The organism is Streptomyces sp. NBC_01390 (genome assembly GCF_045040105.1).
Taxonomy (GTDB): domain Bacteria; phylum Actinomycetota; class Actinomycetes; order Streptomycetales; family Streptomycetaceae; genus Streptomyces.
Genome location: NZ_CP109551.1, coordinates 2296319 through 2411661, shown reverse-complemented (window position 1 = coordinate 2411661; position 115343 = coordinate 2296319). Strand labels below are relative to the sequence as shown.

At 70.7% G+C, this 115343-nt stretch carries 105 protein-coding genes and 1 riboswitch (2 of these 106 running past the window's edge); of the genes, 80 read left to right on the top strand and 25 right to left on the bottom strand.

What is annotated here, in order from left to right:
• The 4 genes from secD to OG241_RS10805 all read left to right on the top strand — a co-directional run.
• Positions 1-845 carry the 3' end of a protein translocase subunit SecD gene (secD, locus tag OG241_RS10820; RefSeq protein WP_405815010.1) on the top strand. Its footprint begins 922 nt before the window's first position, so only the last 845 of its 1767 coding nucleotides appear in the window; its start codon lies beyond the left edge, outside the window; the stop codon is at positions 843-845.
• A 1-nt stretch (position 846) separates the two neighbouring features.
• Positions 847-1959, top strand: a complete 1113-nt coding sequence (secF, locus tag OG241_RS10815) for a protein translocase subunit SecF (RefSeq protein ID WP_405815009.1) — start codon at positions 847-849, stop codon at positions 1957-1959.
• Positions 1956-2495, top strand: a complete 540-nt coding sequence (locus OG241_RS10810) for an adenine phosphoribosyltransferase (RefSeq protein ID WP_405815007.1) — start codon at positions 1956-1958, stop codon at positions 2493-2495. The genes secF and OG241_RS10810 overlap by 4 nt, the downstream gene beginning before the upstream one ends.
• A 193-nt stretch (positions 2496-2688) precedes the next feature.
• Positions 2689-5211, top strand: a complete 2523-nt coding sequence (locus OG241_RS10805; protein WP_405815006.1) for a RelA/SpoT family protein — start codon at positions 2689-2691, stop codon at positions 5209-5211.
• Positions 5212-5316: 105 nt separating this feature from the next.
• Here OG241_RS10805 and OG241_RS10800 read toward each other — a convergent pair whose 3' ends face one another.
• Positions 5317-6546 (bottom strand): DUF349 domain-containing protein, encoded by a 1230-nt coding sequence (locus OG241_RS10800; protein ID WP_405815005.1) that lies wholly within the window; start codon positions 6544-6546, stop codon positions 5317-5319.
• A 134-nt stretch (positions 6547-6680) separates the two neighbouring features.
• Complete coding sequence (locus OG241_RS10795; RefSeq protein ID WP_405815004.1) at positions 6681-7502, bottom strand: peptidylprolyl isomerase; 822 nt, start codon at positions 7500-7502, stop codon at positions 6681-6683.
• A 178-nt stretch (positions 7503-7680) separates the two neighbouring features.
• Here OG241_RS10795 and OG241_RS10790 point away from each other — a divergent pair, with 178 nt between their 5' ends.
• From OG241_RS10790 to nusB, 18 genes are all read left to right on the top strand, one after another.
• Positions 7681-8403 (top strand): MBL fold metallo-hydrolase, encoded by a 723-nt coding sequence (locus OG241_RS10790; protein ID WP_405815003.1) that lies wholly within the window; start codon positions 7681-7683, stop codon positions 8401-8403.
• A gap of 10 nt (positions 8404-8413) precedes the next feature.
• Complete coding sequence (hisS, locus tag OG241_RS10785) at positions 8414-9676, top strand: histidine--tRNA ligase (protein WP_405815002.1); 1263 nt, start codon at positions 8414-8416, stop codon at positions 9674-9676.
• Between the two features lie 283 nt (positions 9677-9959).
• Positions 9960-10619: a vitamin K epoxide reductase family protein gene (locus tag OG241_RS10780; protein WP_405815001.1), complete on the top strand. Its 660-nt coding sequence runs from the start codon at positions 9960-9962 to the stop codon at positions 10617-10619.
• A gap of 44 nt (positions 10620-10663) precedes the next feature.
• Positions 10664-12019: a replication-associated recombination protein A gene (locus OG241_RS10775; protein ID WP_405815000.1), complete on the top strand. Its 1356-nt coding sequence runs from the start codon at positions 10664-10666 to the stop codon at positions 12017-12019.
• Between the two features lie 299 nt (positions 12020-12318).
• Positions 12319-12933, top strand: a complete 615-nt coding sequence (rpsD, locus tag OG241_RS10770; RefSeq protein WP_006381762.1) for a 30S ribosomal protein S4 — start codon at positions 12319-12321, stop codon at positions 12931-12933.
• 252 nt (positions 12934-13185) lie between these two features.
• Positions 13186-13641, top strand: coding sequence for a DUF948 domain-containing protein (locus OG241_RS10765; RefSeq protein WP_405826143.1), 456 nt, complete (start codon positions 13186-13188; stop codon positions 13639-13641).
• Positions 13642-13649: 8 nt separating this feature from the next.
• Positions 13650-14009, top strand: coding sequence for a DUF6167 family protein (locus tag OG241_RS10760; RefSeq protein WP_405814999.1), 360 nt, complete (start codon positions 13650-13652; stop codon positions 14007-14009).
• A complete protein-coding gene (gene alaS / locus OG241_RS10755; protein ID WP_405814997.1) occupies positions 14009-16681 on the top strand; it encodes an alanine--tRNA ligase in 2673 nt (890 codons plus the stop codon). Before OG241_RS10760 ends, alaS begins: the two co-directional genes overlap by 1 nt.
• The gene (gene ruvX, locus OG241_RS10750) at positions 16678-17163 is read left to right on the top strand and encodes a Holliday junction resolvase RuvX (RefSeq protein ID WP_405814996.1); all 486 of its coding nucleotides are present in this window, start codon (positions 16678-16680) and stop codon (positions 17161-17163) included. The genes alaS and ruvX overlap by 4 nt, the downstream gene beginning before the upstream one ends.
• A gap of 125 nt (positions 17164-17288) precedes the next feature.
• Positions 17289-19109: an endolytic transglycosylase MltG gene (mltG, locus tag OG241_RS10745; protein WP_405826141.1), complete on the top strand. Its 1821-nt coding sequence runs from the start codon at positions 17289-17291 to the stop codon at positions 19107-19109.
• Positions 19084-19938 (top strand): shikimate dehydrogenase, encoded by an 855-nt coding sequence (locus OG241_RS10740; RefSeq protein WP_405814995.1) that lies wholly within the window; start codon positions 19084-19086, stop codon positions 19936-19938. The genes mltG and OG241_RS10740 overlap by 26 nt, the downstream gene beginning before the upstream one ends.
• A 168-nt stretch (positions 19939-20106) precedes the next feature.
• The gene (gene aroC / locus OG241_RS10735) at positions 20107-21291 is read left to right on the top strand and encodes a chorismate synthase (RefSeq protein ID WP_405814994.1); all 1185 of its coding nucleotides are present in this window, start codon (positions 20107-20109) and stop codon (positions 21289-21291) included.
• A 29-nt stretch (positions 21292-21320) separates the two neighbouring features.
• Entirely contained in the window at positions 21321-21803 is a 483-nt protein-coding gene (locus OG241_RS10730) for a shikimate kinase (RefSeq protein ID WP_405826139.1), read from the top strand.
• Positions 21800-22894: a 3-dehydroquinate synthase gene (gene aroB / locus OG241_RS10725; protein ID WP_405814993.1), complete on the top strand. Its 1095-nt coding sequence runs from the start codon at positions 21800-21802 to the stop codon at positions 22892-22894. Before OG241_RS10730 ends, aroB begins: the two co-directional genes overlap by 4 nt.
• Positions 22895-23059: 165 nt before the next feature.
• The gene (locus OG241_RS10720; protein ID WP_405814992.1) at positions 23060-23962 is read left to right on the top strand and encodes a Pro-rich N-terminal domain-containing protein; all 903 of its coding nucleotides are present in this window, start codon (positions 23060-23062) and stop codon (positions 23960-23962) included.
• Between the two features lie 390 nt (positions 23963-24352).
• The gene (locus tag OG241_RS10715; protein ID WP_405814990.1) at positions 24353-25462 is read left to right on the top strand and encodes a M24 family metallopeptidase; all 1110 of its coding nucleotides are present in this window, start codon (positions 24353-24355) and stop codon (positions 25460-25462) included.
• Between the two features lie 59 nt (positions 25463-25521).
• Positions 25522-26088, top strand: a complete 567-nt coding sequence (gene efp / locus OG241_RS10710) for an elongation factor P (RefSeq protein ID WP_053744664.1) — start codon at positions 25522-25524, stop codon at positions 26086-26088.
• Between the two features lie 2 nt (positions 26089-26090).
• Entirely contained in the window at positions 26091-26525 is a 435-nt protein-coding gene (gene nusB, locus OG241_RS10705) for a transcription antitermination factor NusB (RefSeq protein ID WP_059073286.1), read from the top strand.
• Between the two features lie 201 nt (positions 26526-26726).
• Here the strand turns inward: nusB and bldD are convergent, their stop codons facing one another.
• Positions 26727-27227 (bottom strand): transcriptional regulator BldD, encoded by a 501-nt coding sequence (gene bldD / locus OG241_RS10700; RefSeq protein WP_006379429.1) that lies wholly within the window; start codon positions 27225-27227, stop codon positions 26727-26729.
• Between the two features lie 265 nt (positions 27228-27492).
• Between bldD and pyrR the strand changes: the two genes are divergently transcribed.
• The 14 genes from pyrR (at position 27493) to OG241_RS10630 (ending at position 44269) form a co-directional block, all read left to right on the top strand.
• A complete protein-coding gene (pyrR, locus tag OG241_RS10695; RefSeq protein WP_405814988.1) occupies positions 27493-28083 on the top strand; it encodes a bifunctional pyr operon transcriptional regulator/uracil phosphoribosyltransferase PyrR in 591 nt (196 codons plus the stop codon).
• Between the two features lie 87 nt (positions 28084-28170).
• Entirely contained in the window at positions 28171-29148 is a 978-nt protein-coding gene (locus OG241_RS10690; RefSeq protein ID WP_405814987.1) for an aspartate carbamoyltransferase catalytic subunit, read from the top strand.
• Between the two features lie 5 nt (positions 29149-29153).
• The gene (locus OG241_RS10685; protein ID WP_405814986.1) at positions 29154-30440 is read left to right on the top strand and encodes a dihydroorotase; all 1287 of its coding nucleotides are present in this window, start codon (positions 29154-29156) and stop codon (positions 30438-30440) included.
• Positions 30437-31021, top strand: a complete 585-nt coding sequence (locus tag OG241_RS10680) for a hypothetical protein (RefSeq protein ID WP_405814985.1) — start codon at positions 30437-30439, stop codon at positions 31019-31021. Before OG241_RS10685 ends, OG241_RS10680 begins: the two co-directional genes overlap by 4 nt.
• Positions 31018-32175, top strand: a complete 1158-nt coding sequence (gene carA / locus OG241_RS10675; RefSeq protein WP_405814984.1) for a glutamine-hydrolyzing carbamoyl-phosphate synthase small subunit — start codon at positions 31018-31020, stop codon at positions 32173-32175. The genes OG241_RS10680 and carA overlap by 4 nt, the downstream gene beginning before the upstream one ends.
• Positions 32168-35476 (top strand): carbamoyl-phosphate synthase large subunit, encoded by a 3309-nt coding sequence (carB, locus tag OG241_RS10670; RefSeq protein ID WP_405814983.1) that lies wholly within the window; start codon positions 32168-32170, stop codon positions 35474-35476. The genes carA and carB overlap by 8 nt, the downstream gene beginning before the upstream one ends.
• Before the next feature lie 80 nt (positions 35477-35556).
• Positions 35557-36663, top strand: coding sequence for a quinone-dependent dihydroorotate dehydrogenase (locus OG241_RS10665; protein WP_405814981.1), 1107 nt, complete (start codon positions 35557-35559; stop codon positions 36661-36663).
• Positions 36660-37505 (top strand): orotidine-5'-phosphate decarboxylase, encoded by an 846-nt coding sequence (gene pyrF, locus OG241_RS10660; RefSeq protein WP_405814980.1) that lies wholly within the window; start codon positions 36660-36662, stop codon positions 37503-37505. The genes OG241_RS10665 and pyrF overlap by 4 nt, the downstream gene beginning before the upstream one ends.
• Positions 37506-37781: 276 nt before the next feature.
• The gene (locus tag OG241_RS10655) at positions 37782-38105 is read left to right on the top strand and encodes an integration host factor (RefSeq protein ID WP_006382163.1); all 324 of its coding nucleotides are present in this window, start codon (positions 37782-37784) and stop codon (positions 38103-38105) included.
• A 36-nt stretch (positions 38106-38141) separates the two neighbouring features.
• On the top strand, positions 38142-38735 hold the full coding sequence (gmk, locus tag OG241_RS10650; RefSeq protein ID WP_319093967.1) for a guanylate kinase: 594 nt from the start codon (positions 38142-38144) through the stop codon (positions 38733-38735).
• A gap of 38 nt (positions 38736-38773) precedes the next feature.
• Positions 38774-39046, top strand: a complete 273-nt coding sequence (gene rpoZ / locus OG241_RS10645) for a DNA-directed RNA polymerase subunit omega (RefSeq protein WP_006382157.1) — start codon at positions 38774-38776, stop codon at positions 39044-39046.
• Between the two features lie 120 nt (positions 39047-39166).
• Complete coding sequence (gene coaBC, locus OG241_RS10640; RefSeq protein ID WP_405814979.1) at positions 39167-40369, top strand: bifunctional phosphopantothenoylcysteine decarboxylase/phosphopantothenate--cysteine ligase CoaBC; 1203 nt, start codon at positions 39167-39169, stop codon at positions 40367-40369.
• 250 nt (positions 40370-40619) lie between these two features.
• Positions 40620-41828 (top strand): methionine adenosyltransferase, encoded by a 1209-nt coding sequence (gene metK, locus OG241_RS10635; RefSeq protein WP_319093965.1) that lies wholly within the window; start codon positions 40620-40622, stop codon positions 41826-41828.
• Between the two features lie 257 nt (positions 41829-42085).
• Positions 42086-44269 (top strand): primosomal protein N', encoded by a 2184-nt coding sequence (locus OG241_RS10630; protein WP_405814978.1) that lies wholly within the window; start codon positions 42086-42088, stop codon positions 44267-44269.
• Between the two features lie 143 nt (positions 44270-44412).
• Here the strand turns inward: OG241_RS10630 and OG241_RS10625 are convergent, their stop codons facing one another.
• The gene (locus OG241_RS10625) at positions 44413-44973 is read right to left on the bottom strand and encodes a hypothetical protein (RefSeq protein WP_405814977.1); all 561 of its coding nucleotides are present in this window, start codon (positions 44971-44973) and stop codon (positions 44413-44415) included.
• A gap of 219 nt (positions 44974-45192) precedes the next feature.
• Here OG241_RS10625 and fmt point away from each other — a divergent pair, with 219 nt between their 5' ends.
• Positions 45193-46125, top strand: a complete 933-nt coding sequence (fmt, locus tag OG241_RS10620; protein ID WP_405814976.1) for a methionyl-tRNA formyltransferase — start codon at positions 45193-45195, stop codon at positions 46123-46125.
• 107 nt (positions 46126-46232) lie between these two features.
• Entirely contained in the window at positions 46233-47651 is a 1419-nt protein-coding gene (locus tag OG241_RS10615) for an RsmB/NOP family class I SAM-dependent RNA methyltransferase (RefSeq protein ID WP_405814975.1), read from the top strand.
• Here the strand turns inward: OG241_RS10615 and OG241_RS10610 are convergent.
• Positions 47632-49782 (bottom strand): MMPL family transporter, encoded by a 2151-nt coding sequence (locus OG241_RS10610; protein ID WP_405814974.1) that lies wholly within the window; start codon positions 49780-49782, stop codon positions 47632-47634. The genes OG241_RS10615 and OG241_RS10610 overlap by 20 nt on opposite strands.
• A 158-nt stretch (positions 49783-49940) precedes the next feature.
• Between OG241_RS10610 and rpe the strand changes: the two genes are divergently transcribed.
• Positions 49941-50627, top strand: coding sequence for a ribulose-phosphate 3-epimerase (rpe, locus tag OG241_RS10605; RefSeq protein WP_405814973.1), 687 nt, complete (start codon positions 49941-49943; stop codon positions 50625-50627).
• Between the two features lie 93 nt (positions 50628-50720).
• The gene (locus tag OG241_RS10600; protein WP_405814972.1) at positions 50721-51764 is read left to right on the top strand and encodes a sugar-binding transcriptional regulator; all 1044 of its coding nucleotides are present in this window, start codon (positions 50721-50723) and stop codon (positions 51762-51764) included.
• A gap of 114 nt (positions 51765-51878) precedes the next feature.
• On the opposite strand, the gene OG241_RS10595 is transcribed toward OG241_RS10600, so the two are convergent.
• Positions 51879-54122, bottom strand: a complete 2244-nt coding sequence (locus tag OG241_RS10595) for an MMPL family transporter (RefSeq protein WP_405814971.1) — start codon at positions 54120-54122, stop codon at positions 51879-51881.
• 168 nt (positions 54123-54290) lie between these two features.
• Between OG241_RS10595 and OG241_RS10590 the strand changes: the two genes are divergently transcribed.
• The 3 genes from OG241_RS10590 to OG241_RS10580 all read left to right on the top strand — a co-directional run bounded on the left by OG241_RS10590 (position 54291) and on the right by OG241_RS10580 (position 56791).
• A complete protein-coding gene (locus OG241_RS10590) occupies positions 54291-54707 on the top strand; it encodes a barstar family protein (RefSeq protein ID WP_405814970.1) in 417 nt (138 codons plus the stop codon).
• Positions 54708-54888: 181 nt separating this feature from the next.
• Entirely contained in the window at positions 54889-56331 is a 1443-nt protein-coding gene (locus OG241_RS10585) for a GuaB1 family IMP dehydrogenase-related protein (protein WP_405814968.1), read from the top strand.
• Positions 56332-56338: 7 nt separating this feature from the next.
• Positions 56339-56791: an Lrp/AsnC family transcriptional regulator gene (locus OG241_RS10580; RefSeq protein WP_405814967.1), complete on the top strand. Its 453-nt coding sequence runs from the start codon at positions 56339-56341 to the stop codon at positions 56789-56791.
• A 103-nt stretch (positions 56792-56894) separates the two neighbouring features.
• On the opposite strand, the gene OG241_RS10575 is transcribed toward OG241_RS10580, so the two are convergent.
• Entirely contained in the window at positions 56895-57635 is a 741-nt protein-coding gene (locus tag OG241_RS10575) for a GntR family transcriptional regulator (protein ID WP_405814966.1), read from the bottom strand.
• Positions 57636-57847: 212 nt separating this feature from the next.
• On the opposite strand from OG241_RS10575, the gene OG241_RS10570 reads away from it, so the two are divergent.
• The 7 genes from OG241_RS10570 to OG241_RS10540 all read left to right on the top strand — a co-directional run bounded on the left by OG241_RS10570 (position 57848) and on the right by OG241_RS10540 (position 66190).
• Positions 57848-59005, top strand: coding sequence for an ABC transporter substrate-binding protein (locus OG241_RS10570; protein ID WP_405814965.1), 1158 nt, complete (start codon positions 57848-57850; stop codon positions 59003-59005).
• Entirely contained in the window at positions 59002-59898 is an 897-nt protein-coding gene (locus OG241_RS10565; RefSeq protein WP_405814964.1) for an ABC transporter permease, read from the top strand. Before OG241_RS10570 ends, OG241_RS10565 begins: the two co-directional genes overlap by 4 nt.
• Positions 59886-60701 carry an ABC transporter permease gene (locus OG241_RS10560; protein ID WP_405814963.1) on the top strand — a complete coding sequence of 272 codons (816 nt, stop codon included), beginning with the start codon at positions 59886-59888 and terminating at the stop codon, positions 60699-60701. The genes OG241_RS10565 and OG241_RS10560 overlap by 13 nt, the downstream gene beginning before the upstream one ends.
• 5 nt (positions 60702-60706) lie before the next feature.
• Positions 60707-61765 carry an ABC transporter ATP-binding protein gene (locus OG241_RS10555; RefSeq protein ID WP_405814962.1) on the top strand — a complete coding sequence of 353 codons (1059 nt, stop codon included), beginning with the start codon at positions 60707-60709 and terminating at the stop codon, positions 61763-61765.
• 67 nt (positions 61766-61832) lie between these two features.
• Entirely contained in the window at positions 61833-63290 is a 1458-nt protein-coding gene (locus OG241_RS10550) for an HAD-IA family hydrolase (protein ID WP_405826137.1), read from the top strand.
• A gap of 335 nt (positions 63291-63625) precedes the next feature.
• Positions 63626-64414 carry a carbon-nitrogen hydrolase family protein gene (locus tag OG241_RS10545; RefSeq protein WP_405814961.1) on the top strand — a complete coding sequence of 263 codons (789 nt, stop codon included), beginning with the start codon at positions 63626-63628 and terminating at the stop codon, positions 64412-64414.
• Between the two features lie 63 nt (positions 64415-64477).
• On the top strand, positions 64478-66190 hold the full coding sequence (locus OG241_RS10540; RefSeq protein ID WP_405814960.1) for a flavin monoamine oxidase family protein: 1713 nt from the start codon (positions 64478-64480) through the stop codon (positions 66188-66190).
• A 27-nt stretch (positions 66191-66217) separates the two neighbouring features.
• Here OG241_RS10540 and OG241_RS10535 read toward each other — a convergent pair whose 3' ends face one another.
• Together OG241_RS10535 and OG241_RS10530 are read right to left on the bottom strand one after the other, a co-directional pair.
• Positions 66218-67147, bottom strand: coding sequence for an LLM class F420-dependent oxidoreductase (locus tag OG241_RS10535; RefSeq protein WP_405814959.1), 930 nt, complete (start codon positions 67145-67147; stop codon positions 66218-66220).
• 98 nt (positions 67148-67245) lie between these two features.
• On the bottom strand, positions 67246-67929 hold the full coding sequence (locus OG241_RS10530) for a DUF5995 family protein (RefSeq protein WP_405814958.1): 684 nt from the start codon (positions 67927-67929) through the stop codon (positions 67246-67248).
• 175 nt (positions 67930-68104) lie between these two features.
• Between OG241_RS10530 and OG241_RS10525 the strand changes: the two genes are divergently transcribed.
• The gene (locus tag OG241_RS10525; RefSeq protein WP_405826135.1) at positions 68105-69259 is read left to right on the top strand and encodes a glycoside hydrolase family 6 protein; all 1155 of its coding nucleotides are present in this window, start codon (positions 68105-68107) and stop codon (positions 69257-69259) included.
• Positions 69260-69330: 71 nt separating this feature from the next.
• The gene (locus OG241_RS10520; RefSeq protein ID WP_405814957.1) at positions 69331-69810 is read left to right on the top strand and encodes an acyl-CoA thioesterase; all 480 of its coding nucleotides are present in this window, start codon (positions 69331-69333) and stop codon (positions 69808-69810) included.
• Here OG241_RS10520 and OG241_RS10515 read toward each other — a convergent pair.
• On the bottom strand, positions 69770-70981 hold the full coding sequence (locus OG241_RS10515) for an MFS transporter (RefSeq protein ID WP_405814956.1): 1212 nt from the start codon (positions 70979-70981) through the stop codon (positions 69770-69772). The genes OG241_RS10520 and OG241_RS10515 overlap by 41 nt on opposite strands.
• Positions 70982-71140: 159 nt before the next feature.
• Here OG241_RS10515 and OG241_RS10510 point away from each other — a divergent pair, with 159 nt between their 5' ends.
• From OG241_RS10510 to OG241_RS10465, 10 genes are all read left to right on the top strand, one after another.
• Entirely contained in the window at positions 71141-72370 is a 1230-nt protein-coding gene (locus OG241_RS10510; RefSeq protein WP_405814955.1) for an ROK family transcriptional regulator, read from the top strand.
• Between the two features lie 212 nt (positions 72371-72582).
• A riboswitch (FMN riboswitch) is annotated at positions 72583-72718 on the top strand.
• 147 nt (positions 72719-72865) lie between these two features.
• The gene (locus OG241_RS10505) at positions 72866-73468 is read left to right on the top strand and encodes a riboflavin synthase (protein WP_405814954.1); all 603 of its coding nucleotides are present in this window, start codon (positions 72866-72868) and stop codon (positions 73466-73468) included.
• On the top strand, positions 73465-74106 hold the full coding sequence (locus OG241_RS10500; RefSeq protein ID WP_405814953.1) for a nicotinamide riboside transporter PnuC: 642 nt from the start codon (positions 73465-73467) through the stop codon (positions 74104-74106). The genes OG241_RS10505 and OG241_RS10500 overlap by 4 nt, the downstream gene beginning before the upstream one ends.
• Positions 74103-75398 (top strand): bifunctional 3,4-dihydroxy-2-butanone-4-phosphate synthase/GTP cyclohydrolase II, encoded by a 1296-nt coding sequence (locus tag OG241_RS10495; protein WP_405814952.1) that lies wholly within the window; start codon positions 74103-74105, stop codon positions 75396-75398. Before OG241_RS10500 ends, OG241_RS10495 begins: the two co-directional genes overlap by 4 nt.
• Positions 75399-75422: 24 nt before the next feature.
• The gene (gene ribH / locus OG241_RS10490; protein WP_405814951.1) at positions 75423-75908 is read left to right on the top strand and encodes a 6,7-dimethyl-8-ribityllumazine synthase; all 486 of its coding nucleotides are present in this window, start codon (positions 75423-75425) and stop codon (positions 75906-75908) included.
• A gap of 34 nt (positions 75909-75942) precedes the next feature.
• Positions 75943-76215, top strand: coding sequence for a phosphoribosyl-ATP diphosphatase (locus OG241_RS10485; protein ID WP_006378313.1), 273 nt, complete (start codon positions 75943-75945; stop codon positions 76213-76215).
• Positions 76216-76288: 73 nt separating this feature from the next.
• Positions 76289-77146: an ATP phosphoribosyltransferase gene (gene hisG, locus OG241_RS10480; protein ID WP_405814950.1), complete on the top strand. Its 858-nt coding sequence runs from the start codon at positions 76289-76291 to the stop codon at positions 77144-77146.
• A gap of 46 nt (positions 77147-77192) precedes the next feature.
• A complete protein-coding gene (locus tag OG241_RS10475; protein ID WP_405826133.1) occupies positions 77193-77675 on the top strand; it encodes a PH domain-containing protein in 483 nt (160 codons plus the stop codon).
• A gap of 201 nt (positions 77676-77876) precedes the next feature.
• Positions 77877-79247, top strand: coding sequence for a hemolysin family protein (locus tag OG241_RS10470; protein ID WP_405814949.1), 1371 nt, complete (start codon positions 77877-77879; stop codon positions 79245-79247).
• On the top strand, positions 79244-80329 hold the full coding sequence (locus OG241_RS10465; protein ID WP_405814947.1) for a hemolysin family protein: 1086 nt from the start codon (positions 79244-79246) through the stop codon (positions 80327-80329). Before OG241_RS10470 ends, OG241_RS10465 begins: the two co-directional genes overlap by 4 nt.
• A 54-nt stretch (positions 80330-80383) precedes the next feature.
• Here the strand turns inward: OG241_RS10465 and OG241_RS10460 are convergent, their stop codons facing one another.
• Together OG241_RS10460 and OG241_RS10455 are read right to left on the bottom strand one after the other, a co-directional pair.
• Positions 80384-82249, bottom strand: a complete 1866-nt coding sequence (locus OG241_RS10460; RefSeq protein WP_405826131.1) for an AAA family ATPase — start codon at positions 82247-82249, stop codon at positions 80384-80386.
• Between the two features lie 430 nt (positions 82250-82679).
• Positions 82680-83300, bottom strand: a complete 621-nt coding sequence (locus tag OG241_RS10455; RefSeq protein WP_405826129.1) for a uridine kinase — start codon at positions 83298-83300, stop codon at positions 82680-82682.
• Positions 83301-83526: 226 nt separating this feature from the next.
• Between OG241_RS10455 and OG241_RS10450 the strand changes: the two genes are divergently transcribed.
• The 3 genes from OG241_RS10450 to OG241_RS10440 all read left to right on the top strand — a co-directional run bounded on the left by OG241_RS10450 (position 83527) and on the right by OG241_RS10440 (position 85981).
• Positions 83527-84894, top strand: a complete 1368-nt coding sequence (locus OG241_RS10450; RefSeq protein ID WP_405814946.1) for a peptidase C39 family protein — start codon at positions 83527-83529, stop codon at positions 84892-84894.
• Positions 84895-85059: 165 nt separating this feature from the next.
• A complete protein-coding gene (locus OG241_RS10445; protein WP_405814945.1) occupies positions 85060-85203 on the top strand; it encodes an SCO1431 family membrane protein in 144 nt (47 codons plus the stop codon).
• Positions 85204-85321: 118 nt separating this feature from the next.
• The gene (locus OG241_RS10440) at positions 85322-85981 is read left to right on the top strand and encodes a TetR/AcrR family transcriptional regulator (RefSeq protein WP_405814944.1); all 660 of its coding nucleotides are present in this window, start codon (positions 85322-85324) and stop codon (positions 85979-85981) included.
• A gap of 54 nt (positions 85982-86035) precedes the next feature.
• Here OG241_RS10440 and OG241_RS10435 read toward each other — a convergent pair whose 3' ends face one another.
• Positions 86036-87292, bottom strand: a complete 1257-nt coding sequence (locus tag OG241_RS10435) for a glycoside hydrolase family 18 protein (protein ID WP_405814943.1) — start codon at positions 87290-87292, stop codon at positions 86036-86038.
• A 321-nt stretch (positions 87293-87613) separates the two neighbouring features.
• Here OG241_RS10435 and OG241_RS10430 point away from each other — a divergent pair, with 321 nt between their 5' ends.
• Positions 87614-88786 (top strand): acyl-CoA dehydrogenase family protein, encoded by a 1173-nt coding sequence (locus OG241_RS10430; RefSeq protein WP_405826127.1) that lies wholly within the window; start codon positions 87614-87616, stop codon positions 88784-88786.
• A gap of 439 nt (positions 88787-89225) precedes the next feature.
• Here OG241_RS10430 and OG241_RS10425 read toward each other — a convergent pair whose 3' ends face one another.
• Entirely contained in the window at positions 89226-89672 is a 447-nt protein-coding gene (locus OG241_RS10425; protein WP_405814942.1) for a hypothetical protein, read from the bottom strand.
• Positions 89673-89940: 268 nt separating this feature from the next.
• Here OG241_RS10425 and OG241_RS10420 point away from each other — a divergent pair, with 268 nt between their 5' ends.
• The 4 genes from OG241_RS10420 to fxsA all read left to right on the top strand — a co-directional run bounded on the left by OG241_RS10420 (position 89941) and on the right by fxsA (position 94086).
• Entirely contained in the window at positions 89941-90381 is a 441-nt protein-coding gene (locus tag OG241_RS10420; RefSeq protein WP_053740313.1) for an Lrp/AsnC family transcriptional regulator, read from the top strand.
• Positions 90382-90446: 65 nt separating this feature from the next.
• The gene (locus OG241_RS10415; protein ID WP_405814941.1) at positions 90447-92063 is read left to right on the top strand and encodes an amidohydrolase; all 1617 of its coding nucleotides are present in this window, start codon (positions 90447-90449) and stop codon (positions 92061-92063) included.
• Between the two features lie 537 nt (positions 92064-92600).
• Positions 92601-93395: a polyprenol monophosphomannose synthase gene (locus tag OG241_RS10410; protein ID WP_405814940.1), complete on the top strand. Its 795-nt coding sequence runs from the start codon at positions 92601-92603 to the stop codon at positions 93393-93395.
• Between the two features lie 91 nt (positions 93396-93486).
• Positions 93487-94086 (top strand): FxsA family membrane protein, encoded by a 600-nt coding sequence (gene fxsA, locus OG241_RS10405; protein ID WP_405814939.1) that lies wholly within the window; start codon positions 93487-93489, stop codon positions 94084-94086.
• 195 nt (positions 94087-94281) lie between these two features.
• Here the strand turns inward: fxsA and OG241_RS10400 are convergent, their stop codons facing one another.
• The 4 genes from OG241_RS10400 to OG241_RS10385 all read right to left on the bottom strand — a co-directional run bounded on the left by OG241_RS10400 (position 94282) and on the right by OG241_RS10385 (position 97743).
• A complete protein-coding gene (locus OG241_RS10400; protein ID WP_003977404.1) occupies positions 94282-94656 on the bottom strand; it encodes an RNA polymerase-binding protein RbpA in 375 nt (124 codons plus the stop codon).
• Positions 94657-94923: 267 nt separating this feature from the next.
• Positions 94924-96282 carry an MFS transporter gene (locus tag OG241_RS10395; RefSeq protein ID WP_405814938.1) on the bottom strand — a complete coding sequence of 453 codons (1359 nt, stop codon included), beginning with the start codon at positions 96280-96282 and terminating at the stop codon, positions 94924-94926.
• Positions 96283-96325: 43 nt separating this feature from the next.
• Positions 96326-97093, bottom strand: coding sequence for a glycerophosphodiester phosphodiesterase (locus OG241_RS10390; RefSeq protein ID WP_405814937.1), 768 nt, complete (start codon positions 97091-97093; stop codon positions 96326-96328).
• On the bottom strand, positions 97090-97743 hold the full coding sequence (locus OG241_RS10385) for a YitT family protein (RefSeq protein ID WP_405826125.1): 654 nt from the start codon (positions 97741-97743) through the stop codon (positions 97090-97092). The genes OG241_RS10390 and OG241_RS10385 overlap by 4 nt, the downstream gene beginning before the upstream one ends.
• 108 nt (positions 97744-97851) lie before the next feature.
• On the opposite strand from OG241_RS10385, the gene OG241_RS10380 reads away from it, so the two are divergent.
• On the top strand, positions 97852-99351 hold the full coding sequence (locus OG241_RS10380; RefSeq protein ID WP_405814936.1) for a PLP-dependent aminotransferase family protein: 1500 nt from the start codon (positions 97852-97854) through the stop codon (positions 99349-99351).
• 6 nt (positions 99352-99357) lie between these two features.
• On the opposite strand, the gene OG241_RS10375 is transcribed toward OG241_RS10380, so the two are convergent.
• Together OG241_RS10375 and OG241_RS10370 are read right to left on the bottom strand one after the other, a co-directional pair.
• Positions 99358-100938, bottom strand: a complete 1581-nt coding sequence (locus OG241_RS10375) for an ATP-binding protein (RefSeq protein WP_405814935.1) — start codon at positions 100936-100938, stop codon at positions 99358-99360.
• Between the two features lie 37 nt (positions 100939-100975).
• Positions 100976-101170: a hypothetical protein gene (locus OG241_RS10370; RefSeq protein ID WP_006377407.1), complete on the bottom strand. Its 195-nt coding sequence runs from the start codon at positions 101168-101170 to the stop codon at positions 100976-100978.
• 236 nt (positions 101171-101406) lie between these two features.
• On the opposite strand from OG241_RS10370, the gene OG241_RS10365 reads away from it, so the two are divergent.
• The 5 genes from OG241_RS10365 to OG241_RS10345 all read left to right on the top strand — a co-directional run bounded on the left by OG241_RS10365 (position 101407) and on the right by OG241_RS10345 (position 106841).
• Positions 101407-101799, top strand: coding sequence for an ankyrin repeat domain-containing protein (locus tag OG241_RS10365; protein WP_405814933.1), 393 nt, complete (start codon positions 101407-101409; stop codon positions 101797-101799).
• Between the two features lie 302 nt (positions 101800-102101).
• Positions 102102-103532, top strand: coding sequence for a HEAT repeat domain-containing protein (locus tag OG241_RS10360; protein WP_405814931.1), 1431 nt, complete (start codon positions 102102-102104; stop codon positions 103530-103532).
• A gap of 128 nt (positions 103533-103660) precedes the next feature.
• A complete protein-coding gene (locus tag OG241_RS10355; RefSeq protein ID WP_405814930.1) occupies positions 103661-104785 on the top strand; it encodes a glycosyltransferase family 4 protein in 1125 nt (374 codons plus the stop codon).
• Positions 104782-105987 (top strand): glycosyltransferase, encoded by a 1206-nt coding sequence (locus OG241_RS10350; protein WP_405814929.1) that lies wholly within the window; start codon positions 104782-104784, stop codon positions 105985-105987. Before OG241_RS10355 ends, OG241_RS10350 begins: the two co-directional genes overlap by 4 nt.
• Positions 105984-106841, top strand: a complete 858-nt coding sequence (locus OG241_RS10345) for an SGNH/GDSL hydrolase family protein (protein WP_405814927.1) — start codon at positions 105984-105986, stop codon at positions 106839-106841. The genes OG241_RS10350 and OG241_RS10345 overlap by 4 nt, the downstream gene beginning before the upstream one ends.
• 70 nt (positions 106842-106911) lie before the next feature.
• Here OG241_RS10345 and OG241_RS10340 read toward each other — a convergent pair whose 3' ends face one another.
• From OG241_RS10340 to OG241_RS10320, 5 genes are read right to left on the bottom strand one after another with little or no spacing between them, the layout of a single operon-like run.
• Positions 106912-107781 carry a biotin-dependent carboxyltransferase family protein gene (locus tag OG241_RS10340; RefSeq protein ID WP_405814925.1) on the bottom strand — a complete coding sequence of 290 codons (870 nt, stop codon included), beginning with the start codon at positions 107779-107781 and terminating at the stop codon, positions 106912-106914.
• A complete protein-coding gene (locus OG241_RS10335; RefSeq protein WP_405826124.1) occupies positions 107778-108395 on the bottom strand; it encodes an allophanate hydrolase subunit 1 in 618 nt (205 codons plus the stop codon). The genes OG241_RS10340 and OG241_RS10335 overlap by 4 nt, the downstream gene beginning before the upstream one ends.
• A 5-nt stretch (positions 108396-108400) precedes the next feature.
• Complete coding sequence (locus OG241_RS10330; protein WP_405814924.1) at positions 108401-109153, bottom strand: LamB/YcsF family protein; 753 nt, start codon at positions 109151-109153, stop codon at positions 108401-108403.
• Between the two features lie 25 nt (positions 109154-109178).
• A complete protein-coding gene (locus OG241_RS10325) occupies positions 109179-110000 on the bottom strand; it encodes a putative hydro-lyase (RefSeq protein WP_405814922.1) in 822 nt (273 codons plus the stop codon).
• Positions 109997-111316, bottom strand: a complete 1320-nt coding sequence (locus OG241_RS10320) for an MFS transporter (RefSeq protein WP_405814920.1) — start codon at positions 111314-111316, stop codon at positions 109997-109999. The genes OG241_RS10325 and OG241_RS10320 overlap by 4 nt, the downstream gene beginning before the upstream one ends.
• Before the next feature lie 194 nt (positions 111317-111510).
• Here OG241_RS10320 and OG241_RS10315 point away from each other — a divergent pair, with 194 nt between their 5' ends.
• The 4 genes from OG241_RS10315 to OG241_RS10300 form a co-directional block, all read left to right on the top strand.
• Complete coding sequence (locus tag OG241_RS10315; RefSeq protein ID WP_405814919.1) at positions 111511-112206, top strand: GntR family transcriptional regulator; 696 nt, start codon at positions 111511-111513, stop codon at positions 112204-112206.
• 358 nt (positions 112207-112564) lie between these two features.
• Positions 112565-114091: a hypothetical protein gene (locus tag OG241_RS10310; RefSeq protein WP_405814917.1), complete on the top strand. Its 1527-nt coding sequence runs from the start codon at positions 112565-112567 to the stop codon at positions 114089-114091.
• A gap of 118 nt (positions 114092-114209) precedes the next feature.
• Positions 114210-115094, top strand: coding sequence for a hypothetical protein (locus OG241_RS10305; RefSeq protein ID WP_405814916.1), 885 nt, complete (start codon positions 114210-114212; stop codon positions 115092-115094).
• A gap of 62 nt (positions 115095-115156) precedes the next feature.
• Positions 115157-115343, top strand: partial view of a hypothetical protein gene (locus OG241_RS10300; protein WP_405814914.1) — the 5' portion only. Its footprint extends 4541 nt past the window's final position; the window shows 187 of its 4728 coding nt (coding positions 1-187); its start codon is at positions 115157-115159; the stop codon falls past the right edge of the window.

Below are 115343 nucleotides of genomic sequence, written 5' to 3'. Positions count from 1 at the left end.
AGGTCACCACCCGCCTCGCCCAGAGCCAGCCCCCGCAGAACCAGTTCGGCATCGTCCTGGACGGTGAGGTCGTCTCCAACCCGGCCGTGAACACGGCGATCACCGGTGGCTCCGCGCAGATCACCGGCAGCTTCGACCAGACCGAGGCGCAGGACCTGGCCAACATGCTGTCGTACGGCGCGCTCCCGCTCACCTTCCACGAGTCGAGCGTCACGACGGTCACCGCCGCGCTCGGCGGCGAGCAGCTGCACGCCGGTCTGATCGCCGGCGGCATCGGTCTCGCCCTGGTCGTCATCTACCTGGTGGCCTACTACCGGGGTCTGTCGGTCATCGCCATCGCCTCGCTCCTGGTCTCCGCTGCTCTCACCTACGTGATCATGGCGCTGCTCGGTCCGGCGATCGGCTTCGCGCTGAACCTGCCGGCCGTCTGCGGCGCGATCGTCGCGATCGGTATCACCGCGGACTCGTTCATCGTGTTCTTCGAACGCATCCGGGACGAGATCCGCGAGGGCCGTTCGCTGCGGCCCGCCGTCGAGCGGGCGTGGCCGCGCGCCCGGCGCACCATCCTGGTCTCCGACTTCGTGTCGTTCCTCGCCGCGGCGGTGCTCTTCATCGTCACCGTCGGCAAGGTCCAGGGCTTCGCGTTCACCCTCGGTCTGACCACCGTGCTCGACGTGGTCGTCGTCTTCTTCTTCACGAAGCCGCTGATGACGATCCTCGCCCGCAAGAAGTTCTTCGCGGAGGGCCACCGCTGGTCCGGCCTCGACCCGCAGCGCCTGGGCGCCCAACCGCCCATCCGTCGCACCCGTCGCGCGTCCGCGCCCGTCGACATGAAGGAGGCGTGAGATGTCGAAACTCGGCACCCTCGGCGCCCGGCTCCACCGCGGCGAGATCGGCTACGACTTCGTCGGCAAGCGTTTCATCTGGTACGGCATCTCGATCCTGATCACCATCACGGCCATCCTCGGCCTGTCGGTGCGCGGCCTGAACATGGGCATCGAGTTCAAGGGCGGTGCCGTCTTCACCACCGAGAAGACCAGCACGTCGGTGAGCCAGGCGGAGAAGTACGCGGAAGAGGCCTCCGGCCACGACGCGATCGTGCAGAAGCTCGGCAACGGCGGTCTGCGCATCCAGATCTCCGGCATCGACACCAACAAATCGGACACGATCAAGAAGGACCTCGCCCAGAACCTGAAGGTCGACCCCGAGAAGATCAACGCCGATCTGGTCGGCCCCAGCTGGGGTGATCAGGTCGCCAACAAGGCCTGGCAGGGCCTGGTGATCTTCATGGTCCTGGTCGTGATCTATCTGGCGATCGCCTTCGAATGGCGCATGGCCATCGCCGCGCTCGTGGCACTCATCCACGACATCACCATCACGGTCGGCATCTACGCCCTCGTCGGCTTCGAGGTGACGCCGGGCACGGTGATCGGTTTGCTGACGATCCTCGGTTACTCGCTCTACGACACGGTCGTCGTCTTCGACAGCCTCAAGGAGCAGACCAAGGACATCACCAAGCAGACCCGCTGGACCTACAGCGAGATCGCCGACCGGTCGATCAACGGCACCCTGGTCCGCTCCATCAACACCACGGTCGTGGCGCTCCTACCGGTCGCCGGTCTGCTGTTCATCGGCGGCGGTGTGCTCGGCGCGGGCATGCTCAACGACATCTCGCTGTCGCTGTTCGTCGGCCTCGCGGCCGGTGCGTACTCCTCGATCTTCATCGCCACGCCCCTCGTCGCCGATCTCAAGGAGCGCGAGCCGCAGATGAAGGCCCTGAGGAAGCGTGTCCTCGCCAAGCGGGCGCAGGCCGCGCAGGGCGGGGCCCCGGCGCCCCAGGTCAGCGACGAGCAGCCGTACGACGAGGACGACGACGCCGCCCCCGCGGTCGTCGGCCCGCGCAACCAGCCCGCGTCCCGTAACCGGGGTCGCGGCCGGCCCTCGGGCAAGCGCCGATGACGGCCGTCCAGGAGCTGCTGCTCAGCCGTATCCGCGATGTGGCGGACTACCCGGAGCCGGGTGTGATGTTCAAGGACATCACCCCGCTCCTGGCGGACCCCGAGGCGTTCACCGCGCTCACCGACGCCCTGGCGGACATCGCGGTCCGCAGCGGTGCCACGAAGATCGTCGGCCTGGAGGCCCGCGGCTTCATCCTGGGCGCCCCGGTCGCGGTCCGGGCGGGCCTCGGCTTCATCCCCGTACGCAAGGCGGGCAAGCTCCCCGGAGCCACGCTCAGCCAGGCGTACGACCTGGAGTACGGCTCCGCCGAGATCGAGGTGCACGCCGAGGACCTGAACGCGGGAGACCGCGTCCTGGTGGTCGACGACGTCCTGGCCACCGGCGGCACGGCCGAGGCCTCGGTCCAGCTGATCCGGCGGGCCGGCGCGGAGGTCGCGGGTCTGGCGATCCTCATGGAGCTCGGTTTCCTCGGCGGCCGGCAGCGGCTCGAATCCGCGCTGTCGGGAGCGGTGCTGGAGGCACTGATCACCATCTGAGGCGTTCCGCGGGGCGGCCCGCGGGCACCTGGAGCGACGGAGGCGGGCACCGGAGGAATCCGGTGCCCGCCTCTTGCGTTTCTCCCGTAGAAGGCCGTCTCAGCGGCCTGAAGGCGATGCCGGAGCCCGGGATCGCTACCATGGGCACTCCGGAGCCTGACCGGGGGACCCGGATCGCGCACGAGGAGTCCTCTTGGCAGACGAGGCCCAGCCCCTGACCGCCGCCAAGCCCGAGCCAGCCTCGGAGCCCGCGGCGACGCCCGCGCGGACCGCGAACAACGACGCGCACGGGCCGGTCGAGCACGCCCAGTCCGCACCCGTCGACCGTGCGGCCGAGCCCTCGCGCCCCAAGCCGGCCACGCCGGAGCCCACCCCGGCCCCCGCGCCCGCGGTCCGCCCGGCGTCCGGCCAGCCGCCCGCCCGCTCCGCCTCCCCCAACCGGGTACGCGCCAGGCTGGCCCGGCTCGGCGTGCAGCGCTCCAACCCGTACAACCCGGTTCTGGAGCCGTTGCTGCGGACAGTGCGCGGCCACGACCCGAAGATCGAGACGGCGACGCTCCGCCAGATCGAGAACGCCTACCAGGTCGCCGAGCGCTGGCACCGCGGCCAGAAGCGCAAGAGCGGCGACCCGTACATCACCCACCCGCTGGCCGTCACCACGATCCTCGCCGAACTGGGCATGGACCCGGCGACGCTCATGGCGGGCCTGCTGCACGACACGGTCGAGGACACCGAGTACGGCCTGGACCAGCTCCGCCGCGACTTCGGCGACTCCGTCGCGCTCCTCGTCGACGGCGTCACCAAGCTGGACAAGGTCAAGTTCGGCGAGGCCGCGCAGGCCGAGACCGTACGCAAGATGGTCGTCGCCATGGCCAAGGACCCTCGTGTCCTGGTCATCAAGCTCGCCGACCGGCTGCACAACATGCGCACCATGCGCTACCTCAAGCGCGAGAAGCAGGAGAAGAAGGCGCGCGAGACGCTGGAGATCTACGCGCCGCTCGCCCACCGCCTGGGCATGAACACCATCAAGTGGGAACTGGAGGACCTCGCCTTCGCGATCCTCTACCCCAAGATGTACGACGAGATCGTCCGGCTGGTGGCCGAGCGGGCACCGAAGCGTGACGAGTACCTGGCCATAGTGACCGACGAGGTCCAGTCCGACCTGCGCGCCGCCCGCATCAAGGCGACGGTCACCGGCCGCCCGAAGCACTACTACAGCGTCTACCAGAAGATGATCGTCCGAGGCCGTGACTTCGCGGAGATCTACGACCTCGTGGGTATTCGTGTACTTGTCGACACGGTCCGCGACTGCTACGCCGCTCTCGGCACCGTGCACGCGCGCTGGAACCCGGTCCCCGGCCGGTTCAAGGACTACATCGCGATGCCCAAGTTCAACATGTACCAGTCGCTGCACACGACGGTCATCGGGCCCAACGGCAAGCCCGTCGAACTCCAGATCCGTACGTTCGACATGCACCGCCGCGCCGAGTACGGCATCGCCGCGCACTGGAAGTACAAGCAGGAGGCCGTCGCCGGCGCCTCCAAGGTGCGGTCGGACCAGCCGAGGACCACCGGCAAGGACGACCACCTCAACGACATGGCCTGGCTGCGACAGCTCCTCGACTGGCAGAAGGAGACCGAGGACCCCGGCGAGTTCCTGGAGTCCCTGCGCTTCGACCTGTCCCGCAACGAGGTCTTCGTCTTCACGCCCAAGGGTGACGTGATAGCGCTTCCGGCGGGAGCGACCCCGGTCGACTTCTCGTACGCGGTGCACACCGAGGTCGGCCACCGGACCATAGGGGCACGGGTCAACGGCCGTCTCGTACCGCTGGAGTCCACCCTGGACAACGGCGACCTGGTGGAGGTCTTCACCTCCAAGGCGGCCGGCGCGGGGCCCTCCCGCGACTGGCTCGGCTTCGTCAAGTCGCCGCGCGCCCGCAACAAGATCCGCGCCTGGTTCTCCAAGGAGCGGCGCGACGAGGCGATCGAGCAGGGCAAGGACGCCATCGCGCGCGCGATGCGCAAGCAGAACCTGCCGATCCAGCGCATCCTCACCGGCGACTCCCTCGTCACCCTCGCCCACGAGATGCGCTACCCGGACATCTCGTCCCTGTACGCGGCGATCGGCGAGGGCCATGTGGCCGCGCAGAACGTCGTACAGAAGCTCGTGCAGGCGCTCGGCGGCGAGGAGGCGGCCACCGAGGAGATCGACGAGTCCGTGCCGCCCGCCCGGGGCCGCAAGCGGCGCAGCAACAACGACCCGGGTGTGGTGGTCAAGGGCGTCGACGACGTCTGGGTGAAGCTCGCCCGCTGCTGTACGCCCGTACCCGGCGACCCCATCATCGGTTTCGTCACGCGCGGTAGTGGCGTATCGGTTCACCGCAACGACTGTGTGAACGTCGAGTCACTGTCCCGGGAGCCTGAGCGCATGCTCGACGTCGAGTGGGCGCCCACCCAGTCCTCGGTCTTCCTGGTGGCCATCCAGGTCGAAGCGCTGGACCGCTCCCGCCTCCTCTCGGACGTCACCCGCATCCTGTCCGACCAGCACGTCAACATCCTTTCGGCGGCCGTCCAGACGTCGAGGGACCGGGTGGCCACCTCCCGCTTCACCTTCGAGATGGGCGACCCCAAGCACCTGGGACACGTCCTGAAGGCCGTCAGGGGCGTCGAGGGCGTCTACGACGTGTACCGCGTGACCTCGGCCCGCAGGCCGTAACCACAGGCGGTAGGACGCGGAAGGGGCTCCCGTACGAGATGTACGGGAGCCCCTCCTGCGTCGCGGTGTGCGAGGAAACCGGGAAACCGGCGAGATCCGACCGATCTAACCGCCGAACTCCTGCAGACCCTTGAGCGCCTGGTCCAGCAGTGCCTGACGGCCGTCCAGCTCCTTCTGGAGCTTGTCGGCCCTGGCGTTGTTGCCCTGCGCCCGGGCGGTCTCGATCTGGCCGCCGAGCTTGTCCACGGCCGCCTGAAGCTGGCCGGTCAGACCCTCGGCACGCGCGCGTGCCTCCGGGTTCGTCCGGCGCCACTCGGTCTCCTCGGACTCCTGAAGGGCCCGCTCGACCGTGTGCATCCGGCCCTCGACCTTCGGCCGCGAGTCCCGCGGCACGTGGCCGATGGCCTCCCAGCGCTCGTTGATCGAACGGAAGGCGGCCCGCGCCGCCTTCAGGTCCGTGATCGGCAGGAGCTTCTCGGCCTCCTCGGCCAGCTCCTCCTTGAGCTTGAGGTTCTCGGTCTGCTCCGCATCCCGCTCGGCGAAGACCGAACTGCGCGCCGCGAAGAACACGTCCTGGGCGCCGCGGAAGCGGTTCCACAGGTCGTCCTCGTGCTCGCGCTGGGCGCGGCCGGCGGCCTTCCAGTCCGTCATCAGCTCGCGGTAGCGCGCCGCCGTCGGACCCCAGTCGGTCGACGCCGAGAGACCCTCGGCCTCGGCGACCAGCTTCTCCTTGACCTTGCGGGCGTCCTCGCGCTGCGCGTCCAGGGACGCGAAGTGTGCCTTGCGCCGCTTGGAGAACGCCGAGCGGGCGTGCGAGAAGCGGTGCCACAGCTCGTCGTCCGACTTCCGGTCGAGCCGCGGCAGCCCCTTCCAGGTGTCCACCAGCGCGCGCAGCCGCTCACCGGCGGACCGCCACTGGTCGGACTCCGCCAGCTCCTCCGCCTCGACGACCAGCGCCTCCTTGGCGTGCCGTGCCTCGTCGGACTGCTTGGCCCGCTGCTGCTTGCGCTCCTCGCGGCGGGTCTCGACGGTCTCCACGAGCTTGTCCAGCCGGACCTTCAGCGAGGCCAGATCGCCCACCGCGTGGTGGGCGTCCACCTGCTCGCGGATGTGGTCGATGGCCACCTGCGCGTCCTTCGCGGACAGGTCGGTGGTCTTGACTCGCTTCTCGAGGAGGCCGATCTCGACAACCAGGCCCTCGTACTTGCGCTCGAAGTAGGCCAACGCCTCCTCGGGGGAGCCGGCCTGCCAGGAACCGACGACCTGCTCACCGTCGGCAGTACGCACGTACACGGTCCCCGTCTCGTCGACGCGGCCCCACGGGTCGCTGCTCACAGCGCCTCCTCCACATGATGCCTGCGGAGGGCTCTGCACCCCCGGGCATCGTCCACAGTTTCGTCACGGCCAACATAGGCGACCGGCAGGGATGCTGTCCGCATCCCGCGCGACCGAAGTTTCGCTGTTGGCGGTCAGGATTTCGTTACTGTCGCCTTGTTGATCACAACGGTCGCATTCGGTGCGCCGTCGCCCTGTCCCGTGGCCTCACCGGCCGCGGCGATTTTCTTCAGCACCTTCATCCCCGACGCGGAAATCGTGCCGAACGGTGTGTAACTGGGCGGAAGCTGACTGTCCTGGTAGACCAGGAAGAACTGGCTGCCACCGGTGTGCGCCTGGCCCGTGTTGGCCATCGCGATCGTGCCCGCCGGGTAGATGTTGTTCTTGAGGGTTTTGTCCTTCAGGTTCTCGTCCGGAAGGGTGTAGCCCGGGCCGCCCATGCCGGTGCCCTTCGGGTCACCGCACTGCAGCACGTAGATGCCGTTCGTCGTGAGCCGGTGGCACTTGGTGTGGTCGAGGTAGCCCTTGCTCGCCAGGAAGTTGAACGAGTTCACCGTGTGCGGGGCCGCGGCCGTCTTCAGGGCGACGTCGATGTCGCCACAGGTCGTCGCGAGCTTCAACTCGTACTTCGCCGACGTGTCGATGGTCATCGCCGGCTCCTTCTTCCAGCTCAGCGACTTCACCGCCCCTTCGGCCGGCTTCTGGCAGGGGTCCGGAGCCTTGCTCGGCGGCGAGGCGCTCGGAGTGACCTCCGCGCTCGCGTTCGACTTGCTGTCGTCGTTCTTGAAGACCCCGGTCGCGTACGACAGCACGCTGCCCACGACGATCACGCCGAGGACCGACGCGATCACCGAGTTGCGCACATTCGCCTTGCGCCGCGCGGCCGTACGCCGCTGCTGCTGCCGCAAGAACTTCTCCCGGGCGAGCTGACGCCGCCGCTGCTCCTGGGTGACCACCGGGTTCTCTCCTCATGCGTCTCGTACGTCAACTGGGACGCGTGCGTCTTGTGTGACGATCGCCTGCGTGTGCCCCGTACCGTATATGGGTTCGCTGAGGAAACGGCAGCGCCGGTAGGCTCTGCGGCACTGTCATCCACCCCGTACGACCACGTACGCCACAAATCGAAGGACGATCGTGCTCATTGCCGGGTTCCCGGCCGGCGCCTGGGGGACGAACTGTTATCTCGTCGCCCCCGCCGCCGGTGAGGAGTGCGTGATCATCGACCCGGGCCACCAGGCCGCCGAGGGAGTCGAGGAGACGCTGAAGAAGCATCGGCTCAAGCCCGTCGCGGTCGTCCTCACCCATGGCCACCTCGACCATGTCGCCTCGGTCGTCCCGGTCTGCGGCGCGCACGGTGTCCCGGCGTGGATCCACCCCGACGACCGCTACATGATGAGCGACCCGGAGAAGGCGCTCGGCCGGTCCATCGGCATGCAGTTGATGGGCGAGCTGACCATCGGTGAACCGGACGACGTCAAGGAACTCACGGACGGCGCGCGGCTGGAACTGGCGGGACTCGAACTGAGCGTGGCGCACGCGCCGGGCCATACCAAGGGGTCGGTGACGTTCAGGATGCCCGAGACCACGGACATCCCGTCCGTGTTCTTCTCGGGCGACCTGCTCTTCGCCGGCTCCATCGGACGCACCGACCTGCCCGGCGGTGACATGGCCGAGATGCTCGAATCGCTGGCACGCGTGTGCCTGCCGCTCGACGACTCGACCGTGGTGCTGTCCGGTCACGGCGCCCAGACGACCATCGGCCAGGAGCGCGCCACCAATCCGTATCTGCGGCAGGTGGCGGCCGGCCTTCAGGATCGCGGCGAGGGTTCGAACCCCCCTCCCCGACGAGGAATGTGACGAGACACCCGTGAGCACCTTCAAGGCCCCCAAGGGCACGTACGACCTGATCCCGCCGGACAGCGCGAAGTTCCTGGCGGTACGGGAAGCCATCGCGGCCCCGCTGCGCAACTCCGGCTACGGCTACATCGAGACGCCGGGCTTCGAGAACGTCGAACTGTTCGCCCGGGGCGTCGGTGAATCGACGGACATCGTGACGAAGGAGATGTACGCCTTCGAGACCAAGGGCGGCGACAGGCTGGCCCTGCGCCCCGAAGGCACCGCGTCGGTGCTGCGCGCGGCGCTGGAGGCCAACCTCCACAAGCTGGGCAACCTGCCGGTCAAGCTCTGGTACTCGGGCTCGTACTACCGCTACGAGCGCCCCCAGAAGGGCCGCTACCGCCACTTCTCGCAGGTCGGTGCCGAGGCGATCGGCGCGGAGGACCCGGCGCTGGACGCCGAGCTGATCATCCTGGCGGACCAGGCGTACCGCACGCTGGGCCTCAGGAACTTCCGCATCCTGCTGAACTCGCTGGGCGACAAGGAGTGCCGTCCGATCTACCGGGCGGCGCTGCAGGACTTCCTCCGAGGCCTCGACCTTGACGAGGAGACGCTGCGGCGGGCCGACATCAACCCGCTGCGGGTGCTGGACGACAAGCGGGACGACGTCCAGAAGCAGCTCGTGGGGGCGCCGCTGCTGCGGGACTACCTGTGCGACGCGTGCAAGGCGTACCACGAGGAGGTCCGCGAGCTGATCACCGCGGCGGGCGTCGCCTTCGAGGACGACCCGAAGCTGGTCCGCGGCCTCGACTACTACACGCGTACGACCTTCGAGTTCGTCCACGACGGACTGGGGTCGCAGTCCGCGGTGGGCGGCGGCGGGCGCTACGACGGCCTCTCCGAGATGCTCGGCGGCCCCGCGCTGCCTTCGGTGGGCTGGGCGCTGGGCGTCGACCGTACGGTGCTGGCGCTCGAGGCGGAGGGTGTCGAACTCGAACTCCCGTCCGCGACAAGCGTGTTCGCGGTGCCGCTGGGCGAAGAGGCTCGCCGGGTGCTGTTCGCGAAGGTCACGGAGCTGCGCAAGGCGGGCATCGCGGCGGACTTCTCGTACGGGGCCAAGGGGCTCAAGGGGGCGATGAAGAACGCGAACCGGAGCGGGGCGCGCTACACGGTAGTCGCCGGTGAGCGGGACCTCGCCGAGGGCGTCGTCCAGCTCAAGGACATGGAGTCCGGGGAGCAGTCGGCGATCGGCGTCAACGAGATCGTCGCCGAACTGGAGTCGAGGCTGGGCTGAGGCGGCGGGGGCACGGGGTGCTTTCGGCCTCCGCCGCCGCTGCCCCGCCCGTCCCCGGGGGCTGAGTCCCCGGACCCACGTATGCGGTGGTCGTCAACCTGGCGGCCACCGTTTCGTCCTCCCAGGCGATTTCGGGACTGAGGGCCACGCGTGCCTGACCACGCCGTTGCTTCCAGGCGGGCGCACCCGCTCCTTATGTCCACCGAACGGTGGACACGCGCCCGCGTGCGGCACAATGACCGTGCCCGCCAGCCCCCCTCTCTCGAAGCAATGGAACGGCGTGATGACCAAGACGACAGTGCTGAAGGACGGCGCCTCCACCGACCAGCCCGAGCCCCCTGCCGAGGCCTCGCACTCCGTGGGCGGCAGCCGGGCGTTCGCCGTGATGCTGCTGCTCACCGGCGCGGCCGGACTGCTCGCGGCATGGGTCATCACGATCGACAAGTTCAAGCTGCTGGAAGCCAAGGTCGCGGGCACGACGTTCACGCCCGGCTGCAGCCTGAACCCCGTGGTGTCCTGCGGCAGCGTGATGGAGAGCAAGCAGGCCGCCGCCTTCGGGTTCCCGAACCCGATGCTCGGCCTCGTCGCCTACGGCATCGTCATCTGCGTCGGCATGAGCCTCCTCGGCCGGGCCCGCTTCCCGCGCTGGTACTGGCTCACCTTCAACGCGGGAACCCTCTTCGGGGTCGGATTCTGCACCTGGCTGCAGTTCCAGTCCCTGTACCGGATCAACGCGCTGTGCCTGTGGTGCTCCCTCGCCTGGGTCGCGACGATCATCATGTTCTGGTACGTGACCTCGTTCAACGTGCGCAACGGCTTCATCCCCGCCCCGAAGTGGCTCAGGAGCTTCTTCGGCGAGTTCACCTGGGTCGTACCGGTCCTGCACATCGGCATCATCGGGATGCTGATCCTGACCCGTTGGTGGGACTTCTGGACCAGCTGACAGCGCCGGAGGCACTGTCAGTGCGGTGACATAGGGTTTCCAGCGTGGAGCCCGACCTGTTCACCGCAGCCGCAGAAGCACGCCAGGAGAAGGACCCGTCCGCGAGCCCCCTGGCCGTGCGGATGCGCCCGCGCGTCCTCGACGAGGTCGTGGGCCAGCAGCATCTGCTGAAGTCGGGATCGCCGCTGCGCAGGCTGGTCGGGGAGAGCGCGGGTGGGCCGGCCGGACCGTCGTCCGTGATCCTCTGGGGCCCGCCCGGCACCGGCAAGACCACCCTGGCGTATGTCGTCTCGAAGGCCACCCAGAAGCGTTTCGTCGAACTGTCGGCGATCACCGCGGGAGTCAAGGAGGTCCGCGCGGTCATCGACGGGGCCCGCCGTGCCACCGGCGGCTTCGGCAAGGAGACCGTCCTCTTCCTCGACGAGATCCACCGCTTCAGCAAGGCCCAGCAGGACTCTCTTCTCCCCGCGGTCGAGAACCGCTGGGTGACGCTGATCGCGGCGACCACCGAGAACCCGTACTTCTCGGTGATCTCGCCCCTTCTCTCCCGCTCCCTCCTGCTCACCCTCGAACCCCTCACCGACGAGGACCTGCGCGGCCTGCTGCGCCGCGCGCTCACCGACGAGCGCGGCCTCAAGAACGCCGTCACCCTTCCCGAGGACACCGAGGAACACCTGCTGCGCATCGCCGGCGGAGATGCCCGCCGGGCCCTGACCGCGCTGGAGGCCGCCGCGGGAGCCGCGCTCGACAAGGGCGACGCGGAGATCACCCTCCAGACCCTGGAGGAGACCGTCGACCGGGCGGCCGTGAAGTACGACCGTGACGGCGACCAGCACTACGACGTCGCCAGTGCCCTCATCAAGTCCATCCGGGGCTCCGACGTCGACGCGGCCCTGCACTACCTCGCCCGGATGATCGAGGCCGGCGAGGACCCCCGCTTCATCGCCCGCCGTCTGATGATCTCCGCCAGCGAGGACATCGGCCTCGCCGACCCGAACGCCCTCCCCATAGCCGTCGCCGCCGCGCAGGCCGTCGCCATGATCGGCTTCCCGGAGGCCGCCCTCACCCTCAGCCACGCCACCATCGCCCTCGCCCTGGCCCCCAAGTCCAACGCCGCGACCGTGGCGATCGGCGCCGCCATGGAGGACGTACGCAAGGGCCACGCGGGACCCGTGCCGATGCATCTGCGCGACGGGCACTACAAGGGCGCCGCCAAACTTGGTCACGCGCAGGGGTACGTGTACCCGCACGACCTGCCCGAGGGGATCGCCGAGCAGCAGTACGCGCCGGAGGAGCTCAAGGACCGTACGTACTACGAACCGACCCGGCACGGAGCCGAGTCCCGCTACGCGGACGCGGTCGAGTGGACCAGGAAACACCTCGGTCGAAAGCGGTCCTGAGCACGCTGTAGAATCCTGCCCAGTGCTGCGTCCCGTGTCCGGCTTCGGTCGGCGCCTCAGGCGGGACAATCAGCCGGATCTGTTGATCCAGGAGCGTCGCGCACCTTCGTAGGTGTCGCGGGCAGCCCACCACCATCCGGGATTCCGGGACGGTCGGTGGGCCGTTCGTGTGCTGCACGTATGTGCCCAGCACAGGGGAACGGCTGCCTGGCAAGTCCCTCGTGGACCTGTCGGGAATCCCCGGCTGCGGATGCGACCTCCCGTAACCCTGAGGCAGCCGAAAAGGAAAAGGAAAAGAAGTGGCGAACCAGTCCCGCCCCAAGGTCAAGAAGTCGCGTGCCCTCGGCATCGCGCTGACCCCGAAGGCCGTCAAGTACTTCGAGGCCCGTCCCTACCCGCCGGGTGAGCACGGTCGTGGCCGCAAGCAGAACTCGGACTACAAGGTCCGTCTGCTGGAGAAGCAGCGTCTGCGCGCGCAGTACGACGTGTCCGAGCGCCAGCTCGTCCGCGCCTACGAGCGTGCCGCCAAGACGCAGGGCAAGACCGGTGAGGCCCTGGTCATCGAGCTGGAGCGTCGTCTCGACGCCCTGGTTCTGCGTTCGGGCATCGCCCGCACGATCTACCAGGCCCGCCAGATGGTCGTTCACGGCCACATCGAGGTCAACGGTGGCAAGGTCGACAAGCCGTCGTTCCGTGTCCGTCCCGACGACGTCGTGATGGTCCGCGAGCGCAGCCGCAGCAAGACGCTGTTCGAGGTCGCGCGCGCCGGTGGCTTCGCCCCCGACGGTGAGACCCCGCGCTACCTGCAGGTGAACCTCGGCGCCCTGGCCTTCCGCCTGGACCGCGAGCCGAACCGCAAGGAGATCCCGGTGATCTGCGACGAGCAGCTCGTCGTCGAGTACTACGCCCGCTGATCCAGCGGTCGCAGTACTTGGTACCACCGGCTTCGCGCCTCGGCCCGTCGTTTCCCCGCCTTCACCGGCGGGGGAGCGGCGGGCTTTCGCGTACGGCTCCGCCCGCGCGCGACCGCCGTCCCGGCGGGTCCCGTCCGGGTACGGAGAGCCACCTTCGGCGCGATAGGGTCGGGGGCGACTTTCGAAGTACTCGGAACACACGTGCAGTACCCCAGAGTTCAGTCGATCTACGAGCGCAGAGAGCGGTGCGGTGTGACCGGTGGAGAGGTTGCCGGGATCCTGGTGGCCGTCTTCTGGGCGATTCTGGTCTCCTTCCTCGCCGTGGCTCTGGTGAGGCTGGCCCAGACGCTCAGGGCGACCACGAAACTGGTCGCGGAGGTGACGGACCAGGCCGTGCCGCTGCTGGCCGACGCCTCCCAGGCCGTGCGCTCCGCACAGACACAGATCGACCGGGTCGACGCCATCGCCACCGACGTCCAGGAGGTCACCTCCAACGCGTCGGCGCTGTCCACCACCGTCGCCTCGACCTTCGGCGGCCCGCTCGTCAAGGTCGCCGCGTTCGGCTACGGCGTACGCCGGGCGATGAGCCGCACCAGGGAGGACGAGACGCCCGCACCCGCGCGGGTCCGGCGCACGGTCATCGTCGGCCGCACCGTATCGGCCCCGAAGGCCGCCAAGGCCTCGAAGCGCCGCAGGCAGAAGGGCTGAACCCCGCCATGTTCCGCCGTACGTTCTGGTTCACCGCGGGCGCCGCGGCCGGTGTGTGGGCCACCACCAAGGTCAACCGCAAGATCCGGCAGCTGACCCCCGAGCACCTCGCCGCGCAGGCCGCCAACAAGGCGATCGAGGCCGGCCACCGGGTCAAGGACTTCGCCCTCGACGTACGGGCCGGGATGGCCCAGCGCGAGGCCGAGCTGGGCGAGGCCCTCGGGATCGCCGAACCCCCGGGCCGCGCCCTGCCCCCGCAGCGGCGGCCCGCCGCCCTCGACCGCGGGTCGGAAAACCTGAAGCACGATGAGAAGCACTACGGGATGCTGGACAACACGCACCCGTACAACCGGAATGAGGACCACTGATGGAGTCGGCTGAAATTCGTCGCCGCTGGCTGAGCTTCTTCGAGGAGCGCGGCCACACCGTCGTCCCTTCGGCGTCGCTCATCGCGGACGACCCGACTCTGCTGCTGGTCAACGCCGGCATGGTGCCCTTCAAGCCGTACTTCCTCGGTGAGACGAAGCCGCCCGCCCCGCGCGCCACCAGCGTGCAGAAGTGCGTGCGTACGCCGGACATCGAAGAGGTCGGCAAGACCACGCGGCACGGCACGTTCTTCCAGATGTGCGGCAACTTCTCCTTCGGGGACTACTTCAAGGAAGGAGCCATCAAGTACGCCTGGGAGTTGCTCACCAACTCCGTCGCCGACGGTGGCTACGGCCTTGAGCCCGAGAAGCTCTGGATCACCGTCTACCTCGACGACGACGAGGCCGAGCGGATCTGGCGCGAGCAGATCGGTGTCCCGGCCGAGCGCATCCAGCGACTGGGCAAGAAGGACAACTTCTGGTCCATGGGCGTCCCCGGACCCTGCGGACCCTGCTCCGAGATCAACTACGACCGCGGCCCCGAGTTCGGCGTCGAGGGCGGCCCGGCCGTCAACGACGAGCGGTACGTGGAGATCTGGAACCTGGTCTTCATGCAGTACGAGCGCGGCGCCGGCGACGGCAAGGAGGACTTCCCGATCCTCGGGGACCTGCCGTCGCAGAACATCGACACCGGTCTCGGCCTCGAACGACTTGCCATGATCCTGCAGGGCGTACAGAACATGTACGAGACCGACACCCTGCGCGTCGTCATGGACAAGGCCACCGAGCTGACCGGTGTGCGCTACGGCGAGAAGCACGACTCCGACGTCTCCATGCGCGTGGTCGCCGACCACATCCGTACGTCCGTGATGCTCATCGGCGACGGCGTCACCCCCGGCAACGAGGGCCGTGGCTATGTCCTGCGCCGCATCATGCGCCGTGCCATCCGCAACATGCGCCTGATGGGTGCCTCCGGGCCGGTCGTCGCCGACCTCGTCGACGTCGTCATCAAGACGATGGGCCAGCAGTACCCGGAGCTCGTCACCGACCGCAAGCGCATCGAGACCGTGGCCCTCGCCGAGGAGGCCGCCTTCCTGAAGGCCCTCAAGGGCGGCACCAACATCCTCGACACCGCCGTCACCGAGACCAAGCAGGCCGGCGGCAAGGTCCTCTCCGGTGACAAGGCGTTCCTGCTGCACGACACCTGGGGCTTCCCGATCGACCTCACCCTCGAGATGGCCGCCGAACAGGGCCTTTCCGTGGACGAGGACGGCTTCCGGCGCCTGATGAAGGAGCAGCGGGACCGCGCCAAGGCCGACGCCAAGGCCAAGAAGACCGGCCACGCCGACATGGGCGCCTACCGCGAGATCGCCGACGCCGCCGGTGAGACCGAGTTCTTCGGGTACGACCGTACCGAGGGCGAGTCGACGGTTGTCGGCATCCTCGTCGACGGTGTCTCCTCCCCGGCCGCCACCGAGGGCGACGAGGTCGAGATCGTCCTCGACCGCACCCCGTTCTACGCCGAGGGCGGCGGCCAGATCGGTGACACCGGCCGGATCAGGATCGACACCGGTGCCGTCATCGAGATCCGCGACTGCCAGAAGCCGGTCCCCGGGGTGTACGTCCACAAGGGCGTCGTCCAGGTCGGCGAGGTGACCGTGGGCGCCAAGGCCCAGGCCGCCATCGACGTGCGCCGCCGCACTGCCATCGCCCGCGCCCACTCGGCCACCCACCTCACCCACCAGGCCCTGCGCGACGCCCTCGGCCCGACGGCCGCCCAGGCCGGTTCCGAGAACCAGCCCGGCCGGTTCCGCTTCGACTTCGGTTCCCCGTCCGCCGTACCGACGGCCGTGATGACCGACGTCGAGCAGCAGATCAACGAGGTCCTCGCCCGCGACCTGGACGTGAGCGCCGAGATCCTCAGCCTCGAGGAGGCCAAGAAGCAGGGCGCCATCGCCGAGTTCGGCGAGAAGTACGGCGAGCGTGTGCGCGTCGTGACGATCGGCGACTTCTCCAAGGAGCTGTGCGGCGGCACCCACGTCCACAACACCTCCCAGCTCGGCCTGGTCAAGCTGCTCGGCGAGTCGTCCATCGGTTCGGGTGTCCGGCGTATCGAGGCCCTGGTCGGCGTGGACGCCTACAACTTCCTGGCCCGGGAGCACACGGTCGTCGCCCAGCTCCAGGAGCTGGTCAAGGGCCGCCCGGAGGAGCTGCCGGAGAAGATCTCCGCCATGCTCGGCAAGCTGAAGGACGCCGAGAAGGAGATCGAGAAGTTCCGCGCCGAGAAGGTCCTCCAGGCCGCCGCCGGTCTGGCCCAGGGCGCCAAGGACGTACGCGGTGTGGCTCTTGTCACCGGCCAGGTCCCGGACGGCACCACCGCCGACGACCTGCGCAAGCTGGTCCTCGACGTGCGGGGCCGCATCTCCGGTGACCGCGCCGCCGTGGTCGCTCTGTTCACCGTTGCCAATGGCAAGCCGCTGACCGTCATCGCCACCAACGAGGCCGCCCGCGGGCGCGGTCTCAAGGCGGGCGACCTGGTTCGTACGGCCGCCAAGACCCTCGGTGGCGGCGGTGGCGGCAAGCCGGACGTCGCCCAGGGCGGTGGCCAGAACCCGGCCGCCGTCGGCGAGGCCGTCGACGCCGTCGAGCGCCTTGTGGCGGAAACGGCCAAGTGAGCGGCGACGGAAACACCCTGCGCCGCGGCCGTCGACTCGCGATCGACGTCGGGGACGCCCGGATCGGGGTCGCCTCGTGCGACCCCGACGGGATCCTCGCCACCCCGGTGGAGACAGTCCCGGGCCGGGATGTTCCCGCAGCTCAGCGCAGGTTGAAGCAACTCGTCGACGAGTACGAACCCATCGAGGTCGTCGTCGGTCTCCCTCGCTCCCTCAAGGGGAGCGAGGGCCCCGCCGCCGTCAAGGTCCGGGGCTTCGCCGAGCAGCTGGCCCGCCTGATCACACCCGTCCCGGTGCGTTTGGTGGACGAGCGCATGACGACGGTGACGGCCAGTCAGGGACTGCGCGCTTCGGGCGTGAAATCGAAAAAGGGCAGATCGGTCATTGACCAGGTCGCAGCCGTGATCATCCTCCAACAGGCCCTGGAATCCGAACGGGTGTCAGGTAAAGCACCAGGCGAGGGCGTCGAAGTGGTCATCTGATCGCGATACGGTAACGTTCCGCGCGATTGTGGCTCTGTTCGAACAGTAGCCGCACAGTAAGAGGCGGAACGGTAGCGGCGATGTGGGGGCCGCGTGATCGGCCGCCTCGCGGCTCTAGGGGATTGATGACTGAGTATGGCCGGGGCCCAGGCTCCGAACCGTGGCATCCGGAGGACCCGTTGTACGGGGACAGCGGATGGGAAGGGCAGCAGGCCCAGGCCGACCAGTCCTCCAACGGCGGCCAGCCGCAGCACTACCCGCAGCAGCCGCAGCAGTCCCAGTACGGCGACTGGGGCGCCGACGCGCAGCAGGCCGCCTATGGTCAGGCTCAGCAGCAGTACCCGCACCAGCAGTACCCACAGCAGTATCAGCAGCAGCCCCAGCAACAGCAGTACCCGCAGCAGTACGTCGACCCGAACCACCAGCAGCAGTACGTCGACCCGAACCACCAGCAGCAGTACGTCGACCAGGGGCAGCAGCAGTACGCGGGCGGCGGCTGGAACGCCGGTCAGCAGACGCAGGTCCCGTACATCACCGACCCCACGGATCCGTACGCCCAGCAGGTCGCTGCGTACGGCGGTGAGCAGTCCGACTACTACGGCACGCCTGACGCCTACCCGCCGCCGCAGCCGCCGGCCAGGCGCCGTGCCGAGCCAGAGGCGGAACCGGAACCGGGGCCCGAGCCGGAGTCGGAGTCGGAACCGCAGAGCGGCTGGGACCCGGGTCCCGACCAGGGTGAGCACGCCTTCTTCGCGGGCGGTGACGATGACGACGAGCCCGATGACGAGGCGGAGGGGCGTCGGGGGCGCGGTGACCGTAAGGGCAGGGACGACGGGAAGAGCAAGAAGGCCGGCAAGGGCAAAAAGGGCCGGACCGGTACGGCCTGCCTGGTCGTCGTGCTGGTGTTCGGTGGTGGCATCGCCGGAATCGGTTATTTCGGGTACCAGTTCTACCAAAATCGTTTCGGCGCGGCTCCCGACTACGCGGGCGACGGCACGAGTGCGACGGTGACCGTCGAGATCCCCAAGGGTGCGGGCGGATACGAAATCGCCCAGGCGCTGAAGGCGAAGGGTGTCGTCAAGAGCGTCGACGCATTTGTGGCCGCTCAGTCGGACAATCCCGACGGGAAGAAGATCCAGGCCGGCGTCTATGTCCTGAACAAGGAGATGTCGGGCAAGAGTGCCGTCGCGTTGATGCTCGATCCCAAGAGCCAGAACAACATGATCGTCGCTCCCGGGCAGCGCAATGTTCAGGTCTACGCGGCCATCGACAAAAAGCTCGATCTTGCCGCAGGTACCACCGCGAAGGTCGCCAAGAAGGACTACAAGAGTTTCGGTCTGCCGGACTGGGCGAACGACAGCAAGGAAATCAAGGACCCGCTGGAAGGTTTCCTTTACCCGACGACCTATCCGGCCGCCAAGGGTATGAAACCTGCGGAAATCCTCAAGGAAATGGTCGCGGCGGCCACGGCGAAGTACGAAACGCTGGATCTCGAAGCCAAGGCAAAGACCCTCGACCTCGACAGCCCGCTGCAGGTCATTACGGTGGCGAGCCTTGTCCAGGCCGAGGGTGTGACACACGACGACTTCAGGAAGATGGCCTCTGTCGTCTACAACCGCCTCAAGACGTCGAACGACATCACCAACCAGAAGCTTGAATTCGACTCGACGTACAACTACCTCAAGAACCAGAGTAAAATCAACATTTCGACGTCGGAGATCCGTAGCTACGACGACCCGTACAACACGTACTTCTACAGGGGTCTGCCGCCTGGGCCGATCGGAAACCCCAGTAACGACGCGCTGAAGGCCGCACTGAATCCCGACGGCGGTGGATGGATGTTCTTCATCTCCCTCGACGGCAAGACGACGAAGTTCACCAAGACCTTGTCCGAACACGAAGAGTTGGTCCGGCAATTCAATGCGCAACGTAAAAGCGGCAGCTGAGCACGGAGGGGGACGCCGGGCCGCGGTGCTCGGTTCCCCCATCGCCCACTCCCTCTCGCCGGTGCTGCACCGTGCCGCGTACGCGGAACTGGGGCTCACCGACTGGACGTACGACCGTTTCGAGGTCGACGAGGGCGGGCTGCCGGGATTCCTGGGAGAGCTCGGTCCGGAGTGGGCGGGGCTGTCGCTCACGATGCCGCTCAAGCGGGCGGTCATCCCGTGGCTCGACGAGATCAGCGAGACGGCCGCGTCGGTCGAGGCCGTCAACACCGTCGTGTTCGGCGCGGACGGGCGGTGCGTCGGTGACAACACCGACATCCCCGGAATCGTGGGCGCCCTGCGCGAGCACGGCATCGAACAGGTCGACTCCGCCGCGATCCTCGGCGCCGGCGCCACCGCCTCCTCCGCGCTCGCCGCGCTCGCCCGAATCTGCACCGGCGAGGTCGTCGTGTACGTCCGCAGCGAGGCCCGGGCCACAGAGATGCGGCAGTGGGGCGAACGCCTCGACATCGAGGTCCGTACGGCGGACTGGGCGGACGCGGTCCGGGCGCTGCACGCTCCGCTGGTGATCGCCACCACCCCGGCCGGTACGACGGACGCGCTCTCCGGTGCCGTACCGGAACGGCCGACGACGCTCTTCGACGTGCTCTACCACCCCTGGCCGACCGATCTGGCGGCGCGCTGGTCGGCGCACGGCGGGGCGGTCGTCAGCGGGCTCGACCTGCTGGTGCACCAGGCGGTGCTTCAGGTGGAACAGATGACCGGGGTCGCTCACGGCCCGCTGGGTGCCATGCGCAGGGCCGGCGAGAAGGCACTCGCCGACCGCTGACCCGATTCCGTGCCGCGTCCGGTTGCTGGACCGCCGATCAGGCATTCGGCCCGGACGTGGGAGGATCGGGAGGTGGCGGGCCTGGGCCGCGCACCCGGTCACGCCGTCGCCGTACGCGAGGACGCGCGTGCGCAGGGCAGTACCAGGGCGCGAGTATGAGGAGCACCGTTGAGCAGGTTGCGCTGGTTGACCGCGGGGGAGTCCCACGGTCCCGCACTCGTCGCGACGCTGGAGGGTCTTCCCGCCGGTGTGCCCATCACCACGGAGTTGGTGGCGGACCACCTGGCGAGGCGTCGGCTCGGCTATGGGCGCGGTGCCCGGATGAAGTTCGAGCAGGACGAGATCACGTTCCTCGGCGGTGTACGGCACGGCCTGTCGATGGGTTCGCCGGTCGCGGTGATGGTCGGCAACACCGAGTGGCCGAAGTGGGAGCAGGTGATGGCGGCTGACCCGGTGGATCCGGAGATCCTGGCCGGCCTGGCCCGCAACGCCCCGCTGACCCGCCCCCGCCCCGGCCACGCCGACCTCGCGGGGATGCAGAAGTACGGCTTCGAGGAGGCCCGCCCGATCCTGGAGCGGGCGTCGGCACGCGAGACCGCGGCGCGGGTGGCGTTGGGTGCGGTGGCCCGTTCGTTCCTGAAGGCGGCGGCCGGGATCGAGATCGTCTCGCACGTCGTCGAACTGGCGGCGGCGAAGGCTCCCTACGGCGTCTACCCCAAGCCCTCGGACGTGGCGAAGCTGGACGCCGACCCGGTGCGCTGCCTGGACGCGGACGCGTCGAAGGCGATGGTCGCGGAGATCGACCAGGCCCACAAGGACGGCGACACCCTGGGTGGCGTGGTGGAGGTGCTGGCGTACGGCGTGCCGGTGGGTCTGGGCTCGCACGTGCACTGGGACCGGCGTCTGGACGCCCGGCTGGCTGCCGCGCTGATGGGCATCCAGGCGATCAAGGGTGTCGAGGTCGGTGACGGCTTCGACCTCGCCCGAGTGCCCGGCTCGAAGGCGCACGACGAGATCCTCGCCACGGACGACGGCATCCGGCGCGCGACCGGGCGTTCCGGTGGCACCGAGGGCGGCCTGTCGACCGGTGAGCTGCTGCGCGTACGGGCGGCGATGAAGCCGATCGCGACCGTGCCGCGCGCCCTGCGGACCGTCGACGTGGTCACCGGTGAGGCCACGCAGGCTCACCACCAGCGTTCCGACGTGTGTGCGGTCCCGGCGGCCGGGATTGTCGCGGAGGCGATGGTGGCCCTGGTTCTGGCGGACGCGGTGGTGGAGAAGTTCGGCGGCGACAGCGTGCCCGAGACGCGCCGCAACGTGGAGTCCTACCTCGAACACCTGATCGTCCGGTGAGCGCTTTGCAGATTGTGCTGGTGGGGCCGATGGGCGTCGGCAAGTCCACCGTCGGACGGCTGCTGGCCGAGCGGCTCGACTGCTCGTACCGGGACACCGACGACGACATCGTCGCCGAGCAGGGCCGCACCATCGCCGACATCTTCGTCGACGAGGGTGAACCGGCCTTCCGGGCCCTCGAGAAGCAGGCGGTCCAGCGGGCGCTCGCCGAGCACGACGGCGTCCTCGCCCTCGGCGGCGGCTCGATCCTCGACGAGGACACCCGTGGGCTGCTGGCCGGGCACCGGGTCGTCTACCTCTCGATGGACGTCGAGGAAGCCGTCCAGCGCACCGGCCTCAACGCGGCCCGCCCCCTGCTCGCGGTCAACCCGCGCCGGCAGTGGCGGGAGCTGATGGAGGCCCGCCGTCCTCTGTACACGGAGGTCGCCGACGCGGTCGTCGCCACCGACGGCCGTACGCCCGAAGAGGTCACCCAAGCCGTTCTGGACGCACTGGAGTTGAAGTCAGCATGAGCAGCGAGGCAGTGACGCGGATCCAGGTCGGCGGCACCGCAGGCAGCGATCCCTACGAGGTCCTGATCGGCCGGCGGCTCCTGGAGGAGCTGGGCGGGCTGATCGGGCCCAAGGCGAAGCGGGTCGCGGTGATCCACCCCGAGGCTCTCGCGGAGACGGGTGAGGCGCTGCGCGCCGACCTCGCGGACCAGGGCTTCGAGACGGTCGCCATCCAGGTGCCGAACGCCGAGGAGGCCAAGACCGCCGAGGTGGCCGCCTACTGCTGGAAGGCGCTCGGCCAGTCCAACTTCACCCGCACCGACGTCATCGTCGGTGTCGGCGGCGGGGCGACCACCGATCTGGCCGGCTTCGTCGCCGCGACCTGGCTGCGCGGGGTGCGCTGGATCGCGATCCCGACGACGGTACTGGCGATGGTGGACGCGGCGGTCGGCGGCAAGACCGGCATCAACACCGCCGAGGGCAAGAACCTCGTCGGCTCCTTCCACCCGCCCGCCGGTGTGCTGTGCGACCTGGCGGCGCTGGACTCGCTCCCGGTCAACGACTACGTGTCCGGGCTCGCGGAGATCATCAAGGCCGGTTTCATCGCCGACCCGGTGATCCTGGAGCTGATCGAGGCCGACCCGCAGGCCGCCCGCAGTCCGGCGGGCCCGCACACCGCCGAGCTGATCGAGCGCTCGATCAAGGTGAAGGCGGAGGTCGTCTCATCTGACCTCAAGGAGTCGGGCCTGCGCGAGATCCTCAACTACGGGCACACCCTCGCGCACGCCATCGAGAAGAACGAGCGCTACCAGTGGCGGCACGGCGCGGCCGTCTCCGTCGGCATGCACTTCGCGGCCGAACTGGGCCGCCTCGCGGGCCGGTTGGACGACGCGACGGCGGACCGGCACCGCACGGTCCTCGAGTCCGTCGGGCTGCCGCTGCACTACCGCTACGACCAGTGGCCCAAGCTGCTGGAGACGATGAAGCTCGACAAGAAGTCCCGAGGCAACCTGCTGCGGTTCATCGTCCTGGACGGACTGGCCAAGCCGACCGTCCTGGAGGGTCCGGACCCGGCCGTCCTCCTCGCCGCCTACGGCGAAGTGGGGGAGTAGCTCCCCACTCGGGCGCTTGGCCCGATTCGCTTGTGGCGATGGGCACTTCGGGCTGTTCCGGGCCGTTCACCAAACGGCGGCCCGGGACGGTACCGTTCGGTAGCGGGCGGGGTTCGTGCCCCGCCGGCCAGCGCCAATCGCCTGTACGAGATGGAGTGGCACCGGATGCAGGACGCAGTGGGGTCTCCGCTGCCGCCGCCCCATCAGCCGGGGCAAGGACCGGGTGCCGACTGGTCGTCGGCCGCCCCGCACGCGGGGCAGCAGTACCCGGGCGCGCATCCGGGTTCCGCACCCCCGAGCGGGCCGCCGGCCCCGGTCTACACCGGGGGAGCACCCTCCGGGCCGGGTCCGCAGGCGCCGCAGCATCCGCCCGTCCCCCAGCATGCTCCCGCACCGCAGCATGTGCCGGTGCCGCCCTCGCAGGACACCACCGGCCATATGCGGCTGCCACAAGGCGACTTCGTTCCGACGCCGGGTCCGCCGCCCGCCACCGGCCCTGTCGACCCGTCCTCCGCGCCCCTGGCCGTGCTGCTGATCGGCCCTGCGGGCGCCGGGAAAACGAGCGTCGCGAAGTACTGGGCGGACCATCGCCGGGTGCCCACCGCGCACATCAGCCTCGACGACGTACGCGAATGGGTCCGCTCGGGCTTCGCCGACCCGCAGTCGGGGTGGAACGACCATTCCGAGGCGCAGTATCGTCTCGCCCGCCGGACCTGCGGCTTCGCCGCGCGCAACTTCCTGGCCAACGGCATCTCGTGCATCCTCGACGACGCGGTCTTTCCCGACCGGCCGGTCGTCGGCCTCGGCGGCTGGAAGAGGCATGTGGGGCCCGGTCTGCTGCCGGTCGTACTGCTGCCGGGTCTGGAGATCGTCCTGGAGCGCAACGCCGAGCGCTCCGGCAACCGCCGCCTCACCGACGAGGAGGTCGCCCGCATCCACGGCCGGATGGCGGGCTGGTACGGCTCCGGCCTTCCGATCATCGACAACTCCCAGCTCGATGTGCCGGCTACGGCCCGGGTCCTGGACGACGTCCTGGCGCGGCTGCTGGCCAGCCCGCCCAAGTGGTAGACGGACGGCACGGCCCGACGCCGGGGCAGGGTACGCCCGGCTCCGGGCACGCGCCTGCCGGGCACGGAGCGGCGGTCGCCGGGAGGGGGTGGGCCGAACGAGTGGTCGCCCCCGCCGCCCCTACCCGTCCCATCCTCGGGGGCTCCGCCCCCGACCCCCCGCTCCTCAAACGCCGGAGAGGCTGAAAAACCAATGCCGGCCGGCATCTCCAGCCCGTCCGGCGTTTGAGGACGAGCGCCTTCAGCGCGAAGGGGGGTCTGGGGGCGCAGCCCCCAGGAACGGGATGGGACGGGTAGGGGCGGCGGGGGCGAAAACAGCCCGCCCGCGCCCCGCCGCCCACTCGGCCCTCTCCAACCGGCGGCAAGCCGCTCGCGCTCATACGCTCGAGGCATGTCAGAGGTCTACGCGGCGCGCAGAGCGCGGCTTCGGGAGCGGTGTCACGCGGGCGGCAGTGCGGGGGCCCTGGTCTCCCGGGCCGCCAATGTGCGGTATCTCGCGGGCGCGGCCCCGCAGGGATCCGTACTGCTGCTGGGAAAACGTGAGGACCTGCTCGTGTGGGCGGGGTCCGCGGACGACCGGCTCCCCGAGGGCAGCCGTCCGGACGAGGCGCTGCGTGTGCACACGCTGTCCGCTTCCGGGGGTGATCCGGCGGTCGCGGCAGCGGATCTCGCCGCCGCGCAGGGCGCCGAGTCCCTCGCCGTCGAGGAACACCATCTGACCGTGGCCCGGCACCGTGCCGTCGGCTCGGTCGCGCCCCGGCTGCGCCTGGCCGACCTCGGTGGCGCGGTCGAGCAGCTCCGGGTGATCAAGGACGAGGAGGAGATCGCCTGTCTGAGGATCGGCGCCGAGATCGCCGACCAGGCGCTCGGCGAACTGCTGGAGTCCATCCTCGTCGGGCGTACGGAGCGGCATCTCGCCCTGGAACTGGAGCGGCGGCTCGTCGATCACGGTGCCGACGGGCCGGCCTTCGCGACCGCCGTCGCCACCGGGCCGAACTCCGGCCGCCGGGGGCATCGGCCCACCGATCGGCGCGTGGAGGAAGGAGACTTCCTCTCTGTTTGTCTCGGCGCCGTCTACCGCGGATACCGCTGTGAGATCGGCCGCACATTCGTCATCGGGACCTCGCCCGCCGACTGGCAGATCGAGCTCTACGACCTCGTCTTCGCAGCCCAGCGCGCCGGACGGGAGGCCCTGGCACCCGGCGCCGCCTACCGTGACGTGGACCGTGCGGCACGCCAGGTACTGGACTCCGCGGGGTACGCGGACCGCCTTGCGGAGCTCACCGGACACGGTGTCGGGCTCGAAATCGATGAGGAGCCGCAGCTCGGCCCCGCGGCCATGGGTAAACTGGACGCTTGCGTGCCGGTCACCGTCGAACCGGGGGTCCACCTCCCGGGCCGGGGCGGTGTCCGGATCGATGACACGCTCGTCGTACGCCCTGAGGCGGACGGCGGACCCGAACTACTTACCATCACGACCAAGGAACTGCTCGCGCTCTAGCTTCGAGCTGTCGCGTCTGCCCCGGGGTCGTCCACGTCAGTCCAGGAGATTCCGCAACCGTGGCTTCCACGAACGACCTCAAGAACGGCCTGGTTCTCAAGCTCGACGGGGGCCAGCTCTGGTCCGTCGTCGAGTTCCAGCACGTCAAGCCCGGCAAGGGCCCGGCCTTCGTGCGAACCAAGCTCAAGAACGTGCTCTCCGGCAAGGTCGTCGACAAGACGTTCAACGCCGGTGTCAAGGTCGAGACGGCCACTGTCGACAAGCGCGACATGCAGTTCTCCTACATGGACGGCGAGTACTTCGTCTTCATGGACATGGAGACGTACGACCAGCTCATGGTGGACCGCAAGGCCGTCGCCGACGCCGCCAACTTCCTGATCGAGGGCTTCACCGCCACGGTCGCGCAGCACGAGGGCGAGGTGCTCTTCGTCGAGCTGCCGGCCGCCGTCGAGCTGGTCGTCCAGGAGACCGAGCCGGGCGTCCAGGGCGACCGCTCCACGGGCGGCACCAAGCCGGCCACGCTGGAGACGGGCCACCAGATCCAGGTCCCGCTCTTCATCACCACCGGTGAGAAGATCAAGGTCGACACCCGTACGAGCGACTACCTCGGCCGGGTGAACAGCTAACCGTGGCTGCCCGCAACACGGCCCGCAAGCGTGCCTTCCAGATCCTCTTCGAGGGCGACCAGCGCGGGGCCGATGTCCAGACGGTCCTCGGGGACTGGATCCGGCTGTCCCGGGACGACACCCGCCAGCCCCCGGTCAGCGAGTACACGATGGAGCTCGTCGAGGGCTACGCGCAGCACGCGCGGCGCATCGACGAGCTGATCGCGCAGTACTCGGTCGGCTGGACGCTCGACAGGATGCCGGTCGTCGACCGCAACATCCTGCGCCTCGGTGCCTACGAGCTGATCTGGGTCGACGAGACCCCGGACGCCGTCGTCCTCGACGAGATGGTGCAGCTGGCGAAGGAGTTCTCCACGGACGAGTCGCCCTCGTTCGTCAACGGGCTCCTCGGCCGGTTCAAGGACCTGAAGTCCACACTGCGCCGCGACGACGTCTGAGTCAGGCCTTCAGCCGTCCGGTTGTACGAATGCCGGTGGGCCCCAGCGAATCACTGCTGGGGCCCACCGGCATTCGTACAACCGACCGCCGTACCCATGAGGCCTGCGAGGCCCGCAAAACGCCGCCGGGGTGGCCGGAAACCATAAGGTTCCGGCCACCCCGGCGGCACGTTTCTGCTCAACGGCTGAAAGCCGTCGGGCTCAGCCCTCCTCGTGGGAGACGGCGCGGCGCGCGTCCGCGTCGAGAACACCCCAGCTGATCAGCTGCTCGGTCAGGACCGAGGGCGACTGGTCGTAGATGACGGCGAGCGTGCGCAGGTCGTCCTGGCGGATCGACAGCACCTTGCCGTTGTAGTCGCCGCGCTGGGACTGGATCGTCGCGGCGTAGCGCTGCAGGGGGCCCGCCTTCTCGGCCGGCACATGGGCCAGCCGCTCAAGGTCGAGGACGAGCTTCGGCGGTGGCTCGGCGGCTCCGCCCGGCGTGGTGCCCGGCAGCAGCTCCTGCACCGGAACCCCGTAGAAGTCCGCCAGCTCGGCGAGGCGCTGCACGGTCACGGCACGATCGCCGCGCTCGTACGAACCGACCACGACCGCCTTCCAGCGTCCCTGGGACTTCTCCTCGACACCGTGGAGGGAAAGGCCCTGCTGGGTGCGGATCGCCCGGAGCTTGGCCCCGAGCTGTTTGGCGTATTCGCTGGACATATAGCTCCCGGACACAGTGTCGACGTGCGGACGAGCCGCGCGGCTGGTGACTCACTGTGAGGTTACGCAGCGTTACTCTTCCCCGTCAAGCTGAACGGTCCCGGCCGCCCTCCGCGCGCGGATCGACGTGCGGTTACGGCAGTCGGGTGACGTGTGGCGCCGATGGGGTGATCAGGCGTCTTGCGCGGGCTGGTACCGTGGATGGCGCAATTCCGACGTCCTTTAATGATCCGTCCTGTGAGGCGGAGAAGGAGGTCCGTTTCGTATGGACTCAGAGCACGACAAGCAGCAGAAGCAGCAGTACGAGGCCGGCGCGCGGCCCGTTCTGGAAGCCCCCGACATCGCGCGGGTACTGACCCGCATCGCCCACGAGATCGTCGAACGCGCCAAGGGCGCCGACGACGTGGTGCTCCTCGGCATTCCGACCCGGGGTGTCTTCCTCGCCCAGCGGCTCGCCGCCAAGCTGGCCGAGATCACCGACCGCAAGATCCCGGTCGGCTCGCTCGACATCACGATGTACCGCGACGACCTGCGCATGCACCCGCCGCGTGCGCTGGCCCGCACCGACATCCCCGGTGACGGCCTCGACGGCAGACTGGTCGTCCTCGTCGACGACGTGCTCTTCTCCGGCCGCACCATCCGCGCCGCCCTCGACGCCCTGAACGACCTCGGGCGCCCGCGCGCGGTGCAGCTCGCGGTCCTCGTCGACCGGGGCCACCGAGAACTACCCATCCGCGCCGACTACGTCGGCAAGAACCTCCCCACGTCGCTGCGGGAGACGGTCAAGGTCCAGCTCGCCGAGGAGGACGGTCGGGACACCGTGCTGCTCGGTGTGAAGCAGACCGCCCAGCAGTAGCACGCGCGCGTGCGGCCCCGTGTCGTATGCCCCTCGCGATGTTCTGCCTGCCCGGAATCTCCTGAACTTCCTTACGGAGCCTGAAAGATGCAGCGTCATCTCATTTCGGCCGCCGACCTCACCCGCGACGACGCCGTCCTGATCCTCGACACCGCCGAGGAGATGGCCCGGGTCGCCGACCGGCCGATCAAGAAACTGCCGACCCTGCGCGGCCGTACCGTCGTCAACCTCTTCTTCGAGGACTCGACGCGGACACGGATCTCCTTCGAGGCCGCCGAGAAACGCCTCTCCGCGGACGTCATCAACTTCACCGCCAAGGGGTCGAGCGTCTCCAAGGGCGAGTCCCTGAAGGACACCGCCCAGACCCTGGAGGCGATGGGTGTCGACGCCGTCGTCATCCGGCACGGCGCCTCGGGAGCCCCCTACCGGCTCGCCACCTCCGGCTGGATCGACGCGGCCGTCATCAACGCCGGCGACGGCACCCACCAGCACCCCACGCAGGCCCTGCTCGACGCCTTCACCATGCGGCGCCGACTGGTCGGCCGGGACGCCGGCATCGGCCAGGACCTCGCCGGCAAGCGCATCACCCTGGTCGGCGACATCCTGCACAGCCGCGTCGCCCGCTCCAACGTCGACCTGCTGCACACACTCGGCGCCGAGGTCACCCTCGTCGCGCCGCCGACCCTGGTGCCGGTCGGCGTGGAGAGCTGGCCCTGCGAGGTCTCGTACGACCTGGACAGCACCCTGCCGAAGTCCGACGCGGTGATGCTGCTGCGCGTGCAGCGGGAGCGCATGAACGCCGCGTTCTTCCCGACCGAGCGCGAGTACTCGCGGCGCTACGGCCTCGACGGCGACCGCATGGCGCGGATGCCGGAGCACGCCATCGTGATGCACCCCGGGCCGATGGTCCGCGGTATGGAGATCACCGCCCAGGTCGCCGACTCGGAGCGCTGCACGGCGATCGAACAGGTCACCAATGGTGTCTCCATCCGGATGGCCGTCCTCTATCTGCTGCTCGGCGGCAACGAACCGGCCGTCACCCACACCCGTACCGAGGAGAAGTAAGTCACATGAGCAAGATCCTTATTCGTGGTGCGCGGGTGCTCGGCGGCGAGCCGCAGGACGTCCTGATCGACGGCGGGACCATTGCCGCAGTCGGTGAGGGGCTGTCCGACGAAGGCGCCGAGGTCGTCGAGGCCGAGGGGAAGGTGCTGTTGCCCGGGCTCGTGGACCTGCACACGCATCTGCGTGAGCCGGGGCGCGAGGACTCCGAGACCGTCCTGACCGGGACCCGGGCCGCGGCGAGCGGCGGCTACACGGCCGTGTTCGCCATGGCCAACACCTTCCCGGTCGCCGACACCGCCGGTGTGGTCGAGCAGGTCTACCGGCTCGGGCAGGAGCACGGCTACTGCGACGTCCAGCCCATCGGCGCCGTCACCGTCGGCCTGGAGGGCAAGAAGCTCGCCGAGCTGGGCGCCATGCACGAGTCGGCCGCAGGGGTCACCGTCTTCTCCGACGACGGCAAGTGCGTCGACGACGCCGTGATCATGCGGCGCGCCCTGGAGTACGTGAAGGCCTTCGGCGGAGTCGTCGCCCAGCACGCGCAGGAGCCGCGGCTGACCGAGGGCGCCGAGATGAACGAGGGTGTCGTCTCCGCGGAACTGGGGCTCGGCGGCTGGCCCGCCGTCGCCGAGGAGTCGGTCATCGCGCGCGATGTGCTGCTCGCCGAGCACGTCGGCTCGCGCGTCCACATCTGCCACCTGTCGACCGCCGGGTCCGTCGAGATCGTCCGCTGGGCAAAGTCGCGAGGCATCGACGTCACCGCCGAGGTGACCCCGCACCACCTCCTCCTCACCGACGAGCTGGTCCGGACGTACAACCCGGTCTACAAGGTCAACCCGCCGCTGCGCACCGAGCGCGACGTGCTGGCCCTGCGCGAGGCGCTCGCCGACGGCACGATCGACATCGTCGCCACCGACCACGCCCCGCACCCGCACGAGGACAAGGACTGCGAGTGGGCCGCCGCCGCCATGGGCATGGTCGGCCTGGAGACCGCGTTGTCAGTGGTCCAGGAGACGATGGTGGACACCGGACTGCTGGACTGGGCGACCGTCGCCGACCGCATGTCCTTCGCCCCCGCGCGCATCGGGCGGGCGACGGGCCACGGCCGCCCCGTCTCGGCAGGTGAGCCCGCCAACCTCACGCTCGTCGACACGGCATACCGTGGGTCAGTGGACCCCGCGGGCTTCGCCTCCCGCAGCCGCAACACCCCGTACGAGGGCCGTGAGCTGCCGGGCCGTGTCACGCACACGTGGCTCCGGGGCAAGGCCACGCTCGTCGACGGGAAGCTCGCGTGACATCACTGCCGCATTTGACGTACGTCGCCGCCGAACAGAAGTCGGCGGAGGTGACCGACTGGGCCGCCCGGGTGGGCTGGCTGGTCGGGCTCGCGCTCTTCGTCGCGCTCATCTACTGGCTGATGCGCGAGGGCTGGAAGTGGCGCGGCACGCTTCAGGGCGACCTGCCTGAGCTGCTGGCCGCGCCGGACGAGCCCGATACGGCGAGACTGACCGTGCTGTCGATGAGCGGTCGCTACCACGGCTCCACCACCGCGGGGCAGTGGCTGGACCGCATCGTGGCGCACGGCCTCGGCACCCGCAGCCGGGTCGAGCTGACCCTGACCGACGCGGGACTGGACGTCGTACGCCCCGGCGCGGCCGACTTCTACATCCCCCTGGAGGCCCTGCGGGAGGCCCGGCTCGACAAGGGCATCGCGGGGAAGGTCCTCTCCGAGGGCGGCCTGCTGGTCGTCACCTGGGAGCACGGCGGCAAGCTGCTCGACTCCGGCTTCCGCTCGGACCGCGCGGCCGAGCACAACGAGTGGGTCCGGACCCTGAACCAGATGATCAACACGACGGAAACGGAAGGCGCACGATGACGACCTCCACCCGGGGAGCCACGAAAACTCCCGCCGTACTCGTCCTGGAGGACGGCCGGATCTTCCGCGGCCGTTCCTACGGGGCCGTGGGGGTGACCTTCGGAGAGGCCGTCTTCTCCACCGGCATGACCGGCTACCAGGAGACCCTCACCGACCCGTCGTACCACCGCCAGGTGGTCGTGATGACCGCCCCGCACGTCGGCAACACAGGCGTCAACGACGAGGACCCCGAGTCGAAGCGGATCTGGGTCGCGGGCTACGTCGTACGGGACCCCGCGCGCGTGCCCTCCAACTGGCGCTCCCGCCGCTCCCTCGACGAGGAACTGCGCAACCAGGGCGTCGTCGGCATCTCCGGCATCGACACGCGCGCGTTGACGCGCCACCTGCGGGAGCGCGGCGCCATGCGCGTCGGCATCTTCTCCGGCAACGCACTGCCGGACGACGGCACCATGCTCGCCGAGGTGCGCCAGGCCCCCGAGATGACGGGCGCCGACCTTTCGGCCGAGGTGGCCACCAAGGAGACCTACGTCGTCCCCGCGATCGGCACGAAGAAGTTCACCGTCGCCGCCGTCGACCTCGGCATCAAGGGCATGACCCCGCACCGGATGGCCGAGCGCGGCATCGAGGTGCACGTGCTGCCCGCCACGGCGACCGTGGAGGACGTGTACGCCGTCAACCCCGACGGGGTGTTCTTCTCCAACGGGCCGGGCGACCCGGCCACCGCCGACCACCCGGTCGCCGTCATGCAGGCGGTCCTGGAGCGTGGCACGCCGCTCTTCGGCATCTGCTTCGGCAACCAGATCCTGGGACGCGCGCTCGGCTTCGGTACGTACAAGCTGAAGTACGGCCACCGCGGCATCAACCAGCCCGTGCAGGACCGTACGACCGGCAAGGTCGAGGTCACCGCCCACAACCACGGCTTCGCCGTGGACGCCCCCCTCGACCGGGTCTCCGAGACGCCCTACGGACGCGCCGAGGTCTCGCACGTCTGTCTGAACGACCAGGTGGTGGAGGGGCTGCAGCTGCTCGACCGGCCCGCGTTCAGCGTCCAGTACCACCCCGAAGCGGCAGCGGGCCCGCACGACGCGGCCTATCTGTTCGACCGTTTCACGTCTTTGATGAGCACAGTCCAGATGGAGGGCCAGCGTGCCTAAGCGCACCGATATCCAGTCAGTCCTGGTCATCGGCTCCGGCCCGATCGTCATCGGCCAGGCCGCCGAGTTCGACTACTCCGGGACCCAGGCGTGCCGCATCCTGCGCGCCGAGGGCATCCGGGTCATCCTGGTCAACTCCAACCCGGCGACGATCATGACCGACCCGGAGATCGCCGACGCCACCTACGTCGAGCCGATCACCCCCGAGTTCGTCGAGAAGATCATCGCCAAGGAGCGCCCCGACGCGCTGCTGCCCACCCTGGGCGGCCAGACGGCCCTGAACACCGCGATCTCCATGCACGAGCAGGGAGTGCTGGAGAAGTACGGTGTCGAGCTGATCGGCGCCAACGTCGAGGCGATCAACAAGGGCGAGGACCGCGACCTCTTCAAGGGCGTCGTCGAGGCGGTCCGCGCGAAGATCGGCCACGGCGAGTCCGCCCGTTCGGTCATCTGCCACACAATGGACGACGTGATCGGGGGCGTCGAGACGCTCGGCGGCTACCCCGTCGTCGTCCGGCCTTCCTTCACCATGGGCGGCGCCGGCTCCGGCTTCGCCCACGACGAGGAGGAACTGCGCCGCATCGCCGGCCAGGGCCTGACCCTGTCCCCGACCACCGAAGTGCTCCTGGAGGAGTCCATCCTCGGCTGGAAGGAGTACGAGCTGGAGCTGATGCGCGACAAGAACGACAACGTGGTCGTCGTCTGCTCCATCGAGAACTTCGACCCCATGGGCGTGCACACCGGCGACTCGATCACCGTCGCGCCCTCGATGACGCTGACCGACCGCGAGTACCAGCGCCTCCGGGACATCGGCATCGCGATCATCCGCGAGGTCGGGGTCGACACCGGCGGCTGCAACATCCAGTTCGCGGTCAACCCGGACGACGGCCGCATCATCGTCATCGAGATGAACCCGCGCGTGTCGCGCTCCTCGGCCCTCGCGTCGAAGGCGACCGGCTTCCCGATCGCCAAGATCGCCGCAAAGCTGGCCGTCGGCTACACCCTCGACGAGATCCCGAACGACATCACGGAAAAGACCCCGGCCTCCTTCGAACCGACGCTCGACTATGTCGTCGTCAAGGCCCCGCGATTCGCCTTCGAGAAGTTCCCCTCCGCCGACTCGACCCTCACCACCACCATGAAGTCGGTCGGCGAGGCCATGGCGATCGGCCGCAACTTCACCGAGGCCCTGCAGAAGTCGCTGCGGTCGCTGGAGAAGAAGGGCAGCCAGTTCACCTTCGTCGGCGAGCCCGGCGACAAGGCCGAGTTGCTGACGGAGTCCGTACGGCCGACCGACGGGCGTATCAACACCGTCATGCAGGCCATCCGCGCGGGCGCCACCCCCGAGGAGGTCTTCGAGTTCACGAAGATCGACCCGTGGTTCGTCGACCAGCTGTTCCTGATCAAGGAGATCGCGGACGAGGTGGCCGCGGCGGAGCGCCTGGACCCCGAACTCCTGGCCGAGGCCAAGCGGCACGGCTTCTCCGACCAGCAGATCGCCGAGATCCGGGGCCTGCGCGAGGACGTCGTGCGCGAGGTGCGGCACGCGCTGGGCGTACGCCCGGTGTACAAGACCGTCGACACCTGCGCCGCCGAGTTCGCGGCGAAGACGCCGTACTTCTACTCCTCCTACGACGAGGAGACGGAGGTCGCGCCGCGCGAGAAGCCGGCCGTGATCATCCTGGGCTCCGGCCCCAACCGCATCGGCCAGGGCATCGAGTTCGACTACTCCTGTGTCCACGCCTCCTTCGCGCTGAGCGACGCGGGCTACGAGACCGTGATGGTTAACTGCAACCCCGAGACCGTATCCACGGACTACGACACCTCCGACCGCCTGTACTTCGAGCCGCTGACCCTCGAGGACGTGCTGGAGATCGTCCACGCGGAGTCCCTCGCGGGCCCGATCGCGGGCGTGATCGTGCAGCTCGGCGGCCAGACCCCGCTGGGCCTCGCGCAGGCGCTCAAGGACAACGGCGTACCGGTCGTGGGCACCCCGCCCGAGGCCATCCACGCCGCCGAGGACCGGGGCGCCTTCGGTCGTGTCCTCGCGGAGGCCGGCCTCCCGGCCCCCAAGCACGGCACGGCGACCACCTTCACCGAGGCCAAGGTGATCGCGGACGAGATCGGCTACCCGGTCCTCGTACGCCCGTCCTACGTCCTCGGCGGGCGCGGCATGGAGATCGTCTACGACGAGACCCGGCTGTCGTCCTACATCGCCGAGTCCACCGAGATCAGCCCCTCCCGGCCGGTCCTGGTCGACCGTTTCCTCGACGACGCGATCGAGATCGACGTCGACGCCCTCTACGACGGCCAGGAACTGTACCTCGGCGGCGTCATGGAGCACATCGAGGAGGCCGGTATCCACTCCGGCGACTCGGCGTGCGCACTGCCCCCGATCACCCTGGGCGGCTTCGACATCAAGCGGCTGCGGACCTCGACCGAGGCCATCGCGCGCGGGGTCGGCGTCCGGGGCCTGATCAACATCCAGTTCGCGATGGCCGGCGACATCCTGTACGTCCTGGAGGCCAACCCGCGCGCGTCCCGTACGGTCCCCTTCACCTCGAAGGCGACCGCGGTGCCGCTGGCGAAGGCCGCCGCCCGGATCTCGCTCGGCGCGACCGTCGCCGAACTGCGGGCCGAGGGACTGCTTCCGGCGAACGGCGACGGCGGCGAACTGCCGCTGGACGCGCCGATCTCCGTCAAGGAGGCCGTCATGCCCTGGAACCGCTTCCGCGACACCTCCGGGCGTGGCGTCGACACCGTGCTCGGCCCGGAGATGCGGTCCACCGGCGAGGTCATGGGCATCGACTCCGTCTTCGGCACGGCGTACGCCAAGTCGCAGGCGGGGGCGTACGGCCCGCTGCCGACCAAGGGACGCGCCTTCATCTCGGTGGCCAACCGGGACAAGCGTTCGATGATCTTCCCGGCCCGTGAACTGGTCGCCCACGGCTTCGAACTCCTCGCCACCTCCGGCACGGCCGAGGTCCTCAAGCGCAACGGGCTCAACGCGAAGATCGTCCGCAAGCAGTCCGAGGGCACAGGCCCGAACGGCGAGAAGACCATCGTCCAGCTCATCCACGACGGCGAGGTCGACCTCATCGTCAACACCCCGTACGGCACCGGAGGCCGCCTCGACGGCTACGAGATCCGTACGGCGGCCGTGGCGCGGTCCGTGCCGTGCCTGACGACCGTCCAGGCGCTCGCCGCGGCGGTCCAGGGCATCGACGCCCTCAAACACGGTGACGTGGGCGTGCGTTCGCTCCAGGAACACGCCGAACATCTGACCGCGGCCCGCGACTAGCAGCCCTGAGGGGGGACACCGGAGACGGTGTCCCCCCTCTTCATGAGGCCTCGTCGTGAGGCCGTTTCGAGGACACCGACATGTACAAGCTTTTCTTCCGTCTGGTCTTCACCCGGATGGACCCCGAAGAGGCCCACTACCTGGCCTTCCGCTGGATCCGTCTCGCCGCCCGCCTCCCCGTGCTCCGGACGTTCGTCGCCGCCGCCCTCGCGCCCCGGTACGAGGAACTGCGCACCGAGGCCTTCGGGCTGCGCATGCACGGACCCTTCGGGCTCGCGGCGGGCTTCGACAAGAACGCCGTCGCGATCGACGGGATGTCGATGCTCGGCTTCGACCACGTCGAGATCGGCACGGTCACCGGGGAGCCCCAGCCCGGCAACCCCAAGAAGCGGCTGTTCCGCCTTGTGCCGGACCGGGCGCTCATCAACCGCATGGGATTCAACAACGAGGGTTCGCTGGCCGTGGCGGCCCGTCTGGCGAGCCGGGAGGCGGTCTTCCGGACCGTCGTCGGCGTCAACATCGGCAAGACCAAGGTCGTCCCCGAGGACGAGGCCGTCGCCGACTACGTGAAGTCGACCGAGCGGCTCGCCGAATACGCCGACTACCTCGTCGTCAACGTCAGCTCGCCCAACACACCGGGCCTGCGCAACCTCCAGGCCACGGAGGCGCTGCGCCCGCTGCTCAGCGCTGTCCGTGAGGCCGCCGACCGTACGGTGACCTCGCGCCGTGTCCCGCTGCTGGTGAAGATCGCGCCCGACCTCGCCGACGAGGACGTGGACGCCGTCGCCGACCTCGCCGTCGAACTGGGCCTGGACGGGATCATCGCCACGAACACCACCATCGCGCGCGAGGGACTCGGTCTGACCTCCGATCCCGCCCTGGTGAAGGAGACCGGCGGCCTCTCCGGCGCACCCCTGAAGGCACGCTCCCTGGAGGTGCTGCGCCGTCTCTACGCGCGCGTGGGTGACCGGATCACCCTGGTGGGCGTCGGTGGCGTCGAGAACGCCGAGGACGCCTGGCAGCGCATCCTGGCCGGCGCCACCCTCGTACAGGGCTACAGCGCCTTCGTCTACGAGGGCCCCTTCTGGGGACGCGGCATCCACAAGGGGCTCGCCGCCCGCCTCCGGACGAGCCCGTACGCCACCCTCGCCGACGCGGTCGGCGCCGACGTGAGGAAGACCGTATGACAGTCCTGGAGCCCTTCGGCGCCCGTCTGCGCCGCGCCATGGACGAGCGCGGGCCGCTCTGTGTCGGCATCGACCCGCACGCCTCCCTGCTCCACGACTGGGGGCTGAACGACGACGTAGCCGGCCTGGAGCGGTTCAGCCGCACCGTCGTCGAGGCGCTGGCCGCGCGGGTCGCGGTGATGAAGCCGCAGAGCGCGTTCTTCGAACGCTTCGGGTCGCGCGGGGTCGCCGTACTGGAGAAGACGGTCCAGGAGGCGCGGGAGGCGGGCACGCTGGTCGTGATGGACGCCAAACGCGGCGACATCGGCTCCACCATGGCCGCGTACGCCGAAGCCTTCCTGGAGAAGGGCGCCCCGCTCTTCTCGGACGCGCTCACCGTCTCGCCGTATCTCGGCTACGGCTCGCTGCAGCCGGCGGTCGACCTCGCGAGGGAGAGCGGCGCGGGCCTGTTCGTGCTGGCGCTGACCTCCAACCCCGAGGGCGGTCAGGTCCAGCACGCCGTGCGCGAGGACGGGCTGAACGTCGGCGCGACCATGCTGGCGTACCTCGCCGCCGAGAACGCGGGGGAGCGGCCCATGGGCTCCTTCGGTGCGGTCGTCGGGGCCACCCTCGGCGACCTCTCGTCCTACGACCTCGACATCAACGGGCCTCTCCTGGCACCCGGGGTCGGTGCGCAGGGGGCGACTCCGGCGGATCTCCGCGGAGTGTTCGGGCCGGCGCTGCGAAACGTGGTTCCGAACGTCAGCCGAGGTGTTCTGCGTCACGGTCCCGAACTCGTCGCCCTGCGGGACGCGTCGGACCGCTTCGCGGACGAGATCAGGGCCGCTGTCGCCGCCACCTGAGGATTCGCACAGTTCGGCGGAGTCATCCGATGACTGACTTCAGGACGTCTTGAGACTGAATACATTCTCAAATCCGGGGCAGTTTGACCGAAATATCCCACCTGGCAAAGGCTGACCAGGACTTTTCCGCTGTTCTCGCTGACTCTGGCGGACTTGGCCGCTAGTCTCCGACGAGAGTCAACGAGCGAGCGTGTTGTTCGTAGCTCACCAGGTGAGGGGCGATTAGCTGCCTCACCGGTCCGTATCCGACAGTTCGACATCCGAGGTGACGTAGGCGTGGCTCTTCCGCCCCTTACCCCTGAACAGCGCGCTGCCGCGCTCGAAAAGGCCGCCGCGGCTCGCCGGGAGCGGGCCGAGGTCAAAAATCGACTCAAGCACTCCGGCGCCTCTCTTCACGAGGTCATCAAGCAGGGCCGGGAGAACGACGTCATCGGCAAGATGAAGGTCTCCGCCCTGCTCGAATCGCTCCCGGGCGTGGGCAAGGTCCGCGCCAAGCAGATCATGGAGCGACTCGGTATCTCCGAGAGCCGGCGAGTGCGTGGCCTGGGGTCCAACCAGATCGCCTCCTTGGAGCGCGAGTTCGGCAGCACCGGCTCCTGAGTCCTGGCACCCCGGGATTCCTGGAATAATCGCCGTATGGCTGCAACATTCCGGGGGACGACCCCCGAGCCCCCGGACGTACGTCCGCGGCTGACCGTGCTCTCCGGCCCTTCGGGCGTCGGCAAGAGCACGGTCGTCGTCCATATGCGCAAGGCACACCCCGAGGTGTGGCTTTCGGTGTCGGCGACGACCCGTAAGCCACGCCCCGGTGAGCGGCACGGCGTCCACTACTTCTTCGTCACCGACGAGGAGATGGACAAGCTGATCGCCAACGGCGAGCTCCTCGAGTGGGCCGAGTTCGCCGGCAACCGCTACGGCACACCGCGTGCGGCCGTGCTGGAGCGGCTGGAGTCCGGCGAGTCGGTCCTCCTGGAGATCGATCTCCAGGGCGCCCGGCAGGTCCGTGAGTCCATGGCGGACGCCCTGCTGGTGTTCCTGGCTCCTCCCTCGTGGGAGGAGCTGGTGCGCAGACTGACCGGGCGGGGCACCGAATCGCCCGAGGTGATCGAACGCCGCCTGGAGGCGGCCAAGATCGAACTGGCCGCCGAGCCCGAGTTCGACGAGACCCTGGTCAACACCTCTGTCGAGGACGTGGCGCGCGAGCTGCTAGCCTTGATGGAAGTTGTGTGATCGTTTTCGATCCCATCCCACCTTTCGGAAGGCAGAGCGTGTCCTCTTCCATCTCCACGCCCGAGGGCATCATCAACCCTCCGATCGACGAGCTCCTCGAAGCCACCGACTCGAAGTACAGCCTGGTGATCTACGCGGCCAAGCGTGCCCGCCAGATCAACGCGTACTACTCGCAGCTCGGCGAGGGCCTCCTTGAGTACGTCGGTCCGCTCGTGGACACCCACGTCCACGAGAAGCCGCTCTCGATCGCCCTGCGTGAGATCAACGCGGGTCTGCTGACGTCCGAGGCCGTTGAGGGCCCCGCGCAGTAGTATTTTCAACTTTTGGTTGATTTATCCACAGGCCCGACAGCGCGACTGTCGGGCCTGTGGTGTGTCATAGACCCGTACCGAGCCAGGTGCCGCGTCGCGTATCGAGTCAGGGGAGGCCCGGTGGGCAAGCCGAAGGTCGTACTGGGGGTCAGTGGCGGCATCGCCGCGTACAAGGCCTGTGAACTGCTCCGGAGGCTGACGGAGTCGGGTCACGACGTCCGTGTCGTGCCCACCGCCTCGGCCCTGCACTTCGTCGGCGCCGCGACCTGGTCCGCGCTCTCCGGCCACCCCGTCTCCACGGAGGTCTGGGACGACGTCCACGAGGTCCCGCACGTCCGCATCGGCCAGCAGGCGGATCTGGTCGTCGTGGCCCCGGCGACCGCCGACATGCTCGCGAAGGCGGCCCACGGCCTCGCCGACGACCTGCTCACCAACACCCTCCTCACCGCCCGGTGTCCCGTCGTCTTCGCCCCCGCCATGCACACGGAGATGTGGGAACACCCGGCCACCCGGGAGAACGTGGCGACACTGCGCCGCCGCGGCGCCCTCGTCATCGAACCGGCCGTCGGACGCCTCACCGGCGTCGACACGGGCAAGGGGCGCCTGCCCGATCCGGCCGAGATCTTCGAGGTCTGCCGCCGGGTGCTGGCCCGGGGCGTGACGGAACCCGACCTCGTCGGGCGGCACGTCGTCGTCAGCGCCGGCGGCACCCGCGAGCCCCTCGACCCGGTCCGCTTCCTCGGCAACCGCTCCTCCGGCAAGCAGGGCTACGCGCTCGCCCGTACGGCTGCCGCACGCGGCGCCCGGGTCACGCTGCTCGCCGCGAACACCGCCCTGCCGGACCCGGCGGGCGTGGACGTCGTGCCCGTGGGGACGGCCGTCCAACTGCGCGAGGCAGTCCTGAAGGCGGCCGCGGACGCCGACGCCGTGGTGATGGCCGCCGCGGTCGCGGACTTCCGCCCGGCGGCCTACGCGGCCGGAAAGATCAAGAAGAAGGACGGCAAGGACCCCGAACCCGTCACCCTGGTCCGGAATCCGGACATTCTCGCGGAGATCTCGGCCGACCGGGCCCGGACGGGCCAGGTCGTCGTCGGCTTCGCGGCCGAGACGGACGACGTCCTCGCCAACGGCCGTACGAAGCTGCGACGCAAGGGATGCGACCTGCTGGTCGTCAACGAGGTGGGTGAGCGCCGCACCTTCGGTTCCGAGGAGAACGAGGCGGTGGTGCTGGGCGCCGACGGCAGCGAGACCCAGGTGCCGCACGGGCCGAAGGAGGCGTTGGCCGACATCGTGTGGGATCTGGTCGCCCGTCGTCTCGAGTGAAGGGTTCTGCCGTCCCGGCAGCCACCTGACACCCCTCCCACCTCGTACTTCGGGGGCGTGGCGACCCTGGCGTAGTGCGCCTGTGACTGGGCAGAATGCCTGTGCCGCAGGTCACGGCGCTTCCGAGAGTCGAGACGGAGGGGCCGATCGGCGAGTGTGACCGATAAAGTGTTCTCGGACGGCACCGGGCGCAGCTCCCGAGTCGTCCGCCAATGATCAGCCAGCAGCCGCTGCAACCACAGGGAGCGTTGTGTCCCGTCGCCTTTTCACCTCGGAGTCCGTGACCGAAGGTCACCCCGACAAGATCGCTGACCAGATCAGCGACACGATTCTCGACGCGCTTCTGCGCGAAGACCCCACGTCCCGAGTCGCCGTCGAGACGCTGATCACCACCGGCCTGGTGCACGTGGCCGGTGAGGTCACCACCAAGGCCTACGCGCCCATCCCGCAACTGGTGCGCGACAAGATCCTCGAGATCGGCTACGACTCCTCGAAGAAGGGCTTCGACGGCGCCTCCTGTGGCGTGTCGGTGTCGATCGGCTCACAGTCGCCGGACATCGCCCAGGGCGTGGACACGGCGTACGAGCAGCGCGTCGAGGGCGATGAGGACGAGCTCGACAAGCAGGGCGCCGGCGACCAGGGCCTGATGTTCGGCTACGCGACGGACGAGACCCCGGAGCTGATGCCGCTCCCGATCCACCTCGCGCACCGTCTCTCGCGCCGGCTGTCCGAGGTCCGCAAGAACGGGACGATCCCGTACCTGCGTCCCGACGGCAAGACCCAGGTCACCATCGAGTACGACGGTGACAAGCCGGTCCGCCTGGACACGGTCGTCGTCTCCTCGCAGCACGCGAGCGACATCGATCTGGACTCCCTCCTCGCTCCGGACATCCGCGAGTTCGTCGTGGAGGCGGAGCTGAAGGCTCTCCTCGACGACGGCATCAAGCTGGAGACCGAGGGCTACCGCCTGCTGGTCAACCCCACCGGCCGCTTCGAGATCGGCGGCCCGATGGGCGACGCGGGCCTCACCGGCCGCAAGATCATCATCGACACGTACGGCGGCATGGCCCGCCACGGTGGCGGTGCCTTCTCGGGCAAGGACCCGTCCAAGGTCGACCGCTCCGCGGCCTACGCGATGCGCTGGGTCGCGAAGAACGTGGTCGCCGCTGGCCTGGCCTCGCGCTGCGAGGTCCAGGTCGCGTACGCGATCGGCAAGGCCGAGCCGGTGGGCCTGTTCGTGGAGACCTTCGGCACGGCCAAGGTCGACGCCGAGAAGATCGAGGCCGCGATCACGACGGTCTTCGACCTCCGCCCCGCCGCGATCATCCGCGACCTCGACCTGCTGCGCCCGATCTACGCCCAGACGGCGGCGTACGGCCACTTCGGCCGTGAACTGCCCGACTTCACGTGGGAGCGGACGGACCGGGTGGAGGCGCTGCGCAAGGCTGCCGGCCTGTAAGTCCCTCGGCCGGACCGCGCTCGGTTTTCGAGGCCCGGTGTCCCACAGGGGCGCCGGGCTTTGCCGGGTCGGAAATCGCCTGGCGGGGTGGTCTGCCTCTTCGTACGCTGATGATCTCCCGGTGCGCAGGCCGCGGTTACTTCGGTGGAGTGCGTCCCTCGGGCGTGCGGTGAATCTGGAATCTCGTGCCGCTGCCGACTTGATCTCGGGAGTTGGGGCGGCGCCCGTTGTCAGTGGCGTTTGGTAAAAATGCAAGGGTGAGCAGCGAGAACGGGCAGGGGAGCGGCGGGGACCGCGGGGCCGACGGGGCGCCGCCCGAGCAGCTTGCGTTGATTCGGGAGAGTGTGCGTCAAGCCAAGGTCCCGCGGGCCAAGCCGCGGACCTGGCGGGGGGCCGCGCTGGCCGAGGATTTGCCCGTCGCGCGGGTGCTCGTCGACAAGGGCGTGCTGCATCTCGACCGGTACTTCGACTACGCCGTGCCCGAAGAACTCGACGCCGAGGCTCAGCCCGGTGTGCGCGTCCGGGTCAGGTTCGGAGCCGGGCGGCATCGGGTGCGGGACGGGCGCCGGGAGGGCGGGGGGCTCATCGACGGTTTCCTCGTCGCGCGCCTCGCCGAATCCGACTACTCCGGGCCGCTGGCCGCACTCGCCCAGGTCGTGTCGCCCGAGGTCGTGCTGAGCGAGCAACTGCTGTCGTTGGCTCGGGCTGTCGCTGACCGGTACGTGGGAAGCCTCGCCGACGTGCTGCAACTGGCCGTACCGCCGCGGAACGCCCGCGCGGAGAAGTCGGCCTCCCCGGCGGCTCCGCCGGTGGCCGGGGTGCCGGACGCCGGGTCCTGGGGGCGATACGAGCGAGGGGGCGCGTTTCTCGAGGCGCTGGCCACCGGGGGCGCGCCGCGCGCTGTCTGGAACGCCCTGCCCGGCCCGCAGTGGAGCGAGGAGCTGGCGCGGGCCGTCGGAGCGACGCTCGCCTCCGGACGCGGGGCGCTCGTGGTCGTGCCGGACGGCCGCGCTGTCGCGCGCGTCGACGCCGCTCTGACGTCCGTGCTGGGGGAGGGGCGGCACGCGGTGCTCACCGCTGACGCCGGGCCCGAGAAGCGGTACCGGGAGTGGCTCGCCGTGCGGCGGGGCGCTGTACGGGCCGTGGTCGGGACCCGGGCCGCCATGTTCGCGCCCGTCCGGGATCTGGGGCTGGTCGCGATCTGGGACGACGGCGACGACAGCCACAGTGAGCCGCATGCCCCGCAGCCACATGCCCGCGAGGTGCTGCTGCTGCGGGCCGCGCAGGACAAGTGCGCCTTTCTGCTGGGGAGTTGGAGCTGCACGGTGGAGGCCGCGCAGCTGGTCGAGAGCGGCTGGGCCCGGCCGCTGGTCGCCGGGCGGGATCAGGTGCGGGGGGCCGCCCCGCTCGTACGGACGGTGGGCGACGGGGATTTCGCGCGGGACGAGGCCGCCCGGGCGGCCCGGCTGCCGACCCTCGCCTGGCAGGCGGTACGGGAGGGGCTGAAGCACGGGCCGGTGCTGGTGCAGGTGCCCCGGCGGGGCTACGTACCGCGGCTGGCCTGCGCCAGGTGCCGGGAACCCGCTCGGTGCCGGCACTGCGTCGGGCCGCTGGAGGCGCGGGACGCCGGGGCGCCGTGGTGCGCGTGGTGCGGGCGGGAGGAGCCCGGCTGGCACTGCCCGGAGTGCGGGGGATTCCGGCTGCGGGCGCAGGTCGTCGGCGCGCGGCGGACCGCCGAGGAACTGGGTCGGGCGTTTCCGGCCGTGCCGGTGCGGACGTCCGGGCGTGAGCATGTGCTGGACACGGTGCCGGGGACACCCGCGCTCGTTGTCAGCACGCCCGGCGCCGAGCCCGTCGCCGACGGCGGGTATGCGGCTGCCCTGCTGCTGGACGGCTGGGCCATGCTCGGGCGGCCCGACCTGCGGGCCGGGGAGGACGCACTGCGGCGGTGGATGGCGGCTGCGGCGCTGGTCCGGGGGCAGGGCGTGCGGGGGGAGGGGGCGCCAGGGGGGACGGTCGTTGTGGTCGCCGAGCCCACCCTGCGGCCGGTGCAGGCGCTGGTGCGGTGGGATCCCGTCGGGCATGCCGTGCGGGAGCTCGCGGAGCGCGCCGAGCTGGGGTTTCCGCCGGTGTCCCGGATGGCGTCCGTGGCCGGGACCGCGGAGGCCGTCGCCGGGTTCCTCGCCGGGGCCGAACTCCCTGGAGACGCGGAGGTGTTGGGGCCGGTGCCGTTGCCGGTCACGGCGGCGGGGCGGCCCCGGCGGACGGGGGCGCCGCCGCCCGGGGAGCAGTGGGAGCGGGCCTTGGTCCGGGTCCCGCCGGGCAGCGGGGCCGCGCTGGCCGCCGCGCTGAAGGCGGCCCAGGCCGCGCGGATGGCTCGGGCGGGGCGGGGCGGGGAGGAAGGCGTGTGGGTGCGGATCGATCCGCCCGACATCGGGTGAGGGGCGGTTTCTTCGGCGGCGGGCCGGTGGGGGCTTGTCGCGCGGTTCCCCGCGCCCCCGAAAGGCCTGCGATCCCGGCATGCGACTGCCCTCCCGGGTGCGGTCGGGAGGGCAGCGGCAGGGGGTGGGGGTGGTGGTTCGGGTCAGCCGTTTCGCGGGCCCGGGAAAGCTGTCGGGCGTACCTCGTCGCGCAAGGTCGGGCTGCCTGCCGTCGGCTGGGTCGGCATCGAGCGGGCTGCGGGGACCGTCGGCACCGCGGGCATGCCGGTGCCGACCCCGCTGACCGTCCCGACACCCACCGCTCGGGACGTCGAGGTCTCCGTGGCGCGCTCGGCGTCGGCGGCCGCCTGGGCCGCGGCGCGGCGGGCGCCGTAACGGCGGTGGACGGCCTGCTTGGTGACCCCGAGCGCCGAGCCCACCGCGTCCCACGAGAAGCCGAGTGAGCGGTCGAAGTCCACGGCGGCCGTGACCAGGGTTTCGACGCTGTCCCGCAGTTCCTGGGCGAGACGGACGGTCGGGGCGGGGGCACGCCCGTAGACGACGAAGCCCGTGGACGGGCCGGAGCGGCGCGGGCGGTAGACGTTGCCCAACTGGGCGGTGAGGGTGCGCAGTGCGTCCACCTGCCGGCGGACCCGCTCGATGTCCCGCACCAGCAAGTGCAGGCTGGCCCGAGCCTGGGCGTCGTGGGTTGCGTGGTCGGCCATGAACAAGCCTCTCGAACCGGCGTTGAAAGGGATCGGGCCGCGCGATGTGCGGCTCGTTGTGGTCAACCCTTGTGGTCAACTCTTTCTTGACCAACGCGATTTTGCGTGACTGGTCACGGTGCGGGGGCGTAGGGGCATATGCGTACGCCCCCTGGAGTGCGGTCGGTCATAGACTGGTGCGCTGCCGCAGAATCCCGTTCGAGAGGCCCCCGCCCACCCATGAGGCTTGTTTTTGCTGGTACTCCCGAGGTCGCCGTTCCCGCCCTGGACGCCCTGATCGGATCCGGACGGCACGAGGTGGTCGCCGTCGTCACGCGGCCCGACGCGCCCGCCGGGCGGGGACGCAGGCTGGTCGCCAGTCCCGTGGCCCAGCGGGCCGAGGAGGCCGGGATCGAGGTGCTGAAGCCCGCCAGGCCCAGGGACGAGGAGTTCCTCGCGCGGCTCCGGGAGATCGGGCCCGACTGCTGTCCCGTCGTCGCGTACGGGGCCCTGCTGCCCCGCGTCGCCCTCGACATCCCGGCGCACGGCTGGGTCAACCTGCACTTCTCGCTGCTGCCCGCCTGGCGTGGTGCCGCGCCCGTGCAGCACTCGATCATGGCCGGCGACGAGATCACCGGCGCCTCCACCTTCCTCATCGAGGAGGGCCTCGACTCCGGCCCCGTCTACGGCACGGTGACCGAGACGATCCGGCCCACCGACACCAGCGGCGACCTGCTGACGCGGCTCGCCTTCGCCGGCTCCGGGCTGCTGGCCGCGACCATGGACGGCATCGAGGACGGCACCCTGAAGGCCGTACCGCAGCCCGCCGACGGCATCACCCTCGCGCCGAAGATCAGCGTCGAGGACGCCCACGTCGACTGGTCCGTGCCCGCCCTGCGGGCCGACCGCGTCGTGCGCGGCTGCACCCCCGCACCCGGTGCCTGGACCGTGTTCCGGGGCGAGCGGCTCAAGCTCATCCATGTCACGCCCGTGCCCGAGCGCACCGATCTCGCTCCCGGAGTGCTCTCCGTCGGCAAGAACAACGTGTACGTGGGCACCGGGTCGTACGCCGTCGAGCTGCTGTGGGTGCAGGCGCAGGGGAAGAAGCCGATGCGCGCCGCCGACTGGGCGCGCGGGGTGCGGATCGCCGACGGCGAGGTGCTCGGGGCCTGAGTCCTCTCCCGGTCCGTGTCCGCGGCGGCACCGGGAGATTCGGGCCGGCCGGACACGACGTACGCTGGAAACCACACCCCTTTTCCCATATCCGGAGCACCTTTTTCGTGAGCGAGCAGCCTCGTCGGCCCCACAAGTCCGGCAAGCCCTACCGTCGGCCCCAGAAGGACCCCGTCCGCATCCTCGCCTTCGAGGCGCTGCGAGCGGTGGACGAGCGGGACGCGTACGCCAATCTGGTGCTGCCGCCGCTTCTTCGTGCGGCCCGCGCGAAGGGGGACTTCGACGGGCGGGACGCGGCTCTCGCCACCGAGCTGGTGTACGGGACGCTGCGGCGGCAAGGGACCTACGACGCCGTCATCGGGGCGTGTGTCGACCGGCCGCTGCGCGAGGTCGATCCGCCGGTGCTCGATGTGCTGAGTCTTGGCGTGCACCAGCTGCTCGGGACACGCATCCCGACGCACGCCGCCGTGTCTGCCTCCGTCGAACTGGCCCGGGTCGTACTCGGCGACGGACGGGCCAAGTTCGTGAACGCCGTGCTGCGCAAGGTCGCCCAGCATGATCTGGACGCCTGGATCGAGCGGGTCGCGCCGCCGTACGACGACGATCCCGAGGACCATCTCGCCGTCGTGCACTCGCATCCCCGGTGGGTCGTCTCCGCGCTGTGGGATTCGCTGGGAGGGGGCCGCGCCGGGATCGAGGAGCTGCTCGCCGCCGACAACGAGCGGCCCGAGGTCACCCTGGTCGCCCGGCCCGGGCGGGGCACCACCGAGGAGTTGCTCGGCGAGGAGGCCGCGGTACCGGGGCGCTGGTCACCGTACGCCGTGCGGCTCGCCGAAGGCGGGGAACCCGGGGCCATCGAGGCCGTGCGGGACGGGCGCGCGGGCGTGCAGGACGAGGGCAGTCAGCTCGTCGCAATCGCCCTGGCCAATGCGCCGGTCGACGGGCCCGACAAGGCCTGGCTCGACGGGTGTGCCGGGCCCGGCGGCAAGGCGGCGCTGCTCGCCGCTCTCGCCGCGCAGCGGGGTGCGCTGCTGGTCGCCTCCGAGAAGCAGCCGCACCGGGCCGGGCTGGTCGCGAAGGCGCTGGCCGGCAATCCCGGCCCCTACCAGGTGGTCGTCGGGGACGGGACCCGGCCGCCGTGGCGGGCCGGCAGTTTCGACCGGGTGCTGATGGACGTGCCGTGCACCGGGCTCGGGGCGCTGCGCAGGCGTCCCGAGGCGCGCTGGCGGCGACGCCCGGAGGATCTGGAGGGTTTCGCGCCGCTCCAGCGAGCGCTGCTGACCACCGCCCTGGAGTCGGTCCGGGTCGGCGGAATCGTCGGCTACGCCACCTGCTCACCGCACCTCGCCGAGACCCGGGCGGTTGTCGACGACGTGCTCAAGCAGCGTCCGCAGACCGAACTCGTCGACGCCCGGCCGCTGTTCGAGGGCGTGACCGACCTCGGTGACGGTCCCGACGTACAGCTGTGGCCGCATCTGCACGGGACAGACGCCATGTACCTGGCACTCATCCGCCGGACCGGTTGACCTCCGGGGCGGGGGACGGATCCGGGGCCGTGGTCCCGACGTCCTCCCGGGCGAGGCGGTGGGGCCACCACACCTTCGGGCCGACGTCCAGGAACAGGGACGGAACCAGCACCGACCGGACCACGAACGTGTCCAGAAGCACGCCCAGGGCCACCGCGAAGCCGATCTCCGCGAACGCCACCATGGGCAGCGTGCCCAGGGCCGCGAACGTGCCGGCCAGGACCAGGCCCGCCGAGGTGATGACCGCGCCCGTCGTCGCCAGGCCCGTCACCACGCCCTTGCGGGTGCCCTGGCGGGCCGCCTCCTCGCGGATCCGGGTGGTCAGGAAGATGTTGTAGTCGATGCCCAGCGCCACCAGGAACACGAAGACGAAGAGCGGGAAGTCCGTCGACTCGCCCGCGTAGTCGAACAGGTGGCGGAAGGCGAGGGCGCTGATACCCAGTGCCGCCGCGAACGACAGCACCACCGTGCCGATCAGCAGCAGCGGGGCGACGAGGGCGCGCAGCAGGGCGCAGAGGATCAGCAGGACCATCGCCAGGACGAGCGGGATGATCAGCAGGTTGTCGTGCGTCGTTGCCCTGTCCATGTCCAGCAGGGCCGCCGTACCGCCGCCCACCCGGGCGTCCGCGTCCGGCACCGCGTGCACGGCGTCCCGTACCCGCTCCACGGTCTGTTTCGCGGCCTCGCTGTCCGCGCGGGCGGTCATCGTGGCCTCGAACAGCACCTTGCCCTCGAAGGAGGGCTTCGTGCCCGGTGGCAGGCCGAGGGACGTGGGCACCACACCACGCGTCTCTGCGACCGCCCGGCCGACCTGCCGGGCCTGTGCCTGGTTGCTGATGACGACGAGCGGATCGCCGCTGCCCGCCGCGAAGTAGCGTGCGGACACCTCCTGGCCGACGATCGAGTCCGGCTTGTCGGTGAACGCGTCCGCGTTGCTCAGGCCCGCGGCGCGCAGCTGCATCAGGCCGAACGAGCACGCGATCAGGGCCGCCGCCGTGATGCCCCAGATCATGCGGGGGCGGACGGCGATGCCCCGGCCCATCCGCGCCCACACACCACGTTCCGTCGGGTCGGGCGAGTCCTTGTGCGGGATCACCGGCCAGAAGATCCACCGTCCGCAGATCACCAGCAGGGCGGGGAAGAGCGTCGTCATGGCCAGCAGGGCCACCGCCACACCGATCGCCGCCACCGGGCCCAGACCGCTGGTCGAGTTCATCTCGGCGGCCAGCAGCACCAGCATGCCGAGCACGACCGTCGCGCCGGACGCGATGACGGCGGGGCCCGCGCGGTGCAGAGCGAGCGCCATCGCCTCGTGGCGGTCCTCGTGGCGGCGCAGCTCCTCCCGGTAGCGGGCGACCAGGAGCAGGGCGTAGTCCGTCCCCGCGCCGAACACCAGCACGGTGAGAATGCCCGCGCTCTGGCCGTTCACCGTCAGGCCCGCGTGCCGGGCCAGGAAGTAGATCAGCGCCTGCGCGGTGAACAGGGCCGCGACCACACCCAGCAGGGGGACAAGAATCAGGGTGGGGCTGCGATAGGTGAGCAGCAGCATCACGATGACGACGCCCATCGCCGAGACGAGCAGCGTGGAGTCGATGCCCTCGAAGGCCTTGGAGAAGTCCGCCGACGTGCCGCCCGGGCCGGTGATGTGCACGGCCATCCCGGCCGCGCCGGGTTCGGCGGCGGCCCGGATGGAGTCGACGGCGGGCGCGATCCGCTCCCAGCCCTTCTCGTCCATCGTGATGGGTACGAGAATCTGCGCGGCCCGCGGATCGGCGGCGCGGTCGAACACCGGGCCCCGGGTCTCCGCGCCCCGGATGCCGTGATCACGCAGTTTCTCGATGTCGGCCCTGGCCTCGGTGATCCGGGCCCGGTCCGCTGCCGTGAGGCCGCTCCCGCGCGCGTAGACGACGATCGCGGGGATCTGCTCGGGCCTGAAGTCCTCGGAGAGATGCAGGACCTGGGTGGATTCGGCGGACCCCGGCAGCCAGGAGGCGGCGTCGTTGTCCTGCGCATCGGTGAGCTTCTGCGCGAAGGGCCCCACCAGCACGAGCAGCACCAGCCACAGGCCCAGCACCAGCCACTTGGCCCGCCGCCCACAGACGAGGTACGCGATCCCACGGTGACCGTTCATACCCACCTCGTCTGCTCCCACCCAGGGGCGCGGGGCTGTGACATTCGCGGCTCCGCCGCGTGGGCGCGACAAGCCCCGACCCACCCGCAGCCTTCGCACAACCCTTGCCCGAGCGGACCCGCACGCACAACCCCCGGAGGGCATGGCAGTCTGGGGGCATGGCCGCGCAGATCAACCCCAGTATCCTGTCCGCCGACTTCGCCCGACTCGCCGAGGAGGCGAAGGCGGTAGAAGGGGCCGACTGGCTTCACGTCGATGTGATGGACAACCATTTCGTACCGAACCTCACGCTCGGTGTGCCGGTCGTAGAGTCCCTCGCCCGGGCGACGGACACCCCGCTGGACTGCCACCTGATGATCGAGGACCCCGATCGATGGGCGCCGCAGTACGTGGAAGCGGGGGCGGGTTCCGTCACCTTCCACGTCGAGGCCGCCGCCGCTCCGGTGCGGCTCGCCCGCGAGATCCGGGCGAAGGGCGCTCGGGCCTCCATGGCCCTCAAGCCCGCGACCCCGATCGAGCCCTACGAGGACCTGCTGCCCGAACTCGACATGTTGCTGATCATGACGGTCGAGCCGGGTTTCGGCGGCCAGGCGTTTCTCGACATCATGCTCCCCAAGATTCGCCGCACCCGCGAGTTGATCAGCAAGCACGGCCTTGAGCTGTGGCTGCAGGTCGACGGGGGCGTCTCCGCCTCCACCATCGAGCGCTGCGCCGAGGCCGGCGCCGATGTCTTCGTCGCCGGATCGGCGGTCTACGGCGCCGCGGACCCGGCCGAGGCGGTACGTGCACTGCGCACCCAGGCGGCGACGGCGACCGCCGGTGCGTCCTGGGCGTGCGGCCACTGAGCCAAGGGAACGTGAACGACGTACTTCTGGGCAGATCATGCACTCGGGATCTGACAGGATGAACGACGAATCCAGAATGTGAACAGCAGCGATGTGAAAAGCAGTGAGGAGATCGTCGTGTCGGGTATGTCGGCGGGCCGGTCAGCCATGCGGATGGGACCCGCTGAGCTGGTGCAGGCGGCGGCCATGGCCCGCCGTTTCTACCTTGAGGGCAAGTCCAAGATCCAGATCGCCGAGGAGTTCGGCGTGAGCCGCTTCAAGGTGGCCCGGGTTCTGGAGACCGCTCTCGAACGGGATCTGGTGCGGATCGAGATCCGTGTCCCGGCCGAACTGGACGCCGAGCGCTCGGACGCGCTGCGCGCCCGGTACGGCCTCAGGCACGCGGTCGTGGTCGAGTCCCCGGCCGATGCGGAGGAGTCGCCCGATCCCGAGAACCTCGGTGAGGTGGCCGCCGATCTGCTCGGCGAACTGGTGAACGAAGGTGATGTGCTGGGCCTCGCCTGGGGCCGGTCGACCATCCACATGGCGGCGGCCCTCGACCGGCTGCCGCCCTGCACGGTGGTCCAGTTGACGGGGGTGTACGACGCCGGAACCGCCGAGCGCGGCTCCGTCGAGGCGGTGCGCCGCGCGGCCCAGGTGTCCGGCGGCGACGCCCACCCCATCTACGCCCCGATGCTGCTGCCGGACGCGGCGACCGCCGCCGCGCTGCGCAGCCAGACCGGGATCGCGCGGGCCTTCGAGTACTTCGACAAGGTCACGGTCGCCTGCGTCTCCATCGGCTCCTGGGAGGCCGGTATCTCGACGGTGCACGACATGCTCAGCGACGAGGAACGCAGCCACTACGCGTCCCTGGGTGTCGCCGCCGAGATGTCCGCGCACCTCTTCGACGCCGAGGGGCGCAGGGTCGGCCGTGACCTCGGCGAGCGGTGCATCACCGTCAAGACGGACCAGCTGCGCCGGGTTCCCGAGGTCGTCGCGATCGCGGGCGGACAGCGCAAGGCCGCGGCGATCGACGCGGTGCTGCGGTCCGGGCTGGTCACCAGCCTGGTCACGGACACCTCGGCGGCGGACTACCTGATGACGGCGGGCCCGACGCCGAAGCCGGCGCTCAACAGGGCGGACCCGGACGGGATCTGACGACCTGCCGGTGCCCGGGTTCCCTTCGGGGGCCCGGGCATCGTTGTCTTCACGCTCTGTTCGCGGGGGTTCGTGGGGACGCGCTCGGGGACTGGCTCGGGGACTTCGCGGTCCTCAGTCGTGCTCCTCGCCCTCCGCGTCGACGTGCGGCAGTATCCGGTCGAGCCAGGCGGGCGTCCACCAGGCGTGCGAGCCGAGCAGCGTCATGACCGCCGGCACCAGCAGCAGCCGTACGACAGTCGCGTCGATGAGCACACTCACGGCCAGGCCCAGGCCGAGCATCTTCACCACCACGTTGTCGCTCACGACGAACGCGGCGAAGACACTCACCATGATCAGGGCCGCGCAGGTGATCACCCGGGCGGTGATCTCCAGGGCGTGGGCCACGGACGCCCGTGCGTCGCCGGTGCGCAGCCAGGCCTCGTGGACACGGGAGAGCAGGAAGATCTCGTAGTCCATGCTGAGCCCGAAGATGATCGCGAACATCATCATCGGTACGTAGCTTTCGATGGGAACCTTGCCGTGCACACCCAGTGCGGGCCCGCCCCAGCCCCACTGGAAGACAGCCACGACGACGCCGTACGAGGCCGCGATCGACAGGACGTTGAGGACGGCCGCCTTCAGCGCCACCAGCAGGCCCCGGAAGACGGCCAGGATGATCAGGAAGGCGAGGGCGACGACCACGCCGATGATCAGCGGGAGGCGGCTCGCGACGATGTCACGGAAGTCGACCTGGGCGGCCGTCGTGCCGGTCACATAGCCGTGCGCCGCCGTTCCGGAGACGGCCTCGGGCAGGGTGTCGTCGACCAGGCGGTTCGTCAGGTCCGTGGTCGTCTCGCTCTGCGGCGACGCCTTGGAGTAGACCGTGCCGATCAGGACGTCCCCGTCCTTGGTCGCCTTGAGCGGGGTGGCGGTGGCCGCGCCCGGTACGTCCGTCAGCGCCTTGGACGCCTTCGAGGCGAGCGCGGAGCGCTGGTCGGAGGGCACCTTCGTCTGGTCGATGACGACGGTCAGGGGGCCGTTGGAGCCGGGCCCGAACGACTCGGCCATGATGTCGTACGCCCGCCGGTCCGTGAACGACGTCGGATCGGCGCCGTCCCCGATGTGGCCGAGCTGGATGGACGCCACCGGGATCGCCAGCACCAGCACCGTGAGGACCCCGCCGGCCAGGAACCACCAGGGGCGCCGCTCGACCCGCTGCGCGTAGCGGTGCCAGGTGCCCTGTCCCTCGGCGGCGTCGTCCCCGGCCTCGGCGATCGGGCGGCGTACCCGGTAGCGGTCGATACGGTGGCCGATGAGCCCCAGCAGGGCCGGCACCAGCGTGAGGGCGCCCACGACCGCGGAGACCACCGTCACGGCGGCGGCCACGCCGAGTTTGCCGATGAAGCCGACCCCGGAGACGGACAGCCCGGCGAGCGCGACGATCACCGTGCAGCCGGAGACCAGGACGGCGCGTCCGCTGGTGGCGGTGGCCCGGCCCGCCGCCCGGACCGGATCGGCGCCGTCCATGAGGTTCTGCCGGTGCCGGGTGATCAGGAACAGCGCGTAGTCGATGCCCACGCCGAGGCCGATCATCGTGGCCAGGGTGGGGGAGACGGTGGCGAAGGTGAACGCCGCCGCCAGGAGTCCAAGGCAGGCCAGTCCGCCGATCACGCTGATCAGCGCGGTCAGCAGGGGGATGCCGGCGGCGAGCACGCTGCCGAAGCCGACCAGCAGGACGACGATCGCCACCGCGAACCCGATCAGCTCACTGACCCGGTCGTCGGCGGCGGGCCGGGCCAGCTCGCCCAGCGGTCCGCCGTACTCGACCCGCACTCCGGCCGCCCGCAGCGGCTTCACAGAGCTGTCCACGCCGTCGAGATAGCCGTCGCCGAGGGTGGACGGCTGGACGTCGAAGCGGACGGTGATGTAGGCGGTCTTCGCGTCGCTGGAGAGCGGGCCGACGGTCTGCTTGCCGACGGGCTGTGAGCCGGGCGGGGGCAGCGGGTTCTGGACGGACAGGACGTGCGGGAGTTTCTGCAGGTCGGCGACCGTCTGGGACATCTGCGTGGAGGCGTCGGTCAGCGGCTTCGACGAGTCCCGCAGCACGATCTGGCTGCCGTAGCCGCCGGCCGCCGGGTCGTGCTTCCTCAGTACGTCGAGTCCCTGCTGCGACTGGACTCCGGGCAGCGAGAAGTTGTCGGAGTACTCGCCGCCGAAGGAACGGTTGAGCACCTGGAGCGCGGCGAGCGCGATCAGCCAGCCCACGATGACGATCACGAAGTGCCGGGCACACCACTCGCCCAGTCGGCGCAGTCTCCCGCGCGGGTCCTTGTGTTCCCCCGGTGCTGGTACTGGCTTTGCTGTCGACGATGACATGCGTTGCTCCCGCCGGAGACTGCCGGTCATCTTCATTGAACGACCCGCTGATCAACGTGTCCTGTTGGGAGGCTGTCGCCCGGGTCCTCGTTGTCATGGGGCGGCCGGTGGGATCTACTACAGCGATGATCACTTCGCCCCTTCGCGACTCCTCCCGGCGGTACTGAGATGACCGACCACCCGCTCGCCCCGGTGTTCGCGGGCAGTGCGCCCGCCGGTGTCCTGTCCTGGCCCGCAGCCCTGCCGGCCCAGCGCGCGCTCGAAGGCGCCCGCGCGGCCGGCTGGGAGGTGGCCGACCTCGATCTCACCGGCGTCTCGGACAAGACCGGGCTGATGACGGCCTGCGCCACGGTCATGCGGTTCCCGGACCGGTTCGGCGCGAACTGGGATGCCCTGGCGGACTGCCTGGGCGACCTGGAATGGTGGCCCGCGAGCCGTGGCCGGCTCCTGCTCGTCCGGAACTGGCAGGCGTACGCGGCGGCTCGGCCGGAGGAGTGGAACACCCTCCAGGAGATCTTCGCCGACGCCGCCGCGAGCTGGCGGGAGACGGAGACGGGGCTGGCGGTGGTGATGGTGCTCGCCTGAGCCCGCGCCGCCGTCGGGCGCGGTGGTGGTCCGTCGGAGGATGACACGAGCCGCTCCGCGATCCGTCTGGACGATTCGACCAGGCGGTTTCAGGTCACGGGCATGGGACAATGAGGTACGTGCTCTTCCCCCTGGCTGTCCTGTCCGGGGGCCACCTCTGATCGACCGGGATGTGCAGCACGTGCGTTTCCTCAATGACATCCAGCCTCCGTACGACCTGACGTACGACGACGTCTTCATGGTCCCGAGCCGTTCCGCCGTGGGTTCCCGGCAGGCCGTCGACCTCAGCTCCCCGGACGGCACGGGTACGACGATCCCGCTGGTCGTCGCCAACATGACCGCCATCGCGGGCCGTCGGATGGCCGAGACGGTCGCGCGGCGCGGCGGGCTGGTCGTCATCCCGCAGGACATCCCGATCGAGGTCGTCACCGACGTCGTCTCCTGGGTCAAGAGCCGTCACCTCGTGCTCGACACGCCGATCGTGCTCGCCCCCCACCAGACCGTCGCCGACGCGCTCGCCCTGCTGCCCAAGCGGGCGCACAACGCGGGAGTGGTCGTCGACGCCGAGCAGCGGCCGGTCGGCGTGGTCACCGACGCCGACCTGTCCGGTGTGGACCGCTTCACCCAGCTCTCCGAGGTCATGTCGAAGGACCTGCTGCTCCTCGACGCCGGTATCGACCCGGGCGAGGCCTTCAACCGCCTCGACGGCGCCAACCGCCGGTACGCGCCCGCCGTCGACTCCGACGGCAAGCTGGCCGGCATCCTCACCCGCAAGGGCGCCCTGCGTGCCACCCTCTACACGCCGGCCACGGATGTGAACGGGAAGCTGCGGATCGCCGCCGCCGTCGGCATCAACGGCGATGTGGCCGGAAAGGCGCAGCAACTGCTCGACGCGGGCGTCGACACGCTCGTCATCGACACCGCGCACGGTCACCAGGAGTCGATGCTCAGTGCCGTCAAGCTGGTCCGCGACCTCGACCCGCACGTCCCGATCGTCGCTGGCAACATCGTGGCCGCCGAGGGCGTCAAGGACCTGATCGAGGCGGGCGCCGACATCATCAAGGTCGGCGTCGGACCGGGCGCCATGTGCACCACCCGCATGATGACGGGCGTGGGCCGGCCGCAGTTCTCGGCGGTCCTGGAGTGTGCGGCCGAGGCGAAGAAGTACGGCAAGCACGTGTGGGCGGACGGCGGGGTACGCCACCCCCGCGACGTCGCGATGGCGCTGGCCGCCGGTGCGTCCAACGTGATGGTCGGCTCCTGGTTCGCGGGGACCTACGAGTCCCCGGGCGACCTCCAGCAGGACGCCGCCGGGCACCTCTACAAGGAGTCGTTCGGCATGGCGTCGGCGCGTGCGGTGCGCAACCGTACGTCGGAGGAGTCGGCGTACGACCGGGCCCGCAAGGCGCTGTTCGAGGAGGGCATCTCGACGTCCCGGATGTTCCTCGACCCGGCCCGTCCGGGCGTCGAGGACCTGATCGACTCGATCATCGCCGGTGTCCGGTCCTCCTGCACCTATGCCGGTGCCAATTCCCTTGAGGAGTTCGCCCAGAAGGCGATCGTGGGCGTCCAGAGCGCGGCCGGCTACGCGGAGGGCAAGCCGCTCCACGCCAGCTGGAGCTGACGGAGCCGTGCTGAACGATCTCGACGAACGGATCGTGCGCGCCCTCGCCGAGGACGCGCGCCGCTCCTTTGCGGACATCGGGCAGCTGGTCGGGCTGTCCGCGCCGGCGGTGAAGCGGCGCGTGGACCGGTTGCGGGACAGTGGGGCGATCACCGGATTCACCGTGCGGGTGGATCCGGCGGCGCTCGGGTGGGAGACGGAGGGGTTCGTCGAGATCTACTGCCGGCGGAACACCTCGCCGGAGACGATTCGGCGGGGGCTGGAGCGGTACCAGGAGGTGGTGGCCGCGTCTACCGTCACCGGGGAGGCGGATGCGGTGGTGCAGGTGTTCGCCTCTGACATGCGGCACTTCGAGCGGGTACTGGAGCGGATTGCCGGGGAGCCGTTTGTCGAGCGGACGAAGTCCGTGCTGGTGCTGTCGCCGTTGTTGCGGAGGTTTTCTGCGGGGTCGCCTACGTAGGGGGCCTGCTGGTTTGTTGGCGGGTGCGGGTTCGCTGTGGCTTGTTGCGCAGTTCCCCGCGCCCCTTACCGGCACTGCCCCTCAGCCCGTTCGCAAGCTGGCCTTACTCCGCCGGCTTCCTCGCTAGGGCGTTGTTGGCGATGGAGTTGTGGACGCTGAAGCTCACCGCGTCGCCCCGGTAGCGGTCGTCGGACCATTCGACCGGGCGGCCCTCCCTTGTCGTCGTCACGCGGCGGACGCGTAGGAGGGGGCTCGTGCGGCGGATGTCCAGGAGTTCGGCGTCCTGGGCCCCGGCCGCCACCGCGTCGATGACGTGTTCGCCGTATGCGAAGACCAGACCCGTGTCCTCGAAGAGGCGTTGGGTGACCGAGGGGCAGTCCGGTTCGATGGGCTCCACGGACGGGGCGATCCAGTCGGCGTAGACCGTGCGCTCCAGGAGGACCGGTTCGCCATCCAGGCCGCGTACGCGCAGGACGTGCAACACCTTTGTCTTCTCAGGGAGTTGGAGGCGGATCGCGTCCTCCGTCGTCGCCCGGCGGTACTCCTGGTGCACCACCTGGCCCGTCGCCTCCCGGCCCATCGCGCGCGCCCACTGGGCGAAGCTCCGCAGTTCCTCGAAGGTCTGGCTGCGGCGGCTGGCCAGGACCACCCGCCGGGCGCCCTGGCGGGAGCCGATGAGGCCCTCGGCAGTCAGGGCCGCCACCGCCTGGCGGATCGTGCCTCGGGCCACGCCGTAGTGCGCGGCGAGCTCTGTCTCCGGAGGCAGACGGCTGCCGACCGTGTACTGCTCGCGGTCGATCGCCCGGCGCAGCTCGTCGGCGATCTCCTCGTGTCGCGCCGTCATGCTTCCCCTCCGAGTTTGTGGCTGTGCACAGTGTGACCAGCCTAATCGACATCAACGACCCGTCCACGGGCGCCGAGACTGTGCAGGAAAACGGTGGCCAGGGTTTCGCCAGTGTTCACGAGGGCGATACCACCGGAAGGCGTACTGAAGCCAACTTGTTCAGACAAGTTCTTCGCACTACCTCAACCCTCGTGCGCACCCCTGGAGAGACCGTGACCGTGACCCTGCCGAGAACAGCCGTCCGTGGCGGCGCCCTCGCCGTCGTCGCCGCGCTCGCCCTGAGCGCCTGCGGCGCGGCCCCCGACGACACGTCGACCACCGCCAACGGAAAGAGCGCGGCAACCGCGACCTCGGCCGCCGACTTCGGTGGTATGGCCAAACTGGTCACCGCCGCCAAGAAAGAGGGCACGCTGCACGCCATCGCGCTGCCCCGTGACTGGGCCAACTACGGCGCGCTGATCGACGGTTTCCAGAAGAAGTACGGCATCAAGATCGAGGTCGAGAACCCCGACGGGGCAAGTCAGGACGAGATCAACGCCGTCACCTCCCGCAAGGGACAGGACCGGGCACCCGACGTTCTCGACCTCGGCAGCTCGTTCGCGCTGAGCGCCGCCCAGCAGGGGCTCCTCGCGCCCTACAAGGTCGCCTCCTTCGCCGACATCCCCGAGGGCCAGAAGGACCCGGAGGGACGCTGGTTCAACGACTACGGCGGCTACATCTCCATCGGCTGTGACGCCAAGCGCGTGAAGACCTGCCCCACCACCTTCGCCGATCTGCTGAAGCCCCAGTACAAGGGCCAGGTCGCCCTCAACGGCAACCCCACCAAGTCCGGCTCGGCCTTCGCCGGCGTCTGGGCGGCCTCGCTGGCCGGCGGCGGCTCCTTCGACGACATCCAGCCCGGCCTCGACTTCTTCGCCAAGCTGAAGAAGAACGGCAACTACACGCCCGTCGAGTCGACCCCGGCCACCGTCGAGAAGGGCGAGACGCCCATCAGCATCGACTGGGACTACCTCAACGCCGGCTACGCCGACGAGTTCAAGTCCAAGGGCGTCGACTGGACGGTGTCCGTGCCCAGCGACGGCGAGTTCTCCCAGTTCTACTCCCAGGCCGTCAACAAGGACGCCCCGCACCCGGCCGCCGCCCGGCTGTGGCAGGAGTACCTGTACAGCGCCGAGGGGCAGAACCTCTGGCTCAAGGGGTACGCCCGGCCGGCCCTGATGACCGCCATGGAGAAGGCCGGCACGCTCGACAAGGCCGCCGCCGCCAAGCTGCCCAAGGTCTCCGGCGCGCCGTCCTTCCCGACCGAGGCCCAGCAGAGCAAGGCCAAGACCGTGCTGGCCCCGGGCTGGGGCAAGGCCGTCTCCGGATGACCGCCACCCTCACGCGGGTCGACGTGGCGCCCGCCGCTTCCCTGAAGCGGCGGCGCCGCGCCCCCGGCTGGCTCGCCGTACTGCCGCTGCTCGCCTTCGTGGCGATCGCCTTCGGGATACCCGCCCTGGCCATGCTGAACGGCGCCTTCACCGCCAAGAACCAGGCCACAGGCGCCACTTCGTACACCACCGCCAATCTGACCGACTCCCTCCAGGGCGCGTACCTCACGGCCCTGCTCGGGAGCGTCAAGCTGTCCGCCGTGTCGGCGCTCATCGCGACCGTTTTCGGACTGCTGCTCGCCCAGGCCGTGGTGACCTCCCGCTTCCGGGCCCTGCGCGAGGCGGTGCTCACCGCCTCCGGGGTCCTCGCCAATTTCGGCGGGGTGCCGCTGGCCTTCGCCTTCGTCGCCACCCTCGGCAACTCCGGTGTACTGACACGGCACTTGGGACTGACGGACAAGGGCTGGAGTCTCTACAGCTTCTGGGGACTGGTGATCGTCTACCTCTACTTCCTGATTCCGCTGATGGTCCTCACGATCACGCCCGCACTCGACGGACTCCGCTCCCAGTGGCGCGAGGCCGCACGCAACAACGGGGCCACCAACGTCCAGTACTGGCAGCACGTCGGTCTGCCCGTGCTGCTGCCCTCGCTGCTCGGCGGGTTCGTCCTCCTCTTCGGCAGCGCCTTCGCCGCGTACGCCACCGCCGCCGCCATGGTGGGCAGCTCGATCCCGCTGGTCACCCTCCAGATCGCCGACGCCATCTCCGGCAACGTGCTGGTCGGCCAGGAGAACGTGGCGCTCGCCCTCAGCCTCGACATGGTCCTGATCGCGGGCCTCGTCATGGCCGTGTACCTGCCCCTGCAACGGAGGAGCGCGCGATGGCTCGCCTGAACCTGTGGCGCGGGGTGGTTCTCACCGGCGCCGCGGTCTACTTCCTCGTCCCGCTCGCCGCCTCCGTGATCTTCACGGTCGACGTACCGGGCGAGGGCGTCACCTTCGATGCGTACAGCCAGATCGTCGGCGCCGACGGCTTCCTCCCCGGCCTGACGCTGTCCCTCGAACTCGCCGCCGCCACCATCGCCGTGGTCCTGCTGCTGATGGTGCCCGCGATGGTCGCCCTGCGGCTCGGCGCACCCCGGCTGCGGCCGGTCGTCGAGGTGATCTGCTCGCTGCCCCTGGTGGTCCCGCCGATCGCGTTCGTCGCCGGGATCTCGACCGTCCTCAAGTGGGGGCCCGAACACCTCTCCCGTACGCCCCTGTTCCAGACCTTCGTCGCCATCCAGGACCCCGACTTCCCCGTCGTCCTCGTCCTCGCCTACGTCGTGATGGCGCTGCCCTTCGTCCACCGGGCACTGGACGCCGGGCTGCGCGCGATCGACATCCGCACGTTGGTGGAAGCCGCCCGCAGTTGTGGTGCGAGCCCGGTGCAGGCGCTGGTGACTGCCGTGCTGCCCAACCTGCGCGGGGCACTGCTCAACGCCTCCTTCCTCACTCTGGCCCTGGTGCTGGGCGAGTTCACGGTGGCCCAGTTGCTCGGCTTCCAGCCGTTCGCCGTGTGGATCTACAGCGTCGGCGGCTCGCAGGCCCAGCTGTCCGTCGCCGTCTCCGTGCTCAGCCTGTTCGTCACCTGGGCCCTCCTCCTCGCGCTCGCCGGGCTCGGCGGGCGTTCCCGAACCGCCGCCGCCAAGGGATGAACCACATGACGCTCGACAAGGCCGCCACCGTCGAATTCCGTGGCCTGCGCAGGGAGTTCGGTCCGACCGTCGCCCTCGACGGACTCGACCTCGCCGTACGTCCGGGCGAGCTGCTCGCGCTGCTCGGCCCCTCCGGCTGCGGCAAGACCACCGCGCTGCGCATGCTCGCCGGGTTCGAACACCCCGACTCCGGCGAGGTGTTGGTCGACGGGGAGGATGTCACCCAGGTCCCGGCCCACCGCCGGGACGCCGGGATGGTCTTCCAGTCGTACAGCCTCTTCCCGCACCTCAGCGCCCTCGACAACGTGGCCTTCGGGCTGCGGATGCGCAAGGTGAGTAGGACCGAACGGCGGTTCCGCGCGAACGAGTTGCTCTATCTGGTCGGGCTCGGCGACAAGGGCGAGCGGTTTCCGCACCAGCTCTCCGGCGGCCAGCAGCAGCGCGTCGCGCTGGCCCGTGCCCTGGCCCTGCGCCCACGGGTACTGCTCCTGGACGAGCCGCTGTCGGCGCTCGACGCCAAGGTACGGCTGAACCTGCGCGAGGAGATCAGACGGCTGCAACAGGAACTCGGCATCACCACCCTGTTCGTGACGCACGATCAGGAAGAGGCCCTGTCCATGGCCGACCGGGTCGCCGTGATGCACTCCGGGCGCCTCGAACAGTGCGCGGCCCCCGCCGAGTTGTACGGCCGGCCCGCCACCGCCTTCGTCGCCGAGTTCGTCGGCACCATGAGCCGGATTCCGGGGCGGCTGGCCGCCGGTACGGTCGAGGTGCTCGGGCAGCGGCTCCCGGTCGACGGTGAGGCGCCGGCCACCGCCGAGGTCGACGTACTGGTCCGGCCCGAGGCGGTCCGGGTCGGCGCCGACGCGGCGGGTGACGCGCGGGTGGTGGCCACGGCCTTCCTCGGCGCGGTCACCCGGATCACCGTAGGGCTCGGGGACGGCACCGAGGTCAAGGCCGACGTCCCCGCGCACGAGGCCGCCACGCTGGGCGCGGGAGCCGCCGTACGCGTGTCGCTGCCGGAGCGGCCGGTGCTGGTGGCCGAGCGCGCCAACCGCCCGTAGTGAACAAGGATTTGCGAGAGAGAGAAAAGTGACCCCCCACATCCCCCGTACCTCCGACACCTCCGGTCTGCCACAACTCCAGCTCCAGGCAGCCCTGTTCGACATGGACGGCACGCTTGTCGACACCGAGCGGCTGTGGTGGGAGGCGGTGGAACAGGTCGCCGGGAGACCACTGACCGAGGCGGACCAGCCCGATGTGCTCGGTCGGCCGGTCGAGCACACAGCCGACTGGCTGGCCGCCGCCACAGGGGCGGAGCCCGGCCGCCTCGCCGCCGAACTGCACCGCGAGTTCGCGGCCCGGGTCCGCACCGGCATCGTGCCCCGCCCCGGCGCCCTCGACCTGCTCGACGCGCTCGCCGAGGCCGGCGTACCCACCGCCCTGGTGACCGCCTCCCCCCGGGCCGTCGCCGACACCGTCCTCAAAGCGCTCGGCGCCTCCCGTTTCGCGGTCTCGGTCACCGCCGACGACACCGAACACACCAAGCCCGCCCCCGATCCGTATCTCGCCGCCTGCCACGCCCTGGGCGTCGACCCGGCCGCCTGCGTGGCCGTCGAGGACACCGAGACCGGCGTCGCCTCGGCCGAGGCGGCGGGCTGCGCGGTGCTCGCCGTTCCCTCACTCGCGCCGATCGAGGCGGCGCCCGGCCGGACGGTGCTGACCAGCCTGGCCGGGGTCACCGTGGCGCAGCTCGACGCCATGGTCACCCGTGAACTCCGGGTGATGAGCTGGAACCTCTGGCTCGGCGGCACGCAGGTCGCCGACCACCGCGAGAAGCAGCTCAAGGTGATCGCCGAGTCGGGCGCCGACGTCGTAGGTCTCCAGGAGACGTACGGCAACTCCGCCCAGGAACTGGCCGAGGCGCTCGGCTGGCACCACCACAGGGCGGGCACGAACCTCGGCGTGATCAGCCGGTACCCGATCACCGCCCGCCTCGGTGACCCGGACGTCGGCTTCTACGGGGCGACCGGGGTACGGATCCGGCTGGACGAAGGGCTGGAGGTCGACGTCTGGAGCGCCCACCTCGACTGCGCGCCGTACGGCCCCTACGACGCTCGCTTCGACGGGCTCCCGGCGGCCGAGCTGGTCGCCCGTGAGAGCGGGCGGCTGGAGCAGATACGGGAGATCCTGCGCCGGATCACCGAGTCCGTCGCCGACGACTCCGCACCCGTCGTGCTCGTCGGTGACTTCAACACACCCTCGCATCTGGACTGGCCGGGGGTGCGGTGGCCGGTGACGAAGGCGGCGGAGGAGGCGGGGCTGCGGGACTCGTACCGGGAGGTCCACCCGGACCCCGTCCGGGATCCCGGTCACACCTGGTCGCCGATTCACGTCGAGCACGAGGACGGGAGCGGGCGGCCCGAGCCGCAGGACCGGATCGACTTCGTACTGCACAACGGACGGGGTTTGCGGGTGCTGGAATCCCGGGCGGTGGTGAGCGGGGCGGTGCGGGTGTGGCCCGAGGTGGCCGACAACGTCTGGCCCTCGGACCATGCGGCGGTCCTGACGACGTTCGGGCTCCGGTAGAGACTTTTCCTCGCCCCCGCCGCCCCTACCCGTCCCATCCCTGGGGGCTGCCGCCCCCAGACCCCCCTGTCGGCCCTGCAGGGGCCTCGTCCTCAAACGCCGGACGGGCTGGGTATTCAGCCCTCCGGCGTTTGAGGAGCGGGGTCTGGGGCGGAGCCCCAGAAGGATGGGACGGGTAGGGGCGGCGGGGGCGAAACAACGAATCGTCGCCTTGCCCCCGCTTCACGCAACGATTCGCCTGTCAGCGCGCAATGGCTGCTCCTTGTACCGCCGAGCCCACCCCCCGTACCGTCTAGCTGGCCCCCGACCCCCTTAAGCCCCTGCAAGGACCCCGCATGCGCACCGCCCTCCTCCAGAGCTCCGGCCGCCCCGGCTCCCTCGCCGGAAACCTCAAGGCGCTCGACGAGGCCGCGGGCCGGGCGGCCGGGGCGGGTGCGGGGCTGCTGGCCGCGCCGGAGATGTTCATCACCGGGTACGCGATCGGCGACGCCATCGCCCACCTCGCCGAGCCGGCCGACGGCGACTCCGCCGACGCGGTCGCCGAGATCGCCACCCGGCACGGCCTCGCCATCGCCTACGGCTACCCCGAGCGAGCCGGCGACCAGGTCTTCAACTCCGCGCAGCTCATCTCCGCCACCGGCGACCGTCTCGCCAACTACCGCAAGACCCACCTCTTCGGCCGCTTCGAACGCGACCACTTCACACCGGGCGAGCAGCCCGTCGTACAGGCCGAACTGGGCGGTCTCCGGATCGGCCTGATGATCTGTTACGACGTCGAGTTCCCGGAGAACGTCCGCGCCCACGCCCTCGCCGGCACCGACCTCCTCCTGGTTCCGACGGCGCAGATGCACCCCTTCCAGTTCGTCGCCGAGTCCGTCGTACCGGTGCGGGCCTTCGAGAACCAGCTGTACGTCGCCTACGTCAACCGGGTAGGCCAGGAAGGGGAGTTCGAGTTCGTCGGGCTCTCCACGCTCGCCGGTCCCGACGGAGTCGCCCGCACCCGGGCCGGCCGCGGTGAGGAACTCCTCCTCGCCGACGTCGACCCCGTTCTCCTCGCCGCCTCCCGCGAGGCGAACCCGTACCTCCAGGACCGGCGTCCCGGCCTGTACGGCTCCCTCGGCTGAGCCTCGCTCCTGCCTCAACTCCCTTTCCGCTCACCTGTTCCGCCCGCAAGGAGTCCGTACCCCATGACGTCCACGGTGCCCACCGCCGTCCAGCACGCCGACGCGCAGCAGCCGCCGATCACCATGTTCGGGCCGGACTTCCCCTACGCCTACGACGACTTCCTCGCCCACCCGGCCGGTCTCGGGCAGATTCCCGCGACCGAGCACGGCACCGAGGTGGCCGTCATCGGCGGCGGGCTGTCGGGGATCATCGCCGCGTACGAGCTGATGAAGATGGGCCTCAAGCCCGTGGTGTACGAGGCCGATCAGATCGGCGGGCGGCTGAGGACCGTCGGGTTCGACGGCTGCGACCCCTCCCTCACCGCCGAGATGGGCGCGATGCGCTTCCCGCCCTCCTCCACCGCCCTCCAGCACTACATCGACCTGGTGGACCTGGAGACCCGGCCGTTCCCCAACCCCCTCGCGGAGTGCACCCCTTCGACCGTCGTCGACCTCAAGGGCGAGTCGCACTACGCGGAGACGGTCGACGAGCTGCCGCAGGTCTACCGTGATGTCGCCGAGGCCTGGAACACGTGCCTCGAAGAGGGCGCCGACTTCTCCGACATGAACCGGGCCCTGCGGGAGCGTGACGTGCCGCGCATCCGGGAGATCTGGGCCCGGCTCGTCGAGAAGCTCGACAACCAGACCTTCTACGGCTTCCTCTGCGACTCCGAGGCCTTCAAGTCGTTCCGGCACCGAGAGATCTTCGGCCAGGTCGGCTTCGGCACGGGCGGCTGGGACACCGACTTCCCCAACTCGATCCTGGAGATCCTGCGGGTCGTCTACACCGAGGCCGACGACCACCACCGGGGCATCGTGGGCGGCAGCCAGCAACTGCCGCTGCGGCTCTGGGAACGCGAGCCCGGGAAGATCGTCCACTGGCCGTACGGGACCTCCCTCGCGTCCCTGCACATGAACGGCGTACCGCGTCCGGCCGTGACCCGCCTCCACCGCACGGCCGGCAACCGGATCACCGTCACCGACGCGGCCGGCGACATCCGGACGTACCCGGCGGCCGTCTTCACCGCCCAGTCCTGGATGCTCCTTTCGAAGATCGACTGCGACGACTCGCTCTTCCCGATCGACCACTGGACCGCCATCGAGCGCACCCACTACATGGAGTCCAGCAAGCTCTTCGTGCCCGTCGACCGGCCCTTCTGGCTCGACAAGGCCGTCGACGACAGGGGAGTTCCGACCGGCCGGGACGTCATGTCGATGACGCTCACCGACCGTATGACACGCGGCACCTACCTCCTCGACGACGGCCCGGACAAGCCCGCCGTCATATGCCTCTCGTACACCTGGTGCGACGACAGCCTCAAGTGGCTGCCGTTGTCGGCGAACGAGCGGATGGAGGTCATGCTGAAGTCGCTCGGCGAGATCTATCCGAAGGTCGACATCAGGAAGCACGTGATCGGCAGTCCGGTCACCGTGTCCTGGGAGAACGAGCCCTACTTCATGGGCGCGTTCAAGGCCAACCTGCCCGGTCACTACCGTTACCAGCGCCGCCTGTTCACGCACTTCATGCAGGACCGGCTGCCCGCCGACAAACGGGGCGTCTTCCTCGCCGGTGACGACATCTCCTGGACGGCGGGCTGGGCCGAGGGCGCCGTCCAGACCGCGCTCAACGCGGTCTGGGGCGTCATGCACCACTTCGGCGGGACCACCGACCCGACCAACCCGGGCCCCGGCGACGTGTACGACGAGATCGCGCCCGTCGAACTCCCCGAGGACTGAGGACCAGGAAGGCGCGGCGCGGGTCGATCAGATCCCGGCCGACCGCGCCGCCTCGTACAACTCGGCTGCCAGCTCCTTGAGTTCGGCGGCGTCCCGGGCGGCGTCGCCGAAGTCGAAGAAGAACTCGTCGAGGCCGATCTCGGCGTGGGCGGCGAGATCCGTCACGATCTGGTCGATGTTGCCCTGGAACGGTTGGCGGTCGGCGCCGTCGTACGCCTTCGCCGTGTAGGACGGGTTCACCCGCACCGCCGTCTCGATCGGCCTTGTGCGGCCCTTCTCGGCGGCGAAGTCCTTCACCTGCTGCCACTGCGTGGCGAGTTGCTCGACGCCCATGGCGATCGGGTTCCAGCCGTCGCCGCGTTCGACGAGGCGGGTCAGGGACTTCTTGCTGAACGCGGGCAGGAATATCGGGATCGGCCGGGCGGGCTTGGGGCCGACCACGGCCGAGGCGATCTTCGTCAGCGTGCCGTCGTACTGGACCGGGTCCGGGCCCCAGACCGCCCGGCACACGTCGAGGATCTCGTCCAGCACCCGGCCGCGCTCGGCGAACGGGGCCACCCCGGCGGCGGCGTACTCGTCGAGGGACCAGCCGGTGCCGAGCCCCGCCACCACCCGGCCGCCGCTCGCCGCGTCCAAGGTGCCCAGGGTACGGGCCAGTTGGAAGGGACCGTGCAGCGGGGCGACCAGCACGCTGGTGCCCAGCCGGGCGCGCTCGGTGGCCGCGGCGGCCAGTGTCAGGGTCACCAGCGGTTCGGCGAGACCGCGGTACGCGTCGGGCCAGGGGACGCCCTCCATGCCGTAGAGGCCCTGGGTGGCGGGCTCCGGGAACAGGGCGCGTTCGAACACCCACAGGCTCTCGTAGCCGATCTGTTCGGCCGTGCGTGCCACGTCCGGCACGTCCCGTCCGATGTCGTACTGGTGTGACTGCGGAAGACCCAGACCCAGGCGGACGGTCATGACGCGTACTCCTTCGTACGTTCGGGAGAGATGCTCCGGTTCTCGAACGTACAACGTTCACCTAGTTATGGCGGAGGTCCTGCGCGGGAGTGGCCGGATCAGTCCGGCAGCGGGGTGAGAAGCATGCGGCTCGCGAAGCCGACCGCCGCGTCGAGCCGGTCGGTGAACTCCTCGGCCAGCTCGGGCAACCGGCGCAGGGCCCACAGCGCGCGGGCCGCCGACCAGGTCGCGGACCGGGCCCGCTCCATGCTCCACGCGCCGAGCAGATGGGTGAGCGGATCGGCGATCTGGAGCAGGTCGGGACCCGGCATCAGCTCTTCGCGCAGACGCTCCTCCAGCGAGACGAGTAGCTCACCCACGCGTTCGAACTCGTCCTCCAGATCGACCGGTTCGCAGTCGAGCGTACGACAGGCGTCCACGACGGCGAGCGCCAGATCGTGCCCGATGTGCGCGTTGATGCCCGCGAGCGCGAACTGCAGCGGCCGTACGCCGGGATGGTGGCGGAACTGGAGCAACGGGCGCCAGCAGGCGGGCGCGTGGTGGTCCTCGGCCACCCGCAGATACCGCTCGGCGAACCGCACGTCCAGGGTGATCGCGGCCTCGGCGTCGGGGAACGCGCCCGCGTCCAGCCGGCGGTCGAAGGCCTCCGTGACGGCGAGGTAGACACGGTTGAAGACCGCCAGTCCGTCGCGCGGCGGCAACTGTGCATCCAGCGCGCGCATACGGAAGAGGACGTGGTCGACAGAGTCGACAGAAGTGGTGAACTGTTCCAATTGCACCATGAGGGCAGGGTCCCAGTCCTAGGCTGGCGCACGTGCCGCCGGGCCGGACGCTTCCCCAGAACGGGGGAACGCGCCCGCCGCGGCAGAGGAGGGGGAGCTGTACGTGTCAGGCTTGCGCGCCCAGCGCCTGGCCGCGCGCCGGGCCGAACGCAGGCGCGCCGCCCGGCGTTCCGTCATGGTCGCCGCCGCCTCGGTCGTCGTCGCCGTCGGAACCGCGACCGGGCTGCTCTCCGCGCTCGACACCCGCGGTGGCGCCGCCGACGAAGCCAGGCCCGAGGTGACCGGCTCGCCCCTGCTCGCCCCGCTGCCGGCCGTGTCGTCGGCCCCGCCCACGCCCAGCGCCTCGAAGTCGCCGTCCCCGTCCGCCCGTACGACGGAGGCGAGGAAGCCCCGCCGTACGCCCTCGCCCTCTTCCCCGACGACGACGGACCCCGAGCCGGCGGCGAAACAGGCGCCGGTTCCGGTGTCAGCCCGCCTCTACCGCTACCCCGACTCCCAGGTCCTCGACTGGGTCGGCTCCCACCCCGACGATCCGCGCCGGTCCGTCATCGAGGCGGAGATCGCCGACCGTCCGGCGGCGGTCTGGTTCGCCGACTTCTCGCCCTCGACGATCACCGCCCGGGTCCGCGCGGTCACGGCGGGCGCGGCCGGCGTCGGCAGGGTCCCGGTGCTCGTGCCGTACGCCGTCCCGGACCGCGACTGCGGCGGCGCCTCCGAGGGCGGCGCACCCGACCTCGGCGGGTACGACGGCTGGATCGACGCGTTCGCGGCCGGCCTCGGCTCCGGCGAGGTCATCGTGATCCTGGAGCCCGACTCGATAGCCCAGGCCGACTGTCTCTCCCCGGAGCGGCGCACCGCCCGCTTCGCCTCGCTGGCCCGCGCGGGGCGTGCCCTCAAGGCCGCGAATCCCCACGCCCGTGTCTACTACGACGCGGGCCACTCCGGCTGGAACTCCCCGGCCAAGCAGGCGGCCCTCCTCCGTCAGGCGGGCGCCGCCTCGGCCGCCTCCTCCGACGGGGTCTTCAGCAACGTCTCCAACTTCCACCGCACGGGCGACGAGATCGCCTACGACCGACGGGTCCTCGACGCCCTCGGCGGCCCCGCCGGTCTCGGCGCCGTGATCGACACCAGCCGCAACGGCAACGGCGCCCCGCCCGACGGTGAGTGGTGCGATCCGACCGGCCGGAAACTCGGCCGGGCGCCGACCACGAACACCGGCGAGGCGCGGATCGACGCCTATCTGTGGGTCAAGCTGCCGGGGGAGTCGGACGGCTGCATGGGCACCCCCGGCACGTTCACCGCCTCGTACGCCTACGATCTGGCGCGCTGAGCGTCCGCTTAGGATGAGAGGCGCGGATATCTGCATCCGCCATCCATCCCGTACGCCCAGGAGCCCCGCCCGTGACCACCGAAGCCGAAGCCGCAGCACACATACCCTCCGCCGATCCGGAAGGCTCCTACGGGCGGCTGCTGCCCGTCGTCGTCCACTTCGACGACCTCGACTCCCTCGGCATGCTCCACAACGCCCGCTACCCCCTGCTGGTGGAGCGTGCCTGGAACGAGCTGTGGCACGGCTACGGCCTCACCTTCGACGGGGACTGGGCGGCGGCCGGCGACTTCTGCAACGTGGTCAGGGAGCTGCGCATCAGCTACGAGGCCCCGGTCGGCCGGCCCGGTGCCTACGCCGTGCACCTCTGGCTGGAGCGCCTCGGCACCACCGGCCTCACCTACGGCTTCCGGCTCTGCTCGGCCGACGGCGAGGTGACGTACGCCCGGGGCACCCGGGTCCTGGTCAGGCTCGACGCGGGAACCCTGCGGCCCACGCCCTGGAGCGACTGGTTCAGGGCGCGCGGTCGGGAACTGCTGCGCTCGGGGGAGTGACCTTCGGGCGGTCCTTCTCACCGGCGCGCAGCACCCCCGCGAACCCGGTGAGGCCGCCCGCCAGCACCGTCACCAGCCCGAACGACACCACCAGGCTCGTCGCCTGGGCCAGCGTCCCGATCGCGCTCGGCGCGACCAGCCCCGAGGTGTACGTGATGGTGGCGACGCCCGCGATGGCCTGACTGGGGTTGGGGCCACTGTGGCCCGCCGCCGCGAAGCACAGCGGGACGACCACGGCGATGCCGAGTCCCAGCAGCGCGAAGCCGGTCATCGCCACGGCGGGCTGCTCCGCGACGACGATGAGCACACCGCCGAGCACGGCGAGCGTGCCGCTCGCGCGGACCGTCCGTACCGCGCTGAAGCGGTTGACGACCGAGTCGCCGACCAGCCGGGCGACCGCCATCGTCAGCATGAAGCCCGTGGTGGAAGCAGCCGCCAGACCGTCCGAGGTGCCCAGCTCGTCCCGCAGGTACACCGCCGACCAGTCCAGGCTCGCGCCCTCCGCGAACACCGCGCAGAAGCCGATCGCGCCGATCAGCAGCGCGGACCTGGGCGGGAGCGCGAACCTCGGGGGCGGTTCCTCGTCCTCGGTGGGGCGCAGATCGAGCACCCAGCGGCAGGCGGTCACGCCGAGGACGGTGAGGGTCGCCGCCGCGAGTGCGTGATGCAGACGCGCGTCCGAACCCAGATGCGCGGCGAGGGTGCCGCCCGCCGCTCCGACCAGGGCGCCCGCACTCCACATGCCGTGCAGGCCGGACATGATCGACCTGCCGAGCCGGGTCTCGATCTCGACACCCAGTGCGTTCATCGACACGTCCGCCATACCGGCCGAGGCGCCGTAGACGAACAGGGCGAGGCAGAGCGTGGGGAGGTTCGGGGCCAGGGCGGGCAGGACCAGTGCCAGGGTCCAGCACACGATCAGTCCGCGCAGCGTCGTACGGGCGCCGAATCGGTGACTGATGCGGCCCGCGAGCGGCATCGCCAGGGACGCGCCGAGCGCGGGGAACGCCAGCGCCAGCCCCAACTGCCCCGCGCTGACCGAGGCGTGGTCCTGGATCCACGGCACCCGGGTCGCGAACGAGCCGGTGACGGCCCCGTGCACCGCGAAGACCGCGGCCACGGCGTACCGGGCGCGCTTCACCTCGTGTCGTTCGTACAGCACTTCACTCATTCTGCGGCCCTCTCCCGGGTCGGCTCCCGCTGCGGCACGGAGCCCTGGCCGCGCGCTGCCGTAAACTATCAGGAACCCTGCCTGATAGATAGCGCGATATCGGCCGTCCGAACCCGTTCCGCAGCGGGAACGGCCCCGCCGATCTGGAAGGATCTCGGCATGCCCGCATCACCGAGCACCGCCCGGGCCATCAACGACCGGCTCGCCCTCCGGCTGCTGCAGCAGGAAGGCCCGTTGGCGGCCTGGCAGTTGAAGCAGCTCACCGGCCTCTCCCGTCCGACCGTCGCCGACCTCGTCGAACGCCTCACCGCCGCCGGGCTGATCACGGTCGTGGGGGAGTCGGGGGAGCAGCGGCGAGGCCCCAACGCGAAGGTGTACGGGATCGTCGCCGGCCTCGCCCACCTGGCCGCCCTCGACGTCCGTACCGAAGGCGTCTCCGTCGTCGTGGCCGACCTGGTGGGCGGGGTGCTCGCCGAGGCCTCCGTGCCCATCGGGGACGACACCGACACCGGTCCCGCCGTGGAACAGGCGGTCGCTCTCGTCGAGCGGGTCGCCAAGGAGGCCGAGGCCATGGGGGTGGTCCCCCCGGGCGAGGGCGTTCGGGCGTGGGGGAGGCTACACACGGTCGGGATCGGCGCCCCCGGTCTGATCGATCCGGCGACCGGTGAACTCCGGGACACCGGGGGGCTGCCCGTGTGGCACCGCAGGCTGGTGGCGGCCCTCCAGGAGCGGCTTCCCGAGACCCGGGTGATCGTCGAGAACGAGACCAACCTCGCCGCCCTCGCCGAACAGCGCGACGGAGCCGCCCGCGACCGCGACACCTTCGTGCTGCTGTGGCTCGGCCACGGCACCGGCGCCGCAGTGGTCCTCGACGGCACCCTGCGCCGGGGGGCCTCCGGCGGCACCGGTGAGATCGGCTTCCTGCCGGTGCCGGGGACGGGGCGGCTGCCCTCGGCGACGGACTGCGCGGGCGGCTTCCACTCGCTCGCCGGTGGGGCGGCGATCGTCCAACTGGCGGGCGCACAGGGCCTGGTGGCCGACGCGCACGCCCATGAGCCCTATGCGGCGGCCCTCGTCCGAGCGGCCGTGGCGAGTCCTGGTACCCCGGCCCACGCCCGCTTCCTGGACGCTCTCGCCGAGCGCCTCGCCATCGGCGCCGCGTCCGTGGTCGCCGTGCTCGACCCAGGGTGCGTGGTGCTGGGCGGTGAGGTCGGCCGGGCGGGCGGCGACGTCCTCGCCGCCCGGGTCGAGGAGCGGCTCGCCCGTATGTCCCCTCTGCCGGTCCAGGTGCGGGCGAGCGTGCTGGGCGGCGAAGCGGTACTGCGCGGGGCGTTGCTGACGGCTCGGGAGGGTGCTCAGGAGGAGTTGTTCGGGGGGTCGGCCGGGTAGTGGGGGCGGTAGTGGGGGTGTGATGGCCCGGCGGCGGGCAAGGGCCGTCTTCACCGCCGCCGGTCCGGCACCGACGCTAGGAGGTCTGGACCATGACGGTCAATAGGTATGGACCAATCATTGGCCTATTCCCGTCACTCCTTGTGAGTCAGTCCACACAACTCACCCGCATGGAGTACCGCTCGGCGTGGCACACTGGCGTGTAACAGAAGCAGCGCACTCCGGGGTCGGTGAAAGTCCGAACCGGCGGTTACAGTCCGCGACCCGTCCGCATTTTTTTCTGCGGTCGGTTGACCAGGTGGAATTCCTGGACCGACGGTTAAAGTCCGGATGGGAGGCAGTGCGCGGCGGGCGGGCATTCGTGCGCGCCGCCGTACCGCTCGGCCATGGGTCGAGCTCCGTCCGGCGTCGCCCTCGATGTCCCTGCCCGTTCACAGCTGTCGTCATCGACAGGCCCCGGAGTCCGTGCCCGAAGAGGCAGGGAGGACCCGGGAAGTGTTCACCGGAATCGTCGAAGAGCTGGGCCACGTCACGGCCGTCGAAAACCTCGGCGACGCCTCCCGCTTCAGGGTCCGTGGCCCCGTGGTCACCGAAGGCGCCCGCCACGGCGACTCCATCGCCGTCAACGGCGTGTGTCTCACGGTCGTCGAACACGAGGGTGACGAGTTCACCGCCGACGTCATGGCGGAGACCCTCGAACGCTCCAGCCTGGGCGTCCTCGCCGTCGGCTCCCGCGTCAACCTCGAACGCCCCATGGCCCTCGGTGCCCGCCTCGGCGGCCACATCGTGCAGGGCCACGTCGACGGCACGGGCACGGTCCTCGAGCGCAAGCCGTCCGAGAACTGGGAGATCGTCAAGATCTCTCTCCCCGCCGACCTCACCCGCTATGTCGTCGAGAAGGGTTCCATCACCGTCGACGGCATCAGCCTCACCGTCGTCGACGCCGGGCCCGACTACTTCACCGTCAGCCTCATCCCCACCACCCTCGACCTGACCACGCTCGGCCGCAAGCAGCCCGGCGACCCGGTCAACCTCGAGGTCGACGTCATCGCCAAGTACGTGGAGCGGCTGCTCGGACCGCAGGGGGCCGCGAAGTGAACCGGCTGAACACCGAGGCGTTCACACTCCTCGACCAGCACATCCTCTGGTCGGACATGATCGGCAACATTCTCGGCCTGATCGCCCTCGCCCTCGGCTGGCGGCGCTCCATCTGGAGCTGGCCCGTGCAGTTCCTGTCCGGACTGGTCCTCTTCAGCGCCTTTTTCGGCCATCTCGCCGGCAGCGCCGGAAAGCAGATCGTCGTCATGGTCGTCGCCGGGTACGGCTGGTGGCAGTGGAACCGCCGCAAGGGGGAGGCCGGGGACGGTCACATCACCCCCCGGTTCGCCAGCTGGCGCGAGCGTGCGGCCATGATCGGCGCCGCAGCCGTCGGCACGGTCGCCGTGGCCCTGCTCTTCAAGGCCTACCCGTCCCTGTCCTGGGACCCCTGGCCGGACGCCTACATCTTCGTCGGCACCGTCGTCGCCATGTACGCGCAGGCACGCGGCATGGTCGAGTTCTGGTTCGCCTGGCTCCTCGTCGACCTCGTCGGTGTCCCCCTCAACTTCGCCAACGGCTACGCCTTCTCCGGCTTCGTCTACGTCATCTACGGCGCGCTCGTCCTGTGGGGCATGCGCGACTGGTGGCTGCGCTCCCGCAAGGGCACGCGGCCCGTCCTGGAAGGAGCGCCCGCATGACTTCGACCACGGCCCCGATCCTGTACAGCACCGACAACATCGAGGACTGGTCCCTCGACCCGATCGAGCGGGCCGTCGCGGACATCGCGGCCGGCCGCCCGGTCGTGGTCGTCGACGACGAGGACCGGGAGAACGAGGGCGACCTCGTCATCGCCGCCGAGAAGGCCACCCCCGAGATCATCGCCTTCATGATGAGCGAGTGCCGCGGGCTCATCTGCGCCCCCATGGAGGGCGACGAACTCGACCGGCTCCGGCTGCCGCAGATGGTCGACGACAACACCGAGTCGATGAAAACCGCGTTCACAGTCTCCGTCGACGCCTCGGCCGTTCACGGTGTGAGCACCGGTATCTCGGCCTCCGACCGCGCCACCACGCTTCAGCTCCTCGCGAGCGGCGACGCCGGCGCCGACGACTTCGTCCGCCCCGGCCACATCTTCCCGCTGCGCGCCAGGCCCGGCGGCGTCCTGGTCCGCAACGGCCACACCGAGGCCGCCGTCGACCTCGCCCGCCTCGCGGGGCTGCGCCCGGCCGGCGCCATCGTGGAGATCGCCGGTGAGGACGGCCGGATGCTGCGCCTGCCCGAGCTGATCCCCTTCGCCCGCAAGCACGGCCTGACGATCATCTCCATCGAGGACCTGGTCGCCTACCGCAAGAGCGCCGAACCCACCGTCCGCCGCGAGGCCGAGACCCGGCTCCCCACCGCCTTCGGCACGTTCACGGCGTACGGCTACCGCTCCACCGTCGACGGCGTCGAGCACGTCGCCCTCGTCCACGGCGAGGTCGGCGACGGAGAGGACGTCCTGGTCCGCGTCCACTCCGAGTGCCTCACCGGGGACGTCTTCCACTCCCTGCGCTGCGACTGCGGCCCCCAGCTGGAGACCTCCCTCGAACGCATCCGGGACGAGGGCCGGGGAGTGGTCGTCTACCTGCGCGGCCACGAGGGACGCGGCATCGGACTGCTGTCCAAGCTCCGGGCGTACGAGCTGCAGGAACAGGGCCGCGACACCCTCGACGCCAACCTGGAGCTCGGCCTGCCCGCCGACGCGCGGGACTACGGCGCCGGCGCGCAGATACTCCAGGACCTCGGCGTCCACAGCGTGCGCCTGATGACCAACAACCCCGACAAGACCGACGCGCTCGTACGCCACGGCCTCAAGGTCAGCGGCCGCGAGCCGATGCCCGTACAGGCGGGCGAGCACAACCTCCGGTACCTGCGCACCAAGCGGGACCGGATGGGCCACGACCTGCCCTGGCTGGACACGGCCCCCGTGTCCCCCTGCGGCAACCAGTAGAGATCACCGAGGAGAGACGAAGACGTGAGCGGCAAGGGCGCACCCGAACTGTCCGTACGCAACTGCGCTGACCTGCGCGTCGCGGTCATCGCGGCGCAGTGGCACGAGAAGGTGATGGACGGTCTGGTGGACGGCGCCCTGCGCGCCCTGCGCGACCTGGGCATCGACGAGCCGACCCTGCTGAGGGTCCCCGGCAGCTGGGAACTCCCGGTCGTCGCCAAGGTGCTGGCCGGGCGGGGCTACGACGCGATCGTCGCGCTCGGCGTCGTCATCCGGGGCGGCACTCCCCACTTCGAGTACGTGTGCCAGGGCGTCACTCAGGGCCTCACCCAGGTCTCGGTCGACACCGGCGTCCCCATCGGCATGGGCGTGCTGACCTGCGACACCGAGGAACAGGCCCTCGACCGCGCGGGTATCGAGGGCTCCAACGAGGACAAGGGGCACGAGGCGGTGACGGCGGCCGTGGCGACGGCGGCCACCCTCCGCTCAGTATCCGAACCGTGGCGTTAGGCCGGGCGGCGCACCGCGTAAAGTGAACGTCACCATGTCCAATAAGACGTTCGAGGAGCTGTTCACCGAGCTCCAGCACAAGGCCGCCACGGGCGACCCCGCCACCTCCCGCACCGCGGAACTGGTCGGCAAGGGCGTCCATGCCATCGGCAAGAAGGTCGTAGAAGAGGCCGCCGAGGTATGGATGGCCGCCGAGTACGAGGGGAAGGAAGCAGCCGCCGAGGAGATCTCGCAGCTGCTCTACCACGTCCAGGTGATGATGGTCGCCCGCGGAATCTCGCTGGACGACGTGTACGCCCACCTGTAAACGTCGCCCGCCCGGTACACATCACACCGTTCACGCCACTCTGTTCACCCCACACACAAAGGAAGCCGACCTCATGCTGCGCATCGCCGTCCCCAACAAGGGTTCCCTGTCAGGCCCCGCGTCGGCGATGCTGCATGAGGCCGGCTACCAGCAGCGCCGCGAGTCCAAGGAACTGCGGATCGTCGACCCGGAGAACGAGGTCGAGTTCTTCTACCTCCGCCCCCGCGACATCGCGATCTACGTCTCCTCCGGCCGCCTCGACATCGGCATCACCGGCCGCGACCTGCTCATCGACTCCGGGGCCAACGCCGAGGAGATCCTCCCGCTCGGCTTCGCCCGGTCCACCTTCCGCTTCGCCGGCAAGCCCGGCGCCGCGACCGGCATCGAGGACCTGGCCGGCCTGACCGTGGCCACCTCGTACGAGGGGATCGTCGCCAAGCACCTCGCCGACCACGGCGTCGACGCCTCCGTCGTGCACCTCGACGGCGCCGTCGAGACGGCGATCGAACTCGGTGTCGCCGGGGTCATCGCGGACGTCGTCGAGACCGGTACCTCCCTGCGCAACGCGGGCCTGGAGGTGTTCGGCGAGCCCATCATGACGTCCGAGGCGATCGTCGTCCGCCGGGTCGGCGCCGAGGCCGACGAATCCGCTGAGTCGAAAGTTCAGCAGTTCCTACGCCGCCTCCAGGGTGTCCTGGTGGCCCGGACGTACGTGATGATGGACTACGACTGCCGCGTAGAGCAGCTGGAGAAGGCCGTCGCCCTGACGCCCGGTCTGGAGTCGCCGACCGTCTCGCCGCTGCACAACGAGGGCTGGGTCGCCGTCCGTGCGATGGTCCCCTCCAAGGAGGCCCAACGGATCATGGACGATCTGTACGACCTCGGCGCGCGCGCCATCCTGACCACGGCCATCCACGCCTGCCGTCTCTGAGACACGGAAGACGACCGACACCGTGAGCGACAGGGACCGTACGCCGATGCAGGATCAGCCCACCACACCCGTACCGCCCGCCGGGCCGGCGCTGCCCGTCACTTTCCGGCCGGGCCGCACCCGGGTCGTGCTGGTCACCGCGAGCCTCGCGATCTTCGTCGTCATCACGACGGTCGCGCTGCTCCTGGAGAACCTCAGCCCCGGGGAGCGCCTCAGCTTCGTATTCACCGCCGCGCTGCTGTCGTGTGTGCTCCTGCTCCTGTCCCGGCCCAAGGTGGTCGCCGACGAGGCCGGAGTCACCGTCGTCAACATCGCGAGCAAGAGGCGGCTGGACTGGGCGGAGATCCTCCGGGTGAACCTCCGGCCGGGCGACCCCTGGGTGTTCCTCGACCTCAGCGACGGCACGAGTCTGCCCGCGCTCGGCATCCAGCCCGGCATCGCCAAACAGCGTGCCATCGAGGACGCGCGCACCCTGCGGGCGCTCGCCGAGGAGCGGTCCGCGGGCGACCCCGAGCAAGATCAGGGCTGACTCAGGGCCATCCACCCTGCCGCAGAGGCCCTTGTCTTGATTAATCTGTTGGCGGAGGCGTATTCACGCGCCTCCGCCACTGATGTTCCCCCCGGTCTTCAGAGGCCCCCTGCTACCCGAGGAGTGACTCCTTCCAGCGATGGACGGATCGTCCTGTAGTACCTGCGCCGCCCCCTCCCGACATATCGAGGCGGCGGCATCATGACCACCCCTTTGCTGCTCCTCGGAGCCGCATTCGTGCTGATCCTGGCCAACGGCTTCTTCGTGGCGGCCGAGTTCGGCCTTGTCACGGTCGAGCGGCCGGACGCCGAGAAGGCCGCCGCCGAGGGCGACCGACGGGCCCGTACGGTCGTCGAGTCCCTCAAGGAGCTGTCCTTCCAGCTCTCCGGCACCCAGCTCGGCATCACCATCACCTCCCTCGTCGTCGGCATGCTCGCCGAGCCGGCGCTCGCGGAGCTGCTGCACGGCCCGTTCACCGCGATCGGCATCCCCGAAGGCGCCGCGTCCGGTGTCGCCGTGGTCGTCGGCATGCTGCTGGCGGCCGCCGTGCAGATGGTGATCGGCGAACTCGTGCCCAAGAACTGGGCGGTCTCCAGGCCGCTGCAGGTGGCCCGCTTCGTGGCCGGCCCGCAGCACGCCTTCTCCCGCCTCTTCCGCCCGGTGATCGCCGGGCTCAACGCGGTGGCCAACCGTCTGGTCCGCGCCCTGGGCGTCGAACCCACCGCGGAACTGGCCTCGGCCCGTACCCCCGGCGAGCTGGTCTCCCTGGCCCGGCACTCGGCCCAGGCCGGCACGCTGGAACAGGACACCGCCGACCTCTTCGTACGGACGCTGTCGCTGGGCGAGCTGACCGCGCAGCACGTGATGACCCCGCGCGTGCGGGTCAGCTCGCTGCAGTCGTCGGCCACCGCCGAGGACGTCGTCAACCTCACCCGGGCCACCGGCCTGTCCCGCTTCCCCGTCTACCGGGAGCGGATCGACGAGATCGTCGGCATGGCCCACCTCAAGGACGCCCTCGCGGTGCCCGCGGGGGACCGGCTGCGTACGCCGGTCGGCCGGATCGCCAAGTCGCCGCTGCTGGTCCCCGAGACGCTCCCCGTGCAGCCGCTGCTCGAACTGCTGCGCAGCCAGCAGCCCATCGCCGTCGTCGTCGACGAGTACGGCGGTACGGCGGGTGTCGTCACCCTGGAGGACATCGTCGAGGAACTCGTCGGCGAGGTCCACGACGAGCACGACGACGTGCTCAACGAACCGACCGAACTCGCCGCCGCCCCGCCCGAGGACGGCCGCCCCGCCTGGGACGCCGACGGCAGCTGCCGTGTCGACATCCTCCAGCGCATAGGCCTCGACGTGCCGGAGGGCCCGTACGAGACGGTCGCCGGCCTCGTCGCCGACCTGCTGGGCCGGATCCCGGTCCCCGGCGACCGGGCGGAACTGCCGGGCTGGCGCCTGTCGGTCCGCCAGGTCGGCCACTACCGGGCCGAGCGGGTACGTCTGATCAGCGCCCCGGACAGCACAGGCAGCACGGCCGGCACGAAGACGGCCGATCTCGCGGTGGAGGCGGCCCGATGAGCGTTCTCCAACTCCTTTTCGCCCTCCTCCTCGTGCTCGCCAACGGCTTCTTCGTGGGCGCCGAGTTCGCGCTGGTCTCCGTCCGCCGGAGCCAGATCGAACCGCTGGGCACGGCACGGTCCCGCCAGGTGCTGTACGGCCTGGAACGGCTGCCGCAGATGATGGCCGCGGCCCAGTTCGGCATCACCGTCTGCTCCCTGACCCTGGGCGCGGTCGCCGAACCGACCGTCGCCCACCTGCTGGAACCGGTCTTCGAGGCGGTCCACCTGCCCGAGGGCATGATCCACCCGCTGGGTTACGTCATCGCGCTCGCGCTCGTGGTCTTCCTCCACCTGGTCATCGGGGAGATGCTCCCGAAGAACCTGGCGATGGCGGCACCCGAGAAGACCGCGCTCTGGCTGAGCCCGGGCCTGGTCGCCTTCGCCCGGGTGTGCGGGCCGGTCACGGTGGGCCTGGGCGCCTGTGCCCGACTCGTCCTGAAGCTCTTCCGCGTCGAGCCCAAGGACGAGGTCGAGGCGGTCTTCACCAGCGAACAGCTCAACCGGCTGGTGGAGGACGCCGGCCAGGCCGGGCTGCTCGACCCCGGTGAGCAGGAACGCCTGGAGGACGCGCTGGAACTGGGCTCCCGCCCGGTCACCGACGTCCTTCTCGACCGCGAGTCCCTGGTGACGGTGGGCCCGTCGGTCACCCCGGGCCAGGTCGTCGCCCTCACCGCCCGCACCGGCTACTCCCGCTTCCCGGTGGTGGCGGACAACGGCGCCTTCATGGGCTACCTGCACGTGAAGGACGTACTGGACCTGGAGGACTCGGAGCGGGCGGTGCCGCAGCACATCTGGCGTGCCATGACGACGCTGCGCTCCGAACTCCCGCTGGACGACGCGCTGACGGTGATGCGCCGGGCGGCGACCCATCTGGCCCAGGTCGCGGACGGTTCGGGCCGGGTGATCGGCCTGGTCGCCATGGAGGACGTTCTGGAACTCCTGGTCGGCGAGGTGCGGGACCCGGCCCACCGTCAGACCCCGCCGGCGCCGAAGGTGACGGAGCCCAGGTCGCCGGCGCAGAAGGAGGCACTGGCGGGTTAGCGCGGTACCGGGCGCCGAACTCACAGCGCGCCCGGTACTCGCCGGATCGGATCGTCAGAGGGCCGACGGATCCTGCGGCCCACGCCCCGACAGGACCTCCCCGTACGCCTGCATGAGGTCCGGCAGCCGCAGAGTCGACAGATCGTCCCGGGTCAGTGTCCCCGGATACACCGACAGCCGCAGATCCCGGTACGCACAGCTCTTCTCGTACAAGGTCCGCAGAAACCGCCCGTTGCCCAGCTCGTCGATCCACCCCTGGTCGACCACGTGTCCGGCGATCGAGCGCAGCTCGTCCAGCGCCTCCTCGTCCCACACGTCGCCGTTCTCGGCGGCCAGTACCTCGCCGATGGAGGTGAGTTCGAGTGGGCGGTACGAGGGGAAGTCGACGCGGGTCGTGAAGCGGGACGACAGCCCGGGGTTGGCGGCGAGGAGCCGGTCCATGCCCTCCGGATAGCCGGCCAGGATCACCACCAGGTGGTCCCGGTTGTCCTCGGCCCGCTTCAGCAGCACCTGCAGGGCCTCGTCGCCGTACGCGTCGCCCTTGCCGTACCCGGAGTTGGAGAGCGAGTAAGCCTCGTCGACGAAGAGGACGCCCCCGATCGCGGAGTCGATCAGCTCGTTGGCCTTCACCGCGGTCTGGCCGAGATACTCGCCGACCAGGTCGGCCCGCTGCGCCTCCACCAGATGGTCGCCGCCGAGCAGTCCCAGTGCGTAGAACACCCGGCCGAGGATGCGGGCCACCGTCGTCTTGCCGGTGCCGGAGGGGCCCGAGAAGACGAAGTGCCGCTTCGGCGGCTGTACCGGCAGTCCCTGTCCCGCCCGCAGCCGTGCCATGTTCAGCTGGGCGGAGAGCGCCTTCACCTGCCGCTTCACCGGTTCCAGGCCCACCATGCACTCCAGCTGGGCCAGCGCCTCGTCGAGAAGGGCGGGGTCCGTCGGGCCGGTCGGCAGCGGCTGTACCGGGAGGGTGGCCTTCTCGCGCACCGGGTCGGTCGCGGACGGCAACGGGCCGCCGGGCGGCGGGAGTTCGGGCTCCGAGAGCTTCAGGTCGCGCCCCTCGCCGCCGAACAGGGGATCGATGCCGTCCGGGCTCTCCAGTAGTTCCTGGCCGATCCCGGTGAGCGTGATCCCCGCGAGGTCGACCGCCTCGTCGTACCCGTCGCCCTCGGAGATCGCGGCGAGCCGCGCCGAGGTGTCCATGAAGGCGGCGTCCACGCGGTGCACCGCCCGGTACAGGGGGAGGGCCGCCGCCGAGCGGCCCGTACCCTCGTGGGCGCGCGCCAGCCAGTACCGCAGCTCCTTGCGCTGCGGCTGCTCGCTGCGACAGCGCATCAGCGCCGCAGACAGCAGCGGCTCCGCCTGCCCGTACATCTCCAGCCGCACCCGGGCCATACCGCCGAACAGGCCCGCCTCGATGCCCAGCATCGCGTCGTTGATCAACGAGTCGGTGTGCCGGACCAGTTGCTCCCAGTCCTTGACCAGATAGGCGCGGCAGGCGTGCAGGAAACGGACCTGCGGGTCGGTGTCCACCGGTGGCAGACCGGCCAACGCCCGGTCCAGCTCCGGCACATGGCGGCCGTCCAGCCAGTGCGAGGCGTGCGCGAGGAGCAGATCGCGCGGGCTTTCGAGTACCGGCTGCACCCACCAGCCCAGCCAGTACCAGGAGTTGAGGGTCCGGCGGTGGCGTGCGCGCTGCTCCCCGAAGCGCTCCCGGTGCCGGAACATCCGTAGCAGCGCGGTCGTCGTGTCGACGCGCAGCGCGTGCAGTCCGAGCCAGCCGTCGGCCATCCCGGGATCCATCCGCACCGCGGTGCGGAACTCCTCCTCCGCCTGCGGATAGGCGCCCATCGTGTAGGCGTCCACACCTCGCAGCCAGGCGAGGTCGGCCGGGGCCTCGGGGCCCTGCGTGCCGAAGTCCATCACGTCCCCCACGAACCGTGCCCCCGATTGCCTCTCCGACAGGCCGGTGCCCGTCGGCAGCTTGGTCGAACCGCTGTGCCGCGGACGGGAGTTGCAACGGTGCGCAGAGCAGCCGTCCGAGTCGCACCGAGGGCATCGTACCTGCGCGGCACGTGCCCGCAGCAGGGTGCCGCACAGGCCGTTTGACGAGGTGGGAGCAGATGGGGCGCACACGGCGCGGTCACCGAGGGTGAACAGATCGAGCCTCGGAGCGGCCGAAAAACGGCCCGCGGACAGAACGAAGCCCCCGATCACGGGGGAACAACCGGGGGCTTCGCGACTGCGGGCGGCTCCAAAGGGCCGCGCATTGAGAACGTAAGTCCTGTACGGCCCACCGGTCAAGCCGAGTTGGGGCACTCGGACAAGTTGCGCGGCAAGGGTCTTCACAAGTTCAGCACACAGCGGACGGCCCGTCACCGTGAGTGAGATTTTGGTCTGATCCAACGGCACTGGCAGGCCCCGGGAGCACCTCGTACCCCTCGCCGCACTGCCGTACCAACAGGTCGGCGAACGGAAGTGAAGGGTCCGCGGCGAAGTGCCGCCGTTCCGCGCCGACCCACTCGGCCCAGAACTCGCTCTGTTCCGCCCCGTCCCGCGACCTGCCGCGTGCCCAGGCCTTCTCGTCCGCCAGTTCCATCCACAGCAGTCGCGCCAGGAACGGCCGTACCGCCCGGCGGCCGGCCCCGACCCCCTCCAGCAGCACCACGGGCGCGGCCGGCAGTGTCCGGGGCGGCCCGAAGCGCCGGGACGTCCAGTCGTAGGGGGCGTAGGAGGCGTCCTCGCCGCGCAGCAGCGGCTCGATCACCTGGCCGACCAGGCGACTCGTCCACTCGAACAGCTCGTCGTGGGTGGCGATGTCGTCGAGGTGCAGCACGGGTGCCCCGCCGAGGGCGGCGGCCAGCCGTCCGGTGAACGTGGTCTTCCCGGAGCCCGCGTGGCCGTCGACGGCGATCAGCCGGACCGGGCCACAGGAGGGCGGCAGCCGGCGCAGGGTGCGGGCGAGGTCGTGGATGGCGGTTCCCGGGGGCGATGGGATTCGGACATATTGCCGAGGGTCATTCTAGGGACCGGTCGAGGTCCGCCGCCGCTCACGCTCCAGGTCGCGCCAATGGTCGAGACCAATATTGCTGAGCGCGGCACGGCCCGAAGTGCTGGCAGGAGCAGGTCATCGGCGGTCATAGTGGGCGCACATCCGTGCACTGTCCCGCCCGCCTAGGACACCTGGGGGTCACCCGCCCATGAGCAGAGCCGAAGAGCCGTCCCGCAGAACCGTCCTCGCCGCGGCGGTCGCCGCCGCTGTCGCGGGCACCGCCGGTCCGGCTGTCGCCGACACCCCCGGCGTGACCGGCCACGAGGCCGAGCCCGACGCCGCCCGACCCGTCGACAACCGTGCCTGGACCTCGTACGCGGACTGGTGTGCCGGCGGCACGGCCAAGGGCGCCCGGGCCGTGGACGGCGCGCGGCCCGGGGTCGTGATCGGCGCTCCGGTCGGCACGGTCGACTACACCGATCCGCACACCGGTACGACGGCGGCCTGGGAGTACGCGACCTGGACGTCCGTCGTGCACCGGCTCACCGTGCCCGCCACCGAGGTCATCGCGTCCTGGAACGCGCGTACCCCGGCCGGGACCTGGATCCAGGTCGAACTGGCGGGGACGTACTCCGACGGCACCGCCACCCCTTGGTACGTGATGGGCCGCTGGGCGTCCGGCGACCAGGACATCAAGCGGACCTCCGTCGACGACCAGACCGACGACAAGAGCACGGTCTGGACCGACACCTTCGCCATCGACGACCCGGCCACGGGCCTGCGGCTGGTCTCGTACCGGCTGCGGCTCACTCTCTACCGCAAGCCCGGCACCACGGTCACCCCCACGGTCTGGCGGCTGGGCGCGATGGGCTCCGACGTCCCGGACCGCTTCACGGTCCCCGCGTCGGCGCCCGGCCCGGCCCGGGAACTGATCGTCCCGCGCTACTCGCAGGAGATCCACAGCGGCCAGTACCCCGAGTACGACAACGGCGGCGAGGCCTGGTGCAGCCCCACCTCCTCGCAGATGATCATCGAGTACTGGGGCCGGAAGCCCATGGCGGCACAACTGGCCTGGGTCGACCCGGCCTACGCCGACCCGCAGGTGTGCCACGCGGCCCGCTTCACCTACGACTTCCAGTACGCCGGCTGCGGCAACTGGCCCTTCAACGCGGCCTACGCGGCGACCTACAAGGACCTCCAGGGCGTGGTCACCCGGCTCGGCTCGCTCACCGACCTGCAGACTCTGATCGCGGCCGGTATCCCGGCCATAACGTCCCAGTCGTTCCTCAAGACCGAGCTGACCGGGGCGGGTTACGGCACGTCCGGCCATCTGATGACCGTCATCGGCTTCACCGCCGACGGCGACGTGATCGCCAACGACCCGTTCTCGGCGACCGACCAGGCCGTGCGCCGGGTCTACGCACGGCGCGAGTTCGAGAACATCTGGTTGCGGACGAAGCGGTACAACGCCAGCGGCAAGGTCGTGTCCGGCACCGGCGGCGTCTGCTACCTGTACTTCCCGGCGCGGCCGACCGCCGCCCAGCTCGCCGCGCTCGCGGCGGTGGGTGTGCGCTGAGCCGAGGAGAGGGTGTGACGGCGTGCGGACAGCCCCCGGGAGACCGGGGGCTGTCCGTTTTCCGACTGGATGTGACCAACGTCTCCGGCGTGAAAGCCCCGATGAATGGCAAGGTGGAAGCAACGGTGGGGGGAGTCCATCGCACACCGACCTCAGCGAGATGCCATGACCGCGACCACTGCCGCAGCCCCCTCCCGCACCCGTACCGGCGGCCCCCGAGAAGACGGCCCGAAGATCTTCGAGCACGTCATGGGCTGGACGTTCGTCGTCGTGCTCGCCATGCTCGTCGCCCAGCTCGGCCTGATCTGACCGGTGCGATCCGCCGCGAACGAGGTGCTCGCTCCGTCGATCAGAGTCGAACGTGCAGGTGGCTCGGGTCTGCCATACTTCGGATGTCCCGCCCGCAGTTGGAGACCAGGGCCCCAAATTGAACAGTAGTCGCCAGTCCGCCGCCGAGCGTCCGAGGGCCCGCGGCACCGACCGCTCCCAAGCGCGTCGCGCCGAACTCATCGCCATCGGACGGAAGCTGTTCGCCGACAGGTCGTACGACGCGCTGTCGATGGACGACATCGCGCGTCAGGCGCAGGTCGCCAAGGGACTGATCTACTACTACTTCCAGTCCAAGCGCGGCTACTACCTCGCCATCGTCGAGGACTCGGTCGCCGACCTGGTCACCTTCGCGTCCAGCGGCCTCGATCACGCCCCCGTGGACCGTGTGCACCGCACCATGGACGCCTACCTGCGCTTCGCCGAGCACAACCAGGCCGCCTATCGCACGATCGTCAGCGGCGGTGTCGGCTTCGACGCCGAGGTGCAGGCCCTCCGGGACGGGGTGCGCGCGGCGATCGTCGCGACCATCGCCGAGGGCGCGTACGGCCGACAGGACATCGCCCCGCTGGCCCGCATGGGCCTGTTCGGCTGGGTGTGCAGTGTGGAGGGCGCCACCCTCGACTGGATCGACCGGCCGGACCTCTCCCGCGACATCATGCGCGAACTCCTCGTGAAGATGCTGGGCGGCGCCATGCGGGCCATCGAGGAACTCGACCCGACGTACGTGACACCGGAGCCGGCCCGCCGGGACAGCTGACGGCGGTCGGGGTGAAGGCTCGTGGCCTCCGCCCCAACCGCCTTCCGGGTGCGCCTACTTGATCGCCCTGATCAGCTCACCGTTCGAGGTGTCGCCGCTCAGCTCCCAGAAGAACGTGCCGCCCAGCCCCTGCTGGTTCTTGTACGCCATCTTCGTCCCGATGGTCGCCGGGGTGTCGTAACTCCACCAGTCGCTCCCGCACTTGGCGTACGCCGTCCCGCCGACGGTGCCGGTCGCGGGGCACTTGGTCTTGAGCACCTTGTAGTCCTCGGAGCCGGCCTCGTACGTACCCGCCGCGGGGCCGGTCGCTGTGCCGCCGGGCGCCGACTGCGTGACGCCGGTCCAGCCGCGCCCGTAGAAGCCGATACCGAGCAGCAGCTTGGAGGCCGGGATGCCGAGGCCCTTGAGCTTCGCGATGGTCGCCGAGGTGTAGAAGCCCTCCTGCGGAATGCCGGAGTACGAGTTCAGCGGCGAGTGCGGTGCCGTCGGGCCGGTGGCCGCCCAGGCGCCGAAGTAGTCGTACGTCATCGGGTTGTACCAGTCGACGTACCTGGCCGCGCCCGCGTAGTCCGCCGCGTCGATCTTGCCGCCGGAGGTGGCGTCGGCGGTGATCGCCGCCGTGACCAGGTCGCCGGAGCCGAACTTCGCCCGCAGCGCCGCCATCACGTTCTTGAAGGCCGCCCTGCCGCTGGTGTCACAGGTGTTGCCGCAGGCGTTGGGGTACTCCCAGTCGATGTCGATACCGTCGAACACATCGGCCCACTGAGAGTTCTCGACCAGGTCGTAGCAGGACTTGGCGAACGCGGCCGGGTTCTGCGCGGCCTCGCCGAATCCGCTCGACCAGGTCCAACCCCCGAACGACCAGAGGACCTTGAGCTTGGGGTGCTTCTTCTTCAGCTCGCGCAGCTGGTTGAAGTTGCCCCGCAGCGGCTGGCTCGCGGTGTCGGCGACTCCGTCCACCGACTCGGCGGCCGTGTACGCGCGGCCGGTCGCCGCATCGGCGTCGCCCATCGCGCACTTGCCGCCCGTGACGTTGCCGAAGGCGTAGTTGATATGGGTCAGCCGGGCGGCCGACCCGGAGGTCTCGATGTTCTTGACGTAGTACTTGCGGTCGTAGGTGCCCCAGTCGGTGAAGTAGCCGACGACCTTGGAGCCGGCGGCCTTAGAGATGGGCTGCACGGCGGCCTTCGAGGCTGTCTGGGCGGCGGTCGCGGTGCCCGCGCCGGCCAGCAGCCCGGCGCCGAGAACGGCACAACAGGCGGCGGACACAAGTGCCTTGAAGCGGACACGGGGGAGATGCGGTCGGTGCATGGAGCTGTCTCCTCGGAAGGGAGGGGAGCACGGGGTAGGTGATGCCGGGAACTGCGGGCACAGTAAGTGGACTAGACCACTACGGTCAATGGTTCGGACCAATTCCAGGTCGAGGCGGGTGCGCCGGGATGTGATCGAATAAACGCTCGTTAACCGGTGACGTCGTGCCGCCGATCGGGCATACTCGCAGCTCCACAGCCGTTCCCCGACCGCTTCCGCGACCCGGAAGGGCCAGCATCGGCCGTGACCAGTGAGACCGGCGGACGCCCCCTACTCGGGCTCGCGTGTGCCGTCGCGCCCGACAGGGAGGAGAGCGTCGACATGCCCGACCACGCCCCGCAGCCGGTGGACCGTCAACTGCCCACGGACGAGGCCCGGGACCTGATCTCGCTCGTCCGTGACATCACCGGGCGCGAGATCGTCCCGAAGGCCGCCGAGGAGGAGGAAGCCGGTCGCTTCCCGCGCGAAGTCTTCGCCCTGCTCTCGGAGTCGGGGCTGCTCGGCCTCCCGTACGCGTCCGAACACGGCGGTGGTGACCAGCCCTACGAGGTCTACCTCCAGGTCGTCGAAGAGCTCGCCGCGGCCCGCCTCACCGTCGGGCTCGGCGTCAGCGTGCACACGCTGTCCTGCCACGCCCTCGCGAACTACGGCACCAAGGCACAACAGGCCGAGCACCTGCCCGCGATGCTCGGCGGCGGCCTCCTCGGCGCGTACTGCCTCTCCGAACCCGCGTCCGGCTCCGACGCCGCCTCCCTGAGCACCAAGGCGGTCAGGGAGGGCGAGGACTGGGTTCTCACCGGCACCAAGGCCTGGATCACGCACGGCGGCGTCGCCGACTTCTACACGGTCATGGCACGCACCGGCGAGGAGGGCCCGCGGGGAATCACCGCGTTCCTGGCCCCCGCCGACGCGGAGGGGCTGAGCGCCGCGGCGCCGGAACGGAAGATGGGCCTCAAGGGCTCGCCCACCGCGCAGGTCAACTTCGACGGGGTCCGGCTCGACGGAAGCCGGCGCGTCGGCGAGGAGGGGCAGGGCTTCGCGATCGCCCTGGCCGCGCTCGACTCCGGGCGCCTCGGCATCGCGGCCTGTGCGATCGGCCTGGCCCAGGCGGCCCTTGACGAGGCGGTGGCGTACGCGACCGGGCGCCGGCAGTTCGGGCGGCCGATCTCCGACTTCCAGGGACTGCGCTTCATGCTCGCCGACATGGCCACCCAGATCGAGGCGGGCCGGGCGCTGTATCTCGCGGCGGCACGGCTGCGCGACACCGGCCGGCCGTTCGCCAAGCAGGCGGCGATGGCCAAACTCCTGTGCACCGACGCCGCGATGAAGGTCACGACGGACGCCGTCCAGGTGCTCGGCGGCTACGGCTACACCGCGGACTTCCCGGTCGAGCGCTACATGCGCGAGGCCAAGGTCCTGCAGATCGTCGAGGGCACCAACCAGATCCAGCGGATGGTCATCGCCCGTCATGTGGCGGGCCCTGAGACACGCTGAACGGGTCGATCACGATCCCGAGCCCGACCGGCGGCGCCGCGAGCCGGACCCACTCCGGGTCATAGCGTCCCGGCAGGGTGCGGCCACGGTCGGCCCAAGTGCGCATCAAGGCACGGTAGATGGGCGGGTCGGGCGGGGCCGGAGGATTCGCTCGGCCCTGGTTCGGCCGACTCTGGTTCGGCGAGCTCTGGTTCGGCGAACTCTGCGGAACCGATTCTGCCGGGCCGGTGTCGTAGACCTGGCGGAAACGTCCCGGCGCCGCGTACCTGGGGGTCGTCATGCCAGGGCAACGCGGTGACGGTCGTTCAGGTCACCGCGCCCCGGATTCGGCTCTGCGTTCGCGACGGCACACGCCCGTAGTCGACCCGCGCCACGGCGGCGTACGAGCCATGGTGCAGGGGCGGTCGGGAGAGTTCGAGCGGAATGCGAGTGGATGCCCTCAGGCGGCGTGACGCCGCAGCTCGGGGGCCCGCATCGGGCGTGAGCCCGGGCCGCCGACGTGCGAGAAGGGCTGGGTCCGCCAGTCGAGCCCCTGAGGGAGCGTCAACAGCAGGGCGGTGTGCTGCTCCTGGGCTTCCGCGGACTCGTCCGCGGACCGGGCGTCGGCCGCCGCGCGGCCCGTACCGGCGCAGACCGTGAGCCCGAACGGGTTCCACGGTGACGCGCACAGCGCGTGCTCCGGCAGGCTCTCCTCGTCGGCGAGCAGCGCGATGGGCTGTGTGCAGTCCGGGCAGATCACCCGGAACATCTCGAAGGTGTCGTAGTCGTCGAGTTCCTCGCCATCGAGTGCGTCGGGTGCGTCGGGTCCGATGTATTCCGGCTCGGGCTCGACGACCAACTGGGGCCTCTTGGGCGCGGTGCGACCAGGGCGCTTAAGACTCTGCATGGGTTACTCCCCCTCGGGCTGGGCCGTCCAGGCAACTGCGGCCTCGGCCACAGCAAGCACTTCCCGCCCGGTCTCGGCGGTAATCACGAGACCATCACGGAGCACGTTCGAGGGCTGTGGCGTTCGTCACATGCCGTCCGCAGGTGCCCGTGGCGATGCTTTTGTCCCTCATCCGGCTCACAGGGCACCGGCCGTCACATCACGAACAGGGCATGACCAGCACCGCTCAGGTATCGGAGGAGATCAACCGCACTGTAGGTTCTCCGCCATGGAGGAGCTGGACCGACAGATCGTGCAGCTGCTCGTCAAGGACGGGCGGATGAGTTACACCGACCTGGGCAAGGCCACGGGCCTGTCCACGTCTGCCGTGCACCAGCGAGTGCGCCGGCTGGAACAGCGAGGCGTCATCCGCGGCTATGCCGCGGTCGTCGACCCGGAGGCCGTGGGGCTGCCCATGACGGCCTTCATCTCGGTGAAACCCTTCGATCCCAGCGCCCCCGACGACATCGCGGAACGCCTCCGGGACGTCCCGGAGCTCGAGGCCTGCCACAGCGTGGCGGGCGAGGAGAACTACATCCTCAAGGTCCGTGTCGCCACTCCCCACGAGCTGGAGGAGCTACTGGCCAGGGTGCGCACGCTCGCGGGCGTCTCGACCCGCACGACGGTGGTCCTGTCCACGCCGTACGAGGCCCGACCGCCGAAGATCTGATCGGCGGGCACGACCGACACGCCCCAGGTGCGGGTCCGCCGGGCGCTCACGAGAAACTGTTCCTCATGAGTGAACGCCCGGTACCGCCCGCCACCGTCCTTCTGCGAGGCGGCGAAGTCCACAGCCCCGCCGACCCCTTCGCGACCGCGATGCTCGTCGAGCGCGGCCATATCGCCTGGGTCGGCTCGGAAGGCGCCGCAGACGCGGTCGCGGGCGCGGCGGACGAGGTGATCGACCTCGACGGCTCCCTCGTCACCCCGGCGTTCACCGACGCACACGTGCACACCACCGCCACCGGACTCGCGCTCACCGGCCTCGACCTGTCCGACGCCCCCTCGCTGGACGCGGCCCTCACCCTCGTACGCGCGTTCGCTGCCGCCCGTCCTGCCGACCGGGTGCTCCTCGGCCACGGCTGGGACGCCGCCCGCTGGCCCGGCGGCCGGCCTCCGACCCGCGCCGAACTGGACGAGGCCACCGGCGGCCGCCCGCTGTACCTCAGCCGCATCGACGTCCACTCGGCGGTCGTGACGACCGCACTGCTCGACCTGGTACGGGGCGACACCGGCCGCTCCGACGCCCCGCTGACCGGCGACGCCCACCACACCGTGCGGGCCGCGGCCCTGGGCGCGGTCACCCCGGCACAGCGCGCCGAGGCCCAGCGGGCCGCCCTCGCGCGTGCCGCCTCGCTCGGCATCGGCTCCGTACACGAGTGCGGGGGGCCGGAGATCTCCTCGGAGGACGACTTCACCGGGCTGCTGCGTCTCGCCGCCGAGGAGCCGGGCCCCCGGGTGGTCGGCTACTGGGCCCAGCAGGGCGAGGAGGGGGTCGAGAGGGCGCGTGCACTGGGCGCGGTCGGCGCCGCCGGTGACCTGTTCGTCGACGGCGCCCTCGGCTCGCACACCGCCTGTCTGCACGAGCCGTACAGCGACGAGGCGGGCCGTACGGGCACCGCCTACCTGGACACCGCGGCCGTCGCCGCCCACGTCGTCGCCTGCAGTGAGGCAGGCATCCAGGCGGGCTTCCACGCCATCGGGGACGCCGCCGTGACCTCCGTGGTCGAGGGCGTGCGCGCCGCCGCCGAGAAGGTCGGCCTGGCCCGGGTCCGCGCCGCCCGGCACCGCGTCGAGCACGCCGAGATGCTCACCCCCGAGACCATCGCCGCCTTCGCCGAGCTGGGCCTCACCGCGTCCGTGCAGCCCGCCTTCGACGCCCTGTGGGGCGGCGAGGAGGGCATGTACGCCCAGCGCCTGGGCGCGGAGCGTGCTCGGGCCCTGAACCGCTTCGCGGCCCTCCTGAAGGCCGGCGTCCCGCTCGCCCTGGGCTCGGACAGCCCCGTCACCCCGCTCGACCCCTGGGGCACGGTCCGCGCCGCCGCCTTCCACCGCACCCCGGAGCACCGCATCTCGGTCCGCGCGGCGTTCACGGCCCATACCCGCGGCGGCTGGCGTGCCGTCGGGCGCGACGACGCCGGCGTTCTGGTGCCGGGCGCGCCCGCGGACTACGCCGTCTGGCGCGCCGACGCCCTCGTGGTCCAGGCCCCCGACGACCGGGTCGCCCGCTGGTCCACCGACCCGCGCTCCGGCACCCCGGGCCTGCCCGATCTCACCCCGGGCGCCGACCTCCCCGTCTGCCTGCGCACAGTGGTGGGCGGACGGACCGTGTTCGTACGGCCGGGCGAGTGATCTACCGGGGTGGCGCGGTACGGACGGGTGGCCGACACGCCGTCGCGCGACCTGCGCATCCTCGGCCCTGACCAGGCAGTTGTCGGAAGAACCGCAGTTCAAGCGGCTGTTGACAGCCGACGGCGGATGGCCGGTAGGTTCTGCCGGGTCCACCACCGGACGCCCGACCGGGGAACGTCCGCGCAGTCGCCGCAGCGCCGCTGGGTCAGGGATGGTGTGCCGCACCGGCGCACCACCACTGCCAGCCAGGCTCAGCGCCCGCGCCACGGCGACGGAACGTTCCACCCGGTCGGCAAGGTGTGACCCGGGTGGGGCCCGGACGTCCAGTAGACAACGGCTTTCGGTCGACCCGCAGCCAGCGGGTCCCAGGTCGGCCCGAAGGGCGCCGGGCCCCGATCCGCAGTGCGCACAGGCGACGAAGCGGACTCGCTTACCCGGCTCTTGTCGAATAGACACCCCCGTAGGCATGTGCTGACACATCGGCGCAGGCCGTGCCGACTATGGTGGACCTCTGCGTACGGACTCGAAGGGGCAGCAGTGAACGACGGCGACGGGACTCTCGCGGCAGAGGCCCAGGAGCGGCGGTTCGGCCCGCTCGGCACGGCTTTGGTGATCATTCCGACCTACAACGAGGCGGAGAACATCAAGAAGATCGTCGGCCGGGTGCGCGAGGCTGTCCCCGACGCGCACGTTCTCGTGGCGGACGACAACAGCCCCGACGGCACCGGCAAGCTCGCCGACGAACTGGCCGCCGGGGACGACCAGGTCCAGGTGCTGCACCGCAAGGGCAAGGAAGGCCTCGGCGCCGCCTACCTCGCGGGCTTCCAGTGGGGCATGGACAACGGCTACGGCGTCCTGATCGAGATGGACGCCGACGGCTCCCACCAGCCCGAGGAACTGCCCCGTCTGCTGACCGCCCTGAAGGGCGCCGACCTGGTCCTCGGCTCCCGGTGGGTGCCCGGCGGCCGGGTGGTCAACTGGCCCAGGTCCCGCGAGTTCATCTCCCGCGGCGGCAGCCTCTACTCCCGGGTCCTGCTCGACGTACCCATCCGGGACGTCACCGGCGGCTACCGCGCCTTCCGCCGCGAGACCCTCGAAGGCCTCGGCCTCGACGAGGTCGCCTCGCAGGGCTACTGCTTCCAGGTCGACCTGGCCCGGCGCGCGATCAGAGCCGGCTACCACGTGGTCGAGGTGCCCATCACCTTCGTCGAGCGCGAGCACGGCGACTCCAAGATGAGCCGCGACATCCTGGTCGAGGCCCTGTGGCGGGTCACGACCTGGGGCGTGGGGGAGCGAGTGAACCGGGTCCGGGGCAGGACCTGGAAGCCGTAGCAGTCCTTCGCCGGTGTGCCCGTACGACGTCACAGGCGCTGTTGATCATCCTCTTATCCTGTACTGAGCCCGGCCCAGGCACACTGGACGCATGACGACTGGCGCACCGACCCCCACCTACCCCGCCCGGCCGCGGCGTTCCCGGCTGCGCACGTTCCTGCCGCTGGGCATCGCCGCCTGGCTGGTGCTGGAGATCTGGCTGCTGACCGTGGTCGCCGGCGCGGCGAGCGGCTTCACGGTCTTCCTGCTCCTGGTCGCCGGTTTCGTGTTCGGCTCCGTGGTGATCAAGCGGGCGGGCCGCCGGGCCTTCCGGAACCTCACCGAGACGCTGCGACAGCAGCAGGACGGCACACCGCCGGCGAGCACGACCCGCCCCGGCGGCAGCGAGGGCAACGGCCTGCTGATGTTCGGCGGTCTGCTACTGATGCTGCCCGGCCTGATCTCGGACGCGGCGGGCCTGCTGCTGCTGATCCCCCCGCTCCAGAAGGCGATCAGCCGCTACGCGGAGCGCACCTTCGAGCGCAAGCTGAGGGAGGCGACCCCGGGCACCCTGGGAGACGCCTTCCAGCAGGCGAGGATGCACCGCCCGGACGGCAAGGTGGTCCAGGGCGAGGTCATCCACGGCGAGGTCGTCCGGGAGGACGGGACGGGCGGCACCGCGGGAGACCGGCGCCCGCCGCTGACCGGCTGACGCCTGTCCGCGCATGGGACGGGCCCGCGCCTCCTGGGCGCCTGTCCGTCCCATCGCCCCCGGTTCCGGCGGCTGCGGTCACCGCTGCGGTCAAAAGCTTCTGGAAAACGCAAAACCGCAGATACCGCACGCCAAACTCACGTACGGCACCCGCGGTGTCACGTGTGCGTTGTATGCCGCCCAGTCCCGGAGGGACTACGCGGACTTGCGGCTGTCCCGCGGATGTACCGCGATGTTCATCGCTCCGGAGCGCAGTACAGCCAGTCGCTCCTCAAGGACCTCTTCGAGTTCCTCGCGGGTGCGGCGCTCCATCAGCATGTCCCAATGCGTACGCGCGGGCTTGGCCTTCTTCTCCTCAGGGCCGTCACCGTCGACGAGAAGTGCCTGGGCCCCGCAGACCTTGCACTCCCACTCCGGCGGAATTTCGGCCTCCACCGAGAAGGGCATCTCAAACCGATGCCCCTTCTCGCATGCGTACTCCACGGCCTGGCGCGGAGCCAGGTCGATGCCGCGGTCCGTCTCATAGCTGGTCACTACGAGGCGTGTGCCGCGAAGAGCTCGCTCACTCATGAATCGTGCCTCCCGGGCTTGTCGCCCACAGGACAGGTGTCGCTGTCGTCGTCATCCGGTCAACGTCCGGTCGGCGGTAAAGATTCCCGTCCCGTGTCCCGTTTCGGGTCATGCGTCGCCGTCGTAGCCGCCCCTTGTTGTACCCACCAGCGCCCGGTTTGTCACATCTGCAAGCAGATATCACCCAGCGTTTAGTCATCTTTGACGCGCAGTAACGGTACGCCTGGCAGGCCAACGGCGTACACTACCGCTCTTTGGCCGCCGATGCTAAATCCTTTCGGGAACGGGATTGCCCGCGTCGCGGATCGCGCGGCCCACCGGAACCCGGGCCAGCAGCACGAACCCGATGACGAAGAAGGCCACGAGCGAGATGATCGCGTCCCGGTAACTACCGGTCAGCTGGTAGGTGATCCCGAACAGAAGCGGGCCCAGCCAGCTCATTCCGCGGTCGCTCATCTCGTACGCCGAGAAGTATTCGGCCTCCTTGCCGGGTGGCACCAGATGTGAGAACAGTGACCGGGACAGTGCCTGACTGCCGCCGAGGACCAGGCCGATCCCGGCGGCCAGCACGAAGAACCACGCCGGAGCGCCGGCCGGCAGGAAGTACCCCGCCGTGAGCGTCACCGTCCACGCCACCAGCGATCCGAGAATCGTCCGCTTGGCCCCGTACACGCGGGCCAGTCGGCCCATCCCCAGCGCTCCCGCCACCGCGAGCACCTGGACCAGCAGCACCGCCCCGATGAGGGTGGACTGGCCCAGCCCGAGCTCTTCGGAGCCGTAGACCGAGGCCTGGGAGATCACGGTCTGGATGCCGTCGTTGTAGACGAGGTAGGCGAGCAGGAAGGCGAGGGTGAGCGGGTGGCGGCGCATGTCGCGGACCGTCGCCGCCAGCTGCCGCAGCCCCGGGGAGGTGGCCTCCTTGGCGGCGGCTTCCGCCGGGGCGGCCCGGCGGTCGCGGAGCCTGCGCAGCGGTACGAGGGTGAAGGCGCCCCACCACAGGCCCGCCGAGGCCAGGCAGACGCGGACGGCCATGCCCTCCGAGAGGCCGAAGGAGCCGTGGGCCGTGTAGAGCACCAGGTTGACGACGAGGACCAGTGAGCCCGCCGCGTAGCCGAACGCCCAGCCGCGCGAGGAGACCGCGTCGCGCTCCTCGACCGGCGCGATCTGAGGGAGGAAGGAGTTGTAGAGCATCATCGAGACGGACAGTGCCGCGTTGGCGATGATCAGCAGCAGCCCGCCGAGCAGATAGCGGTCACCGTCGAGGAAGAACATCCCCGTCGTCGCCGTGGCGCCCACGTAGGCGGCGGCGCCCAGGAGCGGCTTCTTGCGTCCGGTGCGGTCGGCGGCCGCGCCCACCACGGGCATGACGAGCACGGCCAGGATGATCGACAGGGACACCGAGTAGGCGAAGACCGAACCGGCGCGGACCGGTATGCCCAGCGGGTGCACGAACCCGTCCGCGTCGGCCGCCTTCTCGGCGACCGACGTCAGATACGGGCCCAGGAACACCGTGAGGACGCTCGTCGAGTAGACGGAGCACGCCCAGTCGTAGAAGTACCAGCCGCGCCGCTCGCGGCGCCCGGCGGCCTCGTCGGACGCCTCGTTCCGCAGGGTTTCGGTGCCCACCCCTGCCCCTCGCTTTCCCCGTGGAGATGGTGCGCGCGGGGAGTCAGAACCAGGTGCCCCGGTCCTCCAGAACCTTGCGCAACGTGTCGATGTGATCGGTCATGATGCCATCGACTCCCAGGTCCAGGAGCCGGTGCATGCGATCGGGATCGTTCACCGTCCACACGTGGACGTGGAGCCCGCGCGCGTGGGCGGTGCGCACGAAGCTCCGGTCGACCACCGGAATGCCCGACTGGGCCTCCGGCACCTGCGCGGCGACCGCCGACCGCCGCACCCCCACCGGCAGACCCCAGGAGCGCAGCCGCAGGTTGAGTACACCCCGGGTGCCGTACGACGTTGCCAGGCGCGGACCGGCGAGCCGCTGGGCACGCGCCACCCGCGCCTCGGAGAAGGAGCCGACGCAGATGCGGTCCCAGCAGCCGGTGCGCTCGATCAGGTCCAGCAGCGGGCGCAGCGCGGGCTCGGCCTTGACGTCGACGTTCCAGCGCGCGTCGGGGAAGGCTTCGAGCAGGTCTTCGAAGAGGGGCACCGGCTCTCGGCCTGCCACACGCGCGCGGCGTACGTCGGACCACGGGAGGTCCTCGATCCGGCCGCCGCCGTCCGTCACCCGGTTCAGCGTCGAGTCGTGGAAGGCGACGAGCCTGCCGTCCGCCGTGCGGTGCACGTCCGTCTCCAGATAGCGGTAGCCCGCCTCCACCGCCCGCCGGAACTGGAACATCGTGTTCTCCAGCCCGTCCGCCGCCCCGCCCCGGTGGGCGAAGGGGATCGGGCCGGGATGGTCGAGATAGGGATGGCGTATCCGCGTGGTCACGGTCGCAGTATCGCCTCCTCCGGTTGCCCGGCGGCAACGACCGGACTGCCGGCCGATGCCGTCGGAACGGCGAACACGCGCAGGAACAGCTGGGCCAGCGGTCCGATCGCCAGTGCGTACAGCACCGTGCCGATCCCCACCGTGCCGCCCAGGGCGAAGCCCGTCGCCACGACCGCCACCTCGATCGCCGTACGGACGAGCCGGATCGAGCGGCCGGTGATCCGGTGCAGACCGGTCATCAGGCCGTCGCGCGGGCCCGGGCCGAAGCTCGCCGCGATGTACAGACCGGTGGCCACACCGTTCAGGACGATGCCCGCCACCAGGAGCGGGATGCGGGCGGCGAGGGCGTGCGCGTCGGGGACCAGGGCCAGCGTGCCGTCCATGGCGAGGCCGACGACGAAGACGTTCGAGACCGTGCCGAGGCCCGGACGCTGGCGCAGTGGGATCCAGAGGAGCAGCACGGCCGCGCCCACGAAGATCGACACGACGCCGATGGTCAGCCCGGTCAGTTCGGCCAGCCCCTGGTGCAGTACGCCCCAGGGCTCCAGACCGAGGCCCGACTCGACGAGCAGGGCCGAGCTGGCGCCGTACAGCGCGAGACCGGTGTAGAGCTGGACCAACCGTCGACCGACACGATCCGGCGCTGACAACGAACTCACGAGCTGCCCCCTGTGGTGGTAGTGGCCTGGCACATGACACCCTGTGGCTTGCTACTGGATCGCATCCATGGCCAATTCGGGGAAGGTGGACTGATCTGCATGGTGCAGTGGACTTCTGCGGTGGGTACCGCGCAGCTCGCGCGGCTGCTCACCTCCCAGCAGGACCGCCCCGCGGGCCCCGGCACCCGCCGACCGCCCGCCTACCGTTCACTCGCCGACGGCATCCGTCTGCTGGTGCTGGAGGGCCGGGTGCCGGTCGCGGCCCGTCTCCCCGCCGAACGCGAACTGGCTCTCTCCCTCTCCGTCAGCCGCACCACGGTCGCCGCCGCCTACGAGGCGCTGCGCGCCGAGGGCTTCCTGGAGTCCCGGCGCGGCGCGGGCAGCTGGACCGCTGTACCTGCCGGTAACCCACTTCCCGCGCGCGGGCTCGAACCCCTGCCCCCTGAGGCCCTGGGCTCCGTGATCGACCTCGGCACGGCGGCCCTGCCCGCGCCCGAGCCCTGGCTCACCCGCGCCGTCCAGGGCGCCCTGGAGGAACTGCCCCCGTACGCGCACACGCACGGCGACTACCCGGCCGGACTGCCCGCGCTGCGCGCGATGATCGCCGAGCGGTACACCGCGCGCGGGATCCCCACCATGCCCGAACAGATCATGGTGACGACCGGCGCGATGGGCGCCATCGACGCGATCTGTCATCTGTTCTCCGGCCGGGGCGAGCGCATCGCCGTCGAGTCGCCCTCGTACGCCAACATCCTGCAGCTCATGCGGGAGGCGGGTGCCAGGCTGGTGCCGGTCGCGATGGCCGAGGGGCTGGCCGGCTGGGACCTCGACCGCTGGCGCCAGGTGCTGCGCGAGGCCGCGCCCCGGATCGCGTACGTCGTCGCCGACTTCCACAACCCCACCGGCGCGCTCGCCGGCGAGGACCAGCGGCGACAGCTCGTCGACGCGGCCCGGTCGGCGGGGACGGTGCTCGTCGCCGACGAGACGATGACCGAGCTGTGGCTGGACCCGGACGTCGAGATGCCACGACCGGTCTGCGGGTTCGATCCCGCCGGGTCCACGGTCATCACCGTGGGTTCCGCCAGCAAGGCCTTCTGGGCCGGGATGCGCATCGGCTGGGTGCGGGCGGCTCCGGACGTGATCCGCAGCCTCGTCGCCGCGCGCGCCTATGCGGACCTGGGCACGCCCGTACTCGAACAGCTGGCCATCAACTGGCTGCTGAGCACAGGTGGCTGGGAGCAGGCGGTCGAGATGCGGCGCGAACAGGCCCGGGACAACCGGGACGCGCTGGTCGCGGCGGTACGACGGGAGCTGCCGGACTGGGAGTTCACTGTGCCCAGGGGCGGGCTCACGCTGTGGGTCCGTACGGGTGGCCTGTCGGGGTCCCGGCTCGCGGAGGCGGGGGAGCGGGTGGGGGTGCGGGTGCCTTCGGGGCCCCGGTTCGGGGTCGACGGGGCCTTCGAGGGGTATGTGCGATTGCCGTTCACCGTGGGAGGAGCGTTGGCCGACGAGGCGGCCGCCCGGCTGGCCGCCGCGGCGCGGATCGTGGTGAGCGGCGGGTCGGGGGGCGCCGAGTCCCCCCGCTCCTTCGTGGCGTGAGCGGCCTCAGGCCACTGGCTCCTGCTGCTGTTCCTGCTCCTGCCCTTGTTCCTGTTCTTGCTTGACGAGGAGTGCCGGAGCCGTTCTCGGGGGGAGCAGATCCAGGACCGCCTGGCGTTGCGCGTCGCTCGTCGCGTCGTCATGGGGGTCGGGGGTGGCCGGGACCTGGAGGCGGTGGACCGGACCCGTGCCCAGCCGGGCGTAGCCGCGGCCGGGGGACATGACCGGAACCGGTGTCGTCTGCGGGCGCGCGCCCAGGACCGCTTCCAACTGGGCGCAGGACGCGGCGCCGAGGACGACACGCGCGCGCGTGTGCTGCCGTACGGCGTCGCTCAGGGTGTCCGCGCTGTCGAACTGCTCCGCCACCACGACGGTGACGTTCGCCGCCCGGCCGTGCCGCAGGGGGACCTGGAGCAGGGACTGGGGGTCGGGGCGGCCGTCGGCGGCGGCCAGATGGGCGAGGGCTCCGGGGCGGTCGAGGAGGAGCCACAGCGGGCGGCGGGTGTCGTCGGGGAGCGGCTCACCGGCCTGGCGGGCGCGGTTGGCCGTGATCAGCCGGCGTTCCGTTTCCTGGGAGGCCCATTCGAGGCTCGCCGCGGCCGAGGCCGGGGCGCACTCGACGGCCAGCACGCCGTCCCGGCCGGTCAGGCACGCGTACTCGCCGGTGCCACTGCCGTCGACGATCAGGACGTCGCCGTACTGAAGGGCCTGCAGGGCGATCGAACGCAGGAGTGTGGTGGTGCCGCTGCCCGGTTCGCCCATCACCAGGAGGTGCGGTTCGGTGGAGCGGGGACCGGTGCGCCAGACGACCGGCGGGACGTCACGCCGGTCCTCGCCGTGGCTGAGGGGGAGCGTGCGCTGTACCTGGGTGGGGTCCGTGAAGCCGAGCACCGTCTCGCCGGGGGACGTGACGAAGCGCTGCGCGGCGATGTCGGTGGGCAGCGGCGGCAGGACGGTGACCGTGAGCTCATTGCCCTCCTCCTCCCACGCGAAGTGGTACTCGCGGCCCCGGCCCGACTTGGCGTGCAGCAACTGCTCGATCCGCGCGCGGGAGTCCGCCTCGCCGTCGGTGAAGTACGCCGGGTAGCGGACCACCAGGTGAGAGACGCGGCCGGTGCCGTCGAACTCGTACGCGGGGAAGGTCTTCTCCCAGTCGCCGCCGTGGGCGTACAGGGGAGCGGGGTCGTCGGGGGTCGAGAAGTAGGGGACCAGCGCGTCGTACAGGGACTGGAGTCGCTGGGTCTGGGACTCGTCGGGGCCCTCGGGCTCCGCCGGGGCGCGGTCGCGGCCGTGCCAGGCCGCTGCCGCCATCACCGATGTGACGGCGAGCAGCGGGCCGTAGGGCACGAGGGCCACGACCAGGACCACCGAGGCCACCAGGAACAGCAGTGGCCCACGCTTGTCCTTGGGCGTGTCCGCCCACTTGCGCCGGCCGGCCGCGGCCAGTCGGCGAAGACCCCGGCTGATCGTGATCAGCGGGTGCAGGACGTCCGTGGCACTGTCGGCCGCGGTCCGGGCCAGCTCCCGGCTCCGGGCGATCTGTGCGCTGCCGTTGCTCAGGATGCGGGGGAGGGGGCGCCGGGCCACTGCTGTCTCCTGGAGGTGCGTGCGGTCGGGACGGGCGTCAGAACTTGATTCCGCCGAGCAGGCTCGCCAGGCTCTCGCCGCCGGCCTTGATGCTCGGTGCGATGGCGGTGCTCGCGAGGTAGAAGCCGAACAGCGCGGCGACGAAGGCGTGCGACCCCTTGAGGCCGTCCTTCTTGAAGAAGAGGAAGACGATGATGCCGAGCAGAACGACGCCTGACATGGAGAGGATCATGAGGATCTCCTGGTGTGGTGGGGACAGTCACCATGAGTTCTTCCAGGATCACAGCATGTATCCATACGATAAAAGGTGCACTTGGGTGAATTTCGGCGTATTTCACTCCACTGGTGTACCTGTTCGGTGTCATTTGGGCGGGCTGATCTTTGCTGCTCAGGAGTCGGGTCTTGCGCCTGTTAAGCCAGTACCCTGGCGATTCACCCGTACGGTTGTAACGAGAGGCGGTCCGGCCGATGAGTGAAGCCCCCGACCCCGAGGTCGTGGAGCTGGCGACCAAGATCTTCGATCTGGCGCGGCAGGGGCAGACCGAGGCACTCGTGGCGTACGTCGACGCGGGAGTTCCGGCCGACCTCACCAACGACCGAGGCGACTCCCTGGTGATGCTCGCCGCCTACCACGGCCACGCCGAGGCGGTCCGGGCGCTCCTGGCGCGCGGCGCCGACGGGGACCGGGTCAACGACCGGGGGCAGACGCCGCTCGCCGGCGCTGTTTTCAAGGGCGCGCAGGACGTGATCCAGGCGCTCCTGGAGAGTGGCGCCGACCCGGCCGCGGGCATGCCCTCGGCTCTTGACACCGCCCGGATGTTCGGCAAGACGGAACTGCTGGAGGTGTTCGGCGCGCGCTGAGCCGTACGCACTGACCAGCCAGGACAAGGAAAACGGGGGAGGCGGAACGGGGCCGCCGGAAATACGGTCGCGGCAGCTTGAACAGCCGGGTCATCATGACGTCGTGATTCATGGACGTGATGGCCGGGCAGATGTTGCCGCACCGCGCGGGCCGTGAATGCGGTCCGCATGGGCCCACCTACGAGAGGCAGAGGAAGATGGTCTACAGCAAGCAGGAAACGGCGGGCGCCCCGACGTGTTGTCACGCGGCCAGGTAGAGCAGGATCCCGGTTGCGTCGACGCTTGATGTGAGGCTGTTTCCCATGTTCGATCCGGTCATAGCGCCCAGCGGTACGCTGCTCGGCCTGCTCCAGAGGGGCCGCGGCGACGGCACGCTGCACGCACTCACCGCACCGCGGGCCGAGGCGCTCGCGGCACTGAACCAATGCGTGCTCCGCGACCCCCGCCACGACTGGCAGGTGGAGAACCGCTCCCTTTACTACGCCCGCCTCTATGTCGACCTCCATGGTGAGCTCGACGAGATCGAGGGCCATCTCTTCGACGCCGAGGACGTCCTCGACACCGACGAGTCACGCACCGGGCTCGCCCTCGCGGTCCTCGGGCACCTCGCCTCCTACGGCAGGCGGGACGCGCTCGAGCTGCTGCGCAGGTACGCCGCCACCGGCACCAGCTGGGCCTGGGCGCTGGACGAACTGGCGCTCAGGGACGACGACGCGGGGCTGCGCGCCCTCGCCGCTCCCGTGCTGGCCCGCTTCGGCACCGACCCGGAGGGCGAGGCGGAACTCGCCGCCGCCGTGCGGGACGCCTTCGAACCCCGGCCCTGGCGGCTGTGGGCCGAGGACTCGCGCGAATCGATCTCCACGCGCGTGCGTGCCGCCCAGGAAACCGGCTGTTTCGACCGCTGGCAACGCCAGATGCGACCGTCCGGGCCCCGCCCGGGCTGGAGCGTGCAGGCCGTCTTCGAGTGGGCCCAGCAGGGCATCGACCGAGGTGCCGTCCTGCACGTGCCCGCCGCGCGCTGTCTGACGGCTGTGGCGGGTCCGGAGGACCGGCCACAGATCGTGGAGGCGGCCCGCAGTGGTGGCGACGGCGCCCGGTGCACGGCCCTGCGCTATCTCGCGGACAGCAATGATCCCGAGGCCCTCGATCTGGTCGAGGGCGCGGTCGCCGACGGCACGACGGCTGTCGTGGAGGCCGCCGTCGACGCCTTCGAACGTATGCGCAGTATCGCCGCCGTCGACCGCGCGCGCGGGTGGGTCCACCGACCCGACCCGCTGGGCGCCGCCGCCGGACGGGTGCTCGCCTGCCTGGGGGCCACCCGGGACAGCGACCTCGTCCTCGGCGCGCTGCGGGAGGCCGTACGGGGCGAAGGACCCGACGCGCCGACCCTGTGGACCCTGGTGGACGGCACGGGACGGCTCGGCATCGTCTGCGCCGCCCCCGTACTGCGACACATCTACCGAGAGACCGCCTCCTCCCATCTGCGCGGCCGGGCCGCCCGGGCCCTCGCCGCCACCGACCCCTCCTTCGCCGCCGGATTCGCCGTCGAATGCCTGTGGGACTGTGAGGAGACCACCCGCGAGGTCGCCGCCCGGCACGCCGAGACCGGTGACGCCAGGGTCGTCGAACAACTGCGCAGACTCGCTGCCGACCCGGCCGAGGAGGCCGAGGTCCAGACCGCGGTGAGAAGCCGTATCGGGCCCGATTCCACCCGCCACATGAACGGGGGATGACCCGGGGATCAGGAGCGTGTGGACGCGCGCCGACCCGGGAGGGGCCGGTGCGCAACGCTCATGGGACGTTCCCCGTACGGAAAGATCCACGTTGACGCGAGCACGTCCGGTACGGCGACAACCTCCCTATGCGTGTCGTCATCGTGACCGAATCCTTTCCCCCCGATGTGAACGGCGTGGCCCACTGCGCGCTCCAGACCGCCCGGCACCTCGTCGACAGTGGTCACGTTCCCCTCGTCGTCGCCCCGGCCACCGCCGCCGGGGCCGGGTCCGACGCCTCGGCGCCGTGCCCCGTCGTCCGAGTCCCCTCCCTACCGCTCCCGGGCTACCCCCAGGTCCGCGTCGCCCTCCCCAGCCGACGCGTCGCCGCCGCGATCACCGAGCACCGCGCGGACATCGTCCACCTGGCCAGCCCCTTCGTCCTCGGCGTACGCGGCATGGCCGCCGCCGCCCGGCTCGGCATCCCCGCCGTGGCCGTCTACCAGACCGACCTGGCCGGATACGCCCGCACCTACGTCCACGCGGGTGAGGCCGCCGCCTGGCGACGCATCCGCTCCGTCCACGCCGCCGCCGACCTCACCCTCGCGCCGTCCAGCGCGGCCCTGCACGACCTGGAGTCGCACGGTGTGCCCCGAGTGAAGCTGTGGCAGCGCGGAGTGGACACCGTGCGCTTCCGCCCCGAACTCCGGGACGAGGCCATCCGGCGCGAACTCGCCCCCAATGGTGAGCTGATCGTCGGCTACGTCGGCCGGCTCGCCCCCGAGAAGCAGGTCGAACTCCTCGCCGGGGTCTGCGGGCTGGACGGCGTGCGGGTCGTCGTCGTGGGCGACGGACCCAGCGAGCCGGCCCTGCGCGAGCAGCTGGCCGGTGCGGTATTCCTCGGCCGCCGGACCGGCGACGAACTCGCCCGGATCTTCGCCTCGCTGGACATCTTCGCGCACACCGGCCCGTTCGAGACCTTCTGCCAGACGGTGCAGGAGGCCATGGCGAGCGGTGTGCCTGTCGTCGCGCCCGCCGCCGGAGGGCCGCTGGACCTGGTCGCCCACGGGCGCACCGGCCTGCTGGTCCCACCGCGTGACGCGGCCGCAGTCCGGGACGCGGTGTGGTCCCTGGCCCGTGACCCGGGCCTGCGGGCCTCCTACGGCGCCGTCGCCCGGGCGACGGTCGAGGGCCGTACCTGGGCGGCCGTCGGCGACCAACTCGTCGGGCACTACGCCGACATCCTCAGCGCGCGGACGGTGGTGGCCGCATGAACGGCGAGACACCGCGCGGAGCGAGCGGACCGCTGCGTATCGTCCGGCTGGCGAACTTCGTCGCCCCGTCCTCGGGCGGCCTGCGCACCGCGCTGCGCGAACTGGGCGCCGGTTACCGGGCCGCGGGCCACGAACCCGTCCTGATCGTGCCCGGTGAGCGGGTGGGCGACCGCGACACCGAGCAGGGGCGCGTGATCACCCTGCCCGGCCCGCTGCTGCCCGGCACCGGCGGCTACCGCGTCCTCACCGACAAGCGACGCGTCGCCGCCCTCCTCGAGAAACTCGCCCCGGACCGCCTGGAGGTGTCCGACCGCACGACGCTCAGATGGACCGGCAAGTGGGCGCGCCGGGCCCGGGTCCCCGCGGTGATGGTCTCCCACGAGACCGCCGACGGTGTCCTGCGCACCTGGGGCCTGCCGGAGAACCTCTCCCGGCGAGCCGCCGACAACCTCAACGCCCGTACGGCGCACACCTACGCGCGCGTGGTGTGCACGACCGAGTTCGCCGAGCGGGAGTTCGTACGGATCGGGGCGCGCAATGTCGTACGGGCTCCCCTGGGCGTCGACCTCGTGCGGCGCCATCCGTCACTGCGCGACCCGGCGGTGCGGGCCGCGCACGCACGTGAGGACGAGCTGCTCCTGGTGATGTGCTCCCGGCTGTCCGTCGAGAAGCGGCCCGGTACGGCCGTGGACGCCCTGCGGGCGCTGCTGCGGCGCGGGGTGCGGGCGAGGCTGGTGGTGGCCGGGGACGGGCCGCTGAGGGCCCGCCTGGAGCAGCGGGCGCGGGAGCGCGGGCTGCCGGTCACCTTCCTCGGGCACGTGGCCGACCAGGCACTGCTGGGCGCACTCCAGGCGTCCGCCGACGTGTGTCTGGCGCCCGGGCCCGCCGAGACGTTCGGACTCGCCGCGCTGGAGGCGATGGCCTGCGGTACTCCCGTGGTCGTCAGCGCGTCCTCCGCGCTGCCCGAGGTGATCGGGTCCGCCGGGGCCGTCGCGGCCGACGACGGAGAGGCCTTCGCGGACGCCGTACGGCTGCTGGTGGGGCGGCCCGAGCGCGAGCGCCGGGAGACCGCACGCGCGCGTGCGGAGTGCTTCGGCTGGTCGACAGCTGTCGAGGCGTTCCTCGCGGCGCACGACGCGGTGGTGCCGTCCGCCGGTGACGCGCCCGTGCGGCCCGTCGTCGCACCGGAGAGTGTCGGATGAGACCGCTGCGGTTCGTGGCGCTCGGCGACTCGCTGACCGAGGGTGTGGGCGACCCCGTGGACGACGGGTGGCGCGGCTGGGCCGCGCTGCTCGCCGGCGGGTTCGGTGACACACCGGTGGAGTTCACCAACCTCGCGGTCAGTGGGGCGCAGACGCGCGACGTACGGGAACGGCAGACGCCGGCCGCCCTCGACCTGGAGCCGGACGTCGTGTCCGTCGTCATCGGGGTGAACGACACCCTGCGCCGTACGTTCGACATCCACGCGGTAGCCGCCCGGCTGGACGAGGTGTACGCGGCCTTCACCGGGCGGGGCGCGCTCCTGCTCACGGCGTGTCTGCCCGACCCCGGGGCGATGCTGGGGCTGCCGGGCGTCCTGGCGAAGCCGTTGGCCCGGCGGCAGCGGGCGGTCAACACGGTCGTCCACGCCCTGTCCGAGCGCTACGGGGCGATCCATGTGCACGCGGCCGAGGGTGAGTGGCTCAGCGGGCGCGAGATGTGGAGCGCGGACCGGCTGCACCCCGGCGAGCAGGGGCACCGGCAGCTCGCGGTCCGCTTCCACGTGCTGCTCGCGGAGGCGGGCGTCACGGGCGGTGCGGGTCCCTCGGCCGCGCCGGAACAACCCGCGCCCACCCGGTCGGCGAACCTGCGCTGGCTGGCCACCGCGGGGACGGGCTGGGTGGCGCGGCGGTGCACCGACCTGTTGCCGCAACTCCTCCGGCTCGCCGCCCAGGAGGTCCGCCACCGTGCGCGGGGTACCAGCGCCCGCCTCGACCTGGGGGCCTCCCACGCCGTGGCGGCGGCCCTGGCGGCCCTGTCGGTGGCGGAGCACAGGGCAGAACCGGAGGTGGCGTAGGGCCTGTCCGGGGGACCGGGGCGGCTGCCCCACGGTCCTGACAGGATCCGCCGGACCGGCCCCGGGCGGCTCAGCGTCGGCGTACGGGCACGAATCTGACCGGGGTGCCCGGCGCCGCCTGGGCGGCGGCGGGCAGGTCGGCGGTGCGTACGACGGCGATCACCGGATAGCCGCCGGTGGTCGGATGGTCGGCGAGAAACACCACCGGCCTGCCGTCCGGGGGCACCTGGACCGCGCCTAGGACCATGCCCTCACTGGGGAGTTCGCCGGAAACGGCCCGCTCCAGGGCGGGCCCTTCCGTGCGCAGCCCGATGCGGTTGCTCGCGGAGGACACCCGGTAGGTGGACGTGGTGAAGGCCCGTAGCGCCCTCGGCGTGAACCAGTCGTCGCGTGGCCCGACGGTCACCCTGAACACGAGTTCGGCCGGGGGCGCGGGCAGCGGAACGACGTCCACGCGCGCGTGCCCGCCGATCACGGGCCCCAGGGGCAGCACCGCGCCGTCCGTCAGAGGCGGCGGGCCCAGACCGGACAACAGGTCGGTGGAGCGGCTGCCGAGCACCCGCTCGACGGCGACTCCGCCGGAGACGGCCACATAGGCCCGTACCCCGGACAGGGCTGTGCCGATGTCCAGCAGCGCACCGGCGGGCACCTGCACCGGAGCGCCCCAGGCCGCCGGGCGGCCGTTCACCGTGACCGGACAGGGGGCGCCGCCCACCGCGACGGTGACTGAGCAACGGGGGCGCAGGGTGCAACCGTTGAGGGTGGTCTCCAGGACGGCCGCCTTGGACGGGTTGCCGACCAGCCGGTTGACGAGCGCGGCCGTGGGCGCGTCCAGGGCACCGGAGTGCGGCACCCCGAGATGGGCGTGACCCGGACGTCCGAGGTCCTGCACGGTGGTCAGCGCCCCGGCCCGTACGACGAAGAGCGCACGATCCGTCATCGGCGGCCCATCACGACGAAACGGACCCGGGTCCCCGGCGACAGCAGTGCGGCCGGCACGCGCGTGTGGTCCCACAGGACCGCGTCCGTCGTACCGATCAGCTGCCAGCCGCCCGGCGACGCACGCGGGTACACGCCCGTGTACCCGCCCGCCAGTCCGACGGCGCCGGCCGGGACGGACGTCCGGGGGGTGGCCCGGCGCGGAACGTCGTAGCGCGCCGGGAGGCCGGTGAGGTAGCCGAAGCCGGGCGCGAAGCCGCAGAAGGCGACCCGGAACTCGGTGCCCGCGTGGATGCGTGCCACCGCTTCCTCGGACACGCCCCAGAGGGCGGCGACGTCGGCGAGGTCCGGGCCGTCGTAGCGGACCGGGAGTTCGATGACCCCCTCGGTGCGGGGGAGCGTCGGGGGTACCTCGGAGGCGGTCAGCTCGGAGGCCAGCCGGGCGGGGTCGATGAGGCCGTCGAGGAGGACCGTCCGGGCGGCGGGGACGATCTCCCGTACGGACAGCGTGCCCTCCGCACGCCGGCGCAGCAGTTCCGCGTGCAGGGCCTGGGCCCGGTCGCCGGAGGAGACCTCGATCAGCAGCGCGTCGTCGCCGACGGGCAACGCCCTCATGCCGCTCATGCGAAGGCCTCCACGCGGACACCCGAGGCCTCGAGGCGCTCGCGGACCCGGCGGGCCAGGTCCACCGCGCCGGGCGTGTCGCCGTGGACGCACAGGGAGCGGGCGCGGATCGCGAGGGGTGTCCCGGAGTGCGAGGCGACCACGCCGGTCCGGGCGAGGGTCACAGAGCGTGCCACGACCGCCTCGGGATCGGTCACCAGCGCCCCGTCCTGGCCGCGCGGCACCAGAGTGGCCTCCTCGGTGTACGCACGGTCGGCGAACGCCTCGGGGACGGCGGGCAGGCCCGCCGCCTCGGCCAGCGCCAGCAGGCGCGAGCCCGGCAGCCCGAGCACCGGCAGGCCCATGCCGGCGAGGAGCACGCCGTCGATCACTGCCTTGGCCTGTTCCTCGTCGTGCACGGCCCGGTTGTAGAGAGCGCCGTGCGGTTTGACGTACGCCACGCGCGCGCCCGCCGCACGCGCGAAGACGTCCAGGGCGCCGATCTGGTACGCCACCTCGGCCGACAGTTCGTCGGGCGGCACGTCCATCGCGCGCCGCCCGAACCCCGCGAGGTCCCGGTAGGAGACCTGGGCGCCGATCCGTACACCGCGCTCGGCCGCCAGTTCGCACACCCGCCGCATGGTCGGCGGGTCCCCGGCGTGGAAGCCGCAGGCCACGTTGGCGCTGGTGACGACGGACAGCAGCTGTTCGTCGTCGGTCAGCCGCCAGCGGCCGAAGCCCTCGCCGAGGTCGGCGTTGAGGTCGATCATCTTCCGGACTCCTGTCACGCTCCGGTCAGGCGACGCGGTACTGCGCGTCGCGGGTGTCGGTGAGAAACATCTGGCCCGGCGCGTGCGTGATGGCGAAGGGTGGCCTGGACGCCATCACCGCGGCCTGCGGGGTCACCCCGCAGGCCCAGAACACCGGGATGTCGTCCGGCGCGAGGTCCACCGGATCGCCGAAGTCCGGACGGCCGAGGTCGTCGATGCCGAGCCCGGACGGATCGCCGCAGTGTACGGGGCTGCCGTGCACCGCCGGGAGCAGGCTGCTCTCCCGGATCGCGGCCGCCAGGTGCTGCGGCGGCACCGGACGCATGGACACGACCAGGGGGCCGTGCAGCCGCCCCGCGGGACGGCACTGACGGTTGGTCACGTACATCGGGACGTTGCGGCCCTGCTCGATGTGCCGGATCGGGACGCCCGCCCCGGCGAGCGCCCACTCGAAGGTGAAACTGCACCCGATGAGGAACGTCACGAGGTCGTCGCGCCAGTGGGCGAGCACGTCCGTGGGCTCCTCCACCAGTTCGCCGTCCCGCCAGACCCGGTAGCGCGGCAGGTCGGTGCGCAGGTCCGCGCCCTCGGCGAGGACGGTGGTCCACGAGCCGGCGTCCGTGACGTCCAGGACCGGGCAGGGCTTCTGGTTGCGCTGGCAGAACAGCAGCATGTCGTACGCCCAGTCGGCGGGCACCGAGATCAGGTTGACCTGGGTGTGGCCGGCCGCGACGCCTGCCGTGGGGCCCGTGAGGCCCGCGCGGAACCGGGATCGGGCGGATCGCGGGCTCCACGCGTGCGCGTGCTCGTCGACGAGGGACAGGGGGCGGTCTTCCGTACGGTTCACTGGAGTTCCTTTCCGAGGGTCTCCGGCAGCCCGAGCAGTGCCAGGGCGGCGATGCCGTATCCGATCGCGCCGAAGACCAGCGCACCGCCCACGCCCCAACTGTCGGCCAGGAAGCCGACGGTGGTCGGGAAGACGGCGCCGACGGCCCGGCCCGTGTTGTAGGTGAAGCCCTGTCCCGTGCCCCGTACGGCGGTCGGGTACAGCTCGCTCAGATAGGAGCCGAAACCGCTGAAGATCGCGGACATACAGAACCCGAGCGGAAAACCGAGCACCAGAAGGAGGGTGTTCGAGCCGTTGGGGATGTTCGCGTAGGCGAGGATGCACAGCGCCGAGAGGACCGCGAACAGCCAGATGTTGCGCTTGCGGCCGATCCGGTCGGTGAGGTATCCGCCGGTCAGATAGCCGATGAAGGCGCCGGAGATCAGGAACGTGAGATACGTGCCGGTGCCGACGACCGACAGTCCCCGTTCCGTCTTCAGATAGGTGGGGACCCAGGTCGCGAGGGTGTAGTAGCCGCCCTGGACACCGGTCGACAGCAGGGCCGCGAAGACCGTGATGCGCAGCAGGCCGGGGGACTCGGCCGTGCCGGGCCGGAAGATCTCCGTGAACGAGCCCTTCTTGGGGTTCTTCTCGCGCTCGGCGACCGCCCGCGGAGCGTCGTGCACCGAGCGCCGCACCCAGATGACCAGCAGCGCGGGCAGAGCGCCGGTCCAGAACATCACGCGCCAGGCCAGGTCGTCGTCGAGGAACGAGAAGACCACGGTGTATACGATCACCGCCAGGCCCCAGCCCACGGCCCAGGAACTCTGGATCGCGCCGAGCGTACGGCCGCGGTGCTTCGGGCTCGCGTACTCGGCCACCAGGATCGCGCCGACGGCCCATTCGCCGCCGAACCCGAGGCCCTGGAGGGCGCGGAACACCAGCAGCGTCTCGTAGTTGGGCGCGAAACCGCAGGCGACGGTGAAGACCGCGTAGGTGATCACCGTGATCATCAGCGCCCTGACCCGGCCGATCCGGTCCGCGAGCACGCCCGCGCCGGCGCCGCCGATGGCGGAGACGACCAGGGTGACGGTGGTGAACAGCCCGGTCTGGCCGCTGTCCAGGCCGAAGTACGCGGACAGCGCCACCATGCTCAGAGGCAGCGTGAAGTAGTCGTACGAGTCCAGGGCGTAGCCGCCGAACGCGCCGCCGAACGCGCGGCGGCCGCGCGGGCCCAGTGCCCGCAGCCAGGCGAACGCGCCTTCGTCGACGGCGGTTTCCTGCGCTCCGGGGTGGACGTCGTCGGTCAGGGCCTGGGGTGGAGGGGTCGTGCTCATGTGCACCTCGCAGATGAGGGACGGAGGGTGCTTCCGGAATGAGCGGTCGAACGGAATGAGCAGTCCAAGCGGTCGGCACCGTGCGATCCGAACCGTGCGATCCGGCGGCGCCTGCACAGCAAGGTAGAGGATCGTTGAACGATCCTTCAATACCCGTGTTGTTTCGTTCTCGTATCTACGATTGAATTCCGGGCATGGCAGAGCAGCTGACGGGACTGGCCGACGACCGCGCGCTCCTCGGGCGCACCAGCACCGCCGAGCGGGTGTCGGACATCCTCAGGAGCCGCATCGCCGACGGCTACTTCCCGCCCGGGACCCGGCTCTCCGAGGACAGCATCGGCGGGGCCCTCGGCGTCTCCCGCAACACGCTGCGCGAGGCGTTCCGCCTGCTCACGCACGAACGCCTGCTGATCCACGAGCTGAACAGGGGCGTCTTCGTGCGGGTCCTCGCGGTCGAGGACGTCGAGGACATCTACCGCACCCGCGCCCTGGTCGAGTGCGCCGTGGTCCGCGGTCTCGGAGAGCCGCCGTACGCCCTGGAGAATCTCGCCGCGGCGGTCGAGGAGGGGCAGCGGGCGATACGCGACAGTGACTGGAAAAGGCTGGGTACGGCCAACATCCACTTTCACAGCGAACTCGTCGCGCTGGCCGGCAGCGCCCGCACCGACGAACTGATGCGCAGCGTCTTCGCCGAACTGCGCCTCGCCTTCCACGTCGTGGACGACCCGCGGCGCCTGCACGAGCCCTATCTCGCCCGCAACCAGCAGATACTGCGAGCACTGGAACGAGGGAACAGGGCCGAGGCCGAGGAACTGCTCGCGGTGTATCTCGCCGACTCGCTGGAGCGGGTGGTGGACGTCTACCGGCGCAGGGTGAGCGAGGAGGCCTGAGGGGGCGCGGGGAACTGCGCGACCGGCCCTCGCCGGCCCGCGGCCGTCCGGCCCTCGCCGGCCCGCGGCCGACCGGCCCTCGCCGGCCCGCGGCCGACCGGCCCTCGCCGGCCCGCGGCCGACCGGCCCTCGCCGGCCCGCGGCCGACCGGCCCTCGCCGGCCCGCGGCCGACCGGCCCTCGCCGGCCCGCGGCCGACCGGCCCTCGCCGGCCCGCGGCCGACCGGCCCTCGCCGGCCCGCGGCCGACCGGCCCTCGCCGGCCCGCGGCCGACCGGCGGTCGGTGGCCTCCGTCCGGCCGCCGGAGGCGATCCGCGTCGTTTGGGGAGTTGTCAGACCGAGGACCTAGTCTGGGCACCGTGACTTCGCCTGCATCGACGGACAGCGTTCCGCCCCAGCTCAGCGCGGGGCCGCGCCCCGCTCCGGGCCCGGCCGCCGACGAGGGACTGGCGCGGCGCCTGCGCGCGCTCGCCTGCACCGCCCCGCTCCACGACCTGGACGCGCGCAAGGCGAATCTCGCGGGCGAGTACTCGGTGTACGGCATGGCGGAGGTGGCCCTCGCGGCCATCGACCTGGTCACCCTGAACATGGACTTCGACACGGGCGCCGACCACGACCAGATCGTCGCCCGCCTCATTCCGCGCATCGCCGCCCAGGCCCCGCAGCGGCCCGTTGCCGAACACGAGCGCGTCGCCCGCTGGGTGCTGGAGAACCTCATCAACGTCGGCAGCGTCGACCGCGGCTTCCGGGCCGTATACGGCACGTTCGCGCCGGACGGCACCTATGTACGCCGTGACTACGACTTCAAGCTGATCGAAGAGGTCCCGGGATACGGCGGAAGCGTCTACCTCCGTACGACGGACGAGGCCGTCAACGTGCTCGTCGGCGCCCTCGACACCGATGTCACCAGCGCCCAGATCGCCGCCGAGGTCAAGCTGGAGGTACTGATCAGCCGGGGCCGGCTGGCCGACGCCCAGCTCGCCGCGGAGCAGGCCCGCTACCGCACCGTGCAGTACTCGGAGGTCCTGCGCAGGGCGCTGGACGCGACCCGGCGCAACGTGCGCGCGGTGGACTGGCTCCAGACCGTCCCCGACATGATCGCCGAAGCGCTCGACCACGTCGCCGACCGGTACCGCCACGAGAACGCGATCCTGACCAACATCCGCAAGGCCCGTGACGAGTCCGAGGACCCGGAGCAGAAGCGGCGGGCCGCCGAACTCGTCGACATCGTGAAGGACTGCATCCGGCGGCACACGCTGCTCCAGTCCCGCCTCCTCGAAGCGGGACCGCTGTTCCGCGCGGAGCAGGACCGGCAGGCCTTCGCGACCCCGATGACGTCCTCGGGGATAGACCTGTACGGCCATCTGGTCGCCCCTGTGCTGCCGTTGCCCCTGGAGGCGGCGGTGCGGGTGACCGACGCGTTCTTCGCACGCGGGACGGGGCTTCGTACGCCGGTGTCGGTCCGGGTCGGCGACCTCGTGGACATACTGCTGACACCGCCACTGGAGCGGGAGCACCTCGGGGCGGAGATGCCCGAGCCGGATCTGATCGCCACGCCGGACGACAGCCGCTTCAGCGAGGAACAGCTGGCGGCGGCGATGGAGTTGCTGGACCTGCCCGCGGACGCGCCTCGGAGGCTGTCGGGGCTGCTCGCCGAGGCGCGTCTCCGGGACGCTGAACTGCCGTATCTGGTGGCGCTGTTGGCGGTTCACGCGGCCAGTCCGCCGGTCGGGACGGCCTATCGGCAGGGTGAGGAGAAGTTGTTGTTCGCCGTCGACGACGGGACGGAGCTGGACGACCCGGAGTTCGGGGGCGCCGATCTGATCGTGGGGATGGCGTTGCTGGACACGGTGGGGATGGCTGCGGGCAGGTCGGAGGCGGCGTGACGGGGCTGATGTTGTCGCCTGGCTGCGGGCCCGTTGTGGCTGGTCGCGCAGTTCCCCGCGCCCCTGTAGGGGCGCTTGTCCGCCCGTCCGATCATCAGAACCCCGAGGAGCCTCAGCCGTGAACGAGCAGGTCGACTGGAGCGAGCCGGAGGCAGTTGCCGCGCCGGCTGTCGCTGCCGTCATCACTCCTGGCGATGCCGCCGATGCCGCTCGGCTGGTGGCCTTTGGCCTGCAGCCCAAACTGCAGGCCGCCCGGGACCAGGAGTACGCCGAGCTGTTGCGGCGGTACCGCGAGGACCCGGCCTTCGCCCGGCTCGCCGACGCCGTGGCCGCCGGACTGGGGCTGGTGGTCCTGGAGGTGTCCCCGCGCGCGGGGATGGCGGTGACCGCCGCCGAGGACTCCGTGTTCGCCGTTCGGATGGGGGACTACGCCCGTCGTACCTCCGCCGACGGATCGGACCGCTTTCTGCACGGGCTCGCCCACCTCGCCGTGGCCGCGATGGCGTTTCCGCGGCCCGAGGATCTCGCCGACGACGGCTACATCGGACGCGTCACCGTCAACGGCGTCGAGGCCTTTGTGCGGCAAGCTTGCCGGCGGCTGGAGGAGCGGGCCGAGGCACAGGGCGAGATCACCGACCCGGTCAGTGACGCCCCGGGACTCGAAGCCGCCTGGCGGATCTGGATGAGGCGCAGCGCGACGGGGGCCACCAAGGACGCGCGGAGACCGGCCGGTTCGACGACAGGCATCGTCGGCAAGGCCGTCGGCTTCCTCACCGACTCCGGCTTCCTTCAGCGCACCGGTGACGACAACGGCGGTACGTACCGGACGACGGCTCGTTACCAGCTGCAGGTCCGGGACATGGCAGGCAACGCCGCGATGGCCGAGCTGCTGGAGCTGGGCGTCGTGCCGGTCACCGACGGGACACCGACGCTGCTGCCCGCCGAGGACACCGACGACCTTGATCTTGTGGCCGACGCCGGACTGCCCTTCCACCACTCCTGACCGCCACCCCGACCGCCTTCGCCCCCAACCCGACTACTCCCTTACGACTACGAGAGTCCGCCATGTACGAGCTGTCCCGGGTCCGCCTCTACTCCATCGGTCCCGCCGGTGCGCGCTACGCCGACACCGTGCTTGACCTGCGGGGTGTCGGCGCGCCGGTGCCCGACCCCGCGCCCACCCAGGCGGAGTTCTTCGAGGACGAGCCCGTCGGACCGCCGCGCCGGCCCGCGCCGGCCGGGGTGCTCTTCC

Bases quoted from the DNA above. Each gene is read 5' to 3' on its own strand.
- OG241_RS10530 (WP_405814958.1), bottom strand. From the start codon at position 67,929: ATGGTGCAATTGGAACAGTTCACCACTTCTGTCGACTCTGTCGACCAC.
- OG241_RS10315 (WP_405814919.1), top strand. From the start codon at position 111,511: ATGGCAGAGCAGCTGACGGGACTGGCCGACGACCGCGCGCTCCTCGGG.
- gmk (WP_319093967.1), top strand. From the start codon at position 38,142: ATGGCTGCAACATTCCGGGGGACGACCCCCGAGCCCCCGGACGTACGT.
- fxsA (WP_405814939.1), top strand. From the start codon at position 93,487: ATGACGACTGGCGCACCGACCCCCACCTACCCCGCCCGGCCGCGGCGT.
- bldD (WP_006379429.1), bottom strand. From the start codon at position 27,227: ATGTCCAGCGAATACGCCAAACAGCTCGGGGCCAAGCTCCGGGCGATC.
- OG241_RS10535 (WP_405814959.1), bottom strand. From the start codon at position 67,147: ATGACCGTCCGCCTGGGTCTGGGTCTTCCGCAGTCACACCAGTACGAC.
- OG241_RS10485 (WP_006378313.1), top strand. From the start codon at position 75,943: ATGTCCAATAAGACGTTCGAGGAGCTGTTCACCGAGCTCCAGCACAAG.
- OG241_RS10590 (WP_405814970.1), top strand. From the start codon at position 54,291: ATGACCGACCACCCGCTCGCCCCGGTGTTCGCGGGCAGTGCGCCCGCC.
- OG241_RS10730 (WP_405826139.1), top strand. From the start codon at position 21,321: ATGGGCGTCGGCAAGTCCACCGTCGGACGGCTGCTGGCCGAGCGGCTC.
- OG241_RS10595 (WP_405814971.1), bottom strand. From the start codon at position 54,122: ATGTCATCGTCGACAGCAAAGCCAGTACCAGCACCGGGGGAACACAAG.
- OG241_RS10330 (WP_405814924.1), bottom strand. From the start codon at position 109,153: ATGATCGACCTCAACGCCGACCTCGGCGAGGGCTTCGGCCGCTGGCGG.
- mltG (WP_405826141.1), top strand. From the start codon at position 17,289: ATGACTGAGTATGGCCGGGGCCCAGGCTCCGAACCGTGGCATCCGGAG.
- OG241_RS10460 (WP_405826131.1), bottom strand. From the start codon at position 82,249: ATGGACTTCGGCACGCAGGGCCCCGAGGCCCCGGCCGACCTCGCCTGG.
- OG241_RS10430 (WP_405826127.1), top strand. From the start codon at position 87,614: ATGCCCGACCACGCCCCGCAGCCGGTGGACCGTCAACTGCCCACGGAC.
- OG241_RS10475 (WP_405826133.1), top strand. From the start codon at position 77,193: ATGCAGGATCAGCCCACCACACCCGTACCGCCCGCCGGGCCGGCGCTG.
- OG241_RS10540 (WP_405814960.1), top strand. From the start codon at position 64,478: ATGACGTCCACGGTGCCCACCGCCGTCCAGCACGCCGACGCGCAGCAG.
- OG241_RS10470 (WP_405814949.1), top strand. From the start codon at position 77,877: ATGACCACCCCTTTGCTGCTCCTCGGAGCCGCATTCGTGCTGATCCTG.
- OG241_RS10760 (WP_405814999.1), top strand. From the start codon at position 13,650: ATGTTCCGCCGTACGTTCTGGTTCACCGCGGGCGCCGCGGCCGGTGTG.
- OG241_RS10465 (WP_405814947.1), top strand. From the start codon at position 79,244: ATGAGCGTTCTCCAACTCCTTTTCGCCCTCCTCCTCGTGCTCGCCAAC.
- aroB (WP_405814993.1), top strand. From the start codon at position 21,800: ATGAGCAGCGAGGCAGTGACGCGGATCCAGGTCGGCGGCACCGCAGGC.
- OG241_RS10350 (WP_405814929.1), top strand. From the start codon at position 104,782: ATGAACGGCGAGACACCGCGCGGAGCGAGCGGACCGCTGCGTATCGTC.
- OG241_RS10370 (WP_006377407.1), bottom strand. From the start codon at position 101,170: ATGATCCTCTCCATGTCAGGCGTCGTTCTGCTCGGCATCATCGTCTTC.
- OG241_RS10360 (WP_405814931.1), top strand. From the start codon at position 102,102: ATGTTCGATCCGGTCATAGCGCCCAGCGGTACGCTGCTCGGCCTGCTC.
- pyrF (WP_405814980.1), top strand. From the start codon at position 36,660: ATGACAGTCCTGGAGCCCTTCGGCGCCCGTCTGCGCCGCGCCATGGAC.
- OG241_RS10665 (WP_405814981.1), top strand. From the start codon at position 35,557: ATGTACAAGCTTTTCTTCCGTCTGGTCTTCACCCGGATGGACCCCGAA.
- OG241_RS10335 (WP_405826124.1), bottom strand. From the start codon at position 108,395: ATGAGGGCGTTGCCCGTCGGCGACGACGCGCTGCTGATCGAGGTCTCC.
- OG241_RS10400 (WP_003977404.1), bottom strand. From the start codon at position 94,656: ATGAGTGAGCGAGCTCTTCGCGGCACACGCCTCGTAGTGACCAGCTAT.
- OG241_RS10715 (WP_405814990.1), top strand. From the start codon at position 24,353: ATGTCAGAGGTCTACGCGGCGCGCAGAGCGCGGCTTCGGGAGCGGTGT.
- OG241_RS10525 (WP_405826135.1), top strand. From the start codon at position 68,105: ATGGTCGCCGCCGCCTCGGTCGTCGTCGCCGTCGGAACCGCGACCGGG.
- OG241_RS10510 (WP_405814955.1), top strand. From the start codon at position 71,141: ATGCCCGCATCACCGAGCACCGCCCGGGCCATCAACGACCGGCTCGCC.
- OG241_RS10380 (WP_405814936.1), top strand. From the start codon at position 97,852: ATGGTGCAGTGGACTTCTGCGGTGGGTACCGCGCAGCTCGCGCGGCTG.
- pyrR (WP_405814988.1), top strand. From the start codon at position 27,493: ATGGACTCAGAGCACGACAAGCAGCAGAAGCAGCAGTACGAGGCCGGC.
- alaS (WP_405814997.1), top strand. From the start codon at position 14,009: ATGGAGTCGGCTGAAATTCGTCGCCGCTGGCTGAGCTTCTTCGAGGAG.
- hisG (WP_405814950.1), top strand. From the start codon at position 76,289: ATGCTGCGCATCGCCGTCCCCAACAAGGGTTCCCTGTCAGGCCCCGCG.
- secF (WP_405815009.1), top strand. From the start codon at position 847: ATGTCGAAACTCGGCACCCTCGGCGCCCGGCTCCACCGCGGCGAGATC.
- OG241_RS10625 (WP_405814977.1), bottom strand. From the start codon at position 44,973: ATGGCCGACCACGCAACCCACGACGCCCAGGCTCGGGCCAGCCTGCAC.
- OG241_RS10690 (WP_405814987.1), top strand. From the start codon at position 28,171: ATGCAGCGTCATCTCATTTCGGCCGCCGACCTCACCCGCGACGACGCC.
- OG241_RS10685 (WP_405814986.1), top strand. From the start codon at position 29,154: ATGAGCAAGATCCTTATTCGTGGTGCGCGGGTGCTCGGCGGCGAGCCG.
- OG241_RS10445 (WP_405814945.1), top strand. From the start codon at position 85,060: ATGACCGCGACCACTGCCGCAGCCCCCTCCCGCACCCGTACCGGCGGC.
- rpe (WP_405814973.1), top strand. From the start codon at position 49,941: ATGGCCGCGCAGATCAACCCCAGTATCCTGTCCGCCGACTTCGCCCGA.
- OG241_RS10345 (WP_405814927.1), top strand. From the start codon at position 105,984: ATGAGACCGCTGCGGTTCGTGGCGCTCGGCGACTCGCTGACCGAGGGT.
- OG241_RS10810 (WP_405815007.1), top strand. From the start codon at position 1,956: ATGACGGCCGTCCAGGAGCTGCTGCTCAGCCGTATCCGCGATGTGGCG.
- OG241_RS10495 (WP_405814952.1), top strand. From the start codon at position 74,103: ATGACTTCGACCACGGCCCCGATCCTGTACAGCACCGACAACATCGAG.
- OG241_RS10555 (WP_405814962.1), top strand. From the start codon at position 60,707: ATGACGCTCGACAAGGCCGCCACCGTCGAATTCCGTGGCCTGCGCAGG.
- OG241_RS10435 (WP_405814943.1), bottom strand. From the start codon at position 87,292: ATGCACCGACCGCATCTCCCCCGTGTCCGCTTCAAGGCACTTGTGTCC.
- OG241_RS10425 (WP_405814942.1), bottom strand. From the start codon at position 89,672: ATGCAGAGTCTTAAGCGCCCTGGTCGCACCGCGCCCAAGAGGCCCCAG.
- OG241_RS10560 (WP_405814963.1), top strand. From the start codon at position 59,886: ATGGCTCGCCTGAACCTGTGGCGCGGGGTGGTTCTCACCGGCGCCGCG.
- OG241_RS10780 (WP_405815001.1), top strand. From the start codon at position 9,960: ATGACCAAGACGACAGTGCTGAAGGACGGCGCCTCCACCGACCAGCCC.
- OG241_RS10450 (WP_405814946.1), top strand. From the start codon at position 83,527: ATGAGCAGAGCCGAAGAGCCGTCCCGCAGAACCGTCCTCGCCGCGGCG.
- OG241_RS10545 (WP_405814961.1), top strand. From the start codon at position 63,626: ATGCGCACCGCCCTCCTCCAGAGCTCCGGCCGCCCCGGCTCCCTCGCC.
- OG241_RS10340 (WP_405814925.1), bottom strand. From the start codon at position 107,781: ATGACGGATCGTGCGCTCTTCGTCGTACGGGCCGGGGCGCTGACCACC.
- OG241_RS10565 (WP_405814964.1), top strand. From the start codon at position 59,002: ATGACCGCCACCCTCACGCGGGTCGACGTGGCGCCCGCCGCTTCCCTG.
- OG241_RS10720 (WP_405814992.1), top strand. From the start codon at position 23,060: ATGCAGGACGCAGTGGGGTCTCCGCTGCCGCCGCCCCATCAGCCGGGG.
- OG241_RS10575 (WP_405814966.1), bottom strand. From the start codon at position 57,635: ATGACGGCGCGACACGAGGAGATCGCCGACGAGCTGCGCCGGGCGATC.
- OG241_RS10320 (WP_405814920.1), bottom strand. From the start codon at position 111,316: ATGAGCACGACCCCTCCACCCCAGGCCCTGACCGACGACGTCCACCCC.
- OG241_RS10415 (WP_405814941.1), top strand. From the start codon at position 90,447: ATGAGTGAACGCCCGGTACCGCCCGCCACCGTCCTTCTGCGAGGCGGC.
- OG241_RS10740 (WP_405814995.1), top strand. From the start codon at position 19,084: ATGCGCAACGTAAAAGCGGCAGCTGAGCACGGAGGGGGACGCCGGGCC.
- OG241_RS10420 (WP_053740313.1), top strand. From the start codon at position 89,941: ATGGAGGAGCTGGACCGACAGATCGTGCAGCTGCTCGTCAAGGACGGG.
- OG241_RS10610 (WP_405814974.1), bottom strand. From the start codon at position 49,782: ATGAACGGTCACCGTGGGATCGCGTACCTCGTCTGTGGGCGGCGGGCC.
- carA (WP_405814984.1), top strand. From the start codon at position 31,018: ATGACGACCTCCACCCGGGGAGCCACGAAAACTCCCGCCGTACTCGTC.
- OG241_RS10355 (WP_405814930.1), top strand. From the start codon at position 103,661: ATGCGTGTCGTCATCGTGACCGAATCCTTTCCCCCCGATGTGAACGGC.
- fmt (WP_405814976.1), top strand. From the start codon at position 45,193: ATGAGGCTTGTTTTTGCTGGTACTCCCGAGGTCGCCGTTCCCGCCCTG.
- OG241_RS10515 (WP_405814956.1), bottom strand. From the start codon at position 70,981: ATGAGTGAAGTGCTGTACGAACGACACGAGGTGAAGCGCGCCCGGTAC.
- OG241_RS10365 (WP_405814933.1), top strand. From the start codon at position 101,407: ATGAGTGAAGCCCCCGACCCCGAGGTCGTGGAGCTGGCGACCAAGATC.